99 protein-coding genes, 14 tRNA genes and 2 rRNA genes are annotated in these 93196 nt (G+C 36.1%); 78 read left to right on the top strand and 37 right to left on the bottom strand.

From position 1 onward, the window contains the following. The 16 genes from FCI53_RS14315 to FCI53_RS14240 form a co-directional block, all read left to right on the top strand. Positions 1–399: ribosomal RNA gene (locus FCI53_RS14315) — 23S ribosomal RNA — on the top strand; the annotation flags it as partial. A gap of 111 nt (positions 400–510) precedes the next feature. Next, positions 511–626 (top strand): 5S ribosomal RNA (gene rrf, locus FCI53_RS14310). Positions 627–637: 11 nt separating this feature from the next. Next, positions 638–712 (top strand) — tRNA-Asn (locus tag FCI53_RS14305). Between the two features lie 3 nt (positions 713–715). Continuing rightward, positions 716–808, top strand: a tRNA-Ser gene (locus FCI53_RS14300). A 20-nt stretch (positions 809–828) separates the two neighbouring features. After that, positions 829–903 (top strand) — tRNA-Glu (locus tag FCI53_RS14295). A gap of 38 nt (positions 904–941) precedes the next feature. Next, positions 942–1017 (top strand) — tRNA-Val (locus FCI53_RS14290). A 23-nt stretch (positions 1018–1040) separates the two neighbouring features. Next, positions 1041–1117: transfer RNA gene (locus FCI53_RS14285), tRNA-Met, on the top strand. 58 nt (positions 1118–1175) lie between these two features. Further along, positions 1176–1252, top strand: a tRNA-Asp gene (locus FCI53_RS14280). A gap of 41 nt (positions 1253–1293) precedes the next feature. Next, positions 1294–1369, top strand: a tRNA-Phe gene (locus FCI53_RS14275). A 24-nt stretch (positions 1370–1393) separates the two neighbouring features. Continuing rightward, a tRNA-Tyr gene (locus tag FCI53_RS14270) sits at positions 1394–1479 on the top strand. 30 nt (positions 1480–1509) lie between these two features. Continuing rightward, a tRNA-Trp gene (locus FCI53_RS14265) sits at positions 1510–1580 on the top strand. A 14-nt stretch (positions 1581–1594) separates the two neighbouring features. Continuing rightward, positions 1595–1670: transfer RNA gene (locus FCI53_RS14260), tRNA-His, on the top strand. A 9-nt stretch (positions 1671–1679) separates the two neighbouring features. Next, positions 1680–1754: transfer RNA gene (locus tag FCI53_RS14255), tRNA-Gln, on the top strand. Between the two features lie 5 nt (positions 1755–1759). Beyond that, a tRNA-Gly gene (locus FCI53_RS14250) sits at positions 1760–1834 on the top strand. A 9-nt stretch (positions 1835–1843) separates the two neighbouring features. Continuing rightward, positions 1844–1917: transfer RNA gene (locus FCI53_RS14245), tRNA-Cys, on the top strand. A 6-nt stretch (positions 1918–1923) separates the two neighbouring features. Then, positions 1924–2005 (top strand) — tRNA-Leu (locus tag FCI53_RS14240). Positions 2006–2164: 159 nt separating this feature from the next. Here FCI53_RS14240 and FCI53_RS14235 read toward each other — a convergent pair. Both FCI53_RS14235 and FCI53_RS14230 read right to left on the bottom strand, forming a co-directional pair. Beyond that, positions 2165–3277: a site-specific integrase gene (locus tag FCI53_RS14235; protein WP_138419729.1), complete on the bottom strand. Its 1113-nt coding sequence runs from the start codon at positions 3275–3277 to the stop codon at positions 2165–2167. Positions 3278–3382: 105 nt separating this feature from the next. Further along, positions 3383–3715 (bottom strand): DUF771 domain-containing protein, encoded by a 333-nt coding sequence (locus tag FCI53_RS14230; RefSeq protein WP_138419728.1) that lies wholly within the window; start codon positions 3713–3715, stop codon positions 3383–3385. A 227-nt stretch (positions 3716–3942) separates the two neighbouring features. Between FCI53_RS14230 and FCI53_RS14225 the strand changes: the two genes are divergently transcribed. Together FCI53_RS14225 and FCI53_RS14220 are read left to right on the top strand one after the other, a co-directional pair. Further along, complete coding sequence (locus FCI53_RS14225) at positions 3943–4128, top strand: helix-turn-helix domain-containing protein (protein WP_138419727.1); 186 nt, start codon at positions 3943–3945, stop codon at positions 4126–4128. 340 nt (positions 4129–4468) lie between these two features. Then, complete coding sequence (locus FCI53_RS14220; RefSeq protein ID WP_138419726.1) at positions 4469–4975, top strand: hypothetical protein; 507 nt, start codon at positions 4469–4471, stop codon at positions 4973–4975. 93 nt (positions 4976–5068) lie between these two features. On the opposite strand, the gene FCI53_RS14215 is transcribed toward FCI53_RS14220, so the two are convergent. The 5 genes from FCI53_RS14215 to FCI53_RS14195 all read right to left on the bottom strand — a co-directional run bounded on the left by FCI53_RS14215 (position 5069) and on the right by FCI53_RS14195 (position 9890). Further along, positions 5069–5611, bottom strand: a complete 543-nt coding sequence (locus FCI53_RS14215; RefSeq protein ID WP_138419725.1) for a hypothetical protein — start codon at positions 5609–5611, stop codon at positions 5069–5071. After that, complete coding sequence (locus FCI53_RS14210) at positions 5604–5966, bottom strand: hypothetical protein (protein ID WP_138419724.1); 363 nt, start codon at positions 5964–5966, stop codon at positions 5604–5606. Before FCI53_RS14210 ends, FCI53_RS14215 begins: the two co-directional genes overlap by 8 nt. A 549-nt stretch (positions 5967–6515) precedes the next feature. Beyond that, the gene (locus tag FCI53_RS14205) at positions 6516–8645 is read right to left on the bottom strand and encodes a phage/plasmid primase, P4 family (RefSeq protein WP_138419723.1); all 2130 of its coding nucleotides are present in this window, start codon (positions 8643–8645) and stop codon (positions 6516–6518) included. Then, positions 8632–8865, bottom strand: a complete 234-nt coding sequence (locus FCI53_RS14200) for a hypothetical protein (RefSeq protein ID WP_138419722.1) — start codon at positions 8863–8865, stop codon at positions 8632–8634. The genes FCI53_RS14205 and FCI53_RS14200 overlap by 14 nt, the downstream gene beginning before the upstream one ends. Positions 8866–9041: 176 nt before the next feature. Continuing rightward, a complete protein-coding gene (locus FCI53_RS14195) occupies positions 9042–9890 on the bottom strand; it encodes a tyrosine-type recombinase/integrase (RefSeq protein ID WP_138419721.1) in 849 nt (282 codons plus the stop codon). A gap of 626 nt (positions 9891–10516) precedes the next feature. On the opposite strand from FCI53_RS14195, the gene FCI53_RS14190 reads away from it, so the two are divergent. Further along, a complete protein-coding gene (locus FCI53_RS14190) occupies positions 10517–12145 on the top strand; it encodes a phospholipase D-like domain-containing protein (RefSeq protein ID WP_138419720.1) in 1629 nt (542 codons plus the stop codon). 1620 nt (positions 12146–13765) lie between these two features. Here the strand turns inward: FCI53_RS14190 and FCI53_RS14185 are convergent. Continuing rightward, positions 13766–14854: an HNH endonuclease signature motif containing protein gene (locus FCI53_RS14185; protein ID WP_138419719.1), complete on the bottom strand. Its 1089-nt coding sequence runs from the start codon at positions 14852–14854 to the stop codon at positions 13766–13768. Between the two features lie 179 nt (positions 14855–15033). Here FCI53_RS14185 and FCI53_RS14180 point away from each other — a divergent pair, with 179 nt between their 5' ends. The 16 genes from FCI53_RS14180 to FCI53_RS14110 all read left to right on the top strand — a co-directional run bounded on the left by FCI53_RS14180 (position 15034) and on the right by FCI53_RS14110 (position 33354). Further along, on the top strand, positions 15034–15384 hold the full coding sequence (locus tag FCI53_RS14180) for a helix-turn-helix domain-containing protein (RefSeq protein WP_138419718.1): 351 nt from the start codon (positions 15034–15036) through the stop codon (positions 15382–15384). Between the two features lie 226 nt (positions 15385–15610). Continuing rightward, positions 15611–19600 (top strand): N-6 DNA methylase, encoded by a 3990-nt coding sequence (locus FCI53_RS14175; protein ID WP_138419717.1) that lies wholly within the window; start codon positions 15611–15613, stop codon positions 19598–19600. A gap of 418 nt (positions 19601–20018) precedes the next feature. Then, a complete protein-coding gene (locus tag FCI53_RS14170; protein ID WP_138419716.1) occupies positions 20019–21446 on the top strand; it encodes a beta propeller repeat protein in 1428 nt (475 codons plus the stop codon). A gap of 477 nt (positions 21447–21923) precedes the next feature. Next, the gene (locus FCI53_RS21930) at positions 21924–22115 is read left to right on the top strand and encodes a nucleotidyltransferase substrate binding protein (protein WP_342774217.1); all 192 of its coding nucleotides are present in this window, start codon (positions 21924–21926) and stop codon (positions 22113–22115) included. 141 nt (positions 22116–22256) lie between these two features. Continuing rightward, on the top strand, positions 22257–22577 hold the full coding sequence (locus FCI53_RS14160) for a nucleotidyltransferase family protein (protein ID WP_138419715.1): 321 nt from the start codon (positions 22257–22259) through the stop codon (positions 22575–22577). Between the two features lie 279 nt (positions 22578–22856). Then, positions 22857–23774 carry an HNH endonuclease gene (locus FCI53_RS14155; RefSeq protein ID WP_138419714.1) on the top strand — a complete coding sequence of 306 codons (918 nt, stop codon included), beginning with the start codon at positions 22857–22859 and terminating at the stop codon, positions 23772–23774. Positions 23775–23826: 52 nt separating this feature from the next. Then, positions 23827–24573: an SDR family NAD(P)-dependent oxidoreductase gene (locus tag FCI53_RS14150; protein ID WP_246050118.1), complete on the top strand. Its 747-nt coding sequence runs from the start codon at positions 23827–23829 to the stop codon at positions 24571–24573. 643 nt (positions 24574–25216) lie between these two features. Further along, on the top strand, positions 25217–25723 hold the full coding sequence (locus FCI53_RS14145; protein ID WP_138419713.1) for a hypothetical protein: 507 nt from the start codon (positions 25217–25219) through the stop codon (positions 25721–25723). Positions 25724–25849: 126 nt separating this feature from the next. Further along, positions 25850–26011, top strand: a complete 162-nt coding sequence (locus FCI53_RS21530; protein WP_171038192.1) for a hypothetical protein — start codon at positions 25850–25852, stop codon at positions 26009–26011. Beyond that, positions 26004–26222, top strand: a complete 219-nt coding sequence (locus tag FCI53_RS14140) for a type II toxin-antitoxin system PemK/MazF family toxin (RefSeq protein WP_246050117.1) — start codon at positions 26004–26006, stop codon at positions 26220–26222. Before FCI53_RS21530 ends, FCI53_RS14140 begins: the two co-directional genes overlap by 8 nt. Before the next feature lie 468 nt (positions 26223–26690). After that, the gene (locus tag FCI53_RS14135) at positions 26691–27395 is read left to right on the top strand and encodes a response regulator transcription factor (RefSeq protein ID WP_138419712.1); all 705 of its coding nucleotides are present in this window, start codon (positions 26691–26693) and stop codon (positions 27393–27395) included. Beyond that, the gene (locus FCI53_RS14130) at positions 27392–28393 is read left to right on the top strand and encodes a sensor histidine kinase (RefSeq protein ID WP_138419711.1); all 1002 of its coding nucleotides are present in this window, start codon (positions 27392–27394) and stop codon (positions 28391–28393) included. Before FCI53_RS14135 ends, FCI53_RS14130 begins: the two co-directional genes overlap by 4 nt. Positions 28394–28695: 302 nt before the next feature. Then, entirely contained in the window at positions 28696–29460 is a 765-nt protein-coding gene (locus tag FCI53_RS14125) for an ABC transporter ATP-binding protein (protein ID WP_138419710.1), read from the top strand. Beyond that, positions 29435–31330, top strand: a complete 1896-nt coding sequence (locus FCI53_RS14120; RefSeq protein ID WP_138419709.1) for an ABC transporter permease — start codon at positions 29435–29437, stop codon at positions 31328–31330. The genes FCI53_RS14125 and FCI53_RS14120 overlap by 26 nt, the downstream gene beginning before the upstream one ends. Before the next feature lie 724 nt (positions 31331–32054). Beyond that, positions 32055–32531 (top strand): PAS domain-containing protein, encoded by a 477-nt coding sequence (locus FCI53_RS14115; RefSeq protein WP_138419708.1) that lies wholly within the window; start codon positions 32055–32057, stop codon positions 32529–32531. A 190-nt stretch (positions 32532–32721) separates the two neighbouring features. Beyond that, positions 32722–33354: a spore coat protein gene (locus tag FCI53_RS14110; protein ID WP_246050116.1), complete on the top strand. Its 633-nt coding sequence runs from the start codon at positions 32722–32724 to the stop codon at positions 33352–33354. A gap of 140 nt (positions 33355–33494) precedes the next feature. On the opposite strand, the gene FCI53_RS14105 is transcribed toward FCI53_RS14110, so the two are convergent. Then, positions 33495–34244: a YqcI/YcgG family protein gene (locus FCI53_RS14105; protein WP_425457184.1), complete on the bottom strand. Its 750-nt coding sequence runs from the start codon at positions 34242–34244 to the stop codon at positions 33495–33497. 401 nt (positions 34245–34645) lie between these two features. Between FCI53_RS14105 and FCI53_RS21525 the strand changes: the two genes are divergently transcribed. The 3 genes from FCI53_RS21525 to FCI53_RS14095 all read left to right on the top strand — a co-directional run bounded on the left by FCI53_RS21525 (position 34646) and on the right by FCI53_RS14095 (position 36198). Then, positions 34646–34801: a hypothetical protein gene (locus tag FCI53_RS21525; protein WP_171038190.1), complete on the top strand. Its 156-nt coding sequence runs from the start codon at positions 34646–34648 to the stop codon at positions 34799–34801. 217 nt (positions 34802–35018) lie between these two features. Continuing rightward, complete coding sequence (locus FCI53_RS14100) at positions 35019–35321, top strand: inner-membrane translocator (protein WP_138419706.1); 303 nt, start codon at positions 35019–35021, stop codon at positions 35319–35321. A 220-nt stretch (positions 35322–35541) separates the two neighbouring features. Then, on the top strand, positions 35542–36198 hold the full coding sequence (locus tag FCI53_RS14095; RefSeq protein ID WP_138419705.1) for a type 1 glutamine amidotransferase domain-containing protein: 657 nt from the start codon (positions 35542–35544) through the stop codon (positions 36196–36198). 214 nt (positions 36199–36412) lie between these two features. On the opposite strand, the gene FCI53_RS14090 is transcribed toward FCI53_RS14095, so the two are convergent. Continuing rightward, positions 36413–36673: a hypothetical protein gene (locus FCI53_RS14090; protein WP_138419704.1), complete on the bottom strand. Its 261-nt coding sequence runs from the start codon at positions 36671–36673 to the stop codon at positions 36413–36415. A 646-nt stretch (positions 36674–37319) separates the two neighbouring features. Here FCI53_RS14090 and FCI53_RS14085 point away from each other — a divergent pair. The 7 genes from FCI53_RS14085 (at position 37320) to FCI53_RS14055 (ending at position 44199) form a co-directional block, all read left to right on the top strand. Further along, positions 37320–38207, top strand: coding sequence for a glycine betaine ABC transporter substrate-binding protein (locus FCI53_RS14085; RefSeq protein WP_138419703.1), 888 nt, complete (start codon positions 37320–37322; stop codon positions 38205–38207). A gap of 18 nt (positions 38208–38225) precedes the next feature. Then, complete coding sequence (locus tag FCI53_RS14080) at positions 38226–39422, top strand: quaternary amine ABC transporter ATP-binding protein (RefSeq protein WP_138419702.1); 1197 nt, start codon at positions 38226–38228, stop codon at positions 39420–39422. Beyond that, positions 39415–40251, top strand: a complete 837-nt coding sequence (locus FCI53_RS14075; RefSeq protein ID WP_138419701.1) for an ABC transporter permease — start codon at positions 39415–39417, stop codon at positions 40249–40251. Before FCI53_RS14080 ends, FCI53_RS14075 begins: the two co-directional genes overlap by 8 nt. 526 nt (positions 40252–40777) lie before the next feature. Further along, positions 40778–40822: an erythromycin resistance leader peptide gene (locus FCI53_RS22230; RefSeq protein WP_121128006.1), complete on the top strand. Its 45-nt coding sequence runs from the start codon at positions 40778–40780 to the stop codon at positions 40820–40822. A 557-nt stretch (positions 40823–41379) separates the two neighbouring features. After that, the gene (locus FCI53_RS14065; RefSeq protein WP_138419700.1) at positions 41380–42849 is read left to right on the top strand and encodes an Msr family ABC-F type ribosomal protection protein; all 1470 of its coding nucleotides are present in this window, start codon (positions 41380–41382) and stop codon (positions 42847–42849) included. Positions 42850–43048: 199 nt separating this feature from the next. After that, positions 43049–43765, top strand: coding sequence for a 3-ketoacyl-ACP reductase (locus FCI53_RS14060; RefSeq protein WP_138419699.1), 717 nt, complete (start codon positions 43049–43051; stop codon positions 43763–43765). Between the two features lie 254 nt (positions 43766–44019). Next, positions 44020–44199: a hypothetical protein gene (locus FCI53_RS14055; RefSeq protein ID WP_171038183.1), complete on the top strand. Its 180-nt coding sequence runs from the start codon at positions 44020–44022 to the stop codon at positions 44197–44199. A gap of 304 nt (positions 44200–44503) precedes the next feature. Here the strand turns inward: FCI53_RS14055 and FCI53_RS14050 are convergent, their stop codons facing one another. Further along, entirely contained in the window at positions 44504–45052 is a 549-nt protein-coding gene (locus FCI53_RS14050) for a DUF2179 domain-containing protein (protein ID WP_138419697.1), read from the bottom strand. Between the two features lie 463 nt (positions 45053–45515). Between FCI53_RS14050 and FCI53_RS14045 the strand changes: the two genes are divergently transcribed. The 5 genes from FCI53_RS14045 (at position 45516) to FCI53_RS14020 (ending at position 49971) form a co-directional block, all read left to right on the top strand. Continuing rightward, a complete protein-coding gene (locus tag FCI53_RS14045) occupies positions 45516–45977 on the top strand; it encodes a hypothetical protein (protein ID WP_138419696.1) in 462 nt (153 codons plus the stop codon). Positions 45978–46356: 379 nt separating this feature from the next. Next, on the top strand, positions 46357–47367 hold the full coding sequence (locus FCI53_RS14040) for a hypothetical protein (RefSeq protein WP_138419695.1): 1011 nt from the start codon (positions 46357–46359) through the stop codon (positions 47365–47367). Beyond that, positions 47364–47693, top strand: a complete 330-nt coding sequence (locus tag FCI53_RS21520; protein WP_171038189.1) for an MORN repeat-containing protein — start codon at positions 47364–47366, stop codon at positions 47691–47693. The genes FCI53_RS14040 and FCI53_RS21520 overlap by 4 nt, the downstream gene beginning before the upstream one ends. A gap of 130 nt (positions 47694–47823) precedes the next feature. Further along, positions 47824–49689: an ATP-binding protein gene (locus tag FCI53_RS14025; protein WP_171038188.1), complete on the top strand. Its 1866-nt coding sequence runs from the start codon at positions 47824–47826 to the stop codon at positions 49687–49689. A 48-nt stretch (positions 49690–49737) separates the two neighbouring features. Further along, positions 49738–49971 carry a hypothetical protein gene (locus FCI53_RS14020; protein ID WP_138419693.1) on the top strand — a complete coding sequence of 78 codons (234 nt, stop codon included), beginning with the start codon at positions 49738–49740 and terminating at the stop codon, positions 49969–49971. A 79-nt stretch (positions 49972–50050) separates the two neighbouring features. Here FCI53_RS14020 and FCI53_RS14015 read toward each other — a convergent pair whose 3' ends face one another. Next, the gene (locus FCI53_RS14015) at positions 50051–50497 is read right to left on the bottom strand and encodes an Hsp20/alpha crystallin family protein (protein ID WP_138419692.1); all 447 of its coding nucleotides are present in this window, start codon (positions 50495–50497) and stop codon (positions 50051–50053) included. 450 nt (positions 50498–50947) lie between these two features. Here FCI53_RS14015 and FCI53_RS14010 point away from each other — a divergent pair, with 450 nt between their 5' ends. Then, positions 50948–51415: a hypothetical protein gene (locus FCI53_RS14010; RefSeq protein ID WP_138419691.1), complete on the top strand. Its 468-nt coding sequence runs from the start codon at positions 50948–50950 to the stop codon at positions 51413–51415. Between the two features lie 255 nt (positions 51416–51670). On the opposite strand, the gene FCI53_RS14005 is transcribed toward FCI53_RS14010, so the two are convergent. Next, positions 51671–52468, bottom strand: coding sequence for a helix-turn-helix domain-containing protein (locus FCI53_RS14005; RefSeq protein WP_171038187.1), 798 nt, complete (start codon positions 52466–52468; stop codon positions 51671–51673). Between the two features lie 354 nt (positions 52469–52822). On the opposite strand from FCI53_RS14005, the gene FCI53_RS14000 reads away from it, so the two are divergent. Further along, positions 52823–53533: an EAL domain-containing protein gene (locus FCI53_RS14000; protein WP_171038186.1), complete on the top strand. Its 711-nt coding sequence runs from the start codon at positions 52823–52825 to the stop codon at positions 53531–53533. 108 nt (positions 53534–53641) lie between these two features. Here FCI53_RS14000 and FCI53_RS13995 read toward each other — a convergent pair whose 3' ends face one another. Together FCI53_RS13995 and FCI53_RS13990 are read right to left on the bottom strand one after the other, a co-directional pair. Beyond that, on the bottom strand, positions 53642–54214 hold the full coding sequence (locus FCI53_RS13995; protein WP_138419688.1) for an MEDS domain-containing protein: 573 nt from the start codon (positions 54212–54214) through the stop codon (positions 53642–53644). A gap of 9 nt (positions 54215–54223) precedes the next feature. Next, a complete protein-coding gene (locus FCI53_RS13990; protein ID WP_138419687.1) occupies positions 54224–55030 on the bottom strand; it encodes a helix-turn-helix transcriptional regulator in 807 nt (268 codons plus the stop codon). Positions 55031–55265: 235 nt separating this feature from the next. Here FCI53_RS13990 and FCI53_RS13985 point away from each other — a divergent pair, with 235 nt between their 5' ends. Continuing rightward, positions 55266–55469 carry an aspartyl-phosphate phosphatase Spo0E family protein gene (locus FCI53_RS13985; RefSeq protein ID WP_138419686.1) on the top strand — a complete coding sequence of 68 codons (204 nt, stop codon included), beginning with the start codon at positions 55266–55268 and terminating at the stop codon, positions 55467–55469. Between the two features lie 292 nt (positions 55470–55761). Here the strand turns inward: FCI53_RS13985 and FCI53_RS13980 are convergent, their stop codons facing one another. Continuing rightward, the gene (locus tag FCI53_RS13980) at positions 55762–56919 is read right to left on the bottom strand and encodes a sensor domain-containing diguanylate cyclase (protein ID WP_171038185.1); all 1158 of its coding nucleotides are present in this window, start codon (positions 56917–56919) and stop codon (positions 55762–55764) included. A gap of 307 nt (positions 56920–57226) precedes the next feature. On the opposite strand from FCI53_RS13980, the gene FCI53_RS13975 reads away from it, so the two are divergent. Next, positions 57227–57649 carry a GNAT family N-acetyltransferase gene (locus FCI53_RS13975; RefSeq protein ID WP_210238500.1) on the top strand — a complete coding sequence of 141 codons (423 nt, stop codon included), beginning with the start codon at positions 57227–57229 and terminating at the stop codon, positions 57647–57649. Positions 57650–57999: 350 nt separating this feature from the next. Here the strand turns inward: FCI53_RS13975 and FCI53_RS13970 are convergent, their stop codons facing one another. Genes FCI53_RS13970 through FCI53_RS13935 form a run of 8 tightly spaced genes read right to left on the bottom strand, consistent with a single transcriptional unit; the run spans position 58000 to position 63474 of the window. After that, positions 58000–59556: a proton-conducting transporter transmembrane domain-containing protein gene (locus FCI53_RS13970; protein WP_138419684.1), complete on the bottom strand. Its 1557-nt coding sequence runs from the start codon at positions 59554–59556 to the stop codon at positions 58000–58002. 2 nt (positions 59557–59558) lie between these two features. Then, a complete protein-coding gene (locus tag FCI53_RS13965; RefSeq protein ID WP_138419683.1) occupies positions 59559–61028 on the bottom strand; it encodes a complex I subunit 5 family protein in 1470 nt (489 codons plus the stop codon). 19 nt (positions 61029–61047) lie between these two features. Further along, positions 61048–61383 (bottom strand): sodium:proton antiporter, encoded by a 336-nt coding sequence (locus FCI53_RS13960; protein WP_138419682.1) that lies wholly within the window; start codon positions 61381–61383, stop codon positions 61048–61050. A 2-nt stretch (positions 61384–61385) separates the two neighbouring features. After that, entirely contained in the window at positions 61386–62090 is a 705-nt protein-coding gene (mbhE, locus tag FCI53_RS13955) for a hydrogen gas-evolving membrane-bound hydrogenase subunit E (protein WP_138419681.1), read from the bottom strand. Between the two features lie 10 nt (positions 62091–62100). Further along, complete coding sequence (locus FCI53_RS13950; RefSeq protein ID WP_246050119.1) at positions 62101–62343, bottom strand: Na(+)/H(+) antiporter subunit B; 243 nt, start codon at positions 62341–62343, stop codon at positions 62101–62103. Positions 62344–62367: 24 nt separating this feature from the next. Next, entirely contained in the window at positions 62368–62697 is a 330-nt protein-coding gene (gene mnhG / locus FCI53_RS13945; protein ID WP_210238499.1) for a monovalent cation/H(+) antiporter subunit G, read from the bottom strand. Then, positions 62690–62953, bottom strand: a complete 264-nt coding sequence (locus FCI53_RS13940) for an MrpF/PhaF family protein (protein ID WP_138419679.1) — start codon at positions 62951–62953, stop codon at positions 62690–62692. The genes mnhG and FCI53_RS13940 overlap by 8 nt, the downstream gene beginning before the upstream one ends. Positions 62954–62958: 5 nt before the next feature. Then, positions 62959–63474: a Na+/H+ antiporter subunit E gene (locus tag FCI53_RS13935; protein WP_138419678.1), complete on the bottom strand. Its 516-nt coding sequence runs from the start codon at positions 63472–63474 to the stop codon at positions 62959–62961. 573 nt (positions 63475–64047) lie between these two features. Between FCI53_RS13935 and FCI53_RS13930 the strand changes: the two genes are divergently transcribed. The 16 genes from FCI53_RS13930 to FCI53_RS13850 all read left to right on the top strand — a co-directional run bounded on the left by FCI53_RS13930 (position 64048) and on the right by FCI53_RS13850 (position 74871). Next, on the top strand, positions 64048–64548 hold the full coding sequence (locus FCI53_RS13930) for a GNAT family N-acetyltransferase (protein ID WP_138419677.1): 501 nt from the start codon (positions 64048–64050) through the stop codon (positions 64546–64548). A gap of 30 nt (positions 64549–64578) precedes the next feature. Further along, a complete protein-coding gene (locus FCI53_RS13925) occupies positions 64579–65436 on the top strand; it encodes a nucleotidyltransferase (RefSeq protein ID WP_138419676.1) in 858 nt (285 codons plus the stop codon). Positions 65437–65460: 24 nt separating this feature from the next. Continuing rightward, on the top strand, positions 65461–65856 hold the full coding sequence (locus FCI53_RS13920; RefSeq protein WP_138419675.1) for an HIT family protein: 396 nt from the start codon (positions 65461–65463) through the stop codon (positions 65854–65856). 73 nt (positions 65857–65929) lie between these two features. Then, a complete protein-coding gene (locus FCI53_RS13915) occupies positions 65930–66538 on the top strand; it encodes a transglutaminase-like domain-containing protein (protein WP_138419674.1) in 609 nt (202 codons plus the stop codon). Between the two features lie 332 nt (positions 66539–66870). Beyond that, on the top strand, positions 66871–67014 hold the full coding sequence (locus tag FCI53_RS21515; RefSeq protein WP_171038184.1) for a hypothetical protein: 144 nt from the start codon (positions 66871–66873) through the stop codon (positions 67012–67014). A 390-nt stretch (positions 67015–67404) separates the two neighbouring features. Continuing rightward, positions 67405–67602, top strand: a complete 198-nt coding sequence (locus tag FCI53_RS13905; RefSeq protein ID WP_138419673.1) for a DUF2281 domain-containing protein — start codon at positions 67405–67407, stop codon at positions 67600–67602. Further along, on the top strand, positions 67595–67930 hold the full coding sequence (locus FCI53_RS13900; RefSeq protein WP_138419672.1) for a type II toxin-antitoxin system PemK/MazF family toxin: 336 nt from the start codon (positions 67595–67597) through the stop codon (positions 67928–67930). The genes FCI53_RS13905 and FCI53_RS13900 overlap by 8 nt, the downstream gene beginning before the upstream one ends. A 307-nt stretch (positions 67931–68237) precedes the next feature. Beyond that, positions 68238–68486 (top strand): hypothetical protein, encoded by a 249-nt coding sequence (locus tag FCI53_RS13895; protein WP_138419671.1) that lies wholly within the window; start codon positions 68238–68240, stop codon positions 68484–68486. A 198-nt stretch (positions 68487–68684) separates the two neighbouring features. Continuing rightward, complete coding sequence (locus tag FCI53_RS13890; RefSeq protein WP_138419670.1) at positions 68685–68993, top strand: hypothetical protein; 309 nt, start codon at positions 68685–68687, stop codon at positions 68991–68993. Between the two features lie 115 nt (positions 68994–69108). After that, positions 69109–69732, top strand: a complete 624-nt coding sequence (locus FCI53_RS13885; RefSeq protein WP_138419669.1) for a histidine phosphatase family protein — start codon at positions 69109–69111, stop codon at positions 69730–69732. A gap of 111 nt (positions 69733–69843) precedes the next feature. Further along, complete coding sequence (locus FCI53_RS13880) at positions 69844–70521, top strand: DNA alkylation repair protein (RefSeq protein ID WP_138419668.1); 678 nt, start codon at positions 69844–69846, stop codon at positions 70519–70521. Positions 70522–70712: 191 nt separating this feature from the next. Then, complete coding sequence (locus tag FCI53_RS13875; protein ID WP_246050115.1) at positions 70713–71519, top strand: lysozyme inhibitor LprI family protein; 807 nt, start codon at positions 70713–70715, stop codon at positions 71517–71519. A gap of 438 nt (positions 71520–71957) precedes the next feature. Next, on the top strand, positions 71958–72512 hold the full coding sequence (locus FCI53_RS13865; protein ID WP_138419667.1) for a GNAT family N-acetyltransferase: 555 nt from the start codon (positions 71958–71960) through the stop codon (positions 72510–72512). Positions 72513–72647: 135 nt separating this feature from the next. Continuing rightward, on the top strand, positions 72648–73556 hold the full coding sequence (locus FCI53_RS13860; protein WP_138419666.1) for a S66 peptidase family protein: 909 nt from the start codon (positions 72648–72650) through the stop codon (positions 73554–73556). 463 nt (positions 73557–74019) lie between these two features. After that, on the top strand, positions 74020–74280 hold the full coding sequence (locus FCI53_RS21925; RefSeq protein WP_246050114.1) for a GNAT family N-acetyltransferase: 261 nt from the start codon (positions 74020–74022) through the stop codon (positions 74278–74280). Between the two features lie 93 nt (positions 74281–74373). Then, on the top strand, positions 74374–74871 hold the full coding sequence (locus FCI53_RS13850; protein WP_138419665.1) for a GNAT family N-acetyltransferase: 498 nt from the start codon (positions 74374–74376) through the stop codon (positions 74869–74871). Between the two features lie 403 nt (positions 74872–75274). Here FCI53_RS13850 and FCI53_RS13845 read toward each other — a convergent pair whose 3' ends face one another. From FCI53_RS13845 to FCI53_RS13830, 4 genes are all read right to left on the bottom strand, one after another. Continuing rightward, on the bottom strand, positions 75275–76123 hold the full coding sequence (locus FCI53_RS13845) for a MetQ/NlpA family ABC transporter substrate-binding protein (RefSeq protein ID WP_138419664.1): 849 nt from the start codon (positions 76121–76123) through the stop codon (positions 75275–75277). 13 nt (positions 76124–76136) lie between these two features. Then, positions 76137–76799 (bottom strand): methionine ABC transporter permease, encoded by a 663-nt coding sequence (locus tag FCI53_RS13840; RefSeq protein ID WP_138419663.1) that lies wholly within the window; start codon positions 76797–76799, stop codon positions 76137–76139. Continuing rightward, on the bottom strand, positions 76792–77538 hold the full coding sequence (locus FCI53_RS13835) for a methionine ABC transporter ATP-binding protein (protein WP_138419662.1): 747 nt from the start codon (positions 77536–77538) through the stop codon (positions 76792–76794). The genes FCI53_RS13840 and FCI53_RS13835 overlap by 8 nt, the downstream gene beginning before the upstream one ends. A 77-nt stretch (positions 77539–77615) precedes the next feature. Further along, the gene (locus tag FCI53_RS13830) at positions 77616–77759 is read right to left on the bottom strand and encodes a hypothetical protein (protein WP_246050113.1); all 144 of its coding nucleotides are present in this window, start codon (positions 77757–77759) and stop codon (positions 77616–77618) included. Between the two features lie 303 nt (positions 77760–78062). Between FCI53_RS13830 and FCI53_RS13825 the strand changes: the two genes are divergently transcribed. Beyond that, positions 78063–78608 (top strand): hypothetical protein, encoded by a 546-nt coding sequence (locus FCI53_RS13825; protein WP_138419661.1) that lies wholly within the window; start codon positions 78063–78065, stop codon positions 78606–78608. A 557-nt stretch (positions 78609–79165) separates the two neighbouring features. Here FCI53_RS13825 and FCI53_RS13820 read toward each other — a convergent pair. Then, on the bottom strand, positions 79166–79369 hold the full coding sequence (locus FCI53_RS13820; protein WP_138419660.1) for a hypothetical protein: 204 nt from the start codon (positions 79367–79369) through the stop codon (positions 79166–79168). 8 nt (positions 79370–79377) lie between these two features. After that, positions 79378–79974: a TetR/AcrR family transcriptional regulator gene (locus FCI53_RS13815; RefSeq protein WP_138419659.1), complete on the bottom strand. Its 597-nt coding sequence runs from the start codon at positions 79972–79974 to the stop codon at positions 79378–79380. A gap of 195 nt (positions 79975–80169) precedes the next feature. Between FCI53_RS13815 and FCI53_RS13810 the strand changes: the two genes are divergently transcribed. After that, positions 80170–80907 (top strand): SDR family NAD(P)-dependent oxidoreductase, encoded by a 738-nt coding sequence (locus FCI53_RS13810; protein ID WP_138419658.1) that lies wholly within the window; start codon positions 80170–80172, stop codon positions 80905–80907. A 59-nt stretch (positions 80908–80966) separates the two neighbouring features. Here FCI53_RS13810 and FCI53_RS13805 read toward each other — a convergent pair whose 3' ends face one another. The 5 genes from FCI53_RS13805 to FCI53_RS13785 all read right to left on the bottom strand — a co-directional run bounded on the left by FCI53_RS13805 (position 80967) and on the right by FCI53_RS13785 (position 85980). Next, positions 80967–81470: a nucleoside deaminase gene (locus FCI53_RS13805; protein ID WP_138419657.1), complete on the bottom strand. Its 504-nt coding sequence runs from the start codon at positions 81468–81470 to the stop codon at positions 80967–80969. Positions 81471–81722: 252 nt separating this feature from the next. Continuing rightward, complete coding sequence (locus tag FCI53_RS13800; protein WP_138419656.1) at positions 81723–83012, bottom strand: MFS transporter; 1290 nt, start codon at positions 83010–83012, stop codon at positions 81723–81725. A gap of 51 nt (positions 83013–83063) precedes the next feature. Then, positions 83064–83720 (bottom strand): ArsR/SmtB family transcription factor, encoded by a 657-nt coding sequence (locus FCI53_RS13795; protein ID WP_138419655.1) that lies wholly within the window; start codon positions 83718–83720, stop codon positions 83064–83066. Positions 83721–84482: 762 nt separating this feature from the next. Then, positions 84483–84962, bottom strand: a complete 480-nt coding sequence (locus FCI53_RS13790; RefSeq protein ID WP_138419654.1) for a hypothetical protein — start codon at positions 84960–84962, stop codon at positions 84483–84485. A gap of 10 nt (positions 84963–84972) precedes the next feature. After that, a complete protein-coding gene (locus FCI53_RS13785) occupies positions 84973–85980 on the bottom strand; it encodes a DUF3231 family protein (protein ID WP_138419653.1) in 1008 nt (335 codons plus the stop codon). 447 nt (positions 85981–86427) lie between these two features. Between FCI53_RS13785 and FCI53_RS13780 the strand changes: the two genes are divergently transcribed. After that, positions 86428–86778, top strand: a complete 351-nt coding sequence (locus FCI53_RS13780; protein ID WP_138419652.1) for a DUF2200 domain-containing protein — start codon at positions 86428–86430, stop codon at positions 86776–86778. 124 nt (positions 86779–86902) lie between these two features. Then, positions 86903–87532: a CBO0543 family protein gene (locus FCI53_RS13775; protein ID WP_138419651.1), complete on the top strand. Its 630-nt coding sequence runs from the start codon at positions 86903–86905 to the stop codon at positions 87530–87532. A gap of 144 nt (positions 87533–87676) precedes the next feature. Here FCI53_RS13775 and FCI53_RS13770 read toward each other — a convergent pair whose 3' ends face one another. Together FCI53_RS13770 and FCI53_RS13765 are read right to left on the bottom strand one after the other, a co-directional pair. Beyond that, a complete protein-coding gene (locus tag FCI53_RS13770; protein WP_138419650.1) occupies positions 87677–88339 on the bottom strand; it encodes a GIY-YIG nuclease family protein in 663 nt (220 codons plus the stop codon). Positions 88340–88494: 155 nt separating this feature from the next. Further along, positions 88495–89643, bottom strand: coding sequence for an ArgE/DapE family deacylase (locus FCI53_RS13765; protein ID WP_138419649.1), 1149 nt, complete (start codon positions 89641–89643; stop codon positions 88495–88497). Positions 89644–90072: 429 nt separating this feature from the next. On the opposite strand from FCI53_RS13765, the gene FCI53_RS13755 reads away from it, so the two are divergent. The 4 genes from FCI53_RS13755 (at position 90073) to FCI53_RS13740 (ending at position 92737) form a co-directional block, all read left to right on the top strand. Beyond that, positions 90073–90549: an SRPBCC family protein gene (locus FCI53_RS13755; protein WP_138419648.1), complete on the top strand. Its 477-nt coding sequence runs from the start codon at positions 90073–90075 to the stop codon at positions 90547–90549. Between the two features lie 183 nt (positions 90550–90732). Continuing rightward, complete coding sequence (locus tag FCI53_RS13750; RefSeq protein WP_138419647.1) at positions 90733–91071, top strand: hypothetical protein; 339 nt, start codon at positions 90733–90735, stop codon at positions 91069–91071. 496 nt (positions 91072–91567) lie between these two features. Further along, entirely contained in the window at positions 91568–91996 is a 429-nt protein-coding gene (locus FCI53_RS13745) for an Imm26 family immunity protein (protein ID WP_138419646.1), read from the top strand. Between the two features lie 138 nt (positions 91997–92134). After that, positions 92135–92737, top strand: a complete 603-nt coding sequence (locus FCI53_RS13740) for a hypothetical protein (protein WP_138419645.1) — start codon at positions 92135–92137, stop codon at positions 92735–92737. Positions 92738–93196 lie beyond the last annotated feature (459 nt).

Here is a 93196-nt window from a genome sequence, read left to right as displayed (position 1 = left end):
GATGTCGGCTCATCGCATCCTGGGGCTGTAGTCGGTCCCAAGGGTTGGGCTGTTCGCCCATTAAAGCGGTACGCGAGCTGGGTTCAGAACGTCGTGAGACAGTTCGGTCCCTATCCGTCGTGGGCGTTGGAAGTTTGAGAGGAGCTGTCCTTAGTACGAGAGGACCGGGATGGACACACCGCTGGTGCACCAGTTGTTCCGCCAGGAGCATGGCTGGGTAGCTACGTGTGGAAGGGATAAGTGCTGAAAGCATCTAAGCATGAAGCCCACCTCTAGATGAGACTTCCCATCATTTTAAATGAGTAAGATCCCTCAGAGACGATGAGGTTGATAGGTCCGAGGTGGAAGCGTGGTGACACGTGCAGCTGACGGATACTAATAGATCGAGGACTTAACTATTTTTAAGGTTTGATTGTCTTGAGTATTTCTTATCTAGTTTTGAAGGTGCAAAAAAACACTTGCATTTTATATAAAAATTGCATATAATATATTTTGTCCTTAAAAATATGGTTTAGTGGCAATAGCGAAGAGGTCACACCTGTTCCCATGCCGAACACAGAAGTTAAGCTCTTCAGCGCCGATGGTAGTTGGGGCTTTGCCCCTGCGAGAGTAGGACGCCGCTAAGCTTATATATTATTCCACAGTAGCTCAGTGGTAGAGCAATCGGCTGTTAACCGATCGGTCGTAGGTTCGAATCCTACCTGTGGAGCCATTTGGAGAGCTGTCCGAGCTGGCCGAAGGAGCACGATTGGAATTCGTGTAAACCGCTAACGCGGTTTCGAGGGTTCGAATCCCTCGCTCTCCGCCATTGATTTACAATTATTGTTTGGCCCGTTGGTCAAGTGGTTAAGACACCGCCCTTTCACGGCGGTAACACGGGTTCGAATCCCGTACGGGTCACCAAAGTTTTTTCACATAAGTGAAAATAACTCACACTATTTGGAGGATTAGCTCAGCTGGGAGAGCACTTGCCTTACAAGCAAGGGGTCGCAGGTTCGAGCCCTGCATCCTCCACCATTTTTAACTCAATATTTTATTATCGCGGGGTGGAGCAGTCTGGTAGCTCGTCGGGCTCATAACCCGAAGGTCGCAAGTTCAAATCTTGCCCCCGCAACCAAATTTTATCTAACTACATTGAGATTACTTCTTAGCTAGATAATAATTTTTAACATTTTGGTCCGGTAGTTCAGTTGGTTAGAATGCCTGCCTGTCACGCAGGAGGTCGCGGGTTCGAGTCCCGTCCGGACCGCCACTTTTACATAGAAGATATTATTCTTTCTATATCATAGAATTGGCTCGGTAGCTCAGTCGGTAGAGCAACGGACTGAAAATCCGTGTGTCGGCGGTTCGATTCCGTCCCGAGCCACCACTTTTAAAACCTTTAGAATAATACGGAGGGATAGCGAAGTTGGCCAAACGCGGCGGACTGTAAATCCGCTCCCATCGGGTTCGTAGGTTCGAGTCCTACTCCCTCCACCATCTCTATTAACACAACAATCTATTTATCATAGGGGTATAGTTTAATGGTAAAACGAAGGTCTCCAAAACCTTTGATGTGGGTTCGATTCCTACTACCCCTGCTTTTGAAATTACGGCGATCATGGTGAAGTGGTTAACACACCGGATTGTGGTTCCGGCATGCGTGGGTTCGAACCCCACTGGTCGCCCCATGTCATTATTGGGCTATAGCCAAGCGGTAAGGCAACGGTTTTTGGTACCGTCATGCGCTGGTTCGAATCCAGCTAGCCCAGCCAATATTGCGGAAGTAGTTCAGTGGTAGAACACCACCTTGCCAAGGTGGGGGTCGCGGGTTCGAATCCCGTCTTCCGCTCCATTAAAATAAGGCGGTATAGCCAAGTGGTAAGGCAGAGGTCTGCAAAACCTTTATCACCGGTTCAAATCCGGTTACCGCCTCCATAATATGCCGGTGTGGCGGAATTGGCAGACGCGCACGACTCAAAATCGTGTTCCTTCTGGAGTGTCGGTTCGACCCCGACCACCGGTATCTTTAGGTTGATTTTAGTTACGATGAAAAGTTTTTTATAAGCTTGTAAACCTTGAAATATAAGGGTTTATAAGCTTTTTCTTTTATTTGAGAATACGATTAAATACGATAGGTTTTTAAGTCATTTTACGCATTTTTTACGCAAATTTTACGCGCTTTTTAGACAGCCATATTCTCAAATGTCTTCACTGCAACTTGCTCATCTTGTAAGCGTAATTCTTTTAGAACGTGTGTGTATTCTTTTAATGTTGTTTCAATATCACCATGACCGAGTCTTTCACTTACATAATGAATGGATGCCTTTTGATAGAGAAGTACACTTGCGTGAGTGTGACGTAATCCATGAACGGTTATCGGTTCAATGTTTAACTCAACCAATAGTTTTTTTAAAAGCTTATTAGCGTTTGTATTGCTGATGACCTTGTATTTTGAACCAGGACTAAAGAACACTAATTGATGAATGTTCTCAGTAGTATTTTTAAATAACTGCTTAAAGTGATTCATCGTCAATTGATCCATTTTAATGATCCGATTGGACTGTTCGTTTTTAGTTGGACCAAAACCTTCTGGAGAATTTCTTTTATAGCCCCATGTCTTGTTTATGTTAATAGTGTTGTTAGTGAAGTCAAAATCTTTCCTAGTTAATCCTACTAGCTCACCGAAACGCATTCCAGAAGCTACAGCAAGTAGTAATAAAGAATAACCTCGTCCTTCATCAATGTTATTCCATATACTTTGTACTAGACGTTCACTTTCATGATAGTTTAGATACTTTTCTACTGACTTTTTTGCTTGAACTGTCCAAGTTGGTTGAGTTTTTCTAGTGAAATCAATTTGGATAAGTTGTTCTTCCATAGCATCTTTAACACATGATTTAATATGTCCATGTACTTTTGCAACTGTTTCTTTTGCTTTATTAGCCCCAAACCAATTCAAGAATTTTTGATATTCATGCCTTTTAACATTTTGAATGGGTGTATCTGAAAAATACTCTCTCACTGCGCTTAAAGAGTATTCATAATGCTTCAATGTTGTTTGGCTTACTGTTGGAGCTTTGTAGAGCTCAATCCAATTTTCAAAGTATTCGTCAATAGGATATTTCTTAAGAACAGGTTGCACACCTTTTGCTAATTGTGTTTCAATTTCAGCAGCAGCAACTTGGGCTTCCTTTTTTGTACGAAACCCACCCTTTCTAATAGGTTTTGATTTCCCATTTACCACATTGCTAACCGAGTATTCATAACTCTTACCACGTTTTCTTATATATGCCATTATTCTATTTCCCCTCATCTTGTTTATTTGATAAGGGTGGCCTTTTGGTCATAATGGAGTCACCCTTATCATAAACGCTTTTTCATATTTTGTATAGCTATATTGCTAGGTTGTTTGATCATTTGAGAATATTTGCTGAAAGTTGTTATCTAAAAACTCCGCCATTTTCAACGCATGAAATGACCAATTACGTCCCTGTTTATTTGGATAGTACACAAATCCACCTTGGTCTACATCGAGTATTTTTCTGAATTTTGAAGGATAAAGGATGTTTTCTTTGATCCATTCTTTTTTACGATTAATTTGCAATTCTAAGTCTTTCATTGACCAATAAACGCCTGTTAGCTGTGCTTGTTTTAATTCCTCCAGTTCAACTTTTGAGATTATTACGGTATCTGGCGGAATAGGAATATTTAGATTTACATTTAACTGTTGCATGTAAATGCCTCCTTAAAGTACAACATAATGAAATTTCACACCGTGTCTCTTTTTATTAACATGAATGTATCCTTTGGCATTAAGTATGATTTCGATATAAAAAAAATAAACAGGTTTGAAACAATAGGAAATATAAGGACACAAGAGGATACAAGAGGAAATGTGTAAAACTACTTATAATTAACAGAAAAACTGTTAATGATGATATTGGTCAGGGGTATATCGCTATGTACAAAGATTATAATGATCTACCGATTGTACTAAGTGTAAAAGACATTCAAGTTATATTAGGTATTGGTAGAAGACAAGCTTATGCTCTAGTTAATTCTAATAAATTCAAAGTAATTAAGATTAACAAAAGAATTCTAATACCTAAATCGTCGTTTGTTGAATGGTTTGAAGGAAAGCAATAGTGAAGGGAAGAGATCCCTCCCATTATTGCTATTTTTTTTTTTGATTTGTTAAATAGTAGCTCAGTAAATTGTGCACCAGGACAACGAAAAAAGTTATTAACAAACTATTTTTTAAAAAAATAGAGTAAAACGTTCTTTTAAATTTGTCGGACGATTGTGAGTATAATAACTTTCCAAAGTGATAACAAATATTTGTAACGCGGCCGTTTTGCTAATAAGCAATTAGTTTCTAACAATGTGCCATGGTACTATCACATTATTAAAAAATCTGATCAGATATTTCGAATTAGTAGAGCTCTATAAATCTGTATAAGTGCGAAAAAGTAAGGAGGAATATTTAATGAAAAGAACAGAAAATAGAAGAGAATTGGAAGTAATGCTTCTTCAAGTAGTAAAAGATGCAATTAGCTTACCAGGTGGGCAGGAAACAAAACTATTCGGCTATGGTCAATACCTTAAAGATGCTCTTATAGCATCTAACGACGATGGATATATAGCAGATCGTACGTTAAGGTTACTGACAAATGAATTTGCTTATCTTCAACCTAGTGAGGAGGAGTTAGTAAAATCCTTAAGTTGCTTTGATGTTGATTTTAATGAAATATTGAGGCGGATCGGAAAACCTAATTTAACTGATAAGGAAATAGATATACTTGATGATAAAGTTAAAAACGCTGTTCTCGAACCAAAACTATCGGATAAGCAGTTTAACGATTTAGTGAAATGCTATAGGTTAATTTTGGAGCACTACAATTCTTTAAGAGATATTCTAGATTTGGGTTTAACAATTAAGTTACTAGAAGAGGAACTTTCTATGGAACATGCCCCTAGTCATACAGCGGGATAAAATTATGTAAGGCAATCGTTGTAGTTAGATGATTTAAAGGAAAACAATAGTGAAGGGGGCGAAGTAATCCCCCCTCATTATTGTCATTTTTTTTTACAATAAAGGATCTTCAATAAGATAGAGTTCATAGAATTCTTTATTATGTTCTCTTTTTGCTATAAGGTTAATAAATGATCGAACTTGAGATTTAATATAATCGTGTTTCTCAAGTTGCTCTGAAGGCACAATAAAAAGGCAGTTGTTTTTATAAAGGAATTTCTTTCTGGTAGTTGAATACCCTTTTTCAATACGTGCTTCTTCTAATGAACCAGTTGCTTTTTTCCAATCAATTAGAACATCAACCTTTGGCAGGGATTTTAATCTAAAGCTTACACCCCCTTTTATTGGTACAATGTCTTCTAATGGGTATCTTTCTAATATTTCCATTAGGTTTACTAAAAGATTAAGGTGCTTATAAGCTTTGTTACTGTTCTTTTTATTTAATTCTATTAGATAGTGCATAGTAACGTTTGTTACTTTCAAAGTTTCCATTTCGTTTGTTCCTCCTATTGTTGTTTGATAACGAGATTTATTATTATTATCGACAATCTCACGCTTGTTCCTTTTTACTAAGATAGAACAATCTATATTATTCACCGTAAATCCCCCTTAACGCTGGAACGTTTTCGATTCTTCTTTTGGAATAGTAATCAATAGCGGATTTAATGCTAGCGAGAACATATCCCTTTTCAAATAAGAAAAAACTTTCCTTTGAATAACTAGTTTTGTTTAAATTAATTGTTTTTGTGGTATCGAGATAAACGTCGCCACGTCGGTGCAAGAATGTTAGTTGTTTGAGTTTGTTGCTATGGTAGGTTGGATTAATGGGGTCTTCTTTTAGCAGCTTTGAAAGAGGAAAATTAATATCGTCCTGTTCGCTATCATAAATATAAATACTCATTGGACCTAGATGAGGGACTGAAAGCTTGATACCATTTTTAATTGGTGTCATCTTGATGTTCCTACCTTGTAATCCTTCCTTTAGGACCAAATAGAGGTGTGTTATTTGCGCTATTCTAATTGGATCATCCATGTTTCTTTTTATTAACTTCTCGTACTTTTTTGACGTGAGAAATTGGCCAACAGTGCTAGCCATGTTAATCATTCCTTTCGGTGTTATATTGTATTGTGGGCATATTATATAGATTAATATAACCTTTTTCAATGGTAATTAATGGTGTTCCAATGTTCCAAAAATATTTCACTCTTTTTAAAAATAATAGTTTAGTAAAATATTTATCTCTTAATTTTCTTCAAATAAATCAAATTAAAATGGAACATTGGAACAAAAGGGGTATAAACGTTGATATAATAGGGTTTATAGCATAAATGATGTCTTTGAAATTTGGAACAGTGTTCCACTATTTTTGGAACAAACCGAGGTGAATGGGATAAATCTTCACGAAGAAATGGTAAAGAAGGTCAACTGCCATTAAAAATGGAACAGTTTACTGATTACAAAAAGTTATTCTGGAACATGTTCCATAGAATTTGGAACAAATTAAAAAGGAAGTTTTTCCACAAGATCGATTCCTACATAACAATGGATAGGATTAGATCCGTTTATGCGTTTTTTCCCAACTGTGATTCCATACTCCAGTAACCTTTTTTCAAAACTTTTTCGAGTGAATTTCGTTCTGTACCCATTATCTTCGAGGTACCTGTTGAATGAATCGAATAGGTCCTTTTTTGATATTGCCAATGGCTCCTCGGAATCACCAGGTTCTAATATGCATTCTTCTTCAACATATTGACCTATTAAATCCATTGAATTAAACCATTCATCTCTTTTATTGATCATACCTTCACTAACAGTAAATCTGCCATTCCTTGTAATTAGGTCTTGAGTAACGGAGACAAGCTTGTTAAGCCATCCACTTAATTGGTATTCATCAATCATAGCTAGAGGGTCAAAGTTTTCTTTTGTGGATCCTCTAAAGGTTTTGTCCATTCTTACTGGATAGACACGATCCTTCATGCCTTGCGAAAAATCTCTAAACTTAGGTTCACTATTTGCAGAAAAAATTTGAGTTGCAAATGATATGAACTTGAATGGATCTTTCCCTTTATATTGAGCGTATATTGGATCGCCACCTGTTATGGTCTTGATTACATCTGTTTGTGGTAACCATCCATCACCAATATCTCCACAATTGTTTAGCAGTTTTAGGTGAAGTTCTGCGGAAGCAAACCTGTCATTTTGTAGAACATCGAGAGGGATATTAGCAGTATTATCAGCGCCAACTAACCTTCTCATTAAGCTTAGTAGCTTTGACTTACCATTACCGCCACTTCCTAGAAGAAAGATTAGAGAGGGGTTAATTATAGTCTTTATTAGAGATGATGCAGCTACTTCATGGATGAAAGCTATATCCTCTTGGTATAGCACGTCGGAAAGAAATTTTTCAATATGCTCACTAGTTGCTGAAGGATTATACTCGATGGGTAGTTTAAGGTGATGATAGTATTGTGGAGAGAACTCTGTGGAAAATTCACCTGTTTTTAGGTTTAGAACACCGTTCTTTAGGTTAATCACAAATGGGTGTTCTTTCTCAAACGGAAGCTCTCCCTGGTCTACAGGAGTGGATCTTACAACGTGGTTGAATGTTTCACTTACTCGGCTGTTATTAGCATAAATACCTAATTTTTCAGCGATTACGAGTTTAATTTTATCTTCCGCACCCTGCTTCCAAAGGCCATCACTATTGTCATAGTAAAAGAAGTATCTACCGTTACGATATAAAGGCAATTCATCTTTAATGACTTCCGCTAGAATAGTATGCTTGAATGATCCTTTTTCGTATACTTCTTCACCATTTTCATTGATGAACGAACGGATATACGAGGTATTCATTACATACTGTTTAGCATTTTTTAGATCCCGTTTATAAATGCTATCTAAGACATTTCTAAGTTCACTATCTGAAAGAGGCGGTGTGTTTTTTAAATTCCATGCATTTACTAAATGAGTTGCCTCTTCATAGGATAATCCTTTGTTAAAGTAATGTCCCGCTAAACTGGCAGCAGTATCATTTCTCCCTCCTTCAGAAGCGCCAGAAACAAAAATTTGGCCCCAGTCTTTTTTATCATGTTGTTTTGTGTTAGAGTTGGATTTTGAAACATTGTTATTATCCTTTAAGTTATCTATTATCCAATTTGGTAATTCAGCAATAGGACATTCTTCTGGTGATTGTCCATCAATCCACTCGTACTCAATACCACTCGGGTGTAATGAAGGTGGAGCTACAACAAAACCACCATCTCCTCTGATATCAAACCATTCTTCTATATGCTTAACACCATTTGATACTTTGAATCCTGGATGCTTAAAATATAGGTGAATTCCTTTACTTGTTCTAACTGTAGGTGTTATAGGAAATTCTATTCCAGATTGTCTGAATTGATCCATATCATCAATATCGACAACAACAATTCCACTTATTTCCCCTGTGACAATTGCCCAGTTACTTGGCATATTGTTCTCCGTCCATGCTTTTAATTCACTATCAGTTGGTCGAACACTCTGATAATTGGCCCACTTTCTCTTAGGTGCCTTTGATTTATGATTAATAGGAAAGAATGAGAATCCTAGATCTTGATAATTAAATACATTAAATTTATTTTTTAACATTTGTGTTCACTCCTTGGTATTTAGTAATATAGTCATCCAATGGTAATTCTATAAAGTCTGTAACTCTTTGTTGGTATGTCTTTGGAAGGCTCTTTTGCTTACGAAGAATATCTCTGAAGAAGTTGGCATTAATACCGATAAGCTTTGATAAGCTTTGCTTGGAAATCATATACCTTATTCGCTTTTCTTCAACTTGATCAATTAACTGTTTATTAATCATATTTTCACATCCTTTTTTAAAAATAAAATTTGAGAAGATTAGGGTCATATATATCTGGAAAAATTGCCCCCTTTCTTGACGAGGCATATTATATAGACTAGCTGTTAAAAATACCACCATAAGATTTTTCCAACAAAAAAAGGATTAACCATAATTGGCAATCCTTGTCTTCTATATTATAGAAGGTTCATTTTTTCCTTTAATTCGTTTTTGTTAGGATTAGTGTAAAGAAGAGTAGTATGAATATTACTGTGACCCGCTTGATTGGCGACTTCGTGTACGCTCATACCTCTTGAAATAGCATAACTGCAAAAGAAGTGTCTTAGATCATGCGGTGTTATTTCCTTTCCTACCATCTTGCTATATTTATTAAATAATTTGTTTACCACTGTACGGTTTACTGGGTTGTCTCTATTGCTTATAAAGAGGTTCTCACTATCAGAAGCTTTCCTTTCTCTAAGCCATTCCCTTAGTGCATTATGTACTTTATCATTTATAAAAACTACTCTTGTTTTCTTTCCTTTACCATCAACAATTAATTCTCGTGAGGATAGATTAAATTCACTCATCTTAATATTGATCGCTTCACTTATTCTTAATCCAGCATATGCAAGTAGGGTAATGATTGCATGGTTTCTGCTGCTTTTTTCATTATCTAGTATTAACTGTCTTAGCTTTTCAACATCATTTTGGTCAATTGTTGCTAGGGAAGCGTATTGTTGTTGTGTTTTAATGTTATCCTTTTTGGATATAACTAAGCCATCTTGTATCTTGTTCTCAATTAAGAAGTCATTAAATTTTATCAGAGCACCAATTTTCGAATTAATGGAAGAAGGCTTTAATTTCTTGATCGTCTTTAAATATGCTATGTAATCCTTAACGTTCTCTCTGTGCAATTTTTTGAATTCTAGATCCTTTGATTCGTTAAACCATTTTAGAAAGCCTCTAACATGTTGTATGTAGCTTTCGATGGTATTACTAGTTTTCTCTTCTTTGTCCATGTAAATACGAAATTCATCAATCATGTTGCTCACCTCTATTATGTTAGTAAATTATGTTGCATTCAAAAAGAAAAGAAAATATTAAATTATGTTGCATTTGGTAGATATATAGTATAACAAATTACTAGTTAATGCAACATAAGTTATATTATGTTGCATGAGCTGGAATGGAATGAATTGTTTCTAAACGGACAAGTAAAATGTTTACTTGCTATTTTCTTCGTTTGATTTAATGGAATGTCCCTTTACTAAATTATTTTGAACCCGGGGGGTAGGATCCTTAAAGGTACTTTATATATAAACGCACACTTGTGCTCTCTATATATTATGAAATTCCCTTCAAGTTTTTATTGGAATATTCAAGATATAATTATCCCTTCAATATTAATCTCTCGTATGCAAGCATGTTTTTTGTTCATGCTAGACTTTTGCTGCATGTTCCTTGTTAATGTTTTGAGACCCTCCCAGCTTTCTTGTCTTTCTTATTACTTGTTTCACATAACTTTGTTCTGTAATCTATCCTGTTACGATTACGGTGTTAGTAAAAATTTGGTGGCCAGCCTAATACCAGAAATTTGTTTTTAAGGTTATTTGAAGGAAATTTATGCTAAAATATAATATATATTACAAGGGAAAGATTCGGTGATAAGATGTTTGATATTGAGGGGAAAAACGTAATAATAAAGAATTTTTATTTATCTTCGGAAGACAAAGCAGATTCCCTGTTACCTAGTCTGATAAAGAACCACTTTAAAGAGGAGTGGAATATTAAATCATTAGATTATGAAGATCTGAACATAAATTCTCTTTATGAAATGTATCAAAGGGAAAAAAAAGAAGGTAAATCAAATATAATATCTTTATTTTTCGATTGTTTTAGTTTGCGCATAAAAGAAGATGATACACTAGTTATTTTTACATTTCCTTCGTCCATGAGTACTATATATTGTGAAAAAGTAGCAGAAATTGTATATACTTATTTTGAACTTGATTCACATAATAATTGGTTCCACATGATGGATAAAAACTTTTTATGTGTTATAGAATCTATAAACCCAAATTATAATGCAGATCAGGTTATTAATGAGTTCAAATCTCATTTATCTATGACTCCTATAGTATTAGTGAAATCTAGGTTTGCACGTGCTTTTAAATTATTTCAAAATGGAGAGCTTTCTTTACATGATATTCAAAAAGACCAAAGTTTACGGTATTTGGATGCAGAGGGATTTCCAGTTACTGGAAAAGGAATCCAAAAAAGACATATTCAGTATGACTTTATGAAAATTAGTAATTTTAATGCAATTAAATATATTATAGAACATTTAGATGAGAAACCGTTATTTTCAAAACTTATTGCTTATAACTGCACAGCCAATATTATGGAAACAATTACTAATATCGACGATTGGTCAACAAATGGTGTTTTACAAAATGAAGAATATTGTGAGAAGTCTCAAATCAATAATAATAAACAGTCTTCGACCGATGCTCGTAGAGGGGTAGATGATTCAGAACCTATATTTGATTTGGCACCTAATGATGGAATTATTTACACAGATAAAAAAGAAAGTGAAACTATATCTAACTTAATGGAAGAGATTCAACAATTAAAAGGTTCAATACACCAAAAGGAAGAACGTGAGAACGAACTAAAAGATCGAATCATAAATGAAACTAAAACATTGTTTTCACAAGAACTAACCCAGTTACAAAAAAACTTGAAATCACTCGTGGTTACGCAAGAAGGTAAAAATAGTTTGTCAACCGATGTAGATGTTGTTAAAGTCTATAAGCAATTAGTTGATGAACGTATCATATCTAACACTAGACCTATTATGAATGAGGAGATTAAAGATTATTTCCATCATGCATTTAAGGTAGCAAAAAAAGAAATTGATATATGTAGTCCTTGGATGGGTGATTTTGTCTTAAATGATATGGCAAGGTATATAAAGGATGCCCTAGATCGAGGTGTAACAATTAAAATAAAATATGGAATTAATAACTCGAATGGTTCAAGAAAAAATTCAGAGACTGATCACATGGCAAATAACTTACAAAAGAAATTCAGTAGATACGGAAACAGGTTTAGGTTAAATAAAAGTAATACTCATCAAAAAATTGTAATTTGTGATGATGATTATATGTTAATAGGTAGTTTTAATTTTCTTTCTTTCCGTGGCGAATATGATGTAAATACTAGATCAGAAGAATGTATTTATACAAATGATCAGAAAGCTATTGAAGTATCAAGGTCTCGAAACTTTAATTTTTAAATGTTAATAAACGTTCGGAGTAGTTACAAATCGACTTTATATACAATTTACTAATTTATCTATCAACCTCACTTCAATCAAGTGGGGTTTTTTATTGCAAAGAACGTATACTTTGATTGTAAGAAATTAACCACAATTATCGATGTGATCATTAAAAAAGGGGAGGATAACAAGTGTTTTGGAATAAGGAAAAATTAACACAGTTATTTGAAGATGCCGAAGGCTTATCTAGCCTTACAATTGTAACAGCCTACTTCTAAGGTACTGATTAAAATTATTAAGACAATGTATTAAAAACAACAACCTAGCTAAAGAACGAGTCAAAGATTTTTGTCTCAAGAATTTGATACAAGAGAGCCGCATGTTTTATTAGAAGATCTTTATAAAATTGCTGATGTGAAAATTGTAAAGGATCAAAACCTTCATGCAAAGTTATATTTATTTAACTATATTAATTACTCCCAAATAGTATCTGGATCTGCAAATCTTACGAGGGGCGGATGCGAAGAAAATATAGAAATCCTGATGACAGAAAAATGAACAGATTTAACTAAAATAAACATGTTTTTAAAGTACTGTGATAATAACTCAAAAAATTTATATGGCATATATTTGATGGTAGGAAAAGATTGTAGATATTATACAATTAAAAATCGTAACTTAAGCCGTTATACGAATCAATTACTTTTAGACCTGGAACTTAAGTGATAATAATAAATTTTATCCGGGGGATGGGGGCTTAAAGGAACTTTTATACAAATGCGTCCTTGTACTCAACAAATATTAGGAATTTTACTTTACGTTTCACTCTATATTTTTCTCTTATTACTCTTTTATGCATCTAGTAAAAAATTCCAAACATTCATTTAGTAATTGGAATTCATAAGAATTAAGGCTGTGACTATGTGCAATTTTATTTCTAATTGGATAAAGAGTGTCAAGGTACAAAAAAAACTCTTTTTGTAATCTTTTAAATGCGTTGGGGTACGTTCTGAAATATGTCTCATACTCGTGGAATAAAAGGTTGGAATATGGTTTGGTAGGTGCTCGTTTTAAAACCAATCTTGGTGCAGAGTGGTACCAATGGCAACCATAACATTTCGACATATTAATCTCTATGTAGTGTCGAAGCATATTCTCGATCTCAAACAACTGTCCGTATGCATTTTTCATTGAATTCACTTCTCTGATTTCTTGCAATCTGAACACCTCCAAACTGGATGAAAATTTCTAACAGTTAAACTGTTAAACTAATTTTACTGTGACTATTGTACTTATACAAGCTTTAAATTGTGAATTATTTTCTACAATGATACGTGTTTAAATTAATAAAAAGCCCCCTCCAATTACGATATTTGAGGGGGGGGAAGGTACATCTAAGATTTTTCAAGCTTTTTAACTTTTTTAGCCAATACCTGGATAAGTGCATGTTGGGATTCTATTGTTTCTTTACAGGCTTTAACTTCCTGTGTAGTATTGCGTTCATAAATAAAAAATAAAATAATGCTAAGAATTAGCCCACTTAGTAGAGCATAAGTAATCATCCGTATCTGTCCTCTCTGATTGTATCGTATTACGTCTCTCCTTTAACTCGTTCGCCCCCCCTGGTCAGACCTGTTGTTACAAACTGCTTAGTTGTTTCTCAAGCTCCTGCCTCCAATTTGATGGTTCTTGATTCAAAAATTGTTTCCATTTTACAAGTTGGTGAGCCCTAGCATGATGGTTGGGGCATAAAGGGATTAGATTTTCAAAAGCGTCTATATCCAGGTTTAATTTATCTAATCTATCTTTATGTTCCTTAGGTATTATGTGATGTATTTCTATTAAAGTAGGATCCTTAAAGCTACAGCCATTAACAAAGCAATTTAAAGAAATATTATGATCGTTTAATTTATTTTTCAGTTTAGTAGATTTCTCAAATGTATTATTTTCTTTACTGTATCTTTTTATCAATTCTTTTTTTACTTCCTGAATACTATTAAAAACGTTTTTAAAGGCATGGTATCCTAGCCCATAGAAACTTAAGTCCTTTGATTTTAAAAAGAAATTATTTGATTTTACAGTGTCTATGTAATCTAGGTCGATTCCCATTTTTTCAGTAATAACCCATATTAGGGCTTGCATGTATCTAGATTTTCCACCATTACCTTTAAAATACTTATTAGATTTAGCATGAACAAACTGGAATGGTCTATAAGTTCCAGGATAAGCTTTGCATACTAGATATGCAACTGCTGAGAAATGCTTATAGTATGGGTCTTTGTTTTTGTGGTAATGTGCGTATCTTATACAATCATAAAGACCATTATCAATAAAGTGATTCTGTCTTATTTTTCTAGGTAAGAAATCGCTTATTGCCATTTTGAGACATTCTTCAATTAACCACCTAGTACTTTTAACTATATCAATTTCCGATAAATCATCTAGAGTTCGTTTTTGTTTAATTCCAATGCGAGAGCATATCTGTGAAAATTGCGTATCTGAAAAGCCTTGTTCAGCTTGGATTTTGTTAAGTGGTACGCCATTATCGACGGACTTTCTGATAAATATCAGTTCTATATCTCTAACATCTGTTGCAATTCCATGAATCCTCATAAGCTTACATAGTTCCAGTGGTGTAACTTTTACTTCAGCAGCTAGGGCATTTATAGGTGTTGTTTTCCAGTTATTTTCAATAAATAGTAGCTGTTCATTAGAAAGTCGCTGCATAAAAACATCCTTCCGATATGAATTATAAGTGATCAAATTAATAGAAATTACATTATAGAGAACCAAATTATAAATTATTGTAACACAAAACAAAACTTATAAGTACTGTTTAAGTTTATACTTTATGTATCTGTCGGACATTTGTTCATTTCTCTAATCTGAAAATAGAGGTGAATAACATGTCCAATATACTTACTTTGGTAGGAAATAAAGTACGTAACCTAAGACAGCTAAAAGGATTTACTCAAGAAGAGTTAGCCGAAAAGTCTGGATTGCAAAGTACATACATTGGTGGAGTAGAGCGTGGAGAGCGAAATATTTCATTAGAGACGCTTGAAAAAATATTGACGGGGTTGAATGTGAAAGTTACCGAGTTCTTTCAGTTTGACGAAACTGATATAGAGGATGAACCAGCAAAGGAGTACTTAATAGACGGATATAAAACGTTATTGATTAATCGAACCGAGGAAGAAATTAAGACGATTCATAAAATGGTTAAAGATGTCCTTGCTCTGCTTGATTCAAAATAAAACGAAATTAATGCATTAGAAGATGGAAATCCTTTCAATAACTAATTTTTACTAAATAAAAGCATAACGCTATAAGGCCAGGGTATTTTAGTATCCTTGGTCTTTTTTTTTTCTTAAAAGCTTGGTATCGACTGTCAAATATAATAAAATAATGTAGAGGCGTGTAGGTAACTGTGTATGTACACATAGCTTTATGTAAAGTGTTATAGGAGGATAAGAAAATTAGATGTTAACTTATATTAAAGAATTACTTATAGAGATGGGATTTAAATTAATGGAAGGAGAAGAAGGGATTTGGCAAAAAAAGTATCCTAACTTTTCTGATTACAAAATAACTGTAGAAATAAAGAATGAAGATAGAAACTCCTCTGTCATAGATTGGGGAAGTAAAGTCAACGATACGCACGGTGAGATAGAAGTTATAAGAAAAACAACTTCGAGTTTAAAACAAGATGAAAATTTAGTTGTTCTTGAGTGTGTTAATAGACTGCTAGAAAAAGGGTATCCACCAGGGAGTATTGTTCTAGAGAAGGACTTTAAAGTTGGACACAAGCCAGGCTATTTGGACGTGTATGTGAAAGATCATGAAAATAAATGTTATCTTATGATTGAATGTAAAACTTTTCATGGTGAATATTCTAAAGAATTAAACCAGCTTCGAAAAGATGGCGGTCAATTGCTTTCATATTACAGTCAAGATAAGAATGCAAAGTTTGTTTTATTATACAGTTCCAAGCTTGAAAATAATGAAATTATTTATAAAAATGATATCATTGATTGTTCAGAATTAAAGGATTCGAATAATTTAGAAGAAGTTTTTGAAACTTGGGATAAATCAACTAAAGTAAATGGTGTATTCGAAAGTTGGACAACTTCATATAATATAGTATTTAAAAATATAACTAGAGCCCAACTTGTAAAGTTAGACGAAGAAACCGGAGATGGAATATATCACCAATTTGCAGAAATATTAAGACGAAATGTAATTTCAGATAAAACCAATGCTTTTAATAAGATCTTTAATCTATTTATTTGTAAAGTGTATGATGAGGATAGAGTCGTTCAGCCTGATGACGAAATGGGTTTTCAAATAACTAAAGAGGATAGTCCTAATGATGTATTTAACCGACTTATTGAGCTATATAAGGGAGGTCTACAGGATTACTTGGACATTACTTTAGATGATAACTATTTCAGTCCTATAAATGAATTAGGCTTTATTGATGTTTATAACCAAGACACTTTTGATCGTAATTATAAAGTATTAGAAGATGTTGTTAAGTTAATTCAAAATTATGAGATAAGATACACTTCGAAACAACAATTTCTTGGTGATTTTTTTGAAAAACTATTATCAACAGGCATAAAACAAGAAGCTGGTCAGTTTTTTACTCCATCTCCTATTGCAAGGTTTATATGTAGATCCTTACCAATACAGGAAATTATTCAAAAGAAAATAACTGATAGAGATGAAAATTCATATCTACCTTATGTTATTGATTATGCAGCGGGATCTGGCCATTTTTTAATTGAAGTAATGGATGAAATACAGGAACATATAGACAACATGGATGAGAAAGAGATAAGAAGTAGTAATACGGTTAGGAAAAACTTTAGAAAAGAAAGATATGATTTTGATTGGGCAAAAGAGTATATTTATGGAATAGAAAAAGATTATAGATTAGCTAAAACGTCAAAAGTAAGTGCTTTTTTAAACGGAGATGGAGATGCCAAAATTTTTAATGCAGATGGACTGGGTAATTTCTATAAAGATAAGCATTATGATGGAAGATTAGAAACTAATGTGAATGTAAAAGACAATCAACGATTTGATTTGTTAATAGCGAATCCTCCATATTCAGTTAGTGGCTTTAAAAACACCCTTAGCTATGGTGAGGAGTCATTTGATTTATATCAAAAGTTAACTGATCAAAGTAAAGAAATAGAATGTTTATTTATAGAAAGAGCTAAACAATTGGTTGTAGACGGAGGTTATATTGGTATCATCCTTCCAATAACAATTTTATCTAATAAGGGAATTCACTCTGAAGCTAGAGAAATCCTTGTCAAGAATTTTGATATTAAAGCAATAGTAGAATTAGGAAATAAAACTTTCATGGCAACTCCAACTAAGACGGTAATCATTTTTGCTAGGAGAAGAGATGCTAGCGTATCCGAGAAAATTGGTTCAGTTATAGATACATTTCTTATTAATAAAAAAGACGTAACCTGTAACGGTATAGAAAAAGCATTTAGCACATACGCAAGGAAGATCTATGACATTCCTCTGAACCAATACATTTATCTCTTAAAAGAGGATACTTTCCATTTACTCGAAGGATCTCAATTATTAAAGGATTATAAAGAGGCATTTGAGCCAATTTTAGAGGGGATTATTCAGAAAATTAATAAGGTAGAAAGTAAGTTCAAGAGATCAGAAAAATCACTTTTAAAAAAAATAAACAAAAAGAAAACCGAATTGAAAAAAATAAAGGACAATAATAAAAAAACTGAAAAACATAGTGAATTAATTAATGAGATTTCTGAATTAGAATTTGAACACCAGGAATTAAAAGAAACTACAGAAATTTTAATTGAACAACTTGAGCAGTCGAAGACAGTTGAATTTGTGGACTACGTCAAAGAAGAAGAAAGAAAGAAATTATATTATTTCATGCTCACTTATAATAATAATGTATTGTTAGTACAGGTTCCAGATGATACTAGTGAACAAAAAGCATTTTTGGGATATGAATTTGTTAATAGAAGAGGAGAAGAGGGTATAAAGATTTACCGAGATTATAACGGTGATATGACTTCTAAGTTATATAACGAAAATATGTTGTCAGATGAGTCCAAAGCCAATTACTATGTGTTAAAGATTTTATTAGAAGAAGAGTTTGATATACATGATGATCTTAAAGACAAAATGCGTATTAAACCAATGTATTCTATGATTAACTTTGAGGGTGGAGAGTTTTTTAATAAGATTTCTAATACTTTAATTAACAAATCTGATTATACTTTTAAGACTAGTTTTAAAAATGTAAAATTAAATAAGTTAGTCACTATAAAAAGTGGTGTGGTTTACGACAAGGAAGATGAAGCGCAAACTAAGTCCGGAACTAGAATATTGACAGCTTCAAATATAGATAGAGATAACTCCATTATTGATCTTAGGGAAGAAAAATATTTAAAAGAAGACCTTGAAATTGAAGATGAAAAAAAACTAAGAAAAAATGATATATTTATTTGTACCTCGAGTGGAAGTTTATCCCATCTTGGGAAAATTGCATTTATTAATAATGACATGAATGAGTATTTTGGGGGTTTTTGTGCAACTTTGCGGACTATTTCCGATGAATATTATATGTCTAAATATATATATAATATTCTGAAAACAAAACAATTTAAAAATTACATCCTAACCTTTACTGGTCAAAATATTAATAATTTATCACCTGAAAACATTTATCAATTTGAAATACCTGTCCCTGATGACCATAATATAATAAAAAAAGTTGTTGATGATACTTCTACAATAGAGTCAAAAGTTAAGATCATAAAGGATAAAATTATAAAATTAAATAATGACAACGATAGTTTAATTAGCAAGTTATTCTCTGAGGCCGAAGAAACGGATAGATTAGGAAACTTTATGGACATTAACCCAGGTATTGATGAGGTAAGTTCCCTTGATGAAGATACTTTGATTACTTTTTTAGACATGCCATCTGTAAGTAATGAAGGCGAGATAATCAACTCGGAATTAAAACGACTTAAACAAGTTAAGTCAAAGGGATACAGATATTTTAGTGAAGGGGATGTTTTATTTGCTAAAATTACCCCTAGCATGGAAAATGGAAAAGGGGCAATTGCAGCGGACCTAAAAAATGGAATTGGTTTTGGCAGTACCGAATTTTTTGTCTTAAGAGCCAATCAAAGATTAAGAAAAGAATTGTTATTTTATATAACAAAACAAGAATTCTTTAGGATAGAGGCTCATAGAGAAATGACAGGGAAATCTGGTCATAGAAGAGTACCAAAAGAATTTTTGGAAAATTATAGAATCCCTGTCTTGTCTTTGGATTATCAAGATGAAATTATTCAAAAAATAAAAGCAAATAAAAACAAAGTACGTAAATTAAAAGAAGATTTGCAAATATTAAAAATGGATGAAATTAATATAATTAATACACTATTAGATTTAAATTAAATAATTTCTTACTAAAGTGAAAAAGCTATAGTTTTTCACTTTTTTTTTATCGTAATGGATAGGAATTTCCCCCCTTTTTTTCATTATATTAGAAAAATTTATGACATTCACTAAATCGGTGTGTTAATAAAGCGTGTTTAATGTCTGGCCTTTTAAATCGGTTTTCTGATAATTCATGTTAACTAGCAGGATAGCTTAAAAAACAATTTGAGTGTTAATCTAAGAAGGATTATTGCTTTTTTTTGTTGAATTAGTTTTCTAATAGTTTTAAAGGCATTCATGAAGAAGTCAAAAATCATATAAGGCAGTTAGGAAAGAAATTAAATACGAGAGCAGAAATATTGTGATAAACTGAGTATAATTATTTCCACTGTTTGATAAAAATTTTGTTTTTTTTTTTTGAGGAGAGAGATATATATTGGTTGCATGGATTTGCTTAATTGTCTTTTTATGTCTAACAATTGGAGGAGTTTATGCTTCTTCTGTTGGCTTGACAATATTATCAATTGTGTTAACGGTTTTAGGGGCAATATTTTTTGCTTTGGGATGGGATAGATATAAAGATAGAAGAGAATCGGGTTCCTTAAAAGGAAAATTAATCTATCCCAAATTACCTATTGATTATAAAATCACCGTAAATTTAAAGGAGCTCTTTGGAAACAAAAAAGAAAAAAGATTAAATAATTTTGTTAATGAAAATTTTAAATTTACTAACCTAACTCCAGGAAAATATCTCCTTGAAATACATGGAGAATTTTTAAATACTGATGTAAGAAATGTAGAAATAAATAAAAGAACAATTACTGATATAGGGAAGATACCATTAAATTTTTTATACGATAACTTATTTGTAAAAGAAAAGGCTCCAAATATGTATGGCAATGACCTTATTCTAAACTTTAACGGATATGATTGGATTGGAGGTCAGAAGGAAAGTAAATACCTACTCTACAAACGCAAAATAGATAAAGAAGAGTGGAATGAAATAAGAATACCCCAGCTAGAAGGTGCAGTTGCAGTAACTAAATTTATAGAAATAAATAAACAATGCTTAATTTTAGGAACATCATATAGTGGAGCAATTATAACCTATGATGGGGGTGAAACATGGAAACAGCTAGTGGGGCCCACAGATGTCTGGTATGTTAGAGATGGATTTATCATGGAAAATGGTAATTGGATATTTATAGTTGATGACGGTCCAAAATATGGTGATAGGAATCTAATCCTAATTTCTCAAGATGATGGACAGACATGGATTAAATCAAGAATAGAAGAAAAAATGGTTATAAAAACATTTAAACAAGTAACGAAAGAAAGAGTAGTTCTTGGGACTGGTACGAACAGTAGAAAAGGAAGTGCAGCAGGTATTTTTTATTCTGAAAATGGTCTTAACTGGATTAGGGCTTCCTTTAATTTTAATAAAAATAAACCTATAAAGGAGATAACAGTAATTACGGTCATAAGCAACGGCAATCTATTAGCTGGTACAACAGGTGGAGGAACAACAGAAGACTTTGATAATAGTTGTAAGTTGTTATTATCTGAGGATAATGGAGAATCTTGGACTGTTCTTCATGAAGATAAAAGATGGGGTAACATACAATGGATTTATGAAAGTAATGATGGATTACTGTTTGTATGGTCATATAATAAAGTATATTGCTCTGTAGACTTTGGAGTGACCTGGGATATTTTTTATGATTTTAAATTGTATTCGAAATTTCTTGGTGAAATAGGGAAATCCTTTTATATGAGTTCCCAAAATGAGATACTTAAAGGAGATATTTCTAAATTTAATATAAAGAAATATATGACTCCAAAAAACGAGGATAAATTTTCCTAATCAATCTAAAAATAAAAAACCAACCATACCTTCAGAAACAGCGATGCTTATTAATGGCATCGCTTTACTGTTTAAATAAACAATTTTGTGTTATTGTACTTATGTTAAAGGGAGCGGTCAGTTTAACAAGAAAAAAAGTAGTGCTCTATAAACACATCTTTCTTTTTACGCAATTTTTACGCATTAAACGTGTAAAACCTTATCAGAACAATACTTTGACTCCATTATTGACCCCGACCACCGGTATTTAATCTAAGCACACAAATAATTAAATATTATTATCGTAAAAGTTGAGACAGGGAGTAATTCCCTGTCCTTTTTTGTATAGATCAGAGGTAATTTGTTTTGTTTAGGCAAGAGGAATTTAAAGATGTATAATAAGGATAAAATAAATAGGAGTGAAAACATGGATGAAATGAAGGATATTCGTTGGAAACAAAGATTTGATACTTTGAAAAGTCTTTTAAGCTCCTAGAAATATACTCGAAAGAATCAATATCAACTGAATTAGAAAGAGCAGGTATTATTCAATTTTTTGAGACAACCTTTGAATTAGCATGGAAAGTCTTAAAGGATTATCTGGAGGCAGAGGGCTATGTTGCTAAAAGTCCCAGGGATTCCATTAAACAAGCGTTCCAGGCTGAGATAATTGAAGATGGACATCTTTGAATGGATGCATTATCTAAGCGTAATTTAACCGCACATACTTACGAATCAAGAGCTAGCCGAAAAGCTAGTTATAGAAATAAAGGAGCAATTTCTACCCTTTCTTAGAAAATTATATGACAGATTATCAAAGGAAAGATAACTATGTTTGGACTGATTGATAGAGATTTACGTTTTATAAACTTAGCCTTAGAGAAATTTGATGAAATAGAGTATGGAATTATTTTTGGAAGTCGTGCGATGGGAAATTATAAAAAAGGTTCCGATATTGATATTGCAGTAAAAGGGGAAGGTATTACTTCAAAGACTTTATATAAGTTGTCAGATTTATTGAACGAGGAATATCCTTTACCTTATTTTTTTGATCTTATTCACTATGAGGCAATCACTAATGCGAATTTAAAAGACCATATCGATAAAGAAGGTAAAATAATTTATGCAGCTAATTCTTTGAATTATGGATAATAGGTATATTTTTGCTATCACTACAGTTGCATAAAGTATTTTGTGTGTTTGAGGAGATTGTACGGTTCCACTCGTATCTTATATGAACCCAACATTAAGAAAATAGTTTAGACAAAAGCCAGATAAAAATGTCTGGCTTTTTTCTTAGCAATGTTCGGCTTAGGTACCTGGTACTTCTTATGAACACTTGTTCACGAGGATTACCAGGTACCTTCTCCTTTTTTCAAGCGCTTTCTACTACCTAATTATAAAAATCATATGTAAAATAGGAGAAAAGACGTGAGGAAGGAAGTTGATTCGGTGAGAATTTTCCGAAAGGTAGGAAAAACTACAGGAAAAGCAGGTGGGTTTGTCGTTGGTGGCGGAGTTAAGCTAGTCGGAAAAGCAGTGGGAACAAAAATGAAGGAAACAGGAGAATATATCGAAAGCGTTGGAAAAACTGTAGGTGATGCTTCTGAAAATGCCTTAGATTCAGCAGGTCAATTCATAGATGGTGCTACTCAAGGCAGTTATGGTCTAATCAAAAAAGATAAGTATTATAAACAAAAGGGATTAGAAGATTTAAAAGATTCTTCCGTTCGCACAGCCAAAGGAATTGGACAAGCAGTAGTTTATACAGGAAAGAGTGCAGGAACAACTTACAGAGGTTTTAGAGAAAGCGACATAGCACAAGTGGTTGAAGGCCTAAAGGGCATTGGCAAGGTTGCTGCAGTTTCCACACTTGCGATTGGTGTAATTGATGTTGTAGATGGTGCGGATGGTGTTCAAGCTGAAACGATGGCTACCATTAATGATGAACTTATTGATCACGATCACCCAGTAACTGGGGTGCCTTTTGTTGAAAAAACAGTAGAACTTCCTAATGGTGACGTAATAGAAGGTACTTTCCCCGTCTTCGAATCTGAGTTTAAAGTTGTGATATCAGAGGATGTATACTTAGCAAGTGATGATACTCATTTCGATATTGCTAACGAAAGTTTATATCACTCGATTCAAGAAAATCCTTCTTTAGCTCATACATTGGGATTCACTCAAGCAGAAGTGGATGGTTTACAGGACGGTGAAACACCTGAAGCTTATACGTGGCATCATAATGAAGAACAAGGTGTGATTCAGCTAGTAGACGAAGAAACCCATGCGAATACCGCACATACAGGTGGTAGATCCATATGGGGTGGGGGAACAGAATATCGGTAAACATGTTGAAGGTGTCAGGCACTCCATAGTCGGAATAAGGAGGTAAATTATAATGACAAATCAAATGAAGCGTTTTGAAAACAAGGTGGCGCTAGTGACAGGAGGACGTTCGGGGATTGGACGGGCCATTGCACGCCGGTTACGCGATGAAGGAGCGACCGTGATCACCGCACAGCGCGGGAAAGACGAGGACTTTGAATCAATCGCGGCGGATTTCTCCAACCCGCATACACCGGAACAGATTGTGAAAGAAGTTATCGCTCGCCATGGGCAGCTTGATGTGCTGATTAACAACGCGGGTATGATGCAGGAAGCCAGGATCGAAGAAATGAGTCTTGAGGATTGGCAACGCAACCTCAACCTTAACCTGACAGCCCCATTCCTGCTGATTCGCTCGGCGTTGCCTTACCTGCGCAAGACACGCGGCAGTATCGTCAACACCGGCTCAGTAGAAGGATTGGGCGCAAACCCAGGGCATGCAGCCTACTGCGCCTCCAAGGCCGGGCTCCATGGGCTGACTCGTTCGGTGGCGGTGGACCATGGAGATGAAGGAATACGCTGCAATGCGGTGGCCCCCGGTTGGATTGATACCGATTTAAACCTCGATATGATCGAAAGTATGGCGGATGCAGAGTCGTTCCGACGTGACATCGCACGCATCTACCCTGTAGGTCGCACGGGATCCCCTGAAGAAGTGGCAGCATTGGTGGCTTTTCTTGCAGCTGATGAGGCTGGGTTTATCACAGGCCAGGTCTATACAGTGGATGGCGGCAGAATGACCCAGTTGAGTCTCCCATAAAAGTAACAATGTTGTATTATCCTAAAAAGCCTTATAACCAAAGGATCTTAGATATACACCTTTATATTAATCGGTAATATGTTTAGGGTATTTTAGTTTATATAGAAAATAAAATTAGCATTTCTTACATAATCAATATGCAAAAATTGGTTTAAATTTATTACAAAGTACAAGATTCTATTCAATAGAAAATCACTCCATAAACATACATTTTCATAAGGACATGTTTTGCACAGGCGGAGTTATTTCATAATAATGAAGCCATAAAAATAGCCCAGTTTAAAATAAACTGGGCTATTACTTTGCTGTCTATCATTTCCTTCGATTTAAGAAATCAACTAGGTTGTTTTCAGCTGGTTTCCTTTTCTCTCTTTACGATAAACTTTGTTTTGCTCTTTATCCTTTCCAGATTCCTCAATAAAATAAAGATCTTTTTCTTAACTAAAAAATGGTAAGAAAGTGGTTAAAAAGTAACGCTAAAGTTCGGTACCTGTCTTCCCCGTATGGATTAGGAAGGGATTAGGCACGCCATATGGAAACTGTCCACGAGGAGTGCCTGCCCCAATATTGTGTCAGATTTGTAAGAATCTGGTCCCAATTTGGTACAGGAAAGCATGCTATAATAGACAAAAAAGCATTTTTATTGGGGGAGTTTACAATTAAAAAATATATTTGGCTAATTATTATCGTTATGCTATTAAGTATATTCATTGTCGCTATTAATATATATGATGACTCTGGATTAGAGGCACCGGAATTTGAACCAACAGAAGAAGAAGAAGTTCTAATGGCTGAAGCTAGACAGGTAATTGAAGCATTTAACCAGGTTTATATTGCAGAAGACCAACAAGCATTTGAGGAGATTATAAACCAAACAACTACGAATTCAGATAATGTCGTTGCAAACTTACAAGTAGCGTATGATGGTGCCAAAGAAATCGGTTATTCTGATGTTAAAGTTGAATTCTCGGAAGAAAGTATTGAGGAAATAGCTGAAGACCAAAGTTCTTTCATGTACAAAGGTAGGGCAAACATTTCGCTAACAAAAGATAACGGCGACAAAGATGGCTACGATAATGTAGCAGAGTATCAGTTCAAACAGCTTGAAGATGGAACCTATAGAATAGAGAGCATTATAACGACGGGATAGATAGAGAAGGGGTCAGGCACTCGATAGGTACAACTGTCCACGAGTAGTGCCTGCCCCCAGTATTTTATTAAATTTCAATGCTGTTGTATAATTGATCTAAATAATAATTATTATGAGGTGGTTATAATGACTGCTGAAGAGATAATGAAGGCAATCGAGGAAATGGATAATGGGGAACGGATCAAATTACTTAATAAGTTATTTGATCATTACTTTGACAGCAGACCTCCAAAAGAGCAAATCTTAAAAGAAAAAGAGGAAATGTTTTGGGGGAAAGAGGATGAGTAAATCTGGCAAACGGGGAGAAATATGGACCGTTGAGTTAAATGGAAAAAGAAGACCTGCTGTTATTGTAAGCAATGATAATGTAATTGTAGAATTAGATCACTTAATACAGACCGTTACAAGTCAACAAATAAGAAATGAATTTGATATTGCGATTGAATATTGGGAGGAAGCAGGTTTAGATAAACCTTCTATTGTAAGAAGTTCGAAATGAAATACTGTCCATTTTTATGAGTTACTATTTAAAATCGGAAAATTACATGAACATGATTTAAAGAGGGTGTTAGCAACAATTCGAAGCTGTTTTTAATTTTATATGTATGATGTTGAGTATGGCTGACCGACATCTTTAACACCGAGTTATTCTATAAAACAGTTCAAACACTCACAAAATGTTGATATATCAATGTTTATGAGTGTTTTTATTTTGTGCAGAAAGGGTTGAGGCACTCGATAAACAACTGTCTACGAGTAGTGCCTGACCCCTATATTCAAGCGGAATTCGGTTCACCGGTATCTACCCTAAACACAAAAATCATTAAATACCATTATCGTAAAAGAAAGTAGGATAAACTAATCCGACTTTCTATTTATGTACCCAACTTTTTAAAACGATTACTGTTTTCCTTAGATTGCTTATGTTACATTAAACTTGATAAATAATGGCTGGAGAGAACTAAACATGGAAAAAGTTATGATCGTTGAAGATGATATGAAGATTGCAGAATACTTATGTTCCTATTTGGAAAAATACGGATATGAAGTCGTCATTGCCACAGATTTTGAAAACATAACAACTACCTTTCGTGATGTGCAACCTAAGCTCCTGTTACTCGACATTAATCTTCCTAGGTATGATGGGTACTATTGGTGTCGACAAATTCGAAAAGAGTCTATTTGCCCAGTGATTTTCATTTCAGCTCGGACAGGGGAGATGGATCAAATCATGGCATTAGAAAATGGGGGCGATGATTTTATTACGAAGCCGTTTCATCCTGATATTGTCATGGTAAAGGTCAGGAGTCAGCTCCGCCGTGCTTATGGGGAATATGCAACCAACAATGAGGAAAGGGTCATTACCCAAGAGGGCCTAAGCTTATATCCGGAGCGAATGGAGTTGCGATTTAAAAATGAAGTGACACAATTAACCAAAAAAGAAAATGACATTATTGAAAATTTACTGGAGCGTTACCCGCGTGTTGCTGGACGACAGGACTTATTGGCGAAGCTTTGGGATGATCAAGCCTTTGTCGATGAGAATACGTTAAATGTTAATATGGCGCGGGTTCGAAATAAGTTTCACAAATTAGGAATTGACAATGCTGTGGAGACAGTTCGAGGGGCGGGATACCGTCTGAAAATTACTTGGAAAGCGGGAGAAACATGAAATTATTTCTTCGTGAGCATTTGTTACTCATTGTGATCCAAGTCATTCAATGTGTTACCATTCCTATATTATTTTGGTTAGATGGTTATCGAGGTATAGGAGTAAGTATATACGCTATATTTCTGTCCCTCCTATTACTAACTGCCTTTCTCATCTATAAGTATAGTACTAGGAAGAACTTTTACCAAAGGTTGCAAAAACCAATAGAAACACAGGAAGAGTCACTGGAGATTACCGAACGAGCACCAGTATCAGAAGCACTCAATCAATTACTATCATCACAATATAGGTCCTATCAAGAGGAACTTCAAAAAGCAGAAGATAGACAGGATGAGCATTTGTTGTTTATGGATCGCTGGGTACATCAAATGAAGACACCGCTTTCTGTTATTGAGCTAACTGCACAATCATTGGATGAGCCAGAATCGTCTAGCATTCGTGAGGAAACGGACCGGATACGAAGTGGACTCCATACCATCCTTTATATGGCAAGACTCCGTACCATTGCAGAAGACTTTCATATTAAGCCAATCACCCTTTCCAAGCTGATACGTGATGTAAACCAGGATAACAAACGCTTTTACATTCGTAACGAAGTATACCCACAATTAAAGGAAGAAAATCCTAGAATACTAGTAGAGACTGATGAAAAGTGGCTTTTCTTCCTGTTAACGCAACTAGTACATAATGCGGTTACATATTCTGCTGGAAGAACAAATCGGCTCTACATATCTATTTATGAAAGAGCAGGGGAAGCGGTACTTGAAGTGAAGGACTTTGGGATTGGGATTCCAGTTGTGGACCAGAAGCGTGTTTTTAATAAATTTTATACGGGTGAAAATGGTAGGAACTATCGAGAGTCGACAGGTATGGGGCTTTATTTGGTTCAAGAAATTGCTGAAAGGCTTGAACACCGCCTTGAATTGGAGTCAAAGGTCGGGGAGGGAACAACCGTCCGGGTTATTTTTTCCGAAACGCAGAACCTTACATCAATGTAAGATTGGTGAAAGCATAATCGATCGTTTAACTGTAGCAACTTAGGCTATACTTTTGCTAGAAGAGGTTGTTCAAAAAGTCCGGGAAAAATCGCTTTGAATTTCTTCGTTGGCTAGCTTCTGTGTGCTTCACGTATATAAAAACATACGCTCCAGTACTTGAAGCTACGCCGCCTAGAACTTCCGACGCACACGATGTGCTAGTATCGGCGTTGCAACAGGACGTTGCGACATTAGCCGATGATTGCGCTTTTTGTCCTCCTTTTTGAACACGCACTAGAAGTTGTTAAAGGAGGAGAATGATTATGCTTAAACTCACGAAAGTAAGTAAGGTTTACGAAGGTAAAGTCGCTTATCGGGCGCTAACAGATATAAATGTTGAAATAGAGAAAGGCGAATTTGTAGCAATTATGGGTCCATCCGGAAGTGGAAAAACGACACTATTAAATATTATTTCCACAAATGATGCACCTACTACAGGGGAGGTAGTAATTGACGGGGAAAATCCGCATAAGTTGAAGAAAAATGCTTTAGCGAAATTCAGAAGAAATGAATTAGGATTTATCTTTCAGGATTTCAATTTACTGCATACCTTGACAGTCGAGGAAAATATTGTACTGCCACTTACATTAGATGGTACGCCTGTAAAAGAAATGAAGGAAAAAGCGCAAAAAATTGCCGACACCCTTGGCATCTCGTCCATTATGCATAAACGTACGTATGAAATTTCTGGCGGTCAGGCACAGCGGGTAGCCATTGCTAGGGCGATGATTCATGAGCCTAGGCTTCTGTTAGCTGATGAGCCGACAGGGAACCTAGATTCGAAAGCGGCAAAGGATGTCATGAACATGCTTGTATCCATCAATGAAACGGAAAAAACAAGCTTGTTAATGGTAACCCATGACCCACAAGCAGCCAGCTACGCCAACCGGGTTATTTTTATCCGTGATGGGAAGCTCCATTCAGAAATTCACCGTGGGGAGAGTAGACAAGCATTTTTCCACAAAATAATTGATATGCTCTCATTGATGGGGGGCGACGGCAATGACTTTTCGTCAATTCGCGTTTAATAATGTCTTACGGAACAAGCGATTGTATGTTGCCTACTTCCTTAGTAGTATGTTCACGGTGATGGTTTTCTTCACCTTTGCGATCTTTGCCTTTCATCCAACGTTTTCGGATGGGTCTGTTAATCAGAATGCATTGCTTGGTATGGCAGTTGCAGGCGGAATTATTTATGTGTTTTCGTTCTTTTTTGTCCTATACTCGATGAGCTCATTTTTACAGTCGAGAAAGAAAGAGTTTGGCTTGTTAATGATGTTAGGTGCCTCCAACAGACAAATTCGCCTGATGGTATTTTTGGAAAATATTTTAATTGGCTTTTTTGCTACAATTGGTGGAATTCTGATTGGTTTAGTGTTCGCAAAAGCCATTCTCTTAGTTGCTGAGAATGTATTAATTATTAGTGAATCACTGGATTTTTATTTTCCTACATTTGCCATTGTTGTAACATTTAGTAGCTTTTTCGTTCTATTTTTCTGTATATCCATTTTTGTTTCATTTATTCTTCGTACAAATAAACTGATTGACTTAATTAGAGGGGATAAACAGTCCAAAGGAGAGCCAAAAGCTTCTATTACTCTATCCATTCTTGCAGCACTACTAATCATCGCTGGGTATGGCACTGCGCTTTATGTGCAGGGTGTTCAAGTTGTATTTGCAATGATTCCGGTTATTCTTGTTGTTACACTAGGAACGTATCTGTTATTTACACAATTGAGTGTATACGTCATACACCGTTTGAAAAATAACAAAACCGTTTTCTGGCGGAAAACAAATATGCTACTGTTCTCTGATTTGTCCTTTCGAATGAAGGATAATGCTAGGACATTTTTTATGGTGGCCATTATATCAACGGTTGCATTTAGTGCAATTGGGGCATTATATGGGTTCCACTCTCTAATAACAAAAGGAGGAAAGGATTCTGATCTATATACCTATCAATATATTCCTTGGCTGGAGGATCGTGAAGAAGTGGTGAAGGAAGATGTTCGTAAAATGAACGCGATCTTGCAGGAGGATAAGGTAGAAACAAAGATGGAGGCCTTGGAGCTAACCTATTTTGAGCCAACGGAAGAAGTTGGGGAAGCGTTAATTGTAAGAGCCTCTGACTACAATCGTTTTGCGTCTTTAAACAAGGAAAACGAACTTAATCCAGGGGAGCATGAGTTTATTGTCGTAAAACAGAATGGTGTAGGGATGATGCAAGGATTAGGTGCCAGTGAAGATTTGATGGAAGCTACTATCGAACTAGATAACGGACAAGAGGTTAAACCAAGCAATGTAATAGAATCAGCGGTATTACCAAATGATAGTTATTATGTTGTCAATGACAACATCTATGAACAGCTTGGCTCACCGGTAAGAACTGATTGGAGTGTCGTGTGGAAAGCAAAAGAAGGACAACCGGATCAGAAGTTAATCGAAGCGGGAAGAAAGTTAACGGAACAATTGGAGGATAAGGCTTACTCCGTTGACTATCAACTTTATGAAATCAATAAAATGTATGGACCGATCTTATTTATCGGTTTGTTTATAGGAATTGTATTCTTTGTTTCAGCTGGGAGCTTTCTTTATTTCCGACTATTTACTGATTTAGAAGAGGAAAAGCGCAAGTTCCGTTCCATTGCAAAAATCGGATTAACACAGACGGAGTTGAATAAAGTAATCAACCGACAAGTTGCAATACTATTCTTTTCACCAATCGTTGTTGCTTTAATTCACGGTTCTGTTGCGCTTACTGCTTTGTCACACATGTTTCATTACGATTTAACGATTGAATCCACCTTCGTATTAGGAAGTTTCGCTTTGATTCAAGTTATTTACTTCTTCATTGTACGTTTTTTCTATGTGAAACAGGTAAAGAGAAGGGTGTTTTAAGTAAATTTTCCTAAAAGGGGTCAGGTGCTCGATATGGACAAGTGTCCACGGGAGTTCCTGGCCCCATTGCGCTCTAGTAATTGAATGATGCGGCCGCTCACATAATGATAATTTTTTGGACAGTGATTCAGAGTGTCTATGTTACAATTCGGGAAAAGGTAACGAAATGAGAGGAACGGGGTTCATAGTGAAGAAATTCCGGTATTTAATAACACGATTTCCAATGTTTTTCATTATGTCATCGATTGTAGTGGTATATAGCTCGATAACTCCTTTTAATGCGGTATTTCACGGTGAAGAGGTTGGCGGATATAATGACCCACTATGGTTGAAATTCTTATGTTCATTTTCATGACTTTTATCTATTCGTTTCCGTGGATTGTTGCTGTTTTAGTCATCTATTCAACGATCAAGCTTATAAGTTCGTTATTTCATTAATATCTTGGCAAAAGGGGTCATTTTATGTGAAATAAAGGAACAAATGTCTGCGAACCCTCCAAAATCACCGTCTTGAGCACGATTAGCGGCATAAATATCCGCTTCGATCCTCACTTCTGCTCATCTCCGTCATCTCTAATAGTTTAGTGGGACAAGTGCCCTGTCCCTTTGTCCCACAACATAAACTTGATCTATATCAAGGAATTTTTTTGGGAAAAGGAAGATACTTGATGTGTAGAAGCTGATTTTATTGTTCCCTAATAGTTCTTATAAAGGAGTGTTACATATGTCTGAGGAAAAATTGTCAGATTTAATTAATCCTGAAGCTGTCATTAATTTTGAAACTGGTGCGATTAAAGCAAGCACGTTGGATTCAATCATCAAACTTTTGCCATTTGAAATGGGCTTTTGCGATGAAAACGATATTTTCCGCTGGTATTCAAATAATCCAGATCGCGTGCATGGCCGCCGTAAGGAAGCGATTGGTCGCCATGTGCTTGAGCTTCATCCCGGAGTGGCTCACCACGTTGAAAAATTGTTGAATGATTTTCATTCAGGAAAACAAGATGAATGGGAATTTTGGTTCCCAAAACGTTCTGGTGAAACTGGTCAAATTTATCAAAAATTCATGGCAGTCCGTGATGAAAATGGAAACTATCTAGGTTGTATGGATGTGACCGTTAATATGGACCTTTTCCAAGGAAAAGAAGGTAAACATACCCCTGAAACGATTGATGAATTTATTGCTGTCAAACCTGAATAAAAACATATACCCTTCTCACTTGAGAAACACAGTGAATAGAGACTTTCACTGTGTTTTTCTTTATAATAATGTGATCTGGCCTTCCATTAGGAAAAGGTCAACTGGAGGGCATTGATCCCGGAATTCATACATAAATAGACCTCTAAAGGAGAATATATAGTTGAACTTGATAATGTAGGAGGTCATCATTGTGCAAAATCAAAATCAAAACCAGGTGCCAGGAACGACAAATATGTCGCCAAATATGGCGAACCAAGCGACTAATCATAATCATGGTGCACATGAAATTCTTGATTCCCATGAATTAATCGGTTGTTTAATTGGGGTGTTAGAGCATTATCAGTTATACGATCAAAATATTCAAGATAAAGAACTAAAGGATATTTTGCAGCGTCAATCTTCTTTTTTAACACAATTGTATAACACGGTTGTAGAAAGTTTTAGTACGGGTAAAGATCCATCGGTACCAACGCAACAATATAATATGCAGCAAAGTAATGAAGTAACTTATGGATTACAAGCCGGTCAACCGAAGAAACCAAAACAGTCTGTCAGCGAGTTTACGGATGAATGTTATTCTTCTTTTATGTTAGGTCAAACAAAGGCAGCTTGCTCTACGTTTACGATGGCAGCGGCTGAGATGAACAATCCGGTCTTGCGTCGTGTAATTGCGGACAGTGTACCGAACTTGATTGAAATGAGCTATGAGCTATTTTTATATCAAAATAAAAGAGGATACTACCAAGTTCCGCAATTGAAGGAGCAAGATATGAATATTATGTTACAAGCTTATGCGACATCACCTCAACAAGGCATGCATTAATGTGTGCTGATTAGGAACAAATTCCAATGCTAAGTACTGCGAATGGCTATCGTTCCATAAGTACTTGGTATAGAATGAAAAAAAGGGCTGCGTTACCACTTTGCAAATGATTGCGTGGAGGCGCAGCCCGCTTCATGTATTCACTTGAAGCTAATCATAAATCGGTGAAAAGGACATTTGCTTAAGGTTGTATCGTCATCCCGTAAAAAGTATTGCCTCCATTCGTAGTTATCTGTTGCACCGTAGCTATTTAAATCGGGGTGCGCCCTGATCGAATCATATTTTTTCAGTCGCTTTCTTATACGGGCTTTTATTTTTTTGGCGCGTGTTTCGCATTTATTAAAAGTTTGCAATACCCACCGAGGTGTGATGGCAAGCATCATCGTTTCAAAATATCTGCTCTGACGGTTTGTATGTGCTGGCGTTGCACAATACATGAAATATCGTTCCTCATGGAAACAATACTCCCAAATTGGATCATGTGGGTTCATTGGGATATCCTCGGGCCATTTGGCATCATCAACAGTGGTTAATGCACGTAGCTGTTGCCAAAATAATTGCTCATAATCCTTAACTGTATAGGTGTTTTTGATTGCGTCTGGAAGTTGGAAAAAAATAATTAGTGACGTGTAGTCTCCGAAATCCTTTGATTTCTCTGTAAAGTCCCTCAATAGAGTAGCTAGTTGCTCAATGGTTGCATCATCCCGTGGATCACCAACAAATCCGTATCGTAATTGATTCATGGAGAAGCCAATTGTCGCTGGAATACAAGGGAATGGCTTGTCTTTATCCGTCATTTTTAATTCAAATTTTTCTATTATAGCCCTTTCGCAATTAGTTAAATGCTTGCGATTAGTAGGATTGTCTTGAAATAACCCATCAATTCGAATCACCCCCACCTCCCTATACTGTATTCAATCGAAAGGGAGAGGTGTGTGGGACAAGGGGACAGGTTCTTTGTCCCACTTGGCCGATCAATGTGTAAAAGAAAATCAGGCACTTGATATGGACAAGTGTGCACGGGAAGAGCCTATAGCCAAGGGACTTCATTTTATTGGAGTCTTACCTCTCTTTTAAACAAAATATCTGAATTTTGTGATAATATCTAAAGAGGCATGTTTATCTAAAACAGGAGGGAATACCTTTTGCTTAAGATAATGATTACTGCCATTACTTTTACCTTACTAATAGGTGGCTATTTTGGGAGAGGTTTTTTACTTCATGACCAGATAAAGCAAGATATGTTGATTCAAGTTTTGCGAAATTACGGGTCCGCTTATGAAGCGATGATATGGAAGTGTTCGAGCTCCAATTGGCACATGACGCTTCTGAAGCTCATGCAGCCAATCGTTTAATGGGATTGATTGAAATTCATGTACCAAGTGAGTATGATAAGCTAGATTTGTTTTTTGAGTCCCTTGGCATTGAAGAACGTAACATTACTTAAGAATATAACCCTTCTTCGAGATTATTAGAAAAAATAATAGACGGTTTTTGATGAAACAGGTTTTTCCAATTAGAATGTATACTTCAAAAAACGGCGGTAAAGGTGGATCAAGAAGTGGTCCATGCGACAGCTTTTGTTCTGGTAAAGAGCAGTTATAGCAGACGAAATTTTTTAGAGGAAAATAGTTAGGTCATGATTAACATTGGGGGCTGATGTTTTGATATTGTTTATTTTTTTAGCACTGATTTTACTTTTGGATGGAGCGGCTATCTATTTTCACAGTACTGGTAAAATAGCTTTATGGTTATCTGGAATAGTAATGGGGGTACTTGCCCCAATATTGGGGTATTCTTTAGGTTTTGTGTTCTTGCAACTTAGTAGAACTTTCGACCCGACCTCTACACATGAAGGTGCAGGGTATGCAGGTGCATTTATCGTTTTGGGATTGTTGGCCAACGCTATGATCTTTTTCATTATTGGTATCATTATAAAAATAGTTCATTATTTTAAATCTAAATAAACTAGTTAATTTGAAAAAGGGCCTAGGTACTTCAGTTGGCAACTGACCACGTGGAGTGCCTGCTCAATATTATGGATAAAATGAACCACTTTAAAGGAAGATGTTTTAGTAATCATGAAGTTGGGAATTAACTAATATAGGGTTAAATGGACTCACTCAAGCTATGAATAAAAACTGATCCCTTTTAAAAAAGTATGGAAAAAACATAGGAGGCATTCTGATGGCAAGAAAAGTACTTATGGTTGTAACCAATCATACAACGATTACCGATGATCATAAAACTGGGCTATGGCTAGAAGAATTTGCTGTGCCCTATCTAGTATTTAAAGAAAAAGGCTATGATATTAAAGTAACTAGCATAGAGGGTGGAGAAGTTGCCCTTGATCCCAACAGTATTGAAGAGAAAACAGAGTGGAAGGAAGCAGAAGCCGAGCTACAAGATACAGTGAAGCTTTCCAAACATGATGCTACTGGTTTTGACGCCGTATTTTTACCTGGTGGTCATGGTACAATGTTTGATTTTCCAGATAATGAAACATTACGCCATGTGTTACAACAGTTTGCAGAAGAAAATAAAGTGATTGGTTCTGTTTGTCATGGACCAGCCGGTTTAGTGAATGTGACTTATAAGGATGGAACGCCTTTAGTGAAAGGAAAGAAAGTATCTGCCTTCACTGATTCTGAAGAGAAAGAAATGCAATTGGAGCAACACATGCCTTTCCTATTAGAAGCAAAGTTACGTGAAAAAGGTGCTGACTTCCAAGCCGCCGAAAACTGGACAGATCATTCGGTAAGAGATGGGAATTTGGTAACTGGTCAAAATCCACAATCAAGCAAAAGTACAGCAGAAAAAGTTGTCGCAGCTTTGGAATCATAAATGTGAAAGGGGTCAGGTACGGATGGACAACTGTCCATGGGGAGTGCTTGACCCCAATACTGTAAGATACTAATTTTTATTGTTTTTAGCCAATTCCTCACGTATCCTTTTTAATTCTTTAGTCTGCTCAAGGATGTTATTGTTAACTTTCCTTATTGCATCGTATATGGCAAAAAGACCAAAAAAGATTAAAATTAAAAATAGTGAACCCATTTTATTTTTCCTTCTTTCCTATTGTTAAGAGTTTATAAGTCCCAAATACGAATAATACGATGCCCAAAATGAATAATAATCCAACAAACAAATTATCAAAGATACCAGGCATAATTAACGCACGAACGGAACCATTTCCATTCAAACGGACTGCATGATTTTCACTAGCATATATATAAACAGCAAAAAATCTTTCCAAAGTATATAAAATTCCACTCAAGCCGATTAAGCCAGTTCCTGTGAAAAAATAAACTTTCCCCAATGTTCATCATCCTCTTATTTTGTTTCAATGATAGCCTACCGTTCTTCAACTCCATAGCGAAATGGTGCTATCCCTTATTCAAGTTTCACTACCTAATTCACATTCCTTCACAATGTCACATCTCCCTCTCACTCTTTTTCCATCTTACATAACTGTACGTGATGTCTATTTAAGGTCAAATGAATACATCATTATTGGAATCTTATTCTTTTTACTAGTCTTAAAGTTTCAAATTATTCGATAAACTCAGTTTACACCTACTTACCTAATCAAGTAAATCTATTCAAAGCGATCGCTAACGAAATTCGCCCGCTCGTTTGTGGGGTCGTAATCATGTTGAAAATTAATCAAACTTGTATCACAAAGATCAGGATTGATTCCAAAATTATGTTGTTTTTTGCCTTGGCAAAGGGGGAGCAGGGCTTCCATATGGATAAGTCACGTGGAGGGGTTGCCCCCCCCTATAGCCTATGAATAAATTGTACAACTTTTCAATTATACTATATAATATTTAGTTATTCCCCCATTTAAATCTAAAACCACTTTTTTAAAAGTCGAAAGGAATGTTTAATTGTACATAATAGATGACTTGTAAGCTGCAGATCTTATTATAAGGATTATAAAAACTACACGAGGAGCTGAAAAAATGAAGAAATTAACTTTATTTTTATTTTTAACAATCGGCGCTATCTTATTGGGCGCTTGTGGAGCAGAAGAAAACGGTGAAGACAATAATGGTGCAGAAAATGGCGATACAGAAAATGACACAGTGATTACAATTGGTAATGCGCCTTACGATTACGAAACGCCACCAATTGAAATAACGAAACTTATTGCTGAAGAATATGGGTACGAGGTGGAAGTAATGGAAGGTGACGTTGCCTTTATGTTTTTATCTTTGACACAAAATGATGTAGACATTTGGCCTGGTGTTTGGCCTGAAATTCACCAAACATACTTAGATAAGTTTGATGGTGAGTTTGAAATGGGTTCTACGATCTATGATGAGGCACCAACTGGATGGGCTGTACCAACCTATGTGGAGGCAGACACGATTGGTGAATTAGTAGGGAACGAAGAGATGGTAAATGGTAAACTTATAGGTTTTGAACCGGGATCTGGTATGATGCTCACTACTGAAGAAGTTATCGAAGCTCATGGTTTAGACCTGGAGGTTGTGTCCGGTACAATGGCTTCCATGATGGCTGAGGTGGATTATGCAGTAAGTCAGGAGGAACCAATCCTTTTCCTAGGTTGGCGCCCGCATACCATGTTTAGAAATTATGATCTGAAAGTGCTTGAAGATGAAGAAGGTATTTGGGGTGTGGATAGTCAAGATTGGGGAGTAAGTAATGACTTTAAGGATAAAGCACCAGAAATCTACAACTTTGTTAATAATTTTGAGATGAGTATCGAAGAAGTTGAAGAGTACCTCTACAATAATCAGGATGAGGGCAAGGATGCGACAGAATTAGCTCAACAGTGGATTGATGATAATCGATCAGATATCGATGCTTGGTTAGAAGCAGAGTAAAAAGTAAGGGTGACATACATGTCGATAATAAAAGTTGAAAATCTATACAAAGTCTTTGGTAAAGAACCAAATCGAGCAATTGAAATGGTCAATGAAGGCCACAAAAAAGATGAAATAATGGCAAAAACTGGAACAACAATTGGTATAAATAATGTATCATTCGAAGTTGAAGCGGGGGAATCCTTTGTTGTAATGGGCCTATCTGGTAGCGGAAAGTCTACACTTATCCGTTGCCTTAATCGGCTTATTGAACCTACCTTGGGCTCCATCTCCATTCACGATAAAGATATCACTAAGATGGATAAAAATGAACTTAGCGAGCTACGCAAGGAAAGTGTTAGTATGGTTTTCCAAAACTTTGCCATCTTTCCACATTATACAGTGTTGGAAAACGCATCATACGGACTAAAGGTAATGGGGGTTGCCAAAGAAGAAAGAGAACAAAAGGCTCTAGAATCCCTGGAAGCAGTTGGTTTAAAAGGTTGGGAAAACTATTATCCTTCCAAATTAAGTGGTGGTATGCAGCAACGTGTTGGACTTGCACGTGCATTAGCTACAGATCCTGATATTCTTCTGATGGATGAGGCCTTTAGTGCGCTGGATCCTTTAATCAGAAAAGACATGCAAACAGAATTATTAGAGCTTCAAGATAAACTTCAAAAAACAATTATCTTTATTACACATGATTTAGATGAAGCACTTCGATTAGGGGATCGTATCGCCCTTATGAAAGATGGAGAGATCGTTCAAATTGGAACACCAGAGGAAATTATGATGTCTCCAGCTACTGAATATGTGGAGAAGTTTGTTGAAGATGTTGACAGATCAAGGGTCCTAACTGCAGAAATGATTATGAAAAAATCGTCAACCGTTATCCATTATCCAAAAGATGGTCCACGTGTGGCGTTGCACAGAATGAAAGAAAATGATATTTCGAGTATTTTCGCAGTTGATAAACAGAACCGATTGATTGGAATCGTGATGGCAGAAGATGCTTTAACAGCCATTGAAAGTAATGAAACAAGTCTTGATTCCATTATTCAAAAGGATATTCCAACAGCATTACCGGATACACCATTAAAGGAAATGTTTGCACTGATGACCGGTAAAAATGTGCCGCTCGCAGTTGTGGATGAAGATTCTAAATTTAAAGGCATTGTTGTACGTGGAACTGTTATGGCAAAGCTTGCTGAGGGAGGTAATGCCAATGATTGATTTTTTCATACCACTAGAGGATTGGATTAACATAGGGTTTGAAAAAGTAACCTATTATCTTAGTCCATTCCTACGGGCGGCAAGTAATTTTCTAGAAATCATTATTGGTGGTTTTGAAGATCTTTTGCTTTGGCCACCTGAAATTGTCATTATGATCGTAGTTGCGCTATTAGTATGGATATTGGCTAGTTATCGTTTGGCAATCTTTGCATTTGTAGGACTTTTGCTCACATTCGGTTTAGATATATGGGAACCTACTATGGCTACGGTTGCTTTAGCCTTATCCGGGACCGCGGTTTCGCTACTAGTTGGGGTACCGTTAGGAATTTTTGCTTCACAAAGTAATGTAGTAGAACGAATTCTGAGGCCAATTTTGGACTTTATGCAAACACTACCTAGTTTTGTTTACCTCATTCCTGCAGTTATGTTTTTTGGAATGGGCAAAGTATCTGCTTTGGTTGCGATCATGATTTTCGCAATGCCTCCTGCTGTCCGACTAACTACTTTAGGTATTCGTGAAGTATCAGGTGAAATGGTTGAAGCAGCGAGAGCATTTGGATCTGGTCGATGGCAAACATTGAAAGATGTTCAACTACCTCTTGCAATACCAACCATTATGGCTGGGGTTAATCAATGTATCATGATGGCACTTGCCATGACCGTTATTGCTTCCATGATTGGTGGAGGTGGTCTTGGAAACGTCGTGTTACGCTCCATGCAGACACTTAACATTGGTATGGGGGCTGTCGGAGGTTTAGGAATCGTTATTCTAGCTATTTTACTTGACCGTCTGACAGAAACTATATCTAAAAAGGTGAAAAAAGATTAAACGGGGTCAGTGACCCCTTGGGAATACAAGTGTCCATCTAAGAAGGACAGTTAATAAGTGCTATTATGTTTTCCTAGTGTCATATGTTCACCAACAAAGGATTTATAGAAGAAAATGAAAAGGAGAGTCAATCACTTAGATGAAATGATTAACTCTCCTTTGTATTATCGTAAAGGACATGGGTCAGGCACTCCATATGGACAAGTGTCCACGGGGAGGGTCACTGACCCCATGTCTAAATATGGTGGTGTCCTCAGTCATATCATTGTGTACAAACACTCTCTCTAATGATAACTTTAAGCGCTGAGACAAAGGTATGATGATTACCCACCGTCTTTATGTAATATATACATTACTACTATTATGTGAAACGTATTGAGAAACAAGATTTTTCGGGACGTTCCAGGCACTGTTATTCAAAAAACAGAGCAGGGTATTGGCAAAAATCTACTTTCCGTTGACCTTTATAAAAATACTCTCTATAATAATACATGTACTAAACAAATGTAAAGGAGATTATTAAAAAGTGACACACTCTATGAGACTTCGTTTCCCAGCTTTGAACCAGTAATTGAATACGGTCAAAGACTCTGTTTGTTTGGACAGAGTAAACGGGATAAGTATGTCCTTTTTTAATAGTCTTCATGTCAACTAAATGATGGAAGTGTGAAGAAAGGAGATGAGTCTACCTTTCTTTTTTGTAGCATAGGAAATTATAAAATGGAATGGTTGTGGACAACTTTTATCCTTGCATCGGCCACGTCCAGCTCCAGCGCCCAACGACTAGCGAGACTTCCCTCACCTCCGTACGATAAGTCAACATCGACTTCCTTCGGTCGTCGTGTTTCCTTTATCTCCTACGGCTCAGTCCAGTCCGTACGTCGCTACCCGGGCGCTTGCGCTTTTGTTCTATGTTATATCCACATATATGATTTGATGACACATACGGATATGTTCCCATTTACTCGAAATCACAGACAGATGTCTGTGATTTTTTATTTTACTTAAATATGGAGTGATTCTGAATGTGTATGTTACTTTTCTATTGATACGAGCTTCGTTTTAAAAAAGCTCGTATCGATCCTAGCTATCGATACGAAAGGATAAAAATTTCGGGAGGTAGCAATGATGGAACAAATTTGTTTTGAATTAGAAAATGTCGAAGTGAGTTATTTAGATAAAGAAATTATAAAAATTGATCGTTTAGCTATTCACCAATTTGACCGTATAGGGATTGTTGGTAAAAACGGTGCAGGAAAAAGTACGTTGTTAAAATTATTGGCGGGACATGTTCAACCAACAAAAGGTATGGTGCACCGTCATGTGGCGTGTGGCTACTTTGAACAACTGGAAGCACCATCAGCCATACCGGCCAACGAAGTCGATCCAGTTTTGCTTGGAAAATTAGATATACCAAAAGACTCGGTTCAGTTAAGCGGCGGAGAGCAAACAAGGATGAAACTCGCCCAGTTGTTTACGCCTTATTACGAATCATTGCTCATCGATGAGCCGACAACGCACTTGGATCAACAAGGCATTTCCTTTTTGTTAGACGAACTTCGTTATTATTATGGGGCGCTTGTATTAATTAGTCATGACCGTGTTGTGCTAGACGAATTAGTTACGACGATTTGGGAAATTGATGATGGAAAAGTGAGTGTTTACTCAGGAAATTATAGTGAATACGTCGCTCAAAAGGAGTTAGAACATAAACAACAGCAAGAAGCCCATGAACAATTTATAAAAGAAAAGGCTAGACTCGAAAAAGCAGCGCAAGAAAAAATGGCAAAAGCAAAGAAGGTTGCTCAGGCGGGGCAGATGTCTAAAAGGGAAGCAAATGCTAAACCGGATAAATCGTTTATGACAAAGTCCAAGGGATCGAGTCAAAAAGCGATGCAACGTACCGCAAAAGCGATCGAGAGCCGGATGGAAAAACTGCAGGAAGTAAAAGCTGTAAAAGAAGAGAGACCAATTGTTTTCCATCAATCAAAAGCGGTAGAATTGCATAATAAGTTTCCCATTATGGCAGACAGATTTACGCTTCAAGTGGAGAACAACGTATTATTAGATGAAGTTAGTTTCCAACTGCCACTTGGTCAAAACATTGCAATTACTGGAAACAACGGTAGTGGGAAAAGTACCTTGCTACAACATATTGCAAATCATGATCCTAGTTTAACGATTTCTCCAAAAGCAAAAATGGGTTATTTCAAGCAAATGAGTTATCAATTTACTAGTAATGAAACAGTTTTACAATTTGTGAAAAATCGATCCGAATATAATGAAGCCTTTTTACGGAGTGTATTACATTCGATGCGGTTTGTTGGGACAGATATACAAAAAAATGTGAAAGCATTAAGTGGTGGAGAAGCGCTTCGACTCCAACTTTGTCAGCTGTTCTTAGGGGAGTATAATATTTTATTATTAGATGAACCAACCAATTTTTTAGACATCCAAGCAATTGAAGCATTAGAAACGTTTATTTCCGGATATGAAGGCACGATTCTTTTTGTTTCGCATGATAAACAATTTATTGAAAATGTAGCAGATGTACAGTTGACGATTGATGATAAAAAAATAATTCATAGTGGAAACTAGGTTGCTGCAGATATAATTTAGTTAAAAACGCTTAGATTTAATCTGAGCGTTTTTTTTGCTTGTTAAAGGATTGTCGGTGAAAATAACATTGTGGTGCCTGTCACCCCATACAAAGTTTCATTCTCATCCAGTTGGGTAAGACTATAGAAGGTTGAAAGTTGATGTAGAGGTTCAATCCATAGAAAAGAGGAGTGTTACAATGCAATCATTAAAAGGAAAAACAGCATTAATCACAGGTGCTGGTAGAGGAATTGGCAAAGCAACAGCGATCGCCCTTGCTAAAGAGGGAGTAAATATCGGACTCGTCGGCCGTACAATGGAAAATATTGAAAAAGTAGGCGAGGAACTCAAACAATATGACGTGAACATTTCGGCAGCAACAGCGGATGTATCAGATAACGAAGCTGTCACGCATGCGGTGGAGCATATTCAATCCGACTTAGGACAAGTGGACATTTTGATCAACAATGCTGGAGTTGCTAAATTTGGAGGATTTTTAGACCTAGAGCCAGACGAGTGGGAAAACATTATTCGTGTGAACCTGATGGGCGTGTATAACGTAACAAGAGCAGTACTGCCGGAGATGATCGAACGACAATCAGGAGATATCATCAACATCTCTTCGACTGCCGGACAAAAAGGCGCACCAGTAACAAGTGCTTACAGCGCATCCAAGTTCGCGGTGATGGGATTAACCGAATCGTTGATGCAAGAGGTTCGAAAACATAACATTCGCGTTAGTGCGTTAACACCTAGTACGGTTGCCACCGACCTAGCAAATGAAGCGAACCTTATTAAAGGCGATGTCGAACGCGTCATGCATCCAGAAGACCTTGCATACTACATCGTTTCTCAACTAAAGCTTGATCCAAGAGTTTTTGTGAAAACAGCAGGACTCTGGTCAACAAATCCATAAAAATGGGACAAGGGGACAGGTTCTCTGTCCCGGCTCTAGGTACCTGGTACATCTTATGGACACATGTCCACGAGGAGTAGCAGGTGCCTTTTTTGTATATTAAAAAAGCAAGCAACTGTGTACTTGTGGTTTTAGGTGTCGTTGAAAGGTGTGGAATATATTGGTGTTTGAATAAGGGATAAGGTTATAATAGATATGTAACTACATAGCGTGGTAGGCGGTTGGCCACTTCCCGACTGAAGGGAGGTGGTATCATGACGACATATGAAGCGATCACTGTAGCACTACAACCTAACTTAGTTTTAGTAGCTGGTATTACAGTTGTATTTATGATCGTCTCAAACAGAAAAAGTAACCGTCCTGCCCCCGACCAAAGGAATAGGAAAGGTTACTTATTTCTAGACTTGGTCAGCCGCTCTTCATGCGGCATGTAGTTACACATTGACAGAGTGTAGTTACGCTCTGTCATTTTTATTATATATATTATTATATCTAACTATACCTATTGTTTCAATATTTGCACATGAGGTGCCTAACCTCATAGGTCAAAATCGGATAGGCTGAAGACTTTCCTGTTGAAGAAATCTTCGTATAGCAACTTGTAATGGAGACGGAGAATATCATGATAGTCTATGAAGCAAGTAAACAGGTCTTGGTACCTGGTACATCTTATGGACACTTGTCCACGAGTACCAGATACCTTTTAAATATTCCAAGAGATTACGCCCTCCAATAAACCTAACTACTCTTTTGCTTCACTCTCTTTTTCTTCCTACGCTTTTTCATAGCCTTTAAGATAAATCCGCCTTTAAAGTATCGTGGTTCATAAGCGACAATAAATGCTTGAGGCTCATATTCTTTAATCATTTCAATCAAGCCTTCTTCTTGATTCCGCTTTGTAATGATCTCTAATTTAAAACGATCAGCATCTTTTCCTTCGGCGACATAAATCGTAACGCCATAACCTTCGACGCGCAATTGCTCAATTAACTGTTTATTTCGATTCGTCAAAATCACATGTAACGTGATGTAGCCAATTGCCATTTCTTCTTCGATCTCAGACCCAATCAAAATTCCAATACTAAAACCTAATGCATACACAATCATCGAAAGAATACTTTGTTCTCCCGTTAACACAATCGACAAACCGAACACATAAATGACAGATTCTATGAAACCGAACAAACTTGCATTAAGCCGGTACCCTTTCACAAGCATGATGGTACGAAGGCTAAATACTGGAACATAAATCAATTGAAGAAGTAAGATTAACAGAATATCTTTCATTTTGTACCACCCCGCTTGTGAAATTTTATTATGGAAAAATGTTAATTATGTTTCATCCTAAATAAAAAATTTGAGTCAGGTACTCCACATGGAAAAGTGTCCACGAGTAAGTCTATGCCACCCGTTGCCCCTAATTTAATAACTCATCCTTCCCCGATTACAAAGCCGTTGTGGTCTTCTTTTAGCCAAAAAATATTCCATTGAAAACAAAATTTCTTCGTGATCAAAGCGTTTTGCCGGGGATATTTCAGTAAGGAATGCGAAGTAAAAAGTATCGAGATATTACACGCGGGGAGGATCTGTCCCGATAGCATCGTGTTTATGTAATATAGAAGTAAATTTGAAAAAAATTACAGGCACCGTTATTAAAAAGATCGTCTAGTCCTTGAGGGGACTTATACATAAGAAAGTTGTTTGTTGGGTATTTTAACAATTAGGTATTGAATAAAGGATGATGAAGGTTTTGACAGTAAAAATCCAAAGGTTAGTTAATCTCACTATTGTCGCGCTTGCATGGCTGACTATTCCTTTAATCGGGAAACGTCATATAAAAAGATTTTTTCCAGTTGCATTTCTTATATTTCTTGTAGAACTCCTTACTACACTAATTGGAAAAAAACAGAAATGGTGGGTTTTTTATAATAGACCGCATTCTGTTCTATTCGGTGAACTCCCTTATCTAATTGGACCGTTTTTTGTGGGTTCCTTGTGGATATTGAAATGGACGTACGGAAAGTTTAAAACATTTCTTGCACTTAACGCATTGGTAAATGCTTTATTTGCTTATCCAGTTGCAACATTTGCAAAAAGAGTAAAACATTATCAATTAGTTCGGTTAAGTAAATTTCAGTTTTTCCTCTATTACTTTTCTAAGGCATTTTTAATGTATTGGTTTCAATATCTCTTGGAGAAAAAGAAAGGTTAACAATAACATCAGTGCATGTTTATTAGATTTAGGAACTAGGGGTCAGGTACTTCAAATGTTCAAACGGAGAAGTCCGATGCCACCCATTTCCCCTATTTTAATAACTATCCTCCCCTGACTACAAAGCCGTTGTAGTCTTTTTTTATGCCAAAAAGTATCCCATTGAAATCTGAAAAAAGCGTAGAAAAATAAAAATGCCGTTTGTATAGATGGAAGGAACGGAAAATTGGAGGTGTTTCGATCTTCACCATCATCATTTTCATTATCATTTGATTGTTAAGTATTGGGTTAATGATCTCTGGGCTGAAAAATTTATTTTAAAAGACCTATGCCGACAAAAAAATCGCGTTTGTATAGTGCGGAATGAGGAGGAGATAACATGTTAATTGAAAAACAAGATTTCGTAGCGTTCAAAGCGTTTTGCCGGGGATATTTCAAAAAACAACGCGAAGCAAAAAGTATTGAGGTGTTACAGGAATTGAAGGTGGCTGAGCGAAAGCTTTATAGGAAAATGGAAAAGGCCGTAGGGAAACGAAAAATAAAAGGGTATGTTGGTCGATTGTTGCGAAGTGTATCACGTGAAGGGTGGCTTTATTATAAACAAAAAGATTGGAAAACAAAGCCAGAGTGGGGATATTGCACCTATTGTTTCTCACCGCTAGAGGATATTTATGTGATTGATATTGATGATCATCAATATTGTAATAGTGATTGCTTTGATGAACTAGAAGCAGAACCGCATTACGACGGCTATGCAGATGATTATCTGTTTCTATTTTGGGATTTCGAAAAGTTGAAGGATAAATATACTTCTTACTTAAACCGATCGCTTCAAAAAGATTTCGCAACACACTTAGAGTTAAGCGTCATCCTGAGAGATATCAACAACGTGATGAATGATAGTGATTACGCAACCGTCTTGTGGAATGGTGGGGATGATGGCCCTGTTGCGGGTGAGATGTATCGGATGTTGATGACACTAAGAGAGGATTCGGAACTACTTGGAAAACAACTGGTTCAATGTAAAAAGGCGCTACCAGATACAACTAAACGATTTGCGATTGAGGTAAGTGACGCGATCATGCGAAAGAGAAAACGACCAGAAGTGCTGCGGGAATTTATTCGGAATCACCGAAAATACCGAGACAAAGAAAACAATCATAAATGGTTTACGACCGATTCCTTCCAGCGGATGCAATGGTATGATGCCCTAACGCAAGATGAAGCACTAACAAAAGAAATATCCTGGCTCAATGAAGTAGACTGCCCAGAATGTAATCAAATAGTTGATGACAAGTCGAGTCGTCGTGCACCGGACGACTTTTATTATTGTGAAGCGTGTTACCGGGAATTAGATTTGTACTATAAATTTGAGGAGGATGTCCTATGAGGGGAAAAGTGATTTGGTATGAACCGTTAACGGAAATCAAACTATATGAAGGGGAAGCGGAAGATGGTAAGGAGCATGGATCTGGCAAGCTTTATTATGCGTTTGGAAGTGTAGATGATCCAGAAAATCCGCCATTAAGATACGAAGGTGACTTTTGCAATGGGGAGATACATGGATTTGGAACAATGTACAGTAGAGACGGACAAAAAATGTACGAAGGCGAGTGGAAGGACGGGAATTACCACGGGTCTGGCAAACTATTTTCCGAAGAAGGGACTCTCCAATTCGAAGGAGAATTCCATCATGGGATCAAAAATTTAAGCTAAGATGACTTAAAATAGAATAAAACAAACACAACTAAGGGCAGTTTATCAAGATGATAACTGATAGACTGCCCTTTTATTATAGTTATGCTAAGCAAGTATTTATTAATTATATTCTGGGAGGGACATAACTTTGAAGTTACGTAAATTACAATTGAAAAATTTTCGAGGATACGAAGAATTAGAAGTTGATTTTAATGAAAATTTAAATGTCATAATAGGTAAAAACGATGTTGGAAAAAGTACAATATTAGATGCACTAAATATCTTTTTTAACGATGTGAAGCCCGATCTCACTGATTGTAATAAATATTCTACTGAGAAAGTTATAGAAATAGGAGTTACTTTTGAGATGGGGGAAGATGAATTAGTAATATTAGATGCTTCTAATCCAACTTCTTTACGAGATGAATATCTGTTAAACAATGAAGGTTATCTAGAAGTGAAAAAGATAATTAATGCTGGTGGTAAATCAATCACACAAAACAGCATAAGTGTTTTAATAAAGGCTTTGCACCCAAACCTATTTGACAAACCTTTAATTACATATAGTCAAAGTGACTTGAAAAATCTATTAAAAGATCATGAAGATGAAATTGACACCTTTGATAGTATTAATAAGACGAAAAAGGCAGACATGAGACAGGCAATATTTGATAGTTTAATTAATGATAAGACCATCTTTAAAGAAACTACACTAGACATAAAAGATACCCAGGATGAAAGTTTTAAAAATTGGTTGAAATTAAAAGAAAATTTACCCTTGTTTAACCTATTTCAATCAGACAGAAATAATACAGATGGTGATAGGGAAGTTCAAGATCCAATGAAGGCTATAACAAAAGAGGTATTAGCAGATTTACAAGAAGAATTAGATAGTATAAGAGATCAAGTAGTAGAGAGGGTTGAAGAAGTTGGGCGTAAGACTATCGATAAGTTAAAAGATTTTAATGGAGAGATTGCAAAAGAACTAAAAACAATACCTGATCTTAAAACATGGGACTCATTATTCAAATTTAATTTAGACACAGATAATGAAATTCCATTAAATAAACGTGGAAGTGGTATAAGAAGATTAATACTCTTGAGTTATTTTAGAGCACAGGCGGAACAAGCTGCTTTAGAAAAAGGAAACAAGAATGTTATATATGCTATAGAAGAACCAGAAACTTCTCAACACCCTAATTATCAACATATGATTATTGATTCATTGACTGCTATAGCTCAAAAAGAAAATAGCCAAGTATTTATAACTACACATACTCCTGAAATAGCCCAAATAGTAGATGAAAATTCTTTAATAATGATTTCTAAAGATGAGTATGGTTACCCTGCGATAGTTTCTGATAGAGATGTTAAGGTAAGAAGTATAGTTGATACACTTGGTATATTACCTACTATTCACTCTAGTGTTGTGGTTTGTGTTGAAGGACCAAATGATGTCTTATTTATAAGAAATATAAATAAGCATATACCTGAATTAAGGGAAATAATAGATTTAGAGAACTCAGATATAAGTATTTATAATTTAGGTGGAAGTAGATTAATTGATTGGATAAATTTGAACCACTTTGAGCATTCAAATACAAAAGAATTTCATTTATACGATGGAGATATTCAGAAGTACAAAAAAGCAGTAGATAATATGAACTCTGAGCAAGATGGTCGACGTTCAGGTACTGTTACAAAACTACGGGAAATGGAGAACTATATACCAAGGAAAATAATAGAGGAATACTTTAAATGTGATCTTTCTCAATATGAATCTAATTGGAGTGAAATCGATATACCCAATACTTTGAAGGGTATCGCATTTAAACATATATCTAATGAAAGTGAAAGAGAAAAAGCAATAAAGAGAGTTCTGAATGGCAGTATAGTTAAAAATATTACTGCTGAAGACTTAAGAGAGCATGGTGTATTCCAGGAGGTAAAAGGATGGTTTGAAGAAATAAAAATGATATATGATACAACCGCAAGCCTTTCACCACAATCATAAGAGTTTTTATCAACCAGTAATTTTTCGAAATGAGGTCAGGCACTCCAGATGGACAAGTGTCCACGAGGAGAGTCCTCCCATAGCCCGGATTACATATCTGATAGAAGGTTAGGTTTTGGCTTTGAAAAACCGAATACAGATTATATGTTTTGGATACTAGAAGAAGCAGAAGTATTACCACATCGCCCCCGTTCTGTTAAATCGTTACCTAGCCATGTGTATTTTACATATGATGAATTGGTAGATGGGAAGGAAAGGGTCAGGCTCGCAAAGGATATGTGATTTTTCCTTGTGAACTATAAATAAAAGGCGCAACCGAGAAATGATTTTTTGGGTGCGCCTTTTAATGTACAAACACAATTCAATCAATTTTTACTCTATATCCATCATGTAGTTCGGTTCCTTTAGGGACTTTTAATGTTAACACTCCGTTTTTAAATGATCCTTTGATCTTTGTTTCATCAATATTGCCAACATAAAAACTTCTTTGGAATGAGCCGTAAGAACGCTCGCGTCGAATGTAGTGACCATCCTCATTTTTCTTATCAACATTTTCATTCTGTTCTGCTTTTATGATGATGTGTTCATCTTTATACTCAACAATCACATCATCTTTATTTAATCCTGGCAGTTCTGCTTGAATTTCTAATTGATTTCCTTTGTCTTTCACATCCATCTTGAATGAATTGAAGAATCTAGATTCCATTGGTGAAAGAAAGTCATCATCAAAACCACGGTGAAAAAAATCAAACATGCGATCTACAACGTCACGAAAATCACTATTTCGACGAGGTAATAAGTTAGCCATGTTTCATCACCCTCCATATAGATTTGATAATGATGAATATCCTTTTCAATTATTATTATAATCAAAAGGTCAATAAAGGTCAAACGTTAGAGGTGCTGATAAGTAACGATGTATCACTAGGTTTTGGTATATGTAAATAATTTTGCTTACTATAATATTGGTGTTCCGAAATTTTAGCTACGCCATGGTTCAGAAGTATGCTAGAACAAACCCATTAGAACGAGGGGGCAGTCCTCCATATGGACAAATGTCACTGCGCCCTGGCCTGAGACCAACAGTGTTTATGCAAAGATCGAGCGGTTTACTACGTTACTAGGGCAATAGGGGTTTATAGAGAATTTTAATACTTATAGTATATAGTGTGGGTAAACGTCCAATTGTCAGTGGACGAGTTGAGGGACAATGGACGGTTACATATGATGATGTGAGTCTAAATAAGGAGTGTATCTTATGTATCCAACTAATGACTATCAATATAATAACTATATGTTCGGTCAGAATGATTATTCCTTTCCTGTAGAAGGGGAAGATTATTCCTATGAAGTAGTGGATGAAAGACAATGGTTCCCTTTTCTTCCATGGTTCCCTTCACCTGGGGACGGACAAATGGGTCCACCTAGCTCACCACCTCCATTTTCTCCACCAGGTCAAGGTCAACAAGCAGGGGCACCAACGTCACCACCACCTTCTTTTGTTCCTACCCAGACACAGCAAGTAGGGACGTTTGCAGTTGATCCAGGTGCTATTCGAGGCTGTTTATATAGATTTACCTATGTTTGGTTAAATAGGAATCAACAATTTTGGTTTTACCCTATTTTTGTCGGACGAAATTCGGTCTCAGGATACCGTTGGACCGGATTTAGATGGGTTTATTATGGGGTAGACTTACGGCAAATTCAATCGTTTACTTGTTTTTAAAGATACAAAAGGGAGATTGATTCGTATACAATCTCCCTTTTGTGTCCCTCTTTAGGAAACTTGGCATACATACCGTGTGTGCTAACAAATGCATCAAAGACTTGGTTAGCATAATATGTTATCCCGTATTTTTGGTCGAGTACCAGCCTATTACTACCACCATTAAGGGTTGCTGCTGCAAGCCCCGCCCAAATTATATAAATAATAGAATAGCTCATTATTAGTTACATTAAATGGCTCGTTTAAAAAAACATTTTAATCCATATCCCCCTGCACATACAATGAGGGGGATAATGTATGATTCCCATTATTAAGGTGAAAAAGTGGTGAGTTTACAATTTCTGTGTCAGTCATTAAATAAGGGAAGAGTCTCATCATCCGAATGTATGATTGTGCGGTTACTAAGGTTGCATTATGAGCACACACCCCTAGCATGTTATTAGCTCCAGACATGGTTATGTTTTTAGGTGCTACATATCGTTTTATCTTTTTAAAGCAGTCACTTTCTGCCACACGGTTTTCTTGAACCCATACTTGTATCCTTTGATCATCTAACCATTTATGTAAGACAGTGTCTAGCTGTCTTGTATCGTTATTTTCGATAAAATGAATGTTTTTCATGCTTTTAGTGTTTCTAGTTAGTTTATTTAACTTTTCTCGAACATATTGAATCGTGTTCGAATCATCAATAATAAGACTAGTACTCTCGTATTCTATACCAATGAGGAGAAAAGTTATCAGTTGATGTAAATAACGATCACTATCTTCATAGAGGTAAATGATATTCCCATGATCAATCTCATTGAGTGATTTTATCGATTCCCTTTTATGAGGAGGATCGATGCTGTGTGATTCAGTAAATTGATCACGAAAAAACATTAATGGATTAAATTCTAGAACCTTCGATATGTTAACAGCAACATTAAAACCAGGATCTCGTTTTCCATTCTCTAGTTGTGAGTAATACCCCCTATCAATAAATGCTTTCGTTGCAATTTGCTCCTGAGTAAAGCCCTTGTCAATACGAAGTTGGATCAACCATTCTCTTCTCATAATTACCCCCATTCTCAGCAGCAAGCGCTAACAATAAACTAGCAATGTATATTTAATATGCGCACTAATAGATTTTATTTAAAAAGTAGATATCATTAAATTTTATCAAATAAACCACGATCCTAAAGTGGCAATATGCCACATTGTAAACAGTTACTTATAGTAAGTATTATAAACTATTCGACAAAAGCATACATATTTTGTGGCAATTTGACGCAATTGTCATCATCTAATGACATTTCGTTTATCATAATAGTAGGATTAATATTGTAATCAAGAACAGATAAGGGGAAAGAGAAAACGACGTATAAAGGTTGTAGGTTTAGAACGAACAACATGCAGGGAGTTTTTCTATTGAAACAAGATTTAAACTTACTACACAACATGATATATACAAAAAATTTCAGTCATGTTTTTCAACCATTAATTGATTTGCAGACCTGGGAAGTTAACGGCTTTGAGGCTTTATTCCGTTCCAAGTTAGTTGATTCTCCTGAGCAACTGTTTAGTTTAGCAATGAAGAATAATATGTTATACGAATTGGATACGCACTCTATTTACCATGCCTTGTTAACAGCTTCAAAAAGGAAAAGTATCCATCGACTATTTATCAATATATACCCTTCCACCATGATGCACCCGTTTTTTGAACCGTTTTTAAACAAACTCTATCTAAATGGATTAATCATGAATACAAAAGTGATAGTTGAAATAAGTGAGGCAGAAGAGATTAAGGATCTACTTGGGATGAAAAGCGTCATAGAGTTGATGAGAGAGTTAGGAATAGGTATAGCCATAGATGATTATGGTAAAGGGGAGACCACTTTACAAACAATCATCGATATTGAACCAGATATTGTTAAGTTAGATAAAACGTTCTCTAGTCGTTTAGCACTTTCATTAGACAAGCAATCAGAAGTTAGAAAGTTGGCAAATATATGTCAAAACGAAAAGATGAAATTGGTACTAGAGGGCATGGAGAACCACAGTGAACTCGTGATTGCCAAAATGCTAGGTATCGATCTTGGACAAGGATATTTAATAGGTAGACCAAAGGAAATGTAACGATTGACTGAAAAAGATATCCATCTTGTTTCAATTAATCCAACTTATAAGCAAGTTACGGGAATGCTACGGTTTTTATCGTCGGATTCCCGTTTTTTAAATGAAAGGCTAGCGTTTTTTACATGCAGGAATTCCGTACAGTGTAGATCGAACAAATTCTCTATCTGTCATTAAATACTCATGACTACGCATCATTTTATTTTCAAGAGAAGCAGATAGATCGAAAGCATTGTAAGCACAGACAGAAAGGAGATTCATTTCTTTTACAGCACAGTCTGCTAACTTTTCAAATTCTTCAAGTTTATCTTCCATGTCGTCTTGCTCATTCCAGTCGACATGAGCCCAGGTACGAACAGTAAGGTCTTGATTAAAAAAAGGTTCTAAAATCTCACTAAAGTGTTCAATAACATGATTAATGTTGAAGTCATGATAGCGTTTGTAAAAGGAATGATTATCGACAAAATGAATATGATGTTGTTGCTCATTTGAAAATGAAGCAGTTATTTTTTTCTGGACTTCTTTATATATGCCTGTGTTTTCAATGATTAATATATGGTGACCTCTTTCAATTCCTGTTCGGATATACGTAAGCAAATTCTGTATATAAATCGACTCTTCTTCAAAAAAGTATAATATATGGGATGCATTGGTTACTCGCAAATAGTTAGTTAATGAAATCATTTTTCACGCTCATTCCTTTTTTCTATTTTTTTCTTGCATAAACAGGGAAGGGGAAAGCTGGGTGTTAGGACTTGAAACGAAAAAGGGAGAAGTAGTTATTTCAGAATCGGTCATCATATAAGGATACATTCGCATCATGTTAATATGATCTCCCGCTGTAATCATGGAAGCATCATAGGAATGAACGGATAAAAGGTTGTTCGTTTTCAAGTGTTTCCCCAAATAATTTTCTAGCTTAGTAGATAAATCATGATGTTGCTTATCATGTTCCCCACACCAAATACGTAGAAACTTAGATTCCAGCACTGTTTTTTTAAACGCTGCTTCAAGATCACCCCAATGCTGTTTATCTATATCAACAAACTGGATGAACTTTTTAAGTTGCTCCTGGGGTATTTTAGCACTTAAGTGATGCATCATACTGTTAAAATTATCACTGTTGTCAATCAATAAACATGGAATTCCTTTGCTTACTCCGTCATAGAGGAAAGCGAAACTATGATAGGTATGTGATTCGATCGTATTGTAAAGGTATAGTATTTCACCTGTATTCATAGTAGTTATTTTTTTGGTTACTTCGTAGCTGAAAGTGGTGTTTGCTAATGGTTGAGAGTTTTGATCAAGTGAATCTTTATAAAATAGCAAAGGTTCAAAATTTAAAATGTCTGCAATTTTAATCGCCACATGAAGCCCTGGATTTCTTTTGCCAGTTTCGATTTGTGAATAGTAGGTTCGATCAATGTATGCCTCGGCTGCAATTTGTTCCTGGGTATAGTGTTTTAATTTGCGGGCTTGTATTAACCACTCTCTTTTCATAAAAACTCCCTCCAATCTCTCAAGTATAGAAAAATAGACATAAATCTATTAAAACATATAAAGGGAGCATGATGTCTTAACTAACTACTGGTAAAACTTGTCAGTTGAATGGAGTCTGTATACTGTTTTGAAAAATTGGACCAAATGTGGCAATTTGACACTTTTCGCCACCTCCAATTCCTGGTATAAATAATGGTTGTGGGTTCAAGGCTTCACCTAATAGTAGGAGGTAGCAATGAGTGATAAATGCGCTAAAGAAGATTTTTTAACGAAGCAAATTGATCAAAAAAGAAAAGTGTTGTTAAGGAAAGCTGAACTTTATGGGTATGAAAGTGAGATTACCGTGAAATATAGTCAAGAGTTGGATCAATTAATTTCGATCTATCAAAAAAAGTTAAAAACTAAAAAAGAGAATGAGGAAACAGATACTAGTGGCTGATTCCTTCCTAATGATGATTATACGACTATTCAGGAGGCAAGTGGTCGACACGCATCGATCTGACCTTGTTATCCTTGATATACACATAGGTTTATGTATTAAAGGATACTAAAGCGAAAATAGTGAACTACGACATGCAATAGGGAAGAAGCTTTTGTTTTCAAACAAGAAGTTGGTCAAAATAAAGATAGTAAACGCGCGAAAATGAAAACAGATCCATATAGAAACCCGCTCCAATTTCGTTTGTGAAAAGAGGCGGGTCTATTTAATTTTCTAAACTGCTAGTATCGTTTTATTTTGTAAAATGATTAACAATTTTCTCAAGGACGTTTTCTTTCTTAATTTGAGCATCTGGAAGTTCACTCGAATAAAATTGATAGTTCGCTTTTCCTTTACTTTTAGCGTAGTACATTGCTTTGTCTGCATATTTAATCAGTGAATCCATTTCTTCACCATGATCAGGATATAAACTTATACCAATGCTTGGGGTAATCGTTGATTCTTTTTCATTATGACTATATGGATGTGAAAGCTCATCGATAATTCGATCAGCAATGCCTTCAACTTCAGTCTTGTCTGTCTCCTCAAAAATGGCGATAAATTCATCACCACCGTGACGCGCGATTAAATCTCCTTCACGAACAGTATCATCTAAACGAAGCGCGACCTCTTTTAGTAACTCATCACCAGCTTCATGTCCTAGTGTATCATTCACTTTTTTAAATCCATCTAGATCAATAAACATAACACATAATGAATGATCGTTACGTTTAGATCGAGCAATCGATTTTTTTAATTGACGTTCCATTAGCTTACGGTTAGGTAAGTCTGTTAGGTCGTCGTAATAGGCGAACTGCTTTAGTTTATCCTCTAATTCTTTTCGATCGGTTATATCAATGATATTTCCTTCAATAGCATTTTTTTCTACCGAAACGATGCGTAGCACAACCCATCGAATTTCTTCGTCAAGTCGGATGATGCGAAACTCAGCTTGTAATGGTTCCGTTATGTTCGAGAATTGTTTGTTAATTTTTTCTTTATCATCCGGATGTATAAATTGCTTCCATAAGTTTGGTTCACTAATAAATGCTTCGTGCGGTAAACCAAAAATTTGTTCAACAGCTTTTGAAAAATAAGCAGTATTTTCTGATTCATTAATAGAAAATATTGCGATGTCATCAACCGTATCTATGATTTTTTCTATTGTTTGTTTTTCTATTTTAGTCGTTTTATATTGTTGTTGTAATTCTTGATAGGAATGTTGTAACGTGTTTCGATCTTTACGGACGTGATCATGTTCTCTACCTATCCACCAAATAATTGGTAAGATTAAGAAACAAAAAAATAAAGCTACTAGATCCACATAGCCAACTAACAAGTAACTAGTTAATGTTACCCCCAACATAAATGTGATAAATACGAGTACCATTAGTCTCCAACCATTAAGCATTTTTTCAACATCCATCCCTCTGTACTTTGATTATGACAAGTTAAATAAGAGCAGAAACTTTTATTTTCTATTAAGTATATACTGCCTGTGAGTAGGGGACAATATTTTTGGTAATTTTTGTCATTTTTTGTCGATGTTAGTTCATACATCTTCCATTTTTTGTCAAATATGATATATTTTGGGCGGTCAGGCGCTTTTTAAAGGTACCTATCACTTCAATCTCCATGTTTTTACAAATAAATTCCATATAATATAATAAATAAATTGGAAGACTAACCACTTTATATATACAGAAAGGAACATTACGATGATTGTGATTGATAAATTAGAAGCAAAAGATATCCCAAATTTATTAGAAATGTATAAAGAATTAATTCCTTTTGAAATGTCGCAGGAAGAGTCGATTCAACTATATGAAGAAATTTCAGCGAATGAAAACTACTTTTTAGCCGTTGCGAAAGAGAATAATGAACTGATCGGTTCTGCACTTGGGATTTGTTGTAAAAGTTTGACGGTACCTTTTTTAGTGATTGAAGATGTGATTGTGAAACAAGGGATAAGGGGAAAAGGAATCGGTAGAATGTTAATGGAAGCACTTGATGCATTTGCTATAGAAAATAACTGTGCCTACGCGATTGTTGTGTCTTCAGGTCATCTAAAAGAGGCACACAAATTTTATCAACGTGTAGGATTTACCGAACATGTAGAAGGATTTAGAAAAGTGTATTAAGCGGTGCTGTCACCACCCGCCTTTTTTGTAGTAGACGTGTCCCCCGTTGGCGAAACGTTTTTTGGGGACATTTAGTACCTTATTTCCCTAGATATTGCTGTTTTTGAGTGGTTGGCGGACATTTAGTGCCTTATTTGTATGATTTGCTAGGAAAACGGGGCTAATTTAGTGAAATAGAGGAACAAGATGTCCGCAAACTCCTAAAAATCCATAAATAAATGTCCGCTCCACTCAATTGCAGTGCCTGTCACTCCCCGCTATGTCACTCCCCGCTAGACGGTGCACAAATAAGCACCTTGCCCTAACTGACCACGAGGAAGGCCTGACCCCAATAGGATATGACACCATTCTTAAAACAATAACAATGCCAACAGAATGATTAACGTGCTCGTTGTCCATAACAGATATTTAGTTAATTTTCCGTCATGATAGTTACTTAACTGATAGCCTGTAGTTACAACTTGTTTAGCTATTTGACGGTAAAGATCATAAGGCAGGGGTGCTTCATAGTTCTTCACTACATATTTCTTAATTAAAATAAATATAGCAATCGACCATAGAAATGGCTGAATCCCACTTACTAGATGTTTTTTATCAAAATAATGAATCGCTACATCCATATTAGTTACACTTTCTAACCAGACGGGATGAATACCAATCACCAGCATCATAACCGTTAACAGTCCCATTCCTACCTGCATGCTGAGGGCTGGTTGTTTATCGAGGCTAATCGTACTTTTCTTCAAAAAAGCATAATAAATAAATTTTAAAAAAAGCAGACAAGTCCCGAAACTCATCAGGTTCAGCCCCCAGGTTAATAATGGCTCGTTTACTGCGTCTTTAATAATGGCTTTGCTCATATAGCCATTAAAAAAAGGAACACCAGCTATCCCCAAAAAAGCTACCAATGTTGCGATTGAAGTGACGGGAAGTTTTCTGCCCATGATCCCTAAGTTTTCAAAATCATCTTTCCCTGTGGTATAGACGACAACTCCTACGGCCATAAATAAGACCGTTTTGTACAAGATGTGATTGACCAGGTGAAACATCGCTCCTGTTATTCCTGCTACAGTCCCCATACTAATCCCAATAATCATATACCCAACTTGGATGATGATCGAATAGCTCAAGAACCTGCGAACCTGGGTCTGCAGGAGGGCCATTCCAATACCAAACAAAGCGGAAAAAAGCCCAGCATATGCCAAAATATCGATCCCGGGCAGGAGACGGCTCATGACATAAACGCCTACTTTTGTTGTATAGATGGACAAAACGACGGCAACATAGAAAGGAGCTTTGCCGTAAGCCAATGGCAGCCAAGTATGGAATCCGACAAAGGCTAGCTTAATTGCGACCGCAATCATAAAAAAAGGAATGCCAGCCTCGATCGTTTTCAAAGCTAAATCACCTGTAGCCGCATACTGTAAAAATACCCCCCATAATGCACTTAACCCTCCCGCCACTTGGATGAGAAAGTAGTAGTATCCCGTTTTCTTTGTTCCATCACTTGCCATGATAATTAGAAAAGAGGAACTGATGGTCATTAACTCCCAAAATACATAGAGTGTAAACAGATCACCAGAAAAAGCCACGGTCAAGGCACTACCAATAAATATAAATATGAGCCTTAAATTAGCCCGAGAGCATATACGAAAGCAGTAGATGACAGAACCCAGGCCGCCGAAAGTGAAAATTAATCCAGTTAATTTACTAATACGATCGACTTTAACAGGAGTTAGCGTATAGTTGAGGAACTCCAGTTGGACACGATCACCAGGTACCAAATAGAACGTCATCATGAGGGCTGCTGTCGTCATAAGGATAGCTAGTATGTATGTCATTTTTTCCCTAATGGGCAAAAGCAAGAGTAAAGCACCTATTAAATAGAAGAGACCTGGAGTAATCATGTTCAACCTCCTAGTAATATGCTTATGTATTCCTCATGATCTAGCAAAAATGTCGGAATTTTATCAATGAGGCTTAAAGGTAAAGAAGGTGCTATACCAAATACAATACATAAACTGCCAAGAAATATCGTTGGTAATTTTAACGCTAAACCTGGTTCTTTCATTTCTATTGTTTTGTCGGTTTTTGTATATAAGGTAACGATGACTTTTAAATAATACGTTAAAGATAAGAACGTTCCCACTAGAATAGAGAAGGCAGCATAAATAAAGCCAGCATCCAGAGCCGCTTCGACAATGAGCCATTTACTAATAAATCCATTGAAGGGAGGTAGGCCAACGATTGCAAGGGAAGCAACCACAAAAGTAAAGGAAAGGAGCGGAAATCTAAACCCAAGTCCTTTGAGATCTTTTATATCAACAGCGGTTAAACTATAATGAAAAATTGCGATAACGAAAAATAACGTCCCTTTCATGATGGCGTGATTTAAAATATGGAAATTGCCGCCGATTAATCCTCTTTCCGTGCCGACAAATAATCCGATTGTAATATAGGCGATCTGGGCAATACTGGAATAGGCAAGAAGCCGGATGACATTGGATTGCTGAAAGGCTAAAAGATGCGCAATCAAAAACGTAACGACTCCCCAGACAACACCGATTTGTAACATGCCAGTTTCATCTAGAAAATCAAATCCAAACAGAATATACAATACTCTTATTAATGCATATACAGCAGATTTCATCACCAATCCTGAAGATAAAACGTTATAAGGGATAGGGGATTCTTCATAAGAATCAGGAAGCCAAGCATGCAAAGGAATTAACCCGATCTTGATAGCATAACCAAAAATAAAAAAGGCCATCAGAATACTTTTTATCTGAAAAGGGATGTCTTGAAATGCTACGGAAATCTCGGCCATATTTAGCGTTCCAGTTAAATCGTAAGTTAAGATCGTAGCCAGTAAAATAAAAAAGCTCCCTAATGTAGACATGACCAAATACTTAAACGTACCTTCTATTGCTTTATTCGTCTTCTTTAACGCTACTAAAGCGCAAGAACTGAGAGAGCTCACTTCCAAAAATACATAAAGATTGAATAAATCAGCAGTAAGCACCATACCTGCAATGCCGGCTGTCATGATGTATGTAAGAATGAAATAGTTATGTGTATGAAATGTGATATATTTCAAGGAAAAAACAATAACAGGTAAAAATAACAGTGCAATCATTAACAATAATAGGCCAGAAAAAGGGTCTACCATTATATTAATTCCCAATAGTCCCCAATCCCCAACACTGTATACTTTTGGAGGATAACTATGATCGATAACAGAAATTAATAAGTAAAGATAAAGGATTGCACTACCGGTTACTAAAGGAAATAAAAGCTTATACGAATAGAACACTTTAGAAATGCCAATAAAAAATGCGGTTAATAAAGGTAAGATGATCAACCAGATAGCCGCTTGCATTATGATCCTCCCCAAAAAATTATCCTTTCAATTTTCGAAGCTTATCCACGTTTAACGTTCTATATCTTTTCTGTATTTTTATCACCAATGCTAGCATGACGGCCGTCACACTTCCCCCAATAACAATGGAGGTTAAGGCTAGTGCCTGCGGGATCGGATCGACGACTAGGTGATAGGCTTTGTCTAAAATAGGGGCAGTCCCACCTGGTTGATAACTAACCAGGACGAATATTAAAATCAAGGAAGATTCTACGATCGTAAATCCAAGCACGATTTTTATTAGATTTTTTTGGGTGATAATCGTATAAATTCCCAGACAAAACAAAATAGTCACGACAACAAATGGTAGTTCCACTATTATTGCTCCTTCATCAAACTATTAAAAATGATGGCAAGACCAGCTCCTACTTTTATACCAATCATGACATTTAAGTAAGGGATTAACCCGGCACTGATCAATTCTCCGGCATTTCCTAAGGGAAAACCTGCTTGTCCGTTGGCGAGAAAATTGTTTCCAGTTAATACGGCTAGTAATCCTAGTAAAATAAAGCCGATCGCTCCGATATCTTCTACTACCTTTTTGGTGTTAGGTGTGAGTTTATATTCGGAAAAATCAATTCCATAGGTTAATGACAATAGAATTGGAATGAGCGCCATCACGACTCCTCCAACAAAACCTCCGCCAGGGCTTAGATGACCAAACATGATTACATATACGCCTAATACTGCTATAAAGGGAATCAGATATTTGGTCGCTTGATATACAATGATTGTAAATGTAGTACCTAGCATGTCCGCTTTGGTTACGGGAACTAGAAAAGCTAAAATAGTAGCAGCTGTTAAAAGGACAGTTGCCTCACCCAATGTATCAAAAGCGCGGTAATCATATAGGACAGAGGTGACTAAATTTATTGCCCCGGTTTCTTGTACCCCTTCCGAAATATAGTGCTCTGATAAATAGTTTTTACTAGTGCGATCAAGATTATGTATGTCAGAAAATAACACGAATAAGAACATACCTAGCGATACAACAAGCCCTAGTTTATAGAGTTTTTTCACCATTTCATTCGTTCTACTCCTTTCTGCTATCCTTCGTTTTATTGAAAGTAATAACAAAGAAACCAGTAGCTAAGCCAGCGGTAATGACTGCTTCAGCCATCGCAACACTTGGGGCCTGGAAAATGACAAACAGAACGACTAGAATAGAACCGAATATAGGGAATGCAATCACTGCGTTTGCTGTCTGTTTCGTAAATACCATAAAAAATGCGGTAACCAGTAAAAAGATCATTAACAGCGTAACGATCATATCCATCACGACTTTACCTCCCATCATGCTTCATGATCGATTTTTGGAAATTGGGTTGGGTGTCATTGTGTTAGAATGATCCAAACAGGCAATGACATGATTTGCAATCGGGTTCGTGATTAATAAAAACAGCAACAGTATAATAAGCTTTAAAGAAACAAACCCAATTCCTTCTAGAACGATACATCCCATTAAAATGGAAATACCTCCGGCCATCAGACATTTAGCGCTAGCATGCAATCGAGTGTACAAATCAGGAAAACGGATCATACCTACAGCAGTACTTAACAAAAAATAACTACCTGTTAGGAAAAATACATAAACAACGATTTGTCTTAAAATAGGAAGAAAATCAATCACGAACGCCTCCTTGCTCAGGTTTTCTTAAATATTTAGCCATTATGACTATATCTACAAATAAGAAAACCCCATAAACTAATGCCACATCAATAAAGATTTTTCTGGCAAAAAAATAACTTAATAACACTAAAACTAATAAAAACATGACACCGATTGCATGCATCGCAACGATTCGGTCAGATACACTGGGACCTTTCATAACCCTATAAAACGTTAAACAAGCAGATAGGACAATTGCTAGTATGACATAAAGCACTACCATCACCCTTCACTATGAAATATTTTCGCAACCAAATGCTCTTGTTTACGGATCAGTGCTTTCCTTGTTTCTGCTTCAGCGTCACTGTCAACATCGATCCAGTGAATGACATAGTTTTTATGTAAAGGGTCGAAATCCAGAGCCAATGCACCTTGAGTGCATGTAAGGAAATGAGCAAAAATTCCAATATCACTTGAATTTTCATCACTTGTTTTTAGTTTAACGATTCGCGGAGAAAAGGAAGGGTTCCATGCAAAAGCCTGTCTAGATACTTTGACTGCAGATAAAAATACATCATATAGAAAAGCACTGAACACGAAGAACATGTAAGTTATTTTTATAACAATTTGTTTCGGTCCACCATTCAGGTGTACAAATCTAAACACACTATTTGCCAACAAATGCGATAAAATAGAACAAATGATTGTCCCAAACATCATGACTTGAATATTCATACGGCCTGCAAAAACAACCCATAGTCCCAGCGTTAACATAAACGTTAGTAATTTTTTCTTCAATTCTGTACCTCCACGTTAGATGTAGTGAGATGGTCAACATAAGTTGTAATCAAGTGGAAAACTAGTAGTTGTTATTATGAACATGGGATGGGTTCTTATTCTTAAAGTAGTCTAATTGTGCGGATAAGGGGAAAAGAATGAGGTGTTTTTTTCAAATTCTTTGCCTGTTACCACCCGTTTTTGTAGCAGGTTCGTCATCTGTTGGCGAAACGTTTTTATTGGCGGACATCTAGTACCTTATTTTCCTAAATATCGCTATTTTTGAGTGGTTGTCTGACATTTAGTGCCTTATTTGTATGATTTGCTAGGAAAACGGGACTAAATTAGTGAAATAGAGGAATAGATGTCCGTGATGTGCAATGAATAAGGAATTAAGTACTCCATATGGACGCATGTCCAAGCGGAGTACCTGACTCGTCAAAACACGGAGATTCTTTTTTCATATAAAATTATTGGAATACTGTGATAAGATCAAATTGTGAAAATGTATCTAAAGTAAAGTGGCAGTTTAACAAGCTTTATCAATTTAATTTAAAATGATAGTAGTCCAATTAAATTAGGAGAGAACCAAAAATGGATATAAGACAATTAGATTCTAAAGACGCTGAAAAATACCTTGCTATAAGACTTGAAGCATTGCAAAATAGCCCAGATGCATTTGCATCTAGTTATGAAGAGGAGAGAGACCAACCAGTAGAAAAATACCAAAATAGGTTTGAAGCACCAAAAAATGCATTTACCTTTGGTGCATTTGAAGATGATCAACTTGTGGGAGTTATTACGTTGGTTAAGGAGCAATTGATTAAACTAAGGCATCGAGCGAATATGGTAGCGATGTATGTTCGTCCAGAAAAACGAGGGGAAGGAATAGGAAAGGCATTAATAACAAAAGCAATTCAAAAGGCAGTTAGTTTAGAAGATATAGAGCAACTCTATTTAACGGTTGTCACAACTAATGATCCAGCTAAAAGGCTATATGCTTCCATAGGTTTTGAGATATTTGGACATGAGAAAAGAGCATTAAAGTTTGGTGATACATATTATGATGAAGAGCATATGGTTTTCTATCTTTAGAAGGTGGTTCTTCAACAAAGGGGAGAGACGTTGACAACTATTAAAAACATTGGGCGTTTTTGTCCAACCGATGATAATGGATATATACTAAAAGATTCAAGTTTCAATAAAATTAATCCTGAATATCTCAAAGTAATAGACGAAGTAACAAAATATTATCAAACCCATTTGGGAGTAGAGTTACATAGCGTATATGTAAGGGGTTCGATCCCTCGCGGATTGGGGATAAGAGGTGTTTCAGACTTAGATACAATAGCCATTACGAAGAAAGATCCGAATGATATAGATTTGAAATGGGTAGGTAAGGCTGAACAAGATTTGAATAAAAGATTTAACTGTATAAATGGCGTGGAATTTAGTTTCTATCACATGGATGATATGTTAGATACCAGTACGTTTTCAATCATTCCATTTATGATTAAGACCCATAGTGTATGCGTATATGGAGAGGATTTAAACGGTCATTTACCTAATTATAAAGCAGATAAAACGATTGGTAACGAACATCTTTTTAACCTAAAGAATCAAATTAAACAAGCAAAAGAAGACCTTGATGGAAATGACGATATGGATGACGTTTTGGATTGTTGTGGTTGGATTATGAAAATTATAGTTAGAGCAGGGCTTGCACTTGTCATAGCGGAAGAAAATAAATACACAAGAGATTTATTCCCAGCGTATGAGGTATTTTCTTCATATTATCCAGACAAGGAACCTGACATGAAACAAGCACTTCAATATGCTATTCACCCAGTAGCAAATGCAAATGAGATAATTGATTTTTTAGATGATATGGGGAATTGGATGATAAGTGAGTCAGAAAAATGGCTGCAAGTTCATAACCCTACAAAGGTAAGTCATATGGAAATCTGTAGAACTAATAGTTAGATGGAGAAATAAAGGGGATTCGTTATGCAAGATTGTGTGTTTTGTAATCCAAGTTTAGAACCAAATCAAAGCGTTATGATGAGTAATGCGTATTGTATGTTTTTGCAATTAGATCAAGCCCAAATAAAGGGTGGCCAACTTGAAGGAGCAGGCTTAATTGTACCAAGAGAACATAGGGAAACTGCATTTGATTTAACTACTGAAGAGTGGAATGCAACATATAGCCTGCTTCAAGATGTCAAAAAATACTTAGATGAAACATATAAGCCTCAAGGATATAATCTTGGCTGGAACTGCGGTGAAGTTGGAGGACAGCATATTTTTCATTCACATTTTCATGTGATACCAAGATACTCAGGTAAACCATTGGCTGGTAAGGGAATTAGATATATGTTTAAAGGCTCAGAGAATAAAAGATAAAATAGTTAAGCTTCCGGGTGAATTACCTAAGCAGCGGTCATGCACGATAACGAATATTATGGGGGAGATTCGAATGCAAATGGTTTGTGAGTCAGACAGATTAGAAGATTATTTACTTGACCTACATGAGGTTAATTACTCTAATTCAAAGCTTAAGGAGAAAGCTGAGGAGCTTTTTAGCCCAACTCAAACAGAGGTTGAAAAAGCAAAAGTAGCCTTTGAGTTTGTACGTGATGAAATCTCTCACTCTTGGGATATACAGGGGCAGCGTGTAACTTGTGATGCATCAGATGTTTTGGCTTACCAAGAAGGAATTTGCTATGCCAAATCTAATTTATTGGCAGCGTTATTGCGTTCTCAGGGCATACCAACAGGTTTCTGTTATCAGCGATTGATGTTGTTTGATACGCCAGAAAAGGGATATTGTATTCATGCTTTGAATGCTGTTTATTTCAACTCACTTAATAAATGGATAAGGTTGGATGCTCGCGGGAATAAAAAAGGAATTGATGCACAATTTTCAATTAGTGAAGAAAAATTAGCTTTTACAATACAAGAGAAATTGGACGAGAAAGACTACCCAACCATTTACACAAAGCCCCATCCAAAAACACTAACTGTATTAAAAGAGCATACGGATGCAGTTGAAATGTATAAAAATCATTTACCGCAATTTTTGTAAGTTTGCTTACTAAAGGTCAGGCACTCCATATGGACACATGTCCACGAGGAGTTGCTGCCCACCCAATAAAAGCAAATTTGATTATTAGTCTAAATAGTAATGTTATAAAGCATGATGTGTATTATAATAATTATGTAACACCTTGATAAGGAGGTATGTCATATTAGCACGAAAGAAGAAGTAATTAAACTAATTAAGGATTTACCCGAAAATGTAACCATCGATGATATTATGCATGAGCTTTATGTTAGAAAAAAAATAGATAAAGGGATTAAAGAGCTGGATGATGAAAAATTTGTTTCTCATGATGTAGTTAAGGAGAAATTAGGTAAATGGCTGAATTAAGGTGGGCAGAATCTGCTGTAAAAGATTTAGATAACGTTTGTACCTATATTGCTGAAGACTCTGAAGAGTATGCAAGGTTGTTTGCAAGAAGGATCCACAACGCGAGGAACTTTAAATATGTAGACAAATAAACATCATGGCTTTGAATTAGTGGCTATGATGTTATTTTTATAGAACTAAGGGTTAGGCACTCCATATCGTGACAACTATTAAAAACAATGGACGTTTTTGTCCAATCGATGATAATGGATATATACTAAATGATTCAAGTTTCAATAAAATTAATCTGAATATTACAAGGTAATTAGAGGAAGTAACAAAATAATATCAAACCCCAGTAGAGTTACATAGCGTATATGTAAGGGGTTCGATCCCTCGTGGATTGGGGATAAGAGGTGTTTCAGTCTTAGATATTAAAATAATTACACTTGAATTGTTAGGAGCTTTTCTTTAATCCTCGAATATCATTTAAATCGTGGTATAATAGAATAAACTTTATATACGGAAGAGGTGAACGCAATATGAATACAGCGAAAGAGCGTTTACTTAAAATTATTGATGAGATACCTGAACAAGAAGTGGATAAAATCTTAGATTTTGCAGAATATCTTAAAATTAAGAGGGAAAAAAGTTTATCTGAGGACTTAACAAAGGCTAGCGAAAGTAGTCTAGATTTTTGGGATAATGACATTGATGACGAGGTTTGGAACGATGTATAAACAAGGTGATATCGTTCTATTACCTATTCCTTTTAGTGACTTAACAAATAGAAAACAACGCCCTGTTCTTGTAATTTCAAGTAACAGTTATAATGAAGTGACTGACGATATTGTTGTTGTTGCTATTACTTCACAATTACGAAATCTTGATTATTCAGTTGTAATTGAATCAAAAGATTTAAAGGAAGGAAAGCTTAAGGTTGCATCAGCAATTAGAGCTGACAAAGTGTATACGCTATCCAAAGATATTGTTAGAAAGAAGTTTGGCCAAATTAATACGGAAGTTATGGATAATGTTCGAAACAAGGTTAATGAGTTAATAAAATAAAAGTGAGGGCTGTTAATTATTGCAGTCCTCTTTTTAATAATTGTTGTTTGTAAATCAATACATTTAAATTAACAAAAGCGATTGTTATTACTCTTTTATCTATTGAAGTACAGTTTTAGACGGGGAAATAAAATGAAGAAATAATTGATTTATTAAAAAAGATAAATCAAAGTAATGAGTAATTTGCTGAAGAAACGGGGGGATTTAGCACAACGCGGTTTACTTTAAAGACAGTCACTATAACACATGATCGCTGTCTAAAACGATGATGTAATAATGGTAAAGAGTAAAAGGGATGGTGTCTATTATGAAGTGGTCAGAGGTTAGAAAAATGTACCCAAATCAATATGTGAAACTTAACATCATTGACTTTTACCTAGAAAATGATAAAAAGATTGTAACTGATGTTGCATTAATAAATGTTATTGAAGACCCTAAATTAGCTACTAAAGAGTTACTTAAATCTAAGGACGATACCATTGTTTATCATACAGGTGCTGAAGAAATCGTTATTGAGATGAGAAAAGCTATAGGTTTTAGAGGTATGAGGTTATGAAGGAAGACTTTGTAAATCATTTACTAGTGTTGTTAATATTTTAGCTTCGGATCAATAATATAATGTTATTTTTTTATATTCAAACACTGTTGTTGAGGTAGTGTACTTAAAGTTGCCACACCAAGGAGAACGTCAAGTCTAGGAGACGTTCTTTTTTTATGGAAAAAATTATTAGAATTATATGATAAAATGATCTGAGTGAATGTTGTGCTTAAAGCGGGGGAAAATTCTATTCTAACGTTATTAAATAGAATTTTAATGCCAGTGATCCAACTTGTTGTGGTTTTATTTCTGGTAGATAAATCTTATATTGGATTTCATTTTATAGGAGTGATTCCTTTTATTGGTATTACAGTGATCACGGTCTACATTAGTAAATTAGAAAAGAAAGCTGGAGTTGAAACTAAAGTAAATATAATAGGCTGGATTTGTTTTTTTGTGACTGCAGTTATAGGGTTAGTGCTAATCCTTTCGTGTCCTGAAATTTTTAATACGTATGGCATTTAGAATAATTGAAAACGAAAAGTGAGTGTGAGAGATGTTGATACGTAGCTCTTATTTTGGCAGTTTAATGCAAGCAGTTTTTATTATAAAAAATAGAGAAAAAATTCGGAGGAAGAAAATGAGTACACACGTATATTTTACGAGACACGGAGAAACGGTTTGGAACACGAAGAAACTGATGCAAGGGTGGAAAGACTCTCCCTTAACAGATAAAGGAATAAATCAAGCAAGGCAATTATCGCATAGATGTTTAGATGTACCATTAGATGCTATCTATTCAAGTACAAGCGACAGGGCGATACAAACTGCTGAGATCATAAAAGGCGAACGACCTCTTAAAGTAGTTAAAATGGATGATTTAAAAGAACTTTCATTTGGAAGTTGGGAAGGTAAGACTTTTGAGGAAAATAAAAGGGAAAGTCCTGAAGAATGGTTATCTTTTTGGGAGACACCACATCTTTTTTCTAATAAATCAGTTGAGCCATTTGTTAACGTCCAAGAAAGAATGGTAAAAGCAGTAAAATATATTGTGAAGCAACATCCATCTGAAAGTGTCCTGATCGTAACGCATTCGATTGCACTTAAACTTTTGATGACTTACTTTGAAAAAGTTCCACTTGAAAATCTATGGTCCACACCACCTATCCCTTCAGCAAGTTTAACTTTGATAAATATAAACAGTGAGTTCTATGAGGTAGTATATACATATGATACCTCGCATTTGGAAGAATTGAAAAATTAAAGGATGGTGCGAACATTCAATAAGGAGTTGTCAGGGCAACAGATCCATTTGTGTTAACGAGGCAGAAAAAAGTTACTAATAAACGAAAAACTTCAATGAAAGGTGACAAATATGACTCATTCACTAAATACATACCTTGAAAAACTGATGGATGTCTATTCAGCCTACACAGATGAAAAGTATGCTAAATGGTCTGAAAATTATTTAAGAAATCAATTTGAATTCTTAGGTATTCGGACACCTATTCGTCGACGATTAACTAAACAGTTTATAAAGGAAAATGGATTACCTCAGAAAAGGGAACTAAAAGAATTCATTTTAATGCTTTGGGACCTTCCAGAAAGAGAATATCAAAAAGCAGCCCTTGATATTCTCAACATAGCAAAAAAAGACTTAAGCAGCGAGGATACGATGTGGTTATCCAATTTAATCGTGAAAAAGTCATGGTGGGATACAGTGGATGTGCTCTCCCCTCATATCATGGGATATTTATTTTCGAAGGATCCTGAACTTATTCTTGCCTTTCCTGATCAATGGATTGAGGATGATAATATTTGGTTACAGAGGTCAGCCATATTATATCAACTATACTACAAAGATAAAACAGATGAAGAACGGCTATTTGAATATATTCTAAGACGAAAAAGTAGCGATGAATTTTTCGTACAAAAAGCAATTGGATGGATATTACGTGAATATGCAAAAACTCGCCCTAATAATGTAAAGTCTTTTGTTGCTAACAATAATTTAAAACCACTTAGTAAGCGGGAAGCTTTAAAACATTTTTAAGGCTTAATAGACAGTGTGAGCGTTTTTGTATGATCGAAAGAGAGGTCATTTAATGCAGGGGATAAAACAAACTATGAGGAATTTCTATTTGCATGTTACTAATTATTGTAGTCGAATGTCTACTAGACAATTAAGGTGAAGTTTTCTAGTTTCTGCAGGTAAAGGTGTGGATTATGAAAAGGGGATTAAGAATGAAAAATTGTCGTAATTTTTTGTTGGTAATGTTGTTAACAGTAGTATTAATTATCTTTACTGCTTGCGGCACGTCCGCTAAGCAGAGTACAAGTGATCGACCAGCAACAAAGGGTGCGCTAGATGTTGATGCAGAAATTAGTGAAAAGACCGAAGAACAAGATCAGGTTGCTAAGCAAACTGATCAGAAATCATCGGCACCTAATAGTCAAATTACAAGCGGGGAGGAAGCGGTCCAATACTTAAAGCAACAATTAAAAGAGGGAAACGATGATGCTATTACGTTTGGTACAGATGGAAAACTTGTAACCGATGACAACGGATCGTATTATACGATCCAGCTGGTTGACATACAATTGCGTGTATCTGGCAAAACAGGAAACTTAGGTTACTACAAAGTTTATCAAGATGGTACATATGAATTATATCAATTGGAAGTGAGTGATACCGAAAAAGAAGCATATATCAAGCAGTTAAATGCGATCGAACAAGAGATGAAAGAATTACGACAAAACTCGGAAGCGACAACAACATTAGATATGGAGGAAGAGGAAGCGAATAGATATAAAATTTGGGATGTGGAGTTGAACGAAATTTATGGAGTCTTGAAGGAACAGCTTAGTAAAGAACAGATGGAAAAATTAAGAGAAGCACAACGGAATTGGATCAAACACAGAGACGAAACTGCGAAAGAAGCATCGTTAAAATATGAGGGCGGCTCCATGGAGTCATTAGAATATGTTGCTACACAAGCAACGCTTACAAAAGAAAGATGCTATGAGTTAGTTTCTAATTATTTGCAGTAGTTTTATATGGTGCCTGTCACCCAAAGTTTTTTCATGGGACATTTAGTGCGCTATTTCAAGAAAAAAGGCCTGTTTTAGGGTTCGAGCGGACATTTAGTTCTCTATTTCATTAAAATCTTGGCAAAAAGGCTTGTTTTATGAGAAATAAAGGAACAAATGTCCGATCAGCTCTCAAAATCATTGTTTTGAGCAAGAATAGCGGAATAAATGTCCGCTCCTTCTACAAGCAACCGATCTGTTTTCATGTGATACCAAGATACTCAGATGAACTATTGGTTGGTAGAGGAATTAGATATTTGTTTAAAGGTTTAGAGAACAGAAGAAATAAATCGTTATGAGAACGGGTGCTATTTTTCTTATTGAAGTAAAGTAGCGGGACTATACTCAAAACGATGATAAGTATTTACATAGATAAAATAAGGGGAGAATTTTTTTATTATGTTAAGAATAACAGGAAACAAAGTTGTTCTAAAAGAAGCAACAACAATGGAATTGGATGAACTATATTTTTGGAAATTCGAAGAGAAAAAACAAGAAGCAAAAAAATGGAACGGTCCTTATATTCCTGAAGAGAAATTAACAAAAGAAGCGTACAGAACAGGTTGGGATAACGAAATTTTACCAGGCATTCCTTCTTCACTTGTTATACAGTGTGACGGAAAAACGATTGGTTACGTTGGTTCTTATTGGATTGATAGAAACACAAACTGGCTGGAAACAGGAATTGTGATCTATGACAGCAATTTTTGGAACGGTGGCTTCGGTACAGAAGCATATAAATTGTGGATTGAATACCTTTTCACCTCCACTGATATACATAGATTAGGTATGTCAACGTGGTCAGGAAACGTAAGAATGATAAAGGTAGCGGACAAATTGGGAATGAAAGAAGAAGCTAGAATAAGAGAAGCGAGAATGGTTAATGGTGAATATTTTGATGCAATAAAGATGGGGATATTGAAAAAAGAGTGGGAAGCAATCAATTGTAATTAAATCCAATGTTTCTCAACAAATGGTATGCATTTATGGAAAAGGCAGTTCCTCCATTGTTTGAAGAAAGATGTACGATCGTTTAAGAATCAGTTCAAGGTAAATACATATCAGAATATAGGAAAGGGAGGAAGGTTTATGATCAAACCACCTGCTTTAAGAAAAGGTGATCGGGTAGCGATTATTGCACCAGCGGGACCACCAGACAAAGAGCATATGATACAGGGAAAACGTGTACTTGAAGAAATGGGGCTTAATGTTGTTTTGGGGCGATCCTTGTTCGACGTGAAGGAGGATCTTGTTGATTTAGATCAAATGAGGCTTGCTGATTTGCACGATGCCTTTTTCGATCCGGCTATTCGCGGGATTTTTTGCGCTAATGGGGGATTCGGTACAGCTAGAATTGCACCATTGATTGATTATGGAAAGATACAGAGAAATCCTAAGATATTCTGGGGGTATAGTGATATTACATATCTCCTAAATGCAATTCAAAAATGTTGTGACTTAGTTACTTTCCACGGACCGATGGTGGCATCCGATTTGAATGACAAAGCAAGAACAAAGGAGACAGCATCCTCATTTTTATCTTTATTCACTGGAGAATCTATGACTTATGACTCTAGTAAATCTCCCCTCTACACGATAGTTAATGGAACGGGAGAAGGTCGTTTGGTGGGAGGGAATCTAACTTTGCTCACCAATGGTTTGGGAACGCCCTATCAAGTGAATACAGACGGAGCCATCCTACTCATTGAGGATGTTCAGGAACCTGCGTTTAAGATAGATTTAATGCTTACTCACCTCGAACAAGCGGGGGTTTTCGATACTGTCGAAGGTGTGGTTATTGGTAACTTCCAAGTGGACCCAGACGAAGACACGAAAATAAAAAAGGTGTTTCAAGATTTTTTCGCTAGTGCATCTTTTCCTGTTGTTGAGAAATTTAACATCGGACATTGCCAACCTAATTATGGCGTGCCACTAGGAGTAAACGCAAAGCTTACAACGTCTCCGCCACGATTGGTAATTGATTCAGGTGTGATGTGAAAGTAAATGAGTTGAAATGCTGTTGAAAAACGTCAATATTTTTACAAATTGGTAAAGAAGAATATATGAAACGAATGGGTTGCGGCAGCTTTTATTTTGTTAAAGAAAAAGGTATGTTTAATAACTTTTTTTCGTGATGCTAAATAACCTAAATTTATATGGTCATAAGTTACAAACCAAACAGATGGTATCCAATTTAAATTAGAAAGGACATGGAGAATATGCCTTATGTCAAAACAGATCGATTAACTTTAGTTACTTTCTCAATAGAAATGATGAAAGCTTCTTTAGTCGGTAATGGAGAGTTGGAAAAAATAACAAATTATAATGTGCCATCGGAATATCCTATGGATGTTTATAAAGAATTACTTCCTTATAAAATTGAACGATTAGTCAGTATCCCGAAGAGAATGAGTGGGAAGGTATTATCATTCACACAGATGATAATATCATTATTGGGGATATGGGATTTAAAGGTGGACCTGACGAAAATGGAGAAATGGACTTAGGATACAGTATTCTTCCAAGTTATCAAGGTAATGGATATGCTACTGAAATGGCAATTGCAATGATTGAGTGGGGGTTGAAACAACCAAAAGTTAAGAGAATAACTGCAAGCTGTTCAAATGAAAATTACGCATCTATACGGGTGTTAGAAAAAGCAGGCTTAAAACAGATTTACAATGAAGCCAATGAAATTTATTGGGGTATTGATAACATGTGAAATAGTGTTGCTTTTAGTAAACGGCGGCATTACCACAACGAGAGGAACCAGTTTCACTTACATAAATAAACGGAATATAGGGAGAGAAAAGCAATGATCGTTAGAGAAATCAAAACATCTGATGCTGAAAAACTAACAAATCTTACAAAGGAGGTTGAGAAAAGTTCGGACTTTATGCTTTGGGAAGCCGGAGAAAGAACTATGCAAACGGACGACCAATTAAAGATGATAAAGAGCATAAAATCTGCTGAAAATTCTACTATACTAGTAGCAGAAAAGGATAATGAATTAGTAGGATACTTGTTAGCAATAGGTGGAAATGCACGAAGGAATAGGCATTCAATATACGTTGTCATTGGCATTTTACAAGGGTTTAGAGGGCGAGGAATTGGAACAAAGTTGTTTAATGAATTGGAGCATTGGGCTAATAACAATAATATCACTAGGTTAGAGTTAACCGTCGTCACAAAAAATGAGGCAGCTTTATCCTTATATAGAATAGTAGGGTTTGAAATAGAAGGGACAAAAAGAAATTCACTATTCATTGATGGAGAATTTGTTGATGAATACTATATGTCGAAAATCTTGTAGTTCATGTGGTGCCTGTCACCCTCTGTTTTGGTGTTCATTTTCACGAAATAGCGGAACCACGAACCGGTTCATGCTATGAGGCGGTTCCTCATTCCGCTATTCGGCAAAATACCCCCATTTTGAAGTGCGAAGCGGTTCCTCATTCCGCTATATGGTGTTTTTTAATGATTTTCCCTACTTTAGGACCTATTAGCGGACTCACGGACCGCTACCCCCTGTATTAGAAGCTTTTTTCATGAAATAGCGGACTCATGACCCGGTTCCCCCTACGAAGTGGTTCCTCATTCCGTTATTCATACGCTGCCTGTCCCCCCCCCCCCCGTTAGACGGAACACAAAAAAAGCACCTGGCCCTCCAAATGGACAACTGTCCACGAAGTACCAGGTACCTATGTTTTTATTAATTAAAATGCCGGAATCGCGGCTTCGCCTTCACGAGATTCTAAAAACTCGCGAACGTCTTCGCTTGTCATCGCATCCGCTAGTTGTTGGATTAATTCGGAGTCCGCATTATCTTCACGTGCGACTAATGTAATTGCGAAATTATTATCTTCTTTTTCAGTAATGAGCGCATCATCAGCTGGAGTTAGATCTAAGTTACCAGCGTGTGTTGGGTTAATGATCACGCCATCAACATCTTCATATAAACGAGTTAATGCAGCAATACCTGCTTGCTCAAAACTATAGTTGTGTGAGTCTTCTACAATATCCTCTATTCCGTAATGTCCGCCATCTGTTTCGTTCAATTCAATTAGATCGTGTGAAGCTAACAGGCGAAGGGAACGATCGATGTTAGATGGATCATTAGCCATTCCAATCGTTGCATCTTCAGGAAACTCTTCGACGCTTTCGTAATCTTTCGCATAAAGGCCGAAATTAGCAAAATAAATCGGCTGAATGTCTGCTAAAGTAGCTTCTGAGTTTTGGTTGTACTGATTCATAAATGGAACATGTTGTGAGAAGTTCGCATCGACTTCTTCGTTTGCTAGTGCTTCGTTTGGTTGAATATAGTCACCCATTTCAACGATCTCTACTTCAATATTGTCTTCAGCAAGATTTTCCTTTGCAATTTCGACAACGTCTAACATAGGTGATTCCACGGCAGCAACTTTTATTGTTTGCTGTGTAGTTTCACCATTATTATTGCTATTGTCATCACTTGATTCTTCTACATTCTCATTGTCGTTGTTGCCGCCGCATGCGACAAGCACAGATACTAAGGCTACCATTATGATCATGAGCCATTTTTTCATTATGAATCTCTCCTTATCGTTTGTCTATTTTTCTTGCTAATGTAATGCCGGCATATTGAATGAGTTGTACGAATATCACCATAATAATGATAATATAAATCATCAAATCGGTTCGAAATTGTAGGTAACCATAACGGATGGCAAAGTCGCCGATCCCACCACCGCCGACGACACCCATAATCGTTGAGTAAGAGATAAAGCTAATCGTTGATGTCGTCATACTTAAGACGAGTGCTGAGCGTGCTTCCACATACAAGAATTTGAAAATAATATCTTTGACCGACGCACCCATCGAAACAGCCGCTTCCATCACGCCTTTAGGGACGTCGAGAAGCGATTGCTCTGCAAGACGAGAATAGTGCGCGATTGCGATAATGGTCATTGGCACGGTCGCAGCTGCTGTACCAATCGCTGTTCCCATAATAAAACGGGTAAACGGAATCAAAAAGATAACGAGTAACAAGAATGGAAACGAACGAATAATGTTCACGATTAAGTTCAACGATGAAAAGACGACTTGATTTTCAAGTAATTGCCCTTTGCGACACAAAAATAAAAAGGTCCCAACTGGAAGCCCAATCAACAATGCCGCTAGGATCGAAAAACCAACCATAATAAATGTTTCACCAATCGATACCCAAATCTCCGTTTGATACTTCACTATTATATCAGGCATGGAGGTCACCACCTGATTTCAACCGTTTGATAATTCCTTCGGCGCTATGTTCCATTTTGTGTACACCTGTCGGCTCAATCTCGATTTCTTCATAGACTCGGCCATCTGCCATCACCGTCACTCGTTCACAGACGCTCTTGATAACTTCCATTTCGTGACTAACAATGACAATGGTGACGCCGAATTCTTGATTGATCCGCTGTAATACTTTGAGCACTTCCGCTGTCGTATTCGGGTCAAGTGATGATGTGGGTTCATCACATAACAACACTTTAGGGTTGTTGACAATCGCCCTTGCTATCGCAACGCGTTGTTTTTGCCCGCCACTAAGCTGCCCCGGGTACTGATCTTTTAACGTATCGAGGCCGACAAAACGCAAGCTCTCCATTACCTTTTCTGTCCGGTGCTTTTTCGGAACTTTAGCTAATTGTAAGGCCACGACGACATTATCGAAAACCGTTTTATTGCTGACTAAGTGATGCCCTTGGAAAATCATCGCTAACGACTGACGTATCTGACGAATTCGCTTCCCCTTTAAATGGTTTAGCGTTTCGCCATCGATGATCACATCTCCTTTATCAGGCTCTTCGATCAAGTTCATCAACCGTACTAATGTTGATTTCCCTGCACCACTTGCGCCAATAATCCCATGAATTTCTCCCGACTCAATATGTAACGATACCGACTGAATGGCTTCAAACGAGCCGAACCGTTTGCTGACATTATCTAATGTAATCATAAAAAAAACCCCTTCCTTATATGAAAGGTGATTCAAAACGTATTTATTATAACTGAAATTCATGTAGTTGTCATTATTTAACAATTCTTGAAACGGTACCCATACTTGTATATACTCCATCTACATTTAAAGTTGTTTCCAGTTACATAAGAAGAATAATCAGATGCTAACCATAAAGAAGCTTGGACAATTTCCTCAGGTTGTGCAACTCTTTCTAGCAAGCTAGGTTGTTTTGCATAGGCTGCTGGATCAAAGGTGGACGTGCAAATCTTCCATTATCGTACGGTGATAGCGAAGGAAAATAGGAACAACATGTTACTTAATATAATCAAAAAAGAAAAACGCAAGAATGGACATTTGAAATTGGTAATTTATTTCTATTAAAATACGAAGAATAATAGGTGTGTGTACACGAGTAAGACGAATGTTTTAGAAAAAGAAGGAATTGTCGCTTTGACAATTCCTAAATTCCAAGTGATTTGCAGTAAAGTTTAAGGTTAGTTGTAATAGGGAGGAGAGATGTTTTGAGAAAATTATTGCCTATTTTGTTTGTTACTTCTGTATTACTAAATAGTATACTACTATTCTTTTTGTACACAGAAAACGTAAGTGAACGTGAAGAGAAAGAATTGTTAATTACTCAATATGTAGAAAACTTATCAGTAATAGCAGCTAATTTTAATGACTTAACTTTGGAACTGTCAAATAGAGAAAATGGAACTGTAAATGAAGAATTTGATATATACAAAACGATTGCAAATGATTTAAAAGAGTCAGACACACTGCTACACTCGAACGAAGAAATGTATTTGAATAACGTTGATGAAGAAATTCTTTCTCCAAGTATGAGGGCATTGAATATGGAAGGGTTAGGTTATATGCCTATGATTTGGAGTAAATTCCTTGATGGAGAAATAGAGCAAGAGTTATCTAATATAAAAGCGTATAATTCTTTACTAAATGAATTTTTCGAAAAATTAAGCGAAACTGACTTTCAAAACGCAAAAAGTCCTAAAGAAATGACACAAATATTGAAGGATGTTTCAAGTGAATTAGTTCCTCAAAATTAGTAATAACGCTGTTCAACTAATGGGGCAATTCTATCTAGAAAGAGAATGCTTTTATTATGGAGGTAACGGCCAAAATTGTTCAAGTTTCGAAGGAGGATATAATGAAACACATTCTAAAAAATATGATTTTAACGATGGTCGTCTTTTATCCCGGTGCAACCGTCCGTAAGACTCCCACTTCAAAACATGAAGTGAAACAAGATGTTTAAGTGGGAGTAAACGGACGCTAACACCCCGATTGGTTCAACTAACACTCGGTAGGGGAAGGAGCAAAAAAACCACTGAGTGAAGTTTCACTTTATCTACTTATCTTTTCGATCTCCCCAATTTTTGTAGATGTTTTTTAAAACCTTATGGATTTACATCAATGCAAGATGATGATGCAATAGTAACGTATATTGGGATCATTCTACTTAGTGGACTAATAGTTGGTTGAACTACTGCTATTATAAGAAGAATAGAAAACTTAGAGGAGAAAAGAAAGTAATCTTTACTAGATCGTAATGGTACCAAAACGGTACCTGGTACTTCAAATAGACAACTGTCAACGAAGTGTACTAGGTACCGTCTTCTGGTTTTTCTTCAGCTCCAAACTGTATGGATTTTTCATCGTCTTCTTCTTTTAAAACAAGTGTGAACTTTCCTTTTCCAAGAATAAAAAACTGGAATACAGAGTTATCTCTTAACGTGGTCCCTGTGCACAACCCGTTTTTTGTCGAATTCGACATATCTTGGGATGTGACACAGGTACTTTTGTTCACTACTTCAATCACTCCCCAATATACCGAATTGATGCAATATGCGTCCGTGACAACTGAATCACCTCTTGAATAAATTCCTCCTGTGAGATTTTAAAATTGGTGTTGATCCAATTGGAAAGTAAACCATAAAAGCCATATGCTGTATAGCGGGTAAAGTAATCCATATCCACTGGTATGTTGTTAATCGTTTCAAACTGAAACTTTTCCTGATAGATTTTTAATATCGTTTGTGGGAATTTGGTATGTATTTCCGGAATGGTATCTTGATAGTTGATCAATTCAAAGAAGTTGCGATTTTTATAAATAAACCTAACAATTTCAAAGGACCTTATGTTGAGATTAGTCGTATGAATTCTTTCTTTTAATTGATATGGTTTTCCTACAGCTTCCTCAATCCCCTTAAGCATCGTTTGGAGTAAATCTTCCGCTAAATAAAATTTATCATGGTAATGGGTATAAAACGTACTCCGGTTGTATTTGGAAGAGTGGACAATATCTTTGACAGTAACAGCACGGAATCCCTTTTCTTTAATTAAGTCAATGAGTGCTAGTTGGAAATGTTCTTTTGTTCTGTTTTTGCGTGGAGTTGACAGATGGTCCTCCATTAGAATCCCCCCAAATTAATAATCAATTTTATCTCCATTGTATAGTTAATAGACATTTTCTATTAAAAAGTCTATCTAATAGACTTTTTAAAAATATTGATGGTTGGATGACATCGATAAAGTTACTAAAATAAAGTTGTAAACCTTTTCATTGTTAAAAGGTTACTATATAGATTATAACAGGGGGAGTAGACAATGGGGAAATTACAAGATAAAGTAGCAGTGATCACAGGTGGGGTATCTGGTATTGGAGCTGAAACCGCACGTTTATTTGCAGCTGAAGGGGCTAAACTAGTATTAGTAGATATGAACGAAGAAAAAGGGGCTGCACTAGAGAAAGAGTTGAAATCTCAAGGTTTAGAAGCACTGTTTATAAAAGCAGATGTAACGGTTGAAGAAGAAGTAAAAAATATTTTTAATACCACTGTATCTACTTTTGGTAAAGTCGATGTTCTATTTAATAATGCAGGAATCGGTGCTGTGAAACCGACTGAAGAATTAACCTATGCAGAATGGAGAAAAACGGTAGAAGTAGATTTAGATGGCGTATTCTTGGTTGCACAAGCGGCAATCAAGCAATTTTTGAAAGCTGGTAGTGGTGTCATTGTTAATACGGCTTCAATGTATGGATGGGTTGGATCACCAGGAAGTGCTGCATACAATGCAGCAAAGGCTGGGGTTGTTAACTTGACTCGTTCACTTGGTTTAGAATATGCAGACCGTAATATTCGTGTCAATGCGCTATGCCCAGGATTTATTGAAACGCCAATCCTCGGTGAAACTGATAGAGAATTCCTAACGAATGCAACACCAATGAAGCGTCTTGGTAAACCAGAAGAAATAGCAAAAGCTGTCTTATTTATGGCTAGTGAAGATTCCACCTTCATGACTGGTAACTCCCTAATCGTTGATGGTGGATATACAGCACAATAGAGGGCATGTAGGGTTGTCCTAGTTAATAAGATAGACTGAGTTGATACACTCAGTCTATTTTATTCTGGCGGTGCACCTTTTTCCTGTTTCCCTTCGTAAAATTGACGATGAAGCCTGTAAACTTGCTCCGCTAATTCGGGAACAGGGCCATCTATGGTAGTATTACGAATAACATCTTGAATGGGCAAATTCCGAACACGCGATGGCGTAACACCGAATTCATTCAACCATTGTATCAACTGTTCAGACGAACTGGCATAAACGATCCGGCCTAAACCAACCCAACCGTGGGCCGCAGCACACATAGGGCAGTGTTCACCAGAAGTATATACTGTCGCTTTGCCTCTTTCTTCTAATGTCATGTTCCCGGCTGCCCATCGTGCTAAAGCAAATTCTGGGTGTTGGGTATGGTCTCCATCTGCAACGTGGTTATGGTCTTCTGCAAGTACGTCTCCGTTGGCTGAGACAAGAACTGAACCAAATGGCTCGTCACCTTCTTCTAACGCAGTTTTTGCTAGTTCAATACAACGTCGCAGGTGCTTTAAATCTGAATCATTTATCATAATGGATCCCCCTTTTGCAACATTATTCCCTAGTCATGCCCCGTCTGCATAGACTACACTTATTATAAATCAATCAGATTTAGCGGTGTTTGGCAAGTAAGTTCCTTTTAAAAAAATAAACATTCCTTTATGAAACAAGTTTGAGACCTACTGCAGCACCTAATACCATTCCTATGAAAACACAAAACGGTACCTGTACTTCAAACAGACAACTGTCCACGAAGCGTACCAGGTACCGTCTTCTAAAAAATATTACATTTCTTTAACCGTGGGTAGCACACTTTTACGTCTGCGAGACCATATCACAACTGGAATAAGTATTAAGGACAAAATCCCTCCTGCCAGTGATAACGTTTCGTAACTTGAACCAGCAACAACCATTCCTGATAAAGCACCACCAGATGCTCCTGCTAACGCTATAAAAACATCCACGGTTCCTTGTGTTTTAGCCCGTGTGGAAGGTTCTGTTGAATCAACAATTAGGGCTGTACCACTTATCAAGCCAAGATTCCACCCTATTCCGAGTAAAGAAAGAGCAATAACCATAAGGACTACAGACTCACCCGGTGCAATTGCAGCTATGACACCGGAAAAGAGCAATGTAACGCCAGAAGCAATTGCCATGGCAGGTCGACCAATCTTATCAACAAGAACTCCAGTAAAGAGGGAAGGAAGGTACATAGAACCTATATGAAAGCCAATAACAAGCCCAATCGCACTTAAACTATGACCATGATCTCCCATATGAACTGGGGTCATTGTCATAATAGCAAGCATCACAATCTGAGTAAGTACCATGATAGTAGCACCAACTGTTATTCCTTTTTTATTTCGTTGATTGTCATGTGGTAGTTGGTCAGAATCCGTATGTTGCTTATTCGCATTGATTTTTAACGCTATTATAAATGGGTCAGGACGCAAGAAAACAAACAACACAAGGCCTGCTACAATAAAGGCTGCAGCGGATAAAAGAAAGGGTCCTGCGAGTTCTGGAACACCAATAGTGAGAGCGAAATTTCCCATCACGTCCACTAAGTTTGGTCCAGCAACTGCACCGAATGTCGTGGACACCATCGCTATACTAACAGCAGTACCTCGCTGTTTAGTCGTTGCTAAGTCTGTACCAGCATAACGAGCTTGCAAATTTGTTGCCGTACCCGCACCATATACCAGTAGGGAAACAAATAATAACAGCACACTGTTTAGGATAGCAGCAAGCACGACACCTATTGCTCCTAGCCCACCTGTTATAAAGCCTGTGGCGAGCCCCATCCGTCTTCCGAAACGATTAGAAAGCCTTCCTACTGTTAATGCAGCTCCTGCCGATCCTAACGTAAACAATGCTGCTGGAACTCCTGCAAATGCGTTTGTTCCAAGCATTTGTTCTGCAAGCAATGCTCCAACGGTTATGCCGGCAGCTAATCCAGCTCCACCAAACATTTGAGAGATAACTACAATCATTAATGTGCGTTTATATAATTGTGTTTGTTTCTGTGGCTGATCGATATAACTTTGTATCAGATCGTTTGAATCTCCAGACATTAGAACACCTTCTTTTCCGAAATTTATCTCTTAAAAAGTAATCCCCCCAATTTAATTTATTTGGTCTTCAAATTGATTCCAATCTTGCACACTGTTTTCTAGGCGAAAGGCATTTATTCCATTTGTTTTTAAAAGTTCTACTGCTTCAACCGACATCAAACAGTATGGTCCTCTACAGTACGCAACAACATCACAGTTTGTTGGTAAGGTGGAGAGTTTTTCCTTTAATTCTTCAATTGGCATCGAAACAGCACCCGGAATATGTTCTTTGTCATATTCTTCTTTCGGTCGGACATCTAACAATAAGACTTCCCCATTTTCCATCCTGTCTTTAAGTTCTGAAAGGGAAACCCCATCCATACCAAGATTGGCATTTAGGAATTCTTGTTTAATTTGTTGCACCTCTACAAACTGTTTTTCTGATAAAGTATGCATCGAGTTTAGAAAGTCAGCAATTGCAGCATCTGTTAACTCGTAAATTACATAGTTCCCTTTCTTTTGAAACGTTACCAATCTAGAATTAGAAAGGGTTTGTAAATGTTGAGATACATTTGCCACAGACATAGTAGTTGCTTTTGATAATGCCTCGACCGACTTTGGACCTTGAGATAAAATGTCAAGAATCTCCAAACGTTTTGGACTCGAAAGACTTTTCCCTATTCGTGCAAATTCTTTATATAACATATCTTTTAAATTTCTCTCGTTCATCATGTTCACCTACCAACTATTCAAGTGTTTTATTGAATAGTTAAATTGTAAGTCTAGTAGTAACTTTTGTCAAAAAATTTATTTGCCGTGGGACAGAGGGACAGGTTTGTTGTATTGTGGTACCTGTCACAACCGGTTTGTAGAATTCGACATATTTCGGTTGTCACACTTTTAGTTACACTTATGTTATAGGGGGATGTATCCTCAAGAAGGGGAACGCCCTATTTTGATGGGAAATAAAGAAAACAGTTTATTTTAAAAGAGTTTGTAACTATATAGCGACTATTTTAAGTAATGACGTTAGTTTATTGATAAAGGAAGGCAAGAAATAGTAACTTATGAACATGGTAACTTTCGCATTTACAATCTCATTTATATACTTGTTGAAATTGTTTGTTTAATGAGAAGTGGATGTGTAATAGAAGGTTTTCTTAAAAAAACAGTAAGTCTTCAATTTTTCCAGTTTACTGCATTAACGGGTTAAGAGAGTGGAACAGGAAATTTCAGCTCGGATGTATACAATAGGGGGATGAAAAGTTATTTTTTAGTAGCTTTTTGATTGCTATTTTGATAGTTAAGTATATATTTTTTGATTTTGCAATAAAAAATTGATTGCAGCCAAACGACCTACCGCAATCGCGCCCGATTGCGGAAGATCATTAGCTATTGGATAGTATCGTTGTACTGCGAAACAAAAGAGGCCTTTTAAAATCATTCCTTCTTCAACTAAAGCTCTCTTAGCTGAAAAACAGAAGTAACTTTTTAGTGTCTTCTATAGTTCCTTGTAAGAACAATGTGATAAATGATAAATCCTATCGTTAGACCTGGTATTAAAGAAAGTATAGGTAGAATTACTGGACCTAATACGATTCCCATTATTTTTAGTTTTGTTGAAAAAATCAATCCAATTGTTATAAAAAAAGCACTAAATACAAAGGGGATATACGAATATGGATTTATTTCTCCTTCTGCATCCCTATATGCATCCCACATGGCAAACATATACAAACAAGGATAGAACATAAGCCATTGATAATTTGTAACATCAATGGCTTTTTGTATTTCACCTGTAAATGAATATATAATCGCTAAGTTGAAGTCACTTAATACATTTACAAGAAATTCTAAAAGAATAAATATACTCCCTTTGTATAACCTTCCATTTAAGAACTGACCAAATCCTGGTAATGCTATGCTCCATAATAAAGCTTCATGTTTTTTAGGTTTTTTATGGTAGCTCACCTAATATCACTCAATTCATTTTTTGTTTACGGTCTTCCATTTGAGGCGGCTCTTCCATCCAACCATTTTTAATCATGATTCTTGCGCCCTTATGAGCATATTCAAAAATATCTTTTATAAAAATCCCATTTTTTGCGGACAAGTCATTTCGTAAACTAAAAGCAGTTCCGAGTGAATTACTTCCCATTGAAAAACTACAAAAAAGACTTGTACAATACATCATTAGCTTATCAGAAAATGGAGCTACTGTTGAACGAGTTGCATTCCCTCCTGGAGTTTGAGGAGTTGGAAGGTTTGTTTGAATCAGGACTTCACTCAATTCTTTTACAATGCCTTTAGCAAGCTCTGCACCCTCATTAAAGTATTTTTTTACCTCAACATCATTTGCACACTGTCCAAAACCTAAAATCAATTGTAAACCTGTAATATTTGATTCAATAGCTTTATGAACGTAAGAGACCTCTATCGTATTCATTGTTCTTTTTTGACTAAATGGATTGAGAGTTAGCCCACCTAAATAACTAGTATCTTTAACAAATTCAACTGATTTTGGCATCGAAACGTGAGGTGTTCTAACAAGTAACCCCTTTTCAAGCAAATATTGAGAGCAAATCCTGAAATACTTTTGGGTGATAGCTGTAAGGTTTTCAAAAAGCATATTTATATCTTCACGAAACGTCATTGTCATATTTAATGAATGTAATCCCATACTGATTTGTTTTAAAAGGCGTACAAACATAATGTCAAAACCATTATCATATAGCTTTGGGACATCCTTATTTACATCTTGTGATGTATATCCAACTGGTATAACAGCACCTTCCTCTTCATAGATCTGAACAATTTTGCCAACATATATTTCAAGTTCTTCATGCAAATTAGTCATAATATCCTTGGCTTTTTCATCATCTGCTTTCGCTATAAAATACTCTAACATTCGCAGGATCATTGTTTTTTCTTGATATGTAAGCCATAACGTTCCTAATTCTGATGATGTAATTGATGCTTTTTCTGGCATAATTAACCCTCCCTAAAATAATTAATGTTAGGTTGTGTCATTTATGGCAGATTCATACTATTGTTACGAAAAATAATTTGCCTCCCTTAGCTTAAGTTATTTCACAAAATCATCTAAAACAGAAAAAATTTACTGCACAGTAATTGTCCGAAATCAGAATGAACCTCGCCTATTGGTCATTAATATTAAGGGCTAACGAATGAAGTCCAACAGAAGTGAATATTTTTTTATGTCATAGGTGGAAACAGCCTTTAAGATGAAGGCAGCAGCTCCTCCTCGTAAAAAGACCTATAAACATTGCTATGTACTTGAGCAGATCGTCAACGTCACAAAAAGTGGAATGAAAAGATAATGCTGTGGAATTAAGGGAACATTATAAACATGCATTTGATCTGGATGAGTAATTACTTTTTGGGTCAAAGAAAATTCAAATAAGGGAGATGTACCATGACTAAACATAAAATCTATACTATGAGTGTTGCGAGTGTCTACCCCCATTATATTAAAAAAGCGGAGAAGAAAGGACGTACGAAAGCAGAAGTTGATGAAATCTTTCGCTGGTTAACAGGGTATAGCCAGGAAGGGTTAGAAGCCCAACTAGACCAACAGACAAACTTTGAGACTTTCTTTGCAGAAGCTCCCAAGCTAAATCCTTCACGAAGTTTGATTAAAGGTGTGATTTGTGGTGTCCGAGTGGAGGACATTGAAGAACCAACGATGCAAGAAATTCGCTATTTGGACAAACTGATCGATGAATTAGCAAAGGGAAAAGCGATGGAGAAGATTTTGCGGGAATGATCGTACTGAATTGGGGTTGCCCCTCAAGCAATTGGGCAGTGCTACATAATGAAGGCCTCCAATGTATGTAATTGGTTACTAATACAAATCCTATTTATACAATCTGTTATATAGGGGTTTGTATATGAGAAAGAATCTTAAAACTAGAAATCAGCATATTATTTTGATGACGTGTATTGTGTTACTAAGTGTTTTCACTCATTCATTACGGGATATTCCTAAGTATTATAAGAATATGGCTTATGTTGGTTCATTTAATGCAATTTATTATCTATTATGTAGAAGGCACCTTGTTTGGGATTTTGCCCCAAATGGTATCCATTGGTTGGTTATCCGCTTCATTTATACGCTAATTATAACTCCCTTAATCGTTCTTATCTTCTTATCAAAAATGCCACGTGAACGAGTAAGGCAAGTCTCTTATATTATTAGATGGACGATCATTGCTTCGATTGTTGAATATGTGGCACATAAGAAAAAATTAATCCTCTATTCCCATGGGTGGAATATTTACTGGTCCGGTTTAATATACGTTAAAATGTTTGTGTGCAGCCATTTATTTTCTAAGAGACCTTTGATTACATTGGCTTTATCTACAGTTTCGACAGCTTTTTATATTCTTAAATTCAAAGTACCAATATTGGTAAATCACCGCTCCAAGTATTTCGAGCCGTTGGTTGACTTTTACTATCACACATTTCTTGAGGATATATTTGGGGATAAAAAACGAAAAAGACGTAAGCTACGGTATTAATAGTGGTCTGGCGTAACAGAGACAATTCAATAAATGATCCATAGGCGTCTTCCTTCGCGACGAATGGAATCAGGCACTGCATATGGACACTTGCACATATGGTGCCTGACCTTATTACGCAGACCCAATTGACAAATAATATCATTATCTCTTTAAATTCCTCTTTTTCATCATTGTTATTGCTTGAGGTAATCCACCAGTAATTTTTCCGCCAGCCATCCGATTACTTACAAACTCAGTAGGGAATTGATTTATAAATTTGTTTTCACTATCAAAAGTTTGTTTGGTTTCATATGCAAAAATTCGTGTAGTGTCAAGAGAACGAAAGCTATCAATGGATAGTATTGAGGATTCAACGTTACCCATTGGGAACAGGAGCCGATCAAAAGGTATACTATGCGACCAATGTTTCCTAATACGTTTTTTAATATTATTTGTCGTACCAACATACACTTGTGAGTATTCATCAAGAACCAATAGGTAATATCCTGGTTTTCCCTCATACAGGTTAAGGTCGTACACTTCCGTGAATTGCTTATTCCGTTTAAGAAACGCTTCTATTGCTTCACAAAATTTACTGTGATCAAGTAGCGAGAAATATTCCATGTTTAAGTCATAATTTTTCAAACTGTCCTTCAACTGGTTTTCACACCATTCATCTGTGTAAAATTTTCCTGCTTCATCAGCATAAATATCCCTGGAAAAACGAACTAATGAATTTTTGTTACTCACCACTGCATATTTTTCTCGTGTTAACTTCAATCCACGTTTTCCTTCAAGTACCTTTACTCCAAAATGATATGGCATAACATCCCTCTTTCACATCCAATTTCATTTCAAATACTTACGACCACTCAGGTTTATGGAAAATATGACATGAATAAAAAAGTCAAAGGCTTGCTGAAACTAGTCGTCGGGCACTCCATATGGATAACTGTCCACGCAGAGCCCTGTCTCTAGTTTTATTTCGTTAACCCTAATATTAATTCTTTATAAATATCGAAGAAGGCAAAGTAGTAATCTTTATAGACATATTCGTCTGTTTTGTGTGCCATTTTTGTTTCACCTGGTCCAAACATCATGAATGGGAAGGTTTCATCTTTATCTCTTAACAAGTTGGATCCATCCGTTACACCTGGAGACCCTTTAACCGCAATGTCTAAATCTAAATATTTTTTACCGAGGTCTTTCGTAAGATCAACCATGTCAGACTGTCCTGAAGTGAAAACACTTGGCAAGGACATGGTCACTTCAACCTCAATGTTCGCGCCTTCTTGATTGTATTTGTCCGCTGTTGTGTGGAATAAGTCAATCACTTCATCGTTATCAAATTCTGGAATAGTCCGCACGTTTATTTCCGCTTCTGCTTTTTCTGGAACGGAATTTACTTGGTTGCCTGCATTAAAAATAGTGGTACTCATCACCAATTGATCGAGGACATCATTTTTGCGATCATCGCCATTCAATTTTTCGTCTAGTTCTAATAGATAGGCCATCAATGGATTAATCGCGTTATACCCTTGATCAGGCATCGAACTGTGCGCCGCTTCACCAATGGATGTTATTCGAAAGTTAAGGGAGCCTTTGTGTGAGTAAATAATTGTGTCAGGAGAAGGCTCTGCAACCCATAGATAATCGACATCATCCATATAGCCTTCTTCGTATAATTTTTTAGAACCTGCGCCACCGACTTCTTCACCAGTTGTTGCCATAAACCGGACCGTACCATTTGTTAGTTGATTGTTCTCTTTGAGTTCAATCATCACTAAGGCAAGGTTTACTAAACCAGCTTTCATGTCATTTGTTCCACGTCCGTATAATTTTCCGTCTCTTTCTGTCAATGTGAACGGGTCAGACGTCCACTCGCTTTCATCACCAGGAGAGACAACATCCATATGACCAGAAACACCAATGACGGGACTGCCGCTTCCAATTTCAGCGATTAAGTTAACGCGCGTGTCTGTAACAGGAACAATCTTTGATTCAATGTCGTACACAGCAAATAAATCTTTTAAGTAATTAGCGACTTCGATTTCATTTTCGTTGACAGATCTAATCGCAATTAAATCAGATAAGATCTGTATTTTTTCTTCTTCAGTAAACTGTTTCATACCAAAACCCTCCAACATGATCACATCCTAACAGGCAACCATCCCGGACTGCTTGAAGATGCACATGATCTTTTTATTTATCACCATAAGTATACAACTATATGTTACCCAAAAGATGATTCATAAATGAGCGACATACCCTTTCTTCGGATTCTCGCCGGTGGTGAAGAGACTGATGGAAGGTTGTTTCTTGTATGTTGTTGGCGTAAAATACCTAATACAATTGGACTTAATTTGAAAAGGAGATTTATATGATCAATAAAGTTAACCATGCCGTTTGGAACAATGTTTACATTTTACGACCAGGATGGAAATGAATACATGTTAAGAGAAGATAAGTAACGAGGAACCACTTAATCTATTGTAACAACATGATCCGAACCCACTTCCCGAGATAAAATGGTAGATACAAATTAGGAGGGTGATATGATGAGTAAGTATGGGACACTACATAAGAAAGATGGCCGTTATGCATTAAGATTCGAACGATTTTTTGACATGAAGCAGGAAGACGTCTTCAGTGTCATTACCGATCCAAATGCTTTTACCCAATGGTATCCTTTTGCAACAGGGGATATGGATCTCCAGGTAGGGGGGGAGATTGGCTTTGATGATGGCGAAGGGTCTACATATGAGGGCGTTATAACCGAATTAACCCCACCCCATACCTTTGTGTTCCGCGAGGTAGATGATTGGATTCAAATGACCATCCAACCAAAAGATCATGGTTGCGAAATGGTGTTTACGCACACATTTGATGATAAAGAAATGATTATCTATGTTGCGGCAGGCTGGCATAGATGTTTGGATGCGCTTGGTCAAATTGTCAAAGGACAACAAGTACAATGGCAAGACAATGCTTCTGAATTAAGGGAGTATTATAAGGATGCATTCGATTTGAATTAGTTTTAAACGTACTGATCAATCACTTTTACCGGGAAAAGTAATAGGTAACCCCCTTTTAGTTAAAATGTCAATCAAATGAAGCGAATGAACAAATCAAAATATGAAATGATTCATTTGATTGTAACAATTTTTCAAGGCATCAATGGTAGAATATGAACGAGCTAAGAAAGGGGAACAGTTATAATGGAACATCCACAAAATGACATTCTTCAAAAATTGGAAGAAATGAATCATAAGCTTGATCAAATCGAATCACGATTAGCACGACTTGAGATCGTGGACAGTATTGAGCATCGTGTGACGGTAAATCAAATTGATATAACCGATATTAAAGAGTTGCTAGAAAAGAACGGCAATACGATTAAATTGGATTATGATGCTTTAGTAGGTGAGGTAACCAAACAATTAGATCGCACATTAACAAATCAATTCCATCAGTTCCATAGGCGGTTAGATTCTCAGTTATTAAAGATTGCGAAAGCAGAAGAAGACATTCTAATGTTAAAGGCTGATGAGGAATAGAAAATAGCTCCGATCCGTGGCGGTAATTCAACATAACATACTGAAACACACCATGTTCAAGTATCACAAAAGACGCTTTGGTTTTAAAATGACGGAACCAGTTCTAGGAGAGACAACGATAAATAACATACTAAGAAGTACAAAACGCATAGTGTTTTGTACTTCTTTTTTTATTGATATAACAACGTTTATTAGTTTTTGGCACTTCAGTTAACCTAACAAATAACAACCTTTTAAACAAACGTACATAAATTTATGTGCAGCGTGCAATTGCGGTGCGAAACGGAGTGTTAATAGCTATGTTATTTTAAGCTAGATATGTATGCTATGAATGAGTTGTTTTAATTTTCAGAAAGGGTTTCTGGGGTTTTATGATAAAATTACATAGAGAAATAGAACGAGCTTGTTCAACTAACGGGCAGTTTAGTTTAATAAAGGTTAACTGATAATATATAAAGTAAGAAAATATAACTGTACTGAAATAGAGGGATAATATATGTCGGGAAAAAGAAGACGAAGATTAAAAATCGGTGATGTTTATGCAATTCCCTTACCGAATGAAAAGTATGCTTTTGGAAAGGTATTCAAAGATGCTGGCTTTGGAATATATGAACATATTGGCGATAGTATTGACGATTTGCCAGATAAGGAAGAATATCAGTTTAATGTAGGTGTATATAAAGATGTCTTAACCTCTGGTAAATGGGAAGTTGTAGATAATCGCCCATTTTCAAATGAAGAAACTTTCCCTCCACCAAAATACATACGAGATACAATATCAGGTGAATTTTCTATTTATTATAAAGGTGAGATAAGGAAGTCTAACAAGGCAGAATGCGAGGGATTGGAAGCTGCGGCAGTTTGGGATGAACATCACTTAATAGAAAGGATTATGGGAGACAACAAATGGCATAAGGATTTATAAGTTTTTCAACTATTGGAGAGCAATAGTTGAACAAGGGGCTGTCGAGTATGGCAGCTCCTATTGTGTTAAAGAAGCAGGTTAATTCAAGTAGCTGCATTTTATATGAATATATCTGTTACTACACTTTGGAGGGATACAATGTCTAAAAGAGTTATTTCAATCACGATGATATTATTAGTTGTTTTTATAATTACATTGTTCTATTTATTTAACACGGAACGGAAACAAAATCACCAATACGAAGGTTATCTTTCACAGCAAATTGGAAATGAAATGAGTAAAATGTCCTCGTTATTTAAAGAGAACGCAGATGTTTGGAGAGAAATTACATCTACAAAAACAATGACAAAAGACCAAATTGCCAAATTGAATTTTAATTATAATAGAGTTATTCATAATAAAATTGAAATGCAGCAGTTAGAAACCTATTTAAAGGTGGATAGGGATAATCAAAACCCACAATATAGTTTTTATGACTCAATACTTGGTATTACTGAAGACTTCTTAAAGCATATTGAGTCTAATAGGATAAAGAACAGTTACTCATTTACAGTAAGTGATGAAGAAGATATTAAAACAATAAAAGCAATACAATCTTTGCACAAAGAGTGGTTACCTTTATTCGAAGAATATGAAAATGTTCAAGATAAAACTGTTACAGATTATTATTGGGTTGATTTCTGGAGTGAATTGGATAAAGTAACAAACGAGAATATGGAACTTAAAGATGTGATTGGTTAAAACAATTATTTTATATTAAGCTAACGGGTGCGTTTCTTCAAAAAAGAGATAGCACCTTTTTTTGAAGTATATGGGCAGGACAATTCAATAAGAATTGAGTATATTCACGTAGAAAATAGATGCTATAATAGAATTGCAAACGCTATGAAAAACTAAAATCTTAGTAGTGATTCATTTGCAAAAATGTGATAATTGCAACTCAACATTTAAATGGAGCAAAATCTTTAAATCGTTTTGGTGGACATCTTATAAACAATTGAAATGTGACATCTGCGGTACTAACCATAAGATAACTGGTTTTGGTAAAAGTACAGTTGGAGCCATGTCTATTTTGTTAGCAGCCATATTAGATGGCATTCATTTCGGAAATGACATTGTCGGTGGCGAGATAAAATAGGAACTGAAGTGGCGAATGGCGAAAATCAAAAGGAATTTTCAGTGTCTTTTTTAGTAGAAAAA

Origin of the sequence: Aquibacillus sediminis (assembly GCF_005870085.1) — a bacterium.
In the GTDB taxonomy this organism is placed as follows: Bacteria; Bacillota; Bacilli; order Bacillales; family Amphibacillaceae; genus Aquibacillus_E; species Aquibacillus_E sediminis.
Note: the sequence above shows the minus strand (reverse complement) of the source record. Positions and strands in the feature narration are given on the sequence as shown.

Excerpts from the sequence above, each read along its gene's own strand:
- FCI53_RS14235 (WP_138419729.1), bottom strand. The coding sequence starts at position 3,277 with ATGGCATATATAAGAAAACGTGGTAAGAGTTATGAATACTCGGTTAGC.
- FCI53_RS14230 (WP_138419728.1), bottom strand. The coding sequence starts at position 3,715 with ATGCAACAGTTAAATGTAAATCTAAATATTCCTATTCCGCCAGATACC.
- FCI53_RS14225 (WP_138419727.1), top strand. The coding sequence starts at position 3,943 with ATGTACAAAGATTATAATGATCTACCGATTGTACTAAGTGTAAAAGAC.
- FCI53_RS14220 (WP_138419726.1), top strand. The coding sequence starts at position 4,469 with ATGAAAAGAACAGAAAATAGAAGAGAATTGGAAGTAATGCTTCTTCAA.
- FCI53_RS14210 (WP_138419724.1), bottom strand. The coding sequence starts at position 5,966 with ATGACACCAATTAAAAATGGTATCAAGCTTTCAGTCCCTCATCTAGGT.
- FCI53_RS14205 (WP_138419723.1), bottom strand. The coding sequence starts at position 8,645 with ATGTTAAAAAATAAATTTAATGTATTTAATTATCAAGATCTAGGATTC.
- FCI53_RS14200 (WP_138419722.1), bottom strand. The coding sequence starts at position 8,865 with ATGATTAATAAACAGTTAATTGATCAAGTTGAAGAAAAGCGAATAAGG.
- FCI53_RS14195 (WP_138419721.1), bottom strand. The coding sequence starts at position 9,890 with ATGATTGATGAATTTCGTATTTACATGGACAAAGAAGAGAAAACTAGT.
- FCI53_RS14190 (WP_138419720.1), top strand. The coding sequence starts at position 10,517 with ATGTTTGATATTGAGGGGAAAAACGTAATAATAAAGAATTTTTATTTA.
- FCI53_RS14185 (WP_138419719.1), bottom strand. The coding sequence starts at position 14,854 with ATGCAGCGACTTTCTAATGAACAGCTACTATTTATTGAAAATAACTGG.
- FCI53_RS14180 (WP_138419718.1), top strand. The coding sequence starts at position 15,034 with ATGTCCAATATACTTACTTTGGTAGGAAATAAAGTACGTAACCTAAGA.
- FCI53_RS14175 (WP_138419717.1), top strand. The coding sequence starts at position 15,611 with ATGTTAACTTATATTAAAGAATTACTTATAGAGATGGGATTTAAATTA.
- FCI53_RS14160 (WP_138419715.1), top strand. The coding sequence starts at position 22,257 with ATGTTTGGACTGATTGATAGAGATTTACGTTTTATAAACTTAGCCTTA.
- FCI53_RS14150 (WP_246050118.1), top strand. The coding sequence starts at position 23,827 with ATGACAAATCAAATGAAGCGTTTTGAAAACAAGGTGGCGCTAGTGACA.
- FCI53_RS21530 (WP_171038192.1), top strand. The coding sequence starts at position 25,850 with ATGACTGCTGAAGAGATAATGAAGGCAATCGAGGAAATGGATAATGGG.
- FCI53_RS14140 (WP_246050117.1), top strand. The coding sequence starts at position 26,004 with ATGAGTAAATCTGGCAAACGGGGAGAAATATGGACCGTTGAGTTAAAT.
- FCI53_RS14135 (WP_138419712.1), top strand. The coding sequence starts at position 26,691 with ATGGAAAAAGTTATGATCGTTGAAGATGATATGAAGATTGCAGAATAC.
- FCI53_RS14130 (WP_138419711.1), top strand. The coding sequence starts at position 27,392 with ATGAAATTATTTCTTCGTGAGCATTTGTTACTCATTGTGATCCAAGTC.
- FCI53_RS14125 (WP_138419710.1), top strand. The coding sequence starts at position 28,696 with ATGCTTAAACTCACGAAAGTAAGTAAGGTTTACGAAGGTAAAGTCGCT.
- FCI53_RS14120 (WP_138419709.1), top strand. The coding sequence starts at position 29,435 with ATGACTTTTCGTCAATTCGCGTTTAATAATGTCTTACGGAACAAGCGA.
- FCI53_RS14115 (WP_138419708.1), top strand. The coding sequence starts at position 32,055 with ATGTCTGAGGAAAAATTGTCAGATTTAATTAATCCTGAAGCTGTCATT.
- FCI53_RS21525 (WP_171038190.1), top strand. The coding sequence starts at position 34,646 with ATGGAAGTGTTCGAGCTCCAATTGGCACATGACGCTTCTGAAGCTCAT.
- FCI53_RS14095 (WP_138419705.1), top strand. The coding sequence starts at position 35,542 with ATGGCAAGAAAAGTACTTATGGTTGTAACCAATCATACAACGATTACC.
- FCI53_RS14085 (WP_138419703.1), top strand. The coding sequence starts at position 37,320 with ATGAAGAAATTAACTTTATTTTTATTTTTAACAATCGGCGCTATCTTA.
- FCI53_RS14080 (WP_138419702.1), top strand. The coding sequence starts at position 38,226 with ATGTCGATAATAAAAGTTGAAAATCTATACAAAGTCTTTGGTAAAGAA.
- FCI53_RS14075 (WP_138419701.1), top strand. The coding sequence starts at position 39,415 with ATGATTGATTTTTTCATACCACTAGAGGATTGGATTAACATAGGGTTT.
- FCI53_RS14065 (WP_138419700.1), top strand. The coding sequence starts at position 41,380 with ATGGAACAAATTTGTTTTGAATTAGAAAATGTCGAAGTGAGTTATTTA.
- FCI53_RS14060 (WP_138419699.1), top strand. The coding sequence starts at position 43,049 with ATGCAATCATTAAAAGGAAAAACAGCATTAATCACAGGTGCTGGTAGA.
- FCI53_RS14055 (WP_171038183.1), top strand. The coding sequence starts at position 44,020 with ATGACGACATATGAAGCGATCACTGTAGCACTACAACCTAACTTAGTT.
- FCI53_RS14050 (WP_138419697.1), bottom strand. The coding sequence starts at position 45,052 with ATGAAAGATATTCTGTTAATCTTACTTCTTCAATTGATTTATGTTCCA.
- FCI53_RS14040 (WP_138419695.1), top strand. The coding sequence starts at position 46,357 with ATGTTAATTGAAAAACAAGATTTCGTAGCGTTCAAAGCGTTTTGCCGG.
- FCI53_RS21520 (WP_171038189.1), top strand. The coding sequence starts at position 47,364 with ATGAGGGGAAAAGTGATTTGGTATGAACCGTTAACGGAAATCAAACTA.
- FCI53_RS14020 (WP_138419693.1), top strand. The coding sequence starts at position 49,738 with ATGGACAAGTGTCCACGAGGAGAGTCCTCCCATAGCCCGGATTACATA.
- FCI53_RS14015 (WP_138419692.1), bottom strand. The coding sequence starts at position 50,497 with ATGGCTAACTTATTACCTCGTCGAAATAGTGATTTTCGTGACGTTGTA.
- FCI53_RS14010 (WP_138419691.1), top strand. The coding sequence starts at position 50,948 with ATGTATCCAACTAATGACTATCAATATAATAACTATATGTTCGGTCAG.
- FCI53_RS14005 (WP_171038187.1), bottom strand. The coding sequence starts at position 52,468 with ATGAGAAGAGAATGGTTGATCCAACTTCGTATTGACAAGGGCTTTACT.
- FCI53_RS13995 (WP_138419688.1), bottom strand. The coding sequence starts at position 54,214 with ATGATTTCATTAACTAACTATTTGCGAGTAACCAATGCATCCCATATA.
- FCI53_RS13990 (WP_138419687.1), bottom strand. The coding sequence starts at position 55,030 with ATGAAAAGAGAGTGGTTAATACAAGCCCGCAAATTAAAACACTATACC.
- FCI53_RS13985 (WP_138419686.1), top strand. The coding sequence starts at position 55,266 with ATGAGTGATAAATGCGCTAAAGAAGATTTTTTAACGAAGCAAATTGAT.
- FCI53_RS13980 (WP_171038185.1), bottom strand. The coding sequence starts at position 56,919 with ATGCTTAATGGTTGGAGACTAATGGTACTCGTATTTATCACATTTATG.
- FCI53_RS13975 (WP_210238500.1), top strand. The coding sequence starts at position 57,227 with ATGATTGTGATTGATAAATTAGAAGCAAAAGATATCCCAAATTTATTA.
- FCI53_RS13970 (WP_138419684.1), bottom strand. The coding sequence starts at position 59,556 with ATGATTACTCCAGGTCTCTTCTATTTAATAGGTGCTTTACTCTTGCTT.
- FCI53_RS13965 (WP_138419683.1), bottom strand. The coding sequence starts at position 61,028 with ATGCAAGCGGCTATCTGGTTGATCATCTTACCTTTATTAACCGCATTT.
- mbhE (WP_138419681.1), bottom strand. The coding sequence starts at position 62,090 with ATGGTGAAAAAACTCTATAAACTAGGGCTTGTTGTATCGCTAGGTATG.
- FCI53_RS13950 (WP_246050119.1), bottom strand. The coding sequence starts at position 62,343 with ATGGATATGATCGTTACGCTGTTAATGATCTTTTTACTGGTTACCGCA.
- FCI53_RS13930 (WP_138419677.1), top strand. The coding sequence starts at position 64,048 with ATGGATATAAGACAATTAGATTCTAAAGACGCTGAAAAATACCTTGCT.
- FCI53_RS13920 (WP_138419675.1), top strand. The coding sequence starts at position 65,461 with ATGCAAGATTGTGTGTTTTGTAATCCAAGTTTAGAACCAAATCAAAGC.
- FCI53_RS13915 (WP_138419674.1), top strand. The coding sequence starts at position 65,930 with ATGCAAATGGTTTGTGAGTCAGACAGATTAGAAGATTATTTACTTGAC.
- FCI53_RS21515 (WP_171038184.1), top strand. The coding sequence starts at position 66,871 with ATGGCTGAATTAAGGTGGGCAGAATCTGCTGTAAAAGATTTAGATAAC.
- FCI53_RS13905 (WP_138419673.1), top strand. The coding sequence starts at position 67,405 with ATGAATACAGCGAAAGAGCGTTTACTTAAAATTATTGATGAGATACCT.
- FCI53_RS13900 (WP_138419672.1), top strand. The coding sequence starts at position 67,595 with ATGTATAAACAAGGTGATATCGTTCTATTACCTATTCCTTTTAGTGAC.
- FCI53_RS13895 (WP_138419671.1), top strand. The coding sequence starts at position 68,238 with ATGAAGTGGTCAGAGGTTAGAAAAATGTACCCAAATCAATATGTGAAA.
- FCI53_RS13885 (WP_138419669.1), top strand. The coding sequence starts at position 69,109 with ATGAGTACACACGTATATTTTACGAGACACGGAGAAACGGTTTGGAAC.
- FCI53_RS13880 (WP_138419668.1), top strand. The coding sequence starts at position 69,844 with ATGACTCATTCACTAAATACATACCTTGAAAAACTGATGGATGTCTAT.
- FCI53_RS13875 (WP_246050115.1), top strand. The coding sequence starts at position 70,713 with ATGAAAAATTGTCGTAATTTTTTGTTGGTAATGTTGTTAACAGTAGTA.
- FCI53_RS13865 (WP_138419667.1), top strand. The coding sequence starts at position 71,958 with ATGTTAAGAATAACAGGAAACAAAGTTGTTCTAAAAGAAGCAACAACA.
- FCI53_RS13860 (WP_138419666.1), top strand. The coding sequence starts at position 72,648 with ATGATCAAACCACCTGCTTTAAGAAAAGGTGATCGGGTAGCGATTATT.
- FCI53_RS21925 (WP_246050114.1), top strand. The coding sequence starts at position 74,020 with ATGGGATTTAAAGGTGGACCTGACGAAAATGGAGAAATGGACTTAGGA.
- FCI53_RS13850 (WP_138419665.1), top strand. The coding sequence starts at position 74,374 with ATGATCGTTAGAGAAATCAAAACATCTGATGCTGAAAAACTAACAAAT.
- FCI53_RS13845 (WP_138419664.1), bottom strand. The coding sequence starts at position 76,123 with ATGAAAAAATGGCTCATGATCATAATGGTAGCCTTAGTATCTGTGCTT.
- FCI53_RS13840 (WP_138419663.1), bottom strand. The coding sequence starts at position 76,799 with ATGCCTGATATAATAGTGAAGTATCAAACGGAGATTTGGGTATCGATT.
- FCI53_RS13835 (WP_138419662.1), bottom strand. The coding sequence starts at position 77,538 with ATGATTACATTAGATAATGTCAGCAAACGGTTCGGCTCGTTTGAAGCC.
- FCI53_RS13815 (WP_138419659.1), bottom strand. The coding sequence starts at position 79,974 with ATGGAGGACCATCTGTCAACTCCACGCAAAAACAGAACAAAAGAACAT.
- FCI53_RS13810 (WP_138419658.1), top strand. The coding sequence starts at position 80,170 with ATGGGGAAATTACAAGATAAAGTAGCAGTGATCACAGGTGGGGTATCT.
- FCI53_RS13805 (WP_138419657.1), bottom strand. The coding sequence starts at position 81,470 with ATGATAAATGATTCAGATTTAAAGCACCTGCGACGTTGTATTGAACTA.
- FCI53_RS13800 (WP_138419656.1), bottom strand. The coding sequence starts at position 83,012 with ATGTCTGGAGATTCAAACGATCTGATACAAAGTTATATCGATCAGCCA.
- FCI53_RS13795 (WP_138419655.1), bottom strand. The coding sequence starts at position 83,720 with ATGAACGAGAGAAATTTAAAAGATATGTTATATAAAGAATTTGCACGA.
- FCI53_RS13785 (WP_138419653.1), bottom strand. The coding sequence starts at position 85,980 with ATGCCAGAAAAAGCATCAATTACATCATCAGAATTAGGAACGTTATGG.
- FCI53_RS13780 (WP_138419652.1), top strand. The coding sequence starts at position 86,428 with ATGACTAAACATAAAATCTATACTATGAGTGTTGCGAGTGTCTACCCC.
- FCI53_RS13775 (WP_138419651.1), top strand. The coding sequence starts at position 86,903 with ATGAGAAAGAATCTTAAAACTAGAAATCAGCATATTATTTTGATGACG.
- FCI53_RS13770 (WP_138419650.1), bottom strand. The coding sequence starts at position 88,339 with ATGCCATATCATTTTGGAGTAAAGGTACTTGAAGGAAAACGTGGATTG.
- FCI53_RS13765 (WP_138419649.1), bottom strand. The coding sequence starts at position 89,643 with ATGAAACAGTTTACTGAAGAAGAAAAAATACAGATCTTATCTGATTTA.
- FCI53_RS13755 (WP_138419648.1), top strand. The coding sequence starts at position 90,073 with ATGAGTAAGTATGGGACACTACATAAGAAAGATGGCCGTTATGCATTA.
- FCI53_RS13750 (WP_138419647.1), top strand. The coding sequence starts at position 90,733 with ATGGAACATCCACAAAATGACATTCTTCAAAAATTGGAAGAAATGAAT.
- FCI53_RS13745 (WP_138419646.1), top strand. The coding sequence starts at position 91,568 with ATGTCGGGAAAAAGAAGACGAAGATTAAAAATCGGTGATGTTTATGCA.
- FCI53_RS13740 (WP_138419645.1), top strand. The coding sequence starts at position 92,135 with ATGTCTAAAAGAGTTATTTCAATCACGATGATATTATTAGTTGTTTTT.